Origin of the sequence: Flavobacterium panacis, assembly GCF_024649945.1 — a bacterium.
Lineage (GTDB): Bacteria > Bacteroidota > Bacteroidia > Flavobacteriales > Flavobacteriaceae > Flavobacterium > Flavobacterium panacis.
In genome coordinates this window covers 230686-346028 of the sequence record NZ_JANKMS010000006.1, presented here as the reverse complement: position 1 = coordinate 346028, position 115343 = coordinate 230686, and the positions used below count along the sequence as shown (strand labels likewise).

Annotated in this window: 91 protein-coding genes and 1 pseudogene (2 of these 92 only partly in view); 39 read left to right on the top strand and 53 right to left on the bottom strand. The window is 37.2% G+C overall.

What is annotated here, in order from left to right; genetic code table 11:
• On the bottom strand, positions 1-927 hold the 5' portion of the coding sequence (bioB, locus tag NQQ59_RS14905) for a biotin synthase BioB (protein ID WP_144219863.1). The gene continues 63 nt to the left of window position 1, outside the view; only the first 927 of its 990 coding nucleotides appear in the window; the start codon lies at positions 925-927; its stop codon lies beyond the left edge, outside the window.
• Between the two features lie 385 nt (positions 928-1312).
• Between bioB and NQQ59_RS14900 the strand changes: the two genes are divergently transcribed.
• The 10 genes from NQQ59_RS14900 (at position 1313) to NQQ59_RS14855 (ending at position 10526) form a co-directional block, all read left to right on the top strand.
• Positions 1313-2002, top strand: coding sequence for a helix-turn-helix domain-containing protein (locus tag NQQ59_RS14900; protein ID WP_144219685.1), 690 nt, complete (start codon positions 1313-1315; stop codon positions 2000-2002).
• 150 nt (positions 2003-2152) lie between these two features.
• A complete protein-coding gene (locus NQQ59_RS14895; RefSeq protein WP_144219684.1) occupies positions 2153-2830 on the top strand; it encodes a DUF6624 domain-containing protein in 678 nt (225 codons plus the stop codon).
• A 1172-nt stretch (positions 2831-4002) separates the two neighbouring features.
• Positions 4003-4878: a helix-turn-helix domain-containing protein gene (locus tag NQQ59_RS14890; RefSeq protein ID WP_257698357.1), complete on the top strand. Its 876-nt coding sequence runs from the start codon at positions 4003-4005 to the stop codon at positions 4876-4878.
• 150 nt (positions 4879-5028) lie between these two features.
• Positions 5029-5694 (top strand): hypothetical protein, encoded by a 666-nt coding sequence (locus NQQ59_RS14885; RefSeq protein WP_144219682.1) that lies wholly within the window; start codon positions 5029-5031, stop codon positions 5692-5694.
• Between the two features lie 235 nt (positions 5695-5929).
• Positions 5930-6274 carry a hypothetical protein gene (locus NQQ59_RS14880; protein WP_144219681.1) on the top strand — a complete coding sequence of 115 codons (345 nt, stop codon included), beginning with the start codon at positions 5930-5932 and terminating at the stop codon, positions 6272-6274.
• 194 nt (positions 6275-6468) lie between these two features.
• Positions 6469-7521: a hypothetical protein gene (locus NQQ59_RS14875; RefSeq protein ID WP_144219680.1), complete on the top strand. Its 1053-nt coding sequence runs from the start codon at positions 6469-6471 to the stop codon at positions 7519-7521.
• A gap of 266 nt (positions 7522-7787) precedes the next feature.
• Positions 7788-8606 carry an oxidoreductase gene (locus NQQ59_RS14870; protein WP_144219679.1) on the top strand — a complete coding sequence of 273 codons (819 nt, stop codon included), beginning with the start codon at positions 7788-7790 and terminating at the stop codon, positions 8604-8606.
• A gap of 13 nt (positions 8607-8619) precedes the next feature.
• On the top strand, positions 8620-9057 hold the full coding sequence (locus NQQ59_RS14865) for a DUF2147 domain-containing protein (protein WP_222104899.1): 438 nt from the start codon (positions 8620-8622) through the stop codon (positions 9055-9057).
• Entirely contained in the window at positions 9054-9560 is a 507-nt protein-coding gene (locus NQQ59_RS14860; protein WP_144219678.1) for a hypothetical protein, read from the top strand. The genes NQQ59_RS14865 and NQQ59_RS14860 overlap by 4 nt, the downstream gene beginning before the upstream one ends.
• 57 nt (positions 9561-9617) lie before the next feature.
• Positions 9618-10526 (top strand): helix-turn-helix domain-containing protein, encoded by a 909-nt coding sequence (locus NQQ59_RS14855; RefSeq protein WP_144219677.1) that lies wholly within the window; start codon positions 9618-9620, stop codon positions 10524-10526.
• A gap of 117 nt (positions 10527-10643) precedes the next feature.
• On the opposite strand, the gene NQQ59_RS14850 is transcribed toward NQQ59_RS14855, so the two are convergent.
• Positions 10644-12296: an alpha-L-fucosidase gene (locus NQQ59_RS14850; protein ID WP_144219676.1), complete on the bottom strand. Its 1653-nt coding sequence runs from the start codon at positions 12294-12296 to the stop codon at positions 10644-10646.
• Positions 12297-12536: 240 nt separating this feature from the next.
• On the opposite strand from NQQ59_RS14850, the gene NQQ59_RS14845 reads away from it, so the two are divergent.
• Together NQQ59_RS14845 and NQQ59_RS25345 are read left to right on the top strand one after the other, a co-directional pair.
• Positions 12537-13406 carry a helix-turn-helix domain-containing protein gene (locus tag NQQ59_RS14845; RefSeq protein ID WP_144219675.1) on the top strand — a complete coding sequence of 290 codons (870 nt, stop codon included), beginning with the start codon at positions 12537-12539 and terminating at the stop codon, positions 13404-13406.
• 269 nt (positions 13407-13675) lie between these two features.
• A pseudogene (locus NQQ59_RS25345) lies at positions 13676-13930 on the top strand (NAD(P)-binding domain-containing protein); the annotation flags it as partial.
• Between the two features lie 15 nt (positions 13931-13945).
• Here NQQ59_RS25345 and NQQ59_RS14840 read toward each other — a convergent pair.
• From NQQ59_RS14840 to NQQ59_RS14805, 8 genes are all read right to left on the bottom strand, one after another.
• The gene (locus NQQ59_RS14840) at positions 13946-15643 is read right to left on the bottom strand and encodes a RagB/SusD family nutrient uptake outer membrane protein (protein ID WP_144219673.1); all 1698 of its coding nucleotides are present in this window, start codon (positions 15641-15643) and stop codon (positions 13946-13948) included.
• Between the two features lie 14 nt (positions 15644-15657).
• Complete coding sequence (locus tag NQQ59_RS14835) at positions 15658-18762, bottom strand: SusC/RagA family TonB-linked outer membrane protein (RefSeq protein ID WP_144219672.1); 3105 nt, start codon at positions 18760-18762, stop codon at positions 15658-15660.
• A 183-nt stretch (positions 18763-18945) separates the two neighbouring features.
• On the bottom strand, positions 18946-20562 hold the full coding sequence (locus tag NQQ59_RS14830) for a glycoside hydrolase family 32 protein (RefSeq protein ID WP_144219671.1): 1617 nt from the start codon (positions 20560-20562) through the stop codon (positions 18946-18948).
• Positions 20525-21883 (bottom strand): sugar porter family MFS transporter, encoded by a 1359-nt coding sequence (locus NQQ59_RS14825; RefSeq protein ID WP_144219670.1) that lies wholly within the window; start codon positions 21881-21883, stop codon positions 20525-20527. The genes NQQ59_RS14830 and NQQ59_RS14825 overlap by 38 nt, the downstream gene beginning before the upstream one ends.
• Before the next feature lie 230 nt (positions 21884-22113).
• The gene (locus NQQ59_RS14820; RefSeq protein WP_144219669.1) at positions 22114-24852 is read right to left on the bottom strand and encodes a substrate-binding domain-containing protein; all 2739 of its coding nucleotides are present in this window, start codon (positions 24850-24852) and stop codon (positions 22114-22116) included.
• A 207-nt stretch (positions 24853-25059) separates the two neighbouring features.
• Positions 25060-27033, bottom strand: coding sequence for a conjugal transfer protein MobC (mobC, locus tag NQQ59_RS14815; protein ID WP_144219668.1), 1974 nt, complete (start codon positions 27031-27033; stop codon positions 25060-25062).
• 31 nt (positions 27034-27064) lie between these two features.
• Entirely contained in the window at positions 27065-28351 is a 1287-nt protein-coding gene (locus tag NQQ59_RS14810; RefSeq protein WP_144219667.1) for a relaxase/mobilization nuclease domain-containing protein, read from the bottom strand.
• Entirely contained in the window at positions 28336-28728 is a 393-nt protein-coding gene (locus NQQ59_RS14805) for a plasmid mobilization protein (RefSeq protein ID WP_144219666.1), read from the bottom strand. Before NQQ59_RS14805 ends, NQQ59_RS14810 begins: the two co-directional genes overlap by 16 nt.
• 300 nt (positions 28729-29028) lie before the next feature.
• Here NQQ59_RS14805 and NQQ59_RS14800 point away from each other — a divergent pair, with 300 nt between their 5' ends.
• Positions 29029-29322, top strand: coding sequence for a hypothetical protein (locus NQQ59_RS14800; RefSeq protein WP_144219665.1), 294 nt, complete (start codon positions 29029-29031; stop codon positions 29320-29322).
• A gap of 381 nt (positions 29323-29703) precedes the next feature.
• Here the strand turns inward: NQQ59_RS14800 and NQQ59_RS14795 are convergent, their stop codons facing one another.
• Positions 29704-30171, bottom strand: a complete 468-nt coding sequence (locus tag NQQ59_RS14795; RefSeq protein ID WP_144219664.1) for a JAB domain-containing protein — start codon at positions 30169-30171, stop codon at positions 29704-29706.
• Between the two features lie 386 nt (positions 30172-30557).
• Here NQQ59_RS14795 and NQQ59_RS14790 point away from each other — a divergent pair, with 386 nt between their 5' ends.
• The 3 genes from NQQ59_RS14790 (at position 30558) to NQQ59_RS14780 (ending at position 32144) form a co-directional block, all read left to right on the top strand.
• Entirely contained in the window at positions 30558-30905 is a 348-nt protein-coding gene (locus tag NQQ59_RS14790) for a DUF6965 family protein (protein ID WP_144219663.1), read from the top strand.
• Between the two features lie 479 nt (positions 30906-31384).
• Entirely contained in the window at positions 31385-31765 is a 381-nt protein-coding gene (locus NQQ59_RS14785) for a response regulator (RefSeq protein WP_144219662.1), read from the top strand.
• A 115-nt stretch (positions 31766-31880) separates the two neighbouring features.
• Positions 31881-32144: a hypothetical protein gene (locus NQQ59_RS14780; RefSeq protein WP_144716306.1), complete on the top strand. Its 264-nt coding sequence runs from the start codon at positions 31881-31883 to the stop codon at positions 32142-32144.
• Between the two features lie 258 nt (positions 32145-32402).
• Here NQQ59_RS14780 and NQQ59_RS14775 read toward each other — a convergent pair whose 3' ends face one another.
• The gene (locus NQQ59_RS14775) at positions 32403-32762 is read right to left on the bottom strand and encodes a PKD domain-containing protein (RefSeq protein ID WP_144219660.1); all 360 of its coding nucleotides are present in this window, start codon (positions 32760-32762) and stop codon (positions 32403-32405) included.
• 442 nt (positions 32763-33204) lie between these two features.
• Entirely contained in the window at positions 33205-33702 is a 498-nt protein-coding gene (locus NQQ59_RS14770) for a fasciclin domain-containing protein (RefSeq protein ID WP_144219659.1), read from the bottom strand.
• Between the two features lie 157 nt (positions 33703-33859).
• Between NQQ59_RS14770 and NQQ59_RS14765 the strand changes: the two genes are divergently transcribed.
• Both NQQ59_RS14765 and NQQ59_RS14760 read left to right on the top strand, forming a co-directional pair.
• Positions 33860-34129 (top strand): DUF3606 domain-containing protein, encoded by a 270-nt coding sequence (locus NQQ59_RS14765; protein WP_144219658.1) that lies wholly within the window; start codon positions 33860-33862, stop codon positions 34127-34129.
• A gap of 349 nt (positions 34130-34478) precedes the next feature.
• Positions 34479-36800: an ATP-dependent helicase gene (locus tag NQQ59_RS14760; protein WP_144219861.1), complete on the top strand. Its 2322-nt coding sequence runs from the start codon at positions 34479-34481 to the stop codon at positions 36798-36800.
• Positions 36801-36837: 37 nt separating this feature from the next.
• On the opposite strand, the gene xseB is transcribed toward NQQ59_RS14760, so the two are convergent.
• The 3 genes from xseB to NQQ59_RS14745 form a co-directional block, all read right to left on the bottom strand.
• The gene (gene xseB / locus NQQ59_RS14755; protein ID WP_307777145.1) at positions 36838-37050 is read right to left on the bottom strand and encodes an exodeoxyribonuclease VII small subunit; all 213 of its coding nucleotides are present in this window, start codon (positions 37048-37050) and stop codon (positions 36838-36840) included.
• Positions 37025-38461, bottom strand: a complete 1437-nt coding sequence (gene xseA, locus NQQ59_RS14750; RefSeq protein ID WP_144219657.1) for an exodeoxyribonuclease VII large subunit — start codon at positions 38459-38461, stop codon at positions 37025-37027. The genes xseB and xseA overlap by 26 nt, the downstream gene beginning before the upstream one ends.
• Before the next feature lie 327 nt (positions 38462-38788).
• Positions 38789-39034 carry a hypothetical protein gene (locus NQQ59_RS14745; RefSeq protein ID WP_223704959.1) on the bottom strand — a complete coding sequence of 82 codons (246 nt, stop codon included), beginning with the start codon at positions 39032-39034 and terminating at the stop codon, positions 38789-38791.
• Positions 39035-39429: 395 nt separating this feature from the next.
• Between NQQ59_RS14745 and NQQ59_RS14740 the strand changes: the two genes are divergently transcribed.
• The 3 genes from NQQ59_RS14740 to NQQ59_RS14730 all read left to right on the top strand — a co-directional run bounded on the left by NQQ59_RS14740 (position 39430) and on the right by NQQ59_RS14730 (position 41788).
• Complete coding sequence (locus NQQ59_RS14740; RefSeq protein ID WP_144219656.1) at positions 39430-39675, top strand: hypothetical protein; 246 nt, start codon at positions 39430-39432, stop codon at positions 39673-39675.
• Between the two features lie 161 nt (positions 39676-39836).
• Positions 39837-40286, top strand: a complete 450-nt coding sequence (locus NQQ59_RS14735; RefSeq protein WP_144219655.1) for a response regulator — start codon at positions 39837-39839, stop codon at positions 40284-40286.
• An 8-nt stretch (positions 40287-40294) separates the two neighbouring features.
• Positions 40295-41788: a PAS domain-containing sensor histidine kinase gene (locus NQQ59_RS14730; RefSeq protein WP_144219654.1), complete on the top strand. Its 1494-nt coding sequence runs from the start codon at positions 40295-40297 to the stop codon at positions 41786-41788.
• Positions 41789-41959: 171 nt separating this feature from the next.
• On the opposite strand, the gene NQQ59_RS14725 is transcribed toward NQQ59_RS14730, so the two are convergent.
• The 3 genes from NQQ59_RS14725 to NQQ59_RS14715 all read right to left on the bottom strand — a co-directional run bounded on the left by NQQ59_RS14725 (position 41960) and on the right by NQQ59_RS14715 (position 45573).
• On the bottom strand, positions 41960-42394 hold the full coding sequence (locus NQQ59_RS14725; RefSeq protein ID WP_144219653.1) for a response regulator: 435 nt from the start codon (positions 42392-42394) through the stop codon (positions 41960-41962).
• A 335-nt stretch (positions 42395-42729) separates the two neighbouring features.
• Positions 42730-44997, bottom strand: a complete 2268-nt coding sequence (locus NQQ59_RS14720) for an ATP-binding protein (RefSeq protein ID WP_144219652.1) — start codon at positions 44995-44997, stop codon at positions 42730-42732.
• A gap of 120 nt (positions 44998-45117) precedes the next feature.
• Entirely contained in the window at positions 45118-45573 is a 456-nt protein-coding gene (locus NQQ59_RS14715) for a response regulator (protein WP_144219651.1), read from the bottom strand.
• Between the two features lie 471 nt (positions 45574-46044).
• Between NQQ59_RS14715 and NQQ59_RS14710 the strand changes: the two genes are divergently transcribed.
• Positions 46045-47772 (top strand): FAD/NAD(P)-binding protein, encoded by a 1728-nt coding sequence (locus tag NQQ59_RS14710; RefSeq protein WP_144219650.1) that lies wholly within the window; start codon positions 46045-46047, stop codon positions 47770-47772.
• Between the two features lie 858 nt (positions 47773-48630).
• The gene (locus NQQ59_RS14705; RefSeq protein WP_144219649.1) at positions 48631-49449 is read left to right on the top strand and encodes a T9SS sorting signal type C domain-containing protein; all 819 of its coding nucleotides are present in this window, start codon (positions 48631-48633) and stop codon (positions 49447-49449) included.
• A gap of 317 nt (positions 49450-49766) precedes the next feature.
• On the opposite strand, the gene NQQ59_RS14700 is transcribed toward NQQ59_RS14705, so the two are convergent.
• From NQQ59_RS14700 to NQQ59_RS14675, 6 genes are all read right to left on the bottom strand, one after another.
• Entirely contained in the window at positions 49767-50237 is a 471-nt protein-coding gene (locus tag NQQ59_RS14700) for a hypothetical protein (RefSeq protein WP_144219648.1), read from the bottom strand.
• A 261-nt stretch (positions 50238-50498) separates the two neighbouring features.
• Entirely contained in the window at positions 50499-50879 is a 381-nt protein-coding gene (locus NQQ59_RS14695; RefSeq protein ID WP_144219647.1) for a response regulator, read from the bottom strand.
• A 96-nt stretch (positions 50880-50975) separates the two neighbouring features.
• The gene (locus NQQ59_RS14690) at positions 50976-51278 is read right to left on the bottom strand and encodes a hypothetical protein (RefSeq protein WP_144219646.1); all 303 of its coding nucleotides are present in this window, start codon (positions 51276-51278) and stop codon (positions 50976-50978) included.
• A gap of 299 nt (positions 51279-51577) precedes the next feature.
• Entirely contained in the window at positions 51578-51769 is a 192-nt protein-coding gene (locus NQQ59_RS14685) for a cold-shock protein (RefSeq protein ID WP_144219645.1), read from the bottom strand.
• A 385-nt stretch (positions 51770-52154) separates the two neighbouring features.
• Positions 52155-56180: a PAS domain S-box protein gene (locus tag NQQ59_RS14680; RefSeq protein WP_144219644.1), complete on the bottom strand. Its 4026-nt coding sequence runs from the start codon at positions 56178-56180 to the stop codon at positions 52155-52157.
• Positions 56181-56901: 721 nt separating this feature from the next.
• Entirely contained in the window at positions 56902-57303 is a 402-nt protein-coding gene (locus NQQ59_RS14675; protein WP_144219643.1) for a DUF4932 domain-containing protein, read from the bottom strand.
• Positions 57304-57809: 506 nt separating this feature from the next.
• Between NQQ59_RS14675 and NQQ59_RS14670 the strand changes: the two genes are divergently transcribed.
• The gene (locus NQQ59_RS14670) at positions 57810-58058 is read left to right on the top strand and encodes a hypothetical protein (protein WP_144219642.1); all 249 of its coding nucleotides are present in this window, start codon (positions 57810-57812) and stop codon (positions 58056-58058) included.
• A 670-nt stretch (positions 58059-58728) separates the two neighbouring features.
• Here the strand turns inward: NQQ59_RS14670 and NQQ59_RS14665 are convergent.
• From NQQ59_RS14665 to mnmE, 13 genes are all read right to left on the bottom strand, one after another.
• Positions 58729-59175 carry a hypothetical protein gene (locus NQQ59_RS14665; protein WP_144219641.1) on the bottom strand — a complete coding sequence of 149 codons (447 nt, stop codon included), beginning with the start codon at positions 59173-59175 and terminating at the stop codon, positions 58729-58731.
• Positions 59168-59590: a hypothetical protein gene (locus NQQ59_RS14660; RefSeq protein WP_257698347.1), complete on the bottom strand. Its 423-nt coding sequence runs from the start codon at positions 59588-59590 to the stop codon at positions 59168-59170. Before NQQ59_RS14660 ends, NQQ59_RS14665 begins: the two co-directional genes overlap by 8 nt.
• Positions 59591-59888: 298 nt before the next feature.
• A complete protein-coding gene (locus NQQ59_RS14655; RefSeq protein WP_144219640.1) occupies positions 59889-60416 on the bottom strand; it encodes a TetR/AcrR family transcriptional regulator in 528 nt (175 codons plus the stop codon).
• Positions 60417-60612: 196 nt separating this feature from the next.
• Positions 60613-61107, bottom strand: a complete 495-nt coding sequence (locus tag NQQ59_RS14650; RefSeq protein ID WP_144219639.1) for a nuclear transport factor 2 family protein — start codon at positions 61105-61107, stop codon at positions 60613-60615.
• A 148-nt stretch (positions 61108-61255) separates the two neighbouring features.
• Positions 61256-61669, bottom strand: coding sequence for a nuclear transport factor 2 family protein (locus NQQ59_RS14645; protein ID WP_144219638.1), 414 nt, complete (start codon positions 61667-61669; stop codon positions 61256-61258).
• A 1012-nt stretch (positions 61670-62681) separates the two neighbouring features.
• Entirely contained in the window at positions 62682-63230 is a 549-nt protein-coding gene (locus tag NQQ59_RS14640; protein ID WP_186296655.1) for a DUF2652 domain-containing protein, read from the bottom strand.
• Between the two features lie 324 nt (positions 63231-63554).
• On the bottom strand, positions 63555-64790 hold the full coding sequence (locus tag NQQ59_RS14635) for a multidrug effflux MFS transporter (RefSeq protein WP_144219636.1): 1236 nt from the start codon (positions 64788-64790) through the stop codon (positions 63555-63557).
• Positions 64791-65180: a DoxX family protein gene (locus tag NQQ59_RS14630; protein ID WP_144219635.1), complete on the bottom strand. Its 390-nt coding sequence runs from the start codon at positions 65178-65180 to the stop codon at positions 64791-64793.
• 11 nt (positions 65181-65191) lie between these two features.
• Complete coding sequence (locus NQQ59_RS14625; RefSeq protein WP_144219634.1) at positions 65192-65872, bottom strand: hypothetical protein; 681 nt, start codon at positions 65870-65872, stop codon at positions 65192-65194.
• Between the two features lie 68 nt (positions 65873-65940).
• On the bottom strand, positions 65941-66828 hold the full coding sequence (locus tag NQQ59_RS14620) for a helix-turn-helix domain-containing protein (protein ID WP_144219633.1): 888 nt from the start codon (positions 66826-66828) through the stop codon (positions 65941-65943).
• A gap of 938 nt (positions 66829-67766) precedes the next feature.
• Positions 67767-68909 carry a site-specific integrase gene (locus NQQ59_RS14615; protein ID WP_144219632.1) on the bottom strand — a complete coding sequence of 381 codons (1143 nt, stop codon included), beginning with the start codon at positions 68907-68909 and terminating at the stop codon, positions 67767-67769.
• Complete coding sequence (locus NQQ59_RS14610; RefSeq protein ID WP_144219631.1) at positions 68902-69471, bottom strand: helix-turn-helix domain-containing protein; 570 nt, start codon at positions 69469-69471, stop codon at positions 68902-68904. The genes NQQ59_RS14615 and NQQ59_RS14610 overlap by 8 nt, the downstream gene beginning before the upstream one ends.
• A 274-nt stretch (positions 69472-69745) precedes the next feature.
• Entirely contained in the window at positions 69746-71146 is a 1401-nt protein-coding gene (gene mnmE, locus NQQ59_RS14605; protein ID WP_144219630.1) for a tRNA uridine-5-carboxymethylaminomethyl(34) synthesis GTPase MnmE, read from the bottom strand.
• A 169-nt stretch (positions 71147-71315) separates the two neighbouring features.
• On the opposite strand from mnmE, the gene NQQ59_RS14600 reads away from it, so the two are divergent.
• Entirely contained in the window at positions 71316-72149 is an 834-nt protein-coding gene (locus NQQ59_RS14600; RefSeq protein WP_144219629.1) for a universal stress protein, read from the top strand.
• Between the two features lie 61 nt (positions 72150-72210).
• A complete protein-coding gene (locus tag NQQ59_RS14595) occupies positions 72211-73983 on the top strand; it encodes a MutS-related protein (RefSeq protein WP_144219628.1) in 1773 nt (590 codons plus the stop codon).
• 77 nt (positions 73984-74060) lie between these two features.
• Here the strand turns inward: NQQ59_RS14595 and NQQ59_RS14590 are convergent, their stop codons facing one another.
• Positions 74061-74474: a winged helix-turn-helix transcriptional regulator gene (locus tag NQQ59_RS14590; RefSeq protein WP_144219627.1), complete on the bottom strand. Its 414-nt coding sequence runs from the start codon at positions 74472-74474 to the stop codon at positions 74061-74063.
• Positions 74475-74598: 124 nt separating this feature from the next.
• Between NQQ59_RS14590 and NQQ59_RS14585 the strand changes: the two genes are divergently transcribed.
• Positions 74599-75366, top strand: coding sequence for an SDR family oxidoreductase (locus tag NQQ59_RS14585; RefSeq protein ID WP_144219626.1), 768 nt, complete (start codon positions 74599-74601; stop codon positions 75364-75366).
• An 11-nt stretch (positions 75367-75377) separates the two neighbouring features.
• Positions 75378-75821, top strand: a complete 444-nt coding sequence (locus NQQ59_RS14580; RefSeq protein WP_144219625.1) for a PaaI family thioesterase — start codon at positions 75378-75380, stop codon at positions 75819-75821.
• A 103-nt stretch (positions 75822-75924) separates the two neighbouring features.
• On the opposite strand, the gene NQQ59_RS14575 is transcribed toward NQQ59_RS14580, so the two are convergent.
• Positions 75925-77526, bottom strand: coding sequence for a Na+/H+ antiporter (locus tag NQQ59_RS14575; protein ID WP_144219624.1), 1602 nt, complete (start codon positions 77524-77526; stop codon positions 75925-75927).
• Between the two features lie 302 nt (positions 77527-77828).
• Here NQQ59_RS14575 and NQQ59_RS14570 point away from each other — a divergent pair, with 302 nt between their 5' ends.
• From NQQ59_RS14570 to NQQ59_RS14560, 3 genes are all read left to right on the top strand, one after another.
• Entirely contained in the window at positions 77829-80180 is a 2352-nt protein-coding gene (locus NQQ59_RS14570) for a TonB-dependent receptor (protein WP_144219623.1), read from the top strand.
• 149 nt (positions 80181-80329) lie between these two features.
• The gene (gene ribB, locus NQQ59_RS14565; RefSeq protein ID WP_144219622.1) at positions 80330-80992 is read left to right on the top strand and encodes a 3,4-dihydroxy-2-butanone-4-phosphate synthase; all 663 of its coding nucleotides are present in this window, start codon (positions 80330-80332) and stop codon (positions 80990-80992) included.
• Between the two features lie 3 nt (positions 80993-80995).
• Positions 80996-81568 (top strand): Crp/Fnr family transcriptional regulator, encoded by a 573-nt coding sequence (locus NQQ59_RS14560; protein ID WP_186296654.1) that lies wholly within the window; start codon positions 80996-80998, stop codon positions 81566-81568.
• Positions 81569-81774: 206 nt separating this feature from the next.
• On the opposite strand, the gene NQQ59_RS14555 is transcribed toward NQQ59_RS14560, so the two are convergent.
• The 5 genes from NQQ59_RS14555 to NQQ59_RS14530 form a co-directional block, all read right to left on the bottom strand.
• The gene (locus NQQ59_RS14555) at positions 81775-83469 is read right to left on the bottom strand and encodes a ribonucleoside-diphosphate reductase subunit alpha (RefSeq protein WP_144219621.1); all 1695 of its coding nucleotides are present in this window, start codon (positions 83467-83469) and stop codon (positions 81775-81777) included.
• A gap of 18 nt (positions 83470-83487) precedes the next feature.
• On the bottom strand, positions 83488-84462 hold the full coding sequence (locus NQQ59_RS14550) for a ribonucleotide-diphosphate reductase subunit beta (RefSeq protein WP_144219620.1): 975 nt from the start codon (positions 84460-84462) through the stop codon (positions 83488-83490).
• A 695-nt stretch (positions 84463-85157) separates the two neighbouring features.
• Complete coding sequence (locus NQQ59_RS14545; RefSeq protein ID WP_144219619.1) at positions 85158-86906, bottom strand: S8 family serine peptidase; 1749 nt, start codon at positions 86904-86906, stop codon at positions 85158-85160.
• 4 nt (positions 86907-86910) lie between these two features.
• Positions 86911-88479, bottom strand: a complete 1569-nt coding sequence (locus tag NQQ59_RS25275) for a tail fiber protein (protein WP_261377019.1) — start codon at positions 88477-88479, stop codon at positions 86911-86913.
• A gap of 12 nt (positions 88480-88491) precedes the next feature.
• Positions 88492-88998 carry a T9SS type A sorting domain-containing protein gene (locus tag NQQ59_RS14530; protein ID WP_144219618.1) on the bottom strand — a complete coding sequence of 169 codons (507 nt, stop codon included), beginning with the start codon at positions 88996-88998 and terminating at the stop codon, positions 88492-88494.
• A 302-nt stretch (positions 88999-89300) separates the two neighbouring features.
• Between NQQ59_RS14530 and NQQ59_RS14525 the strand changes: the two genes are divergently transcribed.
• The 7 genes from NQQ59_RS14525 to NQQ59_RS14495 all read left to right on the top strand — a co-directional run bounded on the left by NQQ59_RS14525 (position 89301) and on the right by NQQ59_RS14495 (position 100728).
• Positions 89301-91028, top strand: a complete 1728-nt coding sequence (locus NQQ59_RS14525; protein ID WP_144219617.1) for a tetratricopeptide repeat protein — start codon at positions 89301-89303, stop codon at positions 91026-91028.
• 232 nt (positions 91029-91260) lie between these two features.
• Complete coding sequence (locus NQQ59_RS14520; RefSeq protein ID WP_144219616.1) at positions 91261-92751, top strand: ankyrin repeat domain-containing protein; 1491 nt, start codon at positions 91261-91263, stop codon at positions 92749-92751.
• 78 nt (positions 92752-92829) lie between these two features.
• Positions 92830-93312: a DUF2271 domain-containing protein gene (locus NQQ59_RS14515; RefSeq protein ID WP_144219615.1), complete on the top strand. Its 483-nt coding sequence runs from the start codon at positions 92830-92832 to the stop codon at positions 93310-93312.
• A gap of 138 nt (positions 93313-93450) precedes the next feature.
• Entirely contained in the window at positions 93451-95634 is a 2184-nt protein-coding gene (locus NQQ59_RS14510; RefSeq protein WP_144219614.1) for a PepSY domain-containing protein, read from the top strand.
• A gap of 7 nt (positions 95635-95641) precedes the next feature.
• Complete coding sequence (locus tag NQQ59_RS14505; protein WP_144219613.1) at positions 95642-96637, top strand: FAD:protein FMN transferase; 996 nt, start codon at positions 95642-95644, stop codon at positions 96635-96637.
• A 325-nt stretch (positions 96638-96962) separates the two neighbouring features.
• A complete protein-coding gene (locus tag NQQ59_RS14500; RefSeq protein ID WP_144219612.1) occupies positions 96963-99359 on the top strand; it encodes a TonB-dependent receptor in 2397 nt (798 codons plus the stop codon).
• Between the two features lie 37 nt (positions 99360-99396).
• A complete protein-coding gene (locus NQQ59_RS14495) occupies positions 99397-100728 on the top strand; it encodes a hypothetical protein (RefSeq protein WP_144219611.1) in 1332 nt (443 codons plus the stop codon).
• Between the two features lie 285 nt (positions 100729-101013).
• Here the strand turns inward: NQQ59_RS14495 and NQQ59_RS14490 are convergent, their stop codons facing one another.
• Positions 101014-101889, bottom strand: a complete 876-nt coding sequence (locus NQQ59_RS14490; RefSeq protein WP_144219610.1) for an NmrA family NAD(P)-binding protein — start codon at positions 101887-101889, stop codon at positions 101014-101016.
• A gap of 81 nt (positions 101890-101970) precedes the next feature.
• Here NQQ59_RS14490 and NQQ59_RS14485 point away from each other — a divergent pair, with 81 nt between their 5' ends.
• Positions 101971-102336, top strand: coding sequence for a winged helix-turn-helix transcriptional regulator (locus tag NQQ59_RS14485; RefSeq protein WP_144219609.1), 366 nt, complete (start codon positions 101971-101973; stop codon positions 102334-102336).
• 66 nt (positions 102337-102402) lie between these two features.
• Here NQQ59_RS14485 and NQQ59_RS14480 read toward each other — a convergent pair whose 3' ends face one another.
• From NQQ59_RS14480 to NQQ59_RS14450, 7 genes are all read right to left on the bottom strand, one after another.
• Positions 102403-103368 carry a M20/M25/M40 family metallo-hydrolase gene (locus NQQ59_RS14480; RefSeq protein WP_257698339.1) on the bottom strand — a complete coding sequence of 322 codons (966 nt, stop codon included), beginning with the start codon at positions 103366-103368 and terminating at the stop codon, positions 102403-102405.
• A 19-nt stretch (positions 103369-103387) separates the two neighbouring features.
• Positions 103388-104440: a sialidase family protein gene (locus NQQ59_RS14475; RefSeq protein WP_144219608.1), complete on the bottom strand. Its 1053-nt coding sequence runs from the start codon at positions 104438-104440 to the stop codon at positions 103388-103390.
• A gap of 149 nt (positions 104441-104589) precedes the next feature.
• Positions 104590-105921, bottom strand: coding sequence for a sugar MFS transporter (locus tag NQQ59_RS14470; RefSeq protein ID WP_144219607.1), 1332 nt, complete (start codon positions 105919-105921; stop codon positions 104590-104592).
• Positions 105922-106090: 169 nt separating this feature from the next.
• Positions 106091-107677: a SusD/RagB family nutrient-binding outer membrane lipoprotein gene (locus tag NQQ59_RS14465; protein WP_144219606.1), complete on the bottom strand. Its 1587-nt coding sequence runs from the start codon at positions 107675-107677 to the stop codon at positions 106091-106093.
• A gap of 16 nt (positions 107678-107693) precedes the next feature.
• The gene (locus NQQ59_RS14460) at positions 107694-110780 is read right to left on the bottom strand and encodes a SusC/RagA family TonB-linked outer membrane protein (RefSeq protein WP_144219605.1); all 3087 of its coding nucleotides are present in this window, start codon (positions 110778-110780) and stop codon (positions 107694-107696) included.
• Between the two features lie 262 nt (positions 110781-111042).
• Positions 111043-113703 (bottom strand): glycoside hydrolase family 3 N-terminal domain-containing protein, encoded by a 2661-nt coding sequence (locus NQQ59_RS14455; RefSeq protein ID WP_144219604.1) that lies wholly within the window; start codon positions 113701-113703, stop codon positions 111043-111045.
• 14 nt (positions 113704-113717) lie between these two features.
• Positions 113718-115343 carry the 3' portion of a GH92 family glycosyl hydrolase gene (locus tag NQQ59_RS14450; protein WP_144219603.1) on the bottom strand. The gene runs 618 nt beyond the window's last position, so the window shows 1626 of its 2244 coding nt (coding positions 619-2244); its start codon lies beyond the right edge, outside the window; its stop codon occupies positions 113718-113720.

Genomic DNA, 115343 nt, shown 5'->3' with positions numbered 1-115343 from the left:
CATCAGCATATCCTGTGAAATCCCTGGATTCGGCGTCACCAATAAAGTTTCACGCTCTCCTGTAAAAATGGAATTTGCACCCGCCATAAAACACCATGCCTGCTCCTCTTCGGTCATTTCAATGCGTCCTGCACTCAGGCGTACCATCGAGGCCGGCATTACGATACGTGCCGTCGCAATCATTCGGACCATATCCCAGAGAGGTACTTTGGGATTGTTCTCCAATGGTGTTCCCTTGACCCGTGCCAATGCATTGACCGGAACGGACTCAGGGTGAATCGGCATCCTGGCCAAAGTTGCCAGCATGCAAACCCGGTCAGCCGGGGTCTCCCCTAGGCCGATGATGCCTCCTGAACAAACCGTAATACCGGCTTTCCTGACATTGTTGATCGTCCCAAGCCGTTCATCAAAGCTACGGGTACTGATGATCTCGTCATAATAACTTTCCGAGGTATCCAGATTATGATTGTAGGCATGAAGGCCTGCCTGCTGCAGACGGATGGCCTGTTCTTCGGTAAGCATCCCTAAAGTACAGCAAACCTCCAATCCAAGACTATTCACACCTTTCACCATTTCTATAATACGGTCAAAATCCTTGTTGTTACGCACCTCCCGCCATGCCGCAGCCATGCAAAAACGCGATGAGCCGCTTTCTTTTGCTTTCTGAGCATGTTCCAGCACCGCCTCTGTCGAGAGAAGCGCCTGTACTTTTATATCGGTATGATAACGGGCTGCCTGACCACAATAAGAACAGTCCTCCGGACATCCTCCCGTTTTTACCGAAAGTAGCGTACATACCTGTATTTCCGAAGGTTTGTGCCACTCACGGTGCACACTTGCCGCCTGGTAAACCAATTCAAGTAAAGGCATATCATAAATATCCTGAATCTCCTGTCTACTCCAATCATGTCTTGTTTGTTTCTTCATATGGTATTGTTGTGATTTTAAATCTGCTTTCCAGAATTCCGATTCAAAAGTATTTTGTTGCTTTATCATTATGATATACCGCTTTTGACAATGTACATAGTCCGGATGACATTCCTGTAAGAAAAACAAAGAGTGATTGCTGCCAAAGATTCATAAATCTTCCAAAAATAAGCAATGACAACACCATTAAATGAGCACACTTTCATGAAAACAGCAAATAAAAACCAGATCTTGATTCCACAGCACCGATATGAAGGAGTACCTAGAACATATCTTCAAAAGCATTCATTTTTGGTGGTTTGTAAGCCGTAGATTTTCTTATGCCAAACAAAAAGCAATTGTTTGGGTGTAATTCCTATCTTTATACTTATTCTAGAAAAATCCCATGCTATCATTCCACAAACCAAAAAACAAGTTCCTCTCAAAATATATCGAGGGATATTACTTTCTTAAAAGCGACCAAAACGATTTTTCTTTCGCATATTTTACATTTCCCAACAATTTTCAAATTGTCAGCTTTGCCATCGAAAGCCGGATTACACTTCAGGAAAACAGCGTGATCAGCCGGCACAGCAAAAATGCGAATCCCATTTCCACCCTAACCTATAATTATTCCAAACCGATCAGGATTCAGTACCATGGAAAGGTAAATGAGATAACGGTGTATTTCAAGCCGTTGGGATTAAACCACTTTGTAGATCAACTTGAAAAGTATTATTCAGGTGAAAGCTTCGTGCATTTTATCCCATTTGACGATTTTCAATACGAAATGAAAAGGACACTTTCGGAAAAAACAATCGAGCAATCCATCGACCTGCTTGAAAAGTACTGGGTGGACCGTTTTACTGCCGCTGATCTGGATAAAATCCAGAATATACTTGCATTGCTGGACAGCCGCAACATCCAAGAAGCTGCCGATGAACTCAAGATATCAAGACAGTATATCCATAAGATCCTTACGTCCTGCCTGGGCAAGACACCAATTGAATACCGAAGACTGCAAAGATTCAGAAATGCAATTGATTTTTCATCCTGCAGAGTGAAAACCTGTTTTACGACCAGTCGCATTTTATAAAAGAATCCTTAAGGCTGACCGATCTGGCCCCAAAAAAACTGTTGGGGAATATCGAATACAAAACGGCAAACCCATGGCTGGTGCTCTAGTTTACATTTTTACAATCAAGTACGGGATATTTTACTCAATTTTGCCTATAAAAAACAAAAAATGAAATATCTAATCATTCTTTTCAGCTGCCTTGCATCAATTGGCTGCAAGTCCCAAACATTGATCAACAAAAATCTCAAAAAAGAACTCGAGGAAATTCTATTCAAGGACCAGATCTACAGGGAGTTTTCGGATAATGAAATCACAGAAGACAGGAGGAACCAAATTGCGGACCTGACCCATATGAGCAGGGAATATTTGCAGGAGAATATCTGGAATCTCATCAAAACGGCAGATGCCGAAAACATTATCAGGGTTGAGGACATACTGCAGCAATACGGCTATCCCGTAAAATCATTGGTCGGAGAACCGGCAAATACCGCTGTCTTTTATGTCATCCAGCATTCCGACAAAATTGAAAAATATTATCCGATGATCGAAAAGGCCGCAGTCAATGGAGAACTGCCCTGTAAGTATGCCGCCATGATGTTGGACAGGAAGTTGACAGGCCAATCAAAACCGCAGGTATACGGAACACAGCTGGGATTTAGAACAATAACCAATTCCCAAACCGGAGCAAAGGAAAACTTTATTTATGTTCTGCCTATTGAAGATCCTCAAAACGTAAATGAACGCAGAAAAAAAGCAGGATTCGACACCACAGTTGAAGAAAACACAAAACGATTTGGAATAGAGTACAAGGAATATACTTATGAACAATTGAATAAGATAAAATAAAATGAATTTTCCAGGCTACACGGATACATGACAAAGAGCACTCCAAACAGCGGTTTGCTGTAGATCCATGGGCCAGTATCCGAAAAAAAGCCGTATAAAACGAGATTCAGAATTTTTTTCTGATCCCGCTTTTTGCCCTTATATATAAGAAGAAGGTTCTTCCCTACACACCCTTTCCAACCGGATACCGCACCACCAGACAAATTATACTGAAAAATTCCAATAACAATAAAAAAAAATCCGATCAAAAAAGGAAAGGGAACAAAAAAGGAAAACTGAGTAAAACTCGCAGTGGATATCAAGAGCTAAAAAATGCGGTGTATTATTTTTTCATTTAAAATTGTCAGCAAGACTATTATCGTCCTATTTTTTTACTGTCCATTTGGAAGATCGATTTTTCAAAAAGAACATCAAAGTCTGCACTGTTTTGTAGTAAACAAAAAAAACCGTCTTATAAAAATAAGACGGCAACCTGAAAGACAAAACCCCCATTTTATGTTTTCAGATCAAATATATTCTCTTTTGAAAAGTGCTGCGCAATCCTCTTGATTCAATTCAAATACAGTGCAATATTAAGACTGTTCCATTGTATTTCCACTTCAACTTCAGGCATAAAATATAACCTTGAATTATAAAACATTCACACACTCATCAGCGCCGTGTTCTTTTGATCCATCCAGGCAATTTCAAGCTCCATCTTATGAATTGGACCTCCACATCCTGTAATATATAACAATCCAAAACAATTGTATAACTCTCATCTGTCCAAATGATGTATTTTTACGGTATACTGTTTACAGTATACTATATCGTAGCCCGCATACCACCACACACCCTTCATACAAATAAACATTTTTTGGAAGATTATGTTTATTGGACAGCCCGCCTCTGCCCGACAGCAGCTGGCGGGTTTTATACTTTCCTGTTCGCAGCTTGATAAAACCAAAATTCCTGATCTGTTTCTCTTTTCCATAGCCCAAAAAGACACTTTTCAATAAAAGCTGGTTTCAGATACCGATCTCCATGACAAAGTTTGGGTTTAAATAATTATTTTTACCAGCTCCTATTGCATTAGCCCCATACCTGCCAATAAAATGGAACAACCATCCTTGCAACCAATTCATATACCCGCCCGCATCCCACCAATGCCCCAAAAAAAAAAAACGTTGACCATGAAGACATTTAAATTTCTGAAAAACAAATATGATGCTGAGCTCCTGATCGATATAGGCACCTATAAGGACATTCCTAATTATTTTTTCGAAAGTGAACTTCATCAGACAGATTTTTATGAGCTTATATTTTTCTCCAAGGGAAACGGCTATCTGGAACTGGATCAGCAGAGGATTGAAATTTCGGATCATACGATCATCTTTGTTTCCCCATTTCAAAAAAGAAGATGGTTTGTGGACAAGACCGAAATCGAATGTTATTTCCTGTTTTTCCAGGACAGTTTTCTGTCCAGCTTCTTCTCCGACAAGCTATTTTCCTTTAGGCTGCAGTTCTTCTACAACAAGACCAAACCGCTCTTTATAAAGGCCAATGAAGGCTTCTTCTCACAGTTGGTCCATATAATCCATGAGCTGCTCGATGAGATAAAAACATTCAGATCGGACAGCGAACATATCATAAGATCGCTTTTGTATTTTACATTAATCAAGCTCAACCGCACCTATGCGGAGTACTACCTTCTGTCTTCGGAAACGGAAAACAACAGCATTGCATTTATGTTCAAGGAACTCCTTCAAAAAGAAGTCCGCAGCACAAGAAACATCGACCATTACGCACTGCAGTTGGGTATCAGCAGGGTAACGCTGAACAAATGCATCAGGAAGCAGTTCGGAATTACCGTATCTGAAATGGTCAATGAATTCATCCTGTTCGAAATAAAGTCCCTGCTGTCTTACACGAAGCTCAACATAAATGAGATTTCATACCTGTTGCAGTTCTCCCAGGCCAACCACCTGACACGTTTCTTCAAAACCCAGACAGGGCTTTCCCCAAAAGAATTCCGAAATGCTTATCAAAATGGTAGTTTTTTTATCTAACTGGTAAGTATTCCGCCTTGTTTGCACGATACATTTGTAACTGAGAATGTTTAGATCCAGATACGACCGGCGTCCTTATAGGAACACGCGAAATATGGTCTTTTTCTCAGCAGTAAACATCAAACTATCAACTATAAAAACAAGCTTTCCATGAAAAAGCAGACCGCATCCGCGTATATCCTTGCCATGATACTAATCCCCTGTATCCTGTTGGGCCAGCGGCAAGAAGTGATCAAACTCGCCGATCTCTACAAAAAAGCAAAGCTCATACCAATAAACAGGCAGATCAAAATCGTTTCAGGCCACCGCGGAGCTTATCTTAAAATATCGGAAAACAAAAAGGAAGGCATCGTATGGCTCCCTGTCAAGGACTTCAGCAACGGCACCATTGAAATTGAAATGAGGGGAAAAGACGTTTTCCAGAGAAGTTTTATCGGGGTTGCCTTCCATGGCACCGATGACAGCAAGTATGATGCGGTTTATTGCCGTCCATTCAATTTCTTTGCCAAAGACTCCGTTCGGAGAATCCACGCACTGCAATACATTTCCCAACCCGATTTCACATGGGAAAAATTACGAAATGAGTACAATGCCCTCTACGAAAAGGAAATCCCCAACCCACCAAACCCCGACGGCTGGTTCATCATGAGATTGGAAATCGAGGCCGCCACTGTCAGGGCCTACATAAACAATGCGGAGTACCCTTCACTCACAGTGGAAAAACTCGGCAATCAAACAAAGGGAAAAATAGGACTTTTTACGGCTGACAGCAGCGGAGGTGACTTCAAGGTTATCAAGATACTGTATAAAAAATAAGAGTATCGCCAAACCCTACCTACGGTTTTTTCCACAACCGTAAAAATCATGATTGCCATCAATGAATGCAACCACAGGCCTTATACACTGATCTCTAAACTTATTTGGGAAATCAATCCAGAATAATGTTTTATGGCAGCAATCGGCAGTCAGGCAAGTCGTCAAAGCGCTTTCGGAAACGAAAAAAGGCTCTATAATGAATCTTGATAGTTATAAACAAAACATCCTCAATGTAATGAAAAGAACACTTTCAACCCTCTTGCTTTCTATTCCGCTTTTTGCCTTCCAGCCTCACAAGGAAACTTTTAGCGTCTGGGGAAGGATCTTGGATAACGGATTCAGCCCTATTGAATCATTTTCGATCAAGGTCTTCAAAATCGATAATTCCACAGATCAAAAAAAAATGATCCAAGATTTTAAAGTCAACGATGACAATGGGGAATTTTCAGTAAAAAAACTCAGTCCACAAACCTATCTTATTGAAATTACCGTTGAAAACTATTCAAGGTACGCCATTGTAAAGACAATTGGAAACAAAAACGAATCGGTTGGAGAAATCGTTTTACAAAACACATGGTAAAAATAATGACGGACTATTGACATACAGCTCCCTTGAGATGTCCGAATGCACAAATCAGGATTCTGGCAATGCTGGTTTCGCCTGTAGAATTTGTCCTTGGGACCCTAAAAAAAAAAGGAACTTTTCAAACACGTCACTGCATCCCCTTCAACCGGCCCAGCAATACTGGGTCTTCTAATTTTAAAAAAACTAATATGATCAAATCTACAGCACTCGTTCTTTTATTTTTCCTTATGGGCATGCCAAGCATACAGGCGGAACAATTATACGTCAATCCCAAAACAGGCAATGACACCAATCCTGGCAACAGGACCCAGCCCCTGAAAAACCTTACGGAGGCAGCCAGGCGCGTCAATCTGAACAAGCGGCAGGAGGAAACAACCATCATCCTTTCGGAAGGCATCCATCTGTTGTCCCAAACCATCCTATTTACCAATGACAGATACAGTTTTACCAAGCGTCTTGTCATTCGTGCCGAAGTGATGCCCGACGATGCGGACTGGACACCGAAAAAAATGCCTGTCGTGATAACGGCAGTACCTTTGGAACCCGGTGTAGGCGGAGAGGAAGCAAGGGGCATACAACCCGAGGTAAGCCACGTAACCATTGAGGGACTGCGTTTTACAGGCAGTCCCGATTACACCTATCTGGATGCTGATAATCTTCGCAGGTCCTACCCCATATGGCGTGATGGAAAAAAACTGGATGATCTGCTTGTTACACAATGTCTTTTTGCCGGGAATGTGGATGTACTGCCGTTACATGTCGGAGTTATAGCAAACGGTTATGGCCTGGTTATCGACCACTGTGTTTTTTTCAACTGTAAAATTCCTGTTGTTTTTTGGAAGAACGATGGAAAAACCGGCAGCCGCAGTGCAATGCGCCATTCGTTGGTATACGGTGGTTATTTCTGTGGTGTCTGGACCACACAGGGTACCAACGGGGATGATTTCGACTTTCATCACAACATCATAGCCGCTACCAGCACAATCTGGATAAGGGAAAAAGGCAGTATACGCAACTATAAGGCATCCGACTGTATTTTCTCCCATTACAACAAATTGGCAGGATACGGAAGCGGTTCGTTGAGCGACAGTGATGCCACATCAACGGATTTTCTGGAAATGAAAAATGTACAGACCACCGGTACGGTGGTCATCGAAAAAGACCAGAGCAAACGAAATTACCTCCAATTGGCGGAAGGCTCGATAGGTTCAGACCTAAAAGCGGGACTTTTCAAACGATGAGGCAAACATCAAATACATTTTGACCACAAATGCAAAAAAAAGGCGTCCCATTTCAATACGGAGACGCTTTTTGTTTCTGCACGACTTATTATCACGTATGACACCACACCCCTTTTATTCCAACAAAACAGGTTCTGCCATAAAATCCTCCCTGCCCCTCCCGGATTTCAACCAATCTGAAATAAGTATACAACAATCATGGATATGTATTCATCCCGAGCGACGGTCCGTATTTAAATTTGCATCATAACTCAAAACTTATAAAAATGAAAAAGGTAATCCTAATAACAGGAGCAAGTTCCGGAATGGGAAAAGAAACTGCCAGAACCCTTATAAAGCAGGGACATTCTGTTTATGCCGTGGCAAGAAGGATCAATGAAATGGAAGACCTGGAACTTCTGGGAGGCCATACGATGGAAATGGATGTCACCAGCGAATCCGATATCCATCGTACAGTGGAAAAAATCATCCAAAAAGAAGGAAGAATTGATGTATTGTGGAATAATGCCGGTTTTGGATTGTATGGAGCCGTAGAAGACATATCCCTGGATGAGGCGAGAAGACAGTTTGAGGTGAATGTATTCGGAATGGCTTCAGTCACACAGAAAGTGGTTCCCTACATGCGAAAAACAAATTCGGGGACTATTATCAACACCTCTTCCATGGGAGGCAAAATGTATTTTCCCATGGGCGCATGGTATCATGCCTCCAAACATGCAGTGGAGGGATTAAGCGACTGCCTTAGGTTGGAGATGAAAGCTTTCAACATAAAGGTTGTTGTACTTGAACCGGGATTCATCGCCACAGAGTTTGGTAATGTTCTGCTGGACAACTTTTCAAAGATAACGAAACAAAGCGCCTATAAAAACATGATGGACAAGATTATTGAAGGCACCCGAAAATCCGCCCAGGGCAATGGTTCCTCCAAACCTTCGGTAATATCGGATACGATTGTGAAAATCGTAAACAGCAGCAATCCGAAAACACGTTACAGGGTTGGAAAATTTGCCAAACCGATGGTATGGATGAGAACCTATCTAGGAGATAAATTATTCGATAAGATTGTGATGAGCCAGATGCAGTAGCTGTCCTTAAAATATGAAAACTACTAAAATTATACGTATAGCAATGCTGGTCATGTGTACCGGGTTGCATGCTCAGGACAGTGCAAAAGATATTACGGGTGTCTGGGAATCCGACAAAAAAGATGTACGAATGGAATTCTTCAAAAGCGGAGACCGCTATTGCGCCAGACTACTGTGGGGAAATCTTGTTGTCGAAAAGGACGGGACTTCCAAAAAAGACACCAAAAATCCCGACATACGGCTTCGAAACCGCAACATTATCGGTATGGTCAGCCTCACCGGTCTGAAATGGGACGGAGAGCAGTATACGGACGGCAGCATTTATGATCCCCCAAGCGGTGATACTTACACCTGCAGGACATGGATCAAAAATGACAAGCTTTCACTCAGGGGCTTTCTGGGAATATCAATATTGGGAAAAACAGTAACCTGGCATCGCTATAAATTATGAGTTTCTACAATCATACTCTGGACTGGATAACAGGCGAACTTTTTGAAGCCTATTTTATCAGCAACTTTGGAATCATCATCCTTGCATCCGGGCTTCTCTTTGCAAAATTTGGCCAGACCCCGAATTCCAAAGCACTTTTGATCCCTCTTATTCTTGTAGGGTGTGTCTATGCCGCAATCGGTCTTTCGATGATTATCACCAACAACAAAAGACTTGACAGCTATCCTGAGGACTTTGAAAAGGACAGTAGGTCTTTTGTACATACGGAGAAAAAACGTGTCGAGGATTTCCAGGTCGGATATACCATATCCAAAATTACCGCTACGGTTCTTTTTCCCCTTACCGTCTTTCTTTTATGGTACTCCAAAAACCCAAATGTGCAGGCCGCCGGTATCGGGCTGGCCCTTTTTGCACTGGCAGGTCTGGCCGTTGATTATTTTTCGCAGGAAAGAGCCGACCGCTATTATCAAAAGATACTTATGGAGCCTAAAACCTACCGATAGAGAAAAAAAAGTAATTTTGAATACTATTCACGTATTCTTCAACAAAAAAATCATGTCATGAAACCAATCATCAATCTGGAAAGCATCTCTGATATAAATAAATTTGTGCAACAGGGAAGCCTGCATCATCCCCTGATTGCCGTTATTGATTTCAGCACCGTAGACGAATATTTGGAACAAGGGACCAGAATCTGCTGCAGTTTCTATTCCATCATGTTTAAAAACTATTGTGCCAACGGCCTTCAATATGGAAGACAGCATTATGATTTCCAGGATGGAAGCCTGATGTGCATCGCCCCCAGACAAGTGCTTACCATGGATACTGAAATTGAGAAGAGGGATGACATGATGGGTTGGGGTCTGTTCTTTCATCCGGATTTGATCAGAAACACGTCCCTGGGCGCAAAAATCAAAGAATACGGTTTCTTTTCCTATGAAACCTCCGAAGCACTTCATCTTTCCGAAAAAGAAAAACAGATTCTGTACGACTGTGTCCTAAAAATCCAAAATGAACTCAATGAAAATATTGACAGCCACAGCCAGAACCTTATCGTATCGAATCTTGAAGTGTTGTTGAATTACTGCCTGCGCTATTACGGGCGCCAGTTCATCACGCGAAGAAATACCAATACAGATATCATCGCCCGAATCGAAGCCCTGCTGCAGGATTCCTTGATCACTGAAAACATACAGAAAAACGGACTTCCGACCGTTAAAAACCTGGCCGGAAAAGTCAATCTTTCCCCGAACTATTTGACCGACCTGCTTAAAAAGGAGACAGGCATGAACGCCCAGGACCATATACATTACCATCTGATGGAGAAGGCTAAAAACATCCTTTTGACCACAAACCTGTCCGTGGGTGAAATTGCTTATGATCTCGGATTTGAATATCCTCAATATTTCAGCAAGCTCTTCAAGCTCAAAACCGGACATACACCGAAAGAATACAGAAATCTGAACTGATCCCTAAAAGAGTACCCGGCCAATGGGCACTCTTTATGGTCTTATAGGGAAGATAACGCACTAATAAAACGATTCAAAAAAAATCCAGCTGCAAGTCCACCACAAGATTCACGCTGCCTACGCCATTATCTCTAATGCATTGGCATAGGAGGCCTGCGGTTTCTGATCAGGAAATCTCACCTCCAGCCCATGATCATATCTCTTGAACTCCAGCTTTTCCCCCGTGCTGACCAACTTCACGCTTTTAATATTATCCGCATGGTAGCCTGCCTTGTTTCCCAGGCTTTTAATCAAAACCGAACTGCTCTCTGGCCAGGCCATTACCGTTGCAAAAAGCCTGCTGCCTTTTTGTACAAACCGGATGTCTTCCGCAGTGTAGGGCTTTCCACCTCCTTCATTGAATCCCTGCGCCTTCAAAGCACCGGCACTTGCCTGCTGGGGGCCTTCCCCGAATATCTTCCATGGTCTGGTACCGTAAATACTCTCGCTGTTGGCTTTCATCCATACTCCTATCTCCGTTACCACTTCACGCTCCAGTTCATCAATACTCCCGTCTCCCCTTACAGGAATGTTGAGCATCAGATTTCCGTTTTTGCTTACCACGTCGATAAGCATATGAATGACGGTCTGTGCTGATTTATACTGCTTTCTGTCGTAGACACCACGGTCGTAGTGCCAGTGCCCTATACAGGTATCAGTCTGCCACGGCAGAAGTTCTATCTCATTGCTCTGCCCCTTTTCTATATCCCAGACCATCGCTTTACGCTGCTGTTTTGTCAATATTTTACCTGTGACGACAGTCTGTACAGTTCTATTCTTTTCCAGGCTTTTATTATACAAATGGGCCGCTATACGCAGCCCCGCATCACTCACAGGCCACAAAGGAAGTGCGGTATCATCGAAATAAAGCATATCTGGATTGTACTTCCCTATCAGGTCGATCGTCCTGTTGTAGAACTTTTCACAATAAGCAGCTGAAGGCAAAGAAGCTCCATCCCCCCAGTTCCATTGACTGTGGATTGATGAATTCTCAGAAACCTTCCGACTCAACGGGTGGTCCTGTTCATAAAGCTCCTGAGGATCCAGCCCCTCCCACCATCTACCCTTTCCGTCCTGCTTGCCAAGCACTCCGTCATAGGGTACTCCGGCTAAATCTCCCTTTTTATCTGCGCCTTTGGAAGTGTCAAACCAGTTCCAGGCATGCGCGGCATGGATGCTTACCGCAAAGGGCAGATTCGCCTTGCGGGCCGCTTTTTCCCAGCCCCCTATGATATCTTTCCCAGGTCCCATCCTGGTAGAATTCCATATCGGCTGATATTTACTGTCATATAAATCAAAATTGTCGTGATGATTGGCCATGGCCATAAAATACTTTGCACCGGCTTGCTTATATAAGCCAACCAGTTCTTCGGGATCCCACTTTTCCCCTTTCCATATATTGATGACATCCTTGAAACCGAATTCTGAAGGATGACCGTATTTTTCGACATGATGCCTGTATTGTCCCGACCCTTCCTCATACATGCCTCTGGCATACCAGTCACCCGCCTCAGGCTGGCATTGCGGTCCCCAGTGTGCCCACATGCCAAATTTGGCGTCCCTGAACCAGTCAGGCACCTGATATTTTTCGAGCGAATCCCATGTAGGCTTGAAAGGCCCTTCGAAACCGGACAAGTCCGCGTCAAGCATTTTTGCCTTTCCCAGCAACGGTGACAAATAAAGCCCCGCCAAGGCCGACATCCCCAATTTTAAAGCATTTCTTCTATCCATATTTTCATCATTTAAAAAGCTTATACATTTCCGACCTGTAGTCTTACACAATCAACCAAAGGCATAAGCATAATAGTTGTATTTTTTTTGTTCTTGTTTTTATTTTATCAATAAATTTGGATATCGATTATATTTTATGATAAAAACCAACACAAATGTAACTTTCCTGAAATACAATCCTTTATTTAAAAACGTCTTTGTTTTATCAAAAAACGGTATACAAAATCATAACAGTCCAAAATGTCCTTTAAACATTCCTTTTCCCTGCTTCATATCGATCATGTAAAACTCGATCACAGGTGGAATTATCCCAATGTGATCAGTCCCTATTACCGTTTGTACTTCATAGATGAGGGCAGCGGTCTTATCACCGACAATTACGGCAGCATATCCCTGGAGCCCGGATGTCTTTACCTTATTCCGAGTTTTACGGTCTGTAGTCTGACCTGCAAGGAATATCTAAGCCAGTTCTTCCTCCAGTTCTTTGAAGAATCCTCCGATGGAATATCCTTATTCCACAACAACAGGCGGGTAATGAAACTCCCTGCATCCGAAATTGAAATCACTCTGATCAAAAAAATGCTGCAAAGCAATCCGGGAAGAGGAATCAACAGGTCCGACAACCCCGAAGTATACGAAAGGGAAGTTTATTACAAGGAATACAAGGCATTGAACAATGCGGCAAAAACAGCTCTCAAACTGGAAAATCAGGGCATTATTTTTTTTCTGGTTTCCAGGTTCCTGGCCAGGGAAGAGTACAGCTCCCCAAACACACAGGCTATTCCTTCCAAAATTCTTGACACAATGAGTTATGTGCAGATCCACCTGGGTGAAAATATCACCGTATCAGATCTCGCTCGAAGAGTGAATCAGAATCAGGACTATTTTTCCAAACAGTTTTTGATCCACACCGGACAAAGACCCTTGAATTACATACATGAAAAGAAAATCGAACGCGCACAGTACCTTATCACCACATCGGATAAAACCTTTTTGGAAATTGCCCTGAATACCGGTTTTTCAAACCTGCCACACTTTTCGAAAATCTTCAAACAGATCGTAGGGCTTACTCCCGGAGAATATCGCCGTCAGATCGGCCGCTCGGACTAAAACCGTTTCCTCTTCCTTGAGAACCAAGGTAAAACAAACATTCAGAATCAAGCCATCCTTCCTATTTCGATACTCGATCCCTACCAATGGTTAGGTATATCTTCTTTGATACCTGTGTTTGAATACAAAAGAACAAAAGGCAAACAGGTAGAAACACCTGGTCGGATATCAAACATTTGTAATATTTTTACCATAAACCCCATCATGACCAACTCCCTGCCGGTTATGTTGAGTTTCACTAAATTAAATTACAATCAGACCTCATTATTATGAAGATCGGAATTATAGGAATCAGCAGTCTTACTTTAGAAATAGCATCCAGATGCTCCCTGAAAGGTTACGAAGTCAAAATATACAATCCAAAAGGAAACAGCCTGATACGCGACGTAGCGCAAAAGATGGGATCCCATGTTTCTCTATGTTCCTTGGAGCAGGCAGCCGATACAGATATCGTACTATTATTCATCCCAAAAGATGATTTGCAAAGGATAGTTCAGATGTTACCGGACATGTCTGGAAAATTAATCATACATACCAGCTCACTGATATTCGATCCTCGCTCTCTTGTACAATCCCTGGCTGAAATTAATTTGCTTCAACGGAATTGGACAATACTCCTCTTTATGCGCATCAAAAAAGGCATCCTGATAATAGGTACGTTTTGTTTTTTCTTTTGCATAAAAATCATTCATAACCTGATCTGTAACTCCCCAACGAACAAGGTCAAAGAATCGGCTTCCTTCCATTGCCAATTCTAAACGACGTTCCCAACGTAAAGCTTTACGGGCAAAATCCTGAGTCCAGTTGCAATTGCTTCCGTCTATATAAGTGCTAATTTTGAAGTTGTTTACATAAGGTAATCTTCCTTTACTTTGTGCAGCTCTTTCTCTGATTTCATTGATCAACGGCAAAGCTTCAGATTGTCTTCCCAATTCAATCAAAGCTTCGGCACGCATCAAAATCACATCTGCATAACGAATCTGGATTCTGTTTTTTGAATTTCCGTAAAACGGATCAATATTTACCACACAGCTGCAGTTTGGGGCAACGTTTTCTTTTAAAGAAGCATAATATCCGTACGTTCCCGGAGATCTTACCCAAGCTTCAACATATAGAAATTCAGGATCATATTTGTATGGAAGTCCCGGCATCGCTACGGTATGATACAATCTTGGATCAACAGTCACGGCATCAATATTTTTATAATCAAAATCTTCGTTGTTGTAGGTGTCAAATTCAGGTAGACCGTTTGCTCCTGTTTTAAAAGCATTCACTAAATTCTGACTTGGTTTATGGAAATCACAACAACCTAAACCTTGCGGTGTAGAAAGAACATCTGAAAAATTCAATCTTCCGTAAAGCGTTCCGTCATTATCAGAAAACTGAATGGAGAAAATAGATTCTGGTCCGTTTTCGTAAGTTCCCGGTAAAAAGTTATTTGCAAAATCAGGTTCTAAAGATGCTTTTCCGATTACTTTGTCGGTTGCAGCGATTACTTCCTGCAAATGCTGTTGGCTGATTCCTGTAACCTTAAACGTTTCATCTTGTGTGTATGCCTGATACAATCTTGTTTTTGCCAAATATGCATAAGCCGCTTTTTTAGTCGCACGTCCGATTTCTGGCTGTGTGTCAGGCAAGTTATCGGCCGCTGCCTGAAAATCTTCTGCAATTTTTCCCCAAAGTTCTTCGTTTGAAAGCGCTTTGTTTGAAATCGTTTTATAATCTTCTATCGCGATATCTTCAGTTATATAAGGTACATTTCTGAACATAATTTTCAGCATAAAGTAAAAATGTCCTCTTAAAAAGCGCATTTCAGCCATACGCGTTTTCTTTAGCGGATAATCGGCTTCTGAGATTTGTTCCAAAGCTTTCAAGGCTTTGTTTGCTCTTGAAACCCCTACATAACTGATGTACCAAAAACTATCCAGTTCGCCAAAATCAGGACGGATATTATTTGAAACTTCGAAAAAGTGAAAATCCTGAATATCATTTGTACCACTTCCGCCTTTGTAGGCATCATCTGAACGAACATTTCCAAACGGCCATAAACTGTATGGAGAATCGTAATGATCATTTCCTAGCTGTGCATAAGCAGCATTCATAAACCCTTCAACATTTGCTGGCGTAACAATATCTTTTTCCGACAATACACCACGCGGATCATTTTCTAAAAAATCGGAACAGGAAGCAAAGAAACCCATCGTTACAAATCCTGCCATATATAGTATTTTTTTCATTTTTTTAATCTTTGTTATAAAGTAAAATTAAGACCAGCAGTAAAAGTTGTTGGCTGTGGATATCCGAAACCTGCATTTTCAGGATCTACGCCTGTGAAGCTTTTTGCATCAAGAATCAATAAATTTTGACCGCTGATGTATAGTCTGAAGCTTTCCATGCTTAGCTTTTTCAATAATTCTTTTGGCAAATTATATCCAAGTTGCAAAACTCTTAATTTAAGGTAACTGCCGTTTTCTACATAATAAGTCGAAAATCTTGACTCCGCATTTCTGTCAACCGTTGTCAAAGCCGGAATAGTCGAATTTGGATTATCCAAAGACCAAGCGTTCAATAAACGAGTTCCTTTGTTTGATCCTACATCATCAACACTCCAAAAATCAGTTTGATATTTTGTATTATTGATTACATCAACATCTGTCGCACCTTCCCAAAAAGTGGTGAAATCAAAGTTTTTATACGATAAGTTCAGATTGATTCCGTACAATAATCCCGGATTTGGGTTTCCAATCCACGTGCGGTCTTTGTCCGTAATTGTTCCGTCGCCGTTTAAATCTTTGTAACGGATTCTTCCAAGGCCTTTTCCTTCCTGAATTGCCGAGTTATCTACCTGATCCTGACTAGTAAACAGTCCATCGGCAACGTAGCCGTACATTGAATTAATTGGACGCCCTAAAATATTATCATTTAGTCCATCACCTCCGTAATTGTTTTTAACTTCATCCGGTAATTTGGTAATCTTGTTTCTATTTGCCGAAATATTTCCAGAGATGTCATATTTCAGTCCAAATGAAGTTTCATCGTGATAGCCCAAAGAAAATTCCCAACCTCTGTTTTCCATAGAAGCTCCGTTTACCCAACGATTTCCTCCTTCTCCAATAACTCCTAAATAAGGTGGCAATACCAAAATATCGTCTGTTTTCTTGATATAATAATCTACAGAACCACTTAATTTTTGTTTGAACAAACCAAAGTCCAAACCAATGTTGGTTTGCGTAGTAGTTTCCCATTTCAAATCGTCATTTCCTGATTGTGTTGCAATAAAACCTGAAGGAAGCAGACCGTTTCCGTTTCCTGCAATATCGTAAGCTGTTCCATAAGAAGTTGCCCAAGTCGGACTTCCGCCGGCGTAACTTGCCAGATAAAGTGAGTAAACCGCTGTATTGCTGATTTCCTGATTACCCGTTTGTCCCCAGCCTGCTCTTAATTTTAAATCCGAAAAGACTGGAACATTGTTTTTAATGAAATTTTCGTTGCTGATTCTCCATCCCGCAGAAACTGCCGGAAATGTACCGAACTGATTGTTTTTTCCAAATCGAGAAGAACCGTCGCGACGGATTGTGGTCGAAACCAAATAACGGTTGTCGAACTCATAATCTGCTTTTCCGAAATAAGAAAGCAAAGAATATACGGTTGAAGTTCCGCTTGTAAAAGATTCTCCAGTTCCAGCATCAGGATACATATAATCTGGAGTTTCGATCAAAAAATCATTCTTACGCAATGTATTGGTATCGTAGGTGTCTTTGTACATTTCGGTTCCAGCCATCAAATTCAGATTGCTTTTTCCAAAATTCAAGCTGTAGATTGCAGTATTTGTCCAAGTCCATTTATCGCTTACAGACTGATCAATGGTAACAGAAGTCTGATCGTTTTGCAAGTAGCCTGATTTGTAGCTTCTTTGTAAAGTACGTTTTTTGTAAAAACCGTAATCCATTCCGAAACTCGTTTTGATATGCAGGTTTTTAATGATTTCCAAATCGGCGTATGCATTACCAAAAAGACGTAAATAATCGTATTTATTGTCTTTGTTGTATTCTAAAAGACGAACCGGATTTTGTCTGTCGTTCATTCCGCCAACCGGTCCTCCCCAACCCATTCCGTCTACGGTATGCACCGGAATAATTGGCAAAGCTCGCAATGCAGGATCCAAAACACCTGGATCTGTAACTTCATTTGTACGGTTTAGACTGAAATTTTCACCAATCACTAGTTTTCCGTCGAAGTATTTGTATGAACTGTTCATTCTTGCTGAGATTCTCTCAAAATCGGTAGTTTTTACAACACCCTGGTTTCCATAATATCCTAAAGAGAAAACATAATTTCCTTTATCAGAAGCATTTGAAACGGACAAATCGTAAGAATTGGCAACTCCGGTTTGAGAAATAGCATCATACCAATCGGTATTTGATGCTTTTAAAGTTTGTTCGTTATCCAAATATTCCGGAACTAGAACTTTATTCAATTGCGGTTTGTTATTATTTACCGACCAATCAAACTGATAGCGTAAATTATTATTGTTCGGATTCAAACCGTCGTTAATATTTGCCTGCCAAAGCGCCTGACCAAACTGATTAGCATTCAATACATCCAGTTTTCTAGAATAATCTGAAAAAGAAGCATACGTACTGAAATTGATTCTCATTTTACCTTCTTTCCCTTTTTTGGTTGTAATGATGATTACACCGTTTGAAGCTCGAGAACCGTAGATACTAGCCGACGAAGCATCTTTTAGCACCTGAATGGTTTCAATATCATTTGGATTCAATTCGTGCATTCCTGATTTGGTCGGCATTCCATCAATTACGTAAAGCGGATCTGTGTTGTTTAAAGTTCCGACACCACGAATCACCACTTTTGTATTTCCTCCGCTTGGCGAACCATCAGAAGAAACCTTGACACCGGCAATTCTTCCCTGCAAAGCTTTAATTGGGTTAGGTTCCGGTTGTTTCGTAACATCTTTCATATTCACAACTGCAACTGCTCCGGTAATATCGGTTTTCTTTTGTTTGGAATATCCGGTTACCACAACTTCATTCAATTGATTGTTGTCGACTTTTAGTGTTACATTGATTGTTTTTTGTCCTTTAACCGAAATCGATTGTGGAGCAAATCCAATAAATGAAACCACAATTGCAGCATCTGAAGCTATGTTTTGAAAGGCAAAATTTCCATCAAAATCAGTAGTTGTACTGTTGTTTGTTCCTGAAATAATCACTGTCGCGCCAGGAAGCGGCATTCCGTCGTCTGAGGAAATTACCGTTCCTTTTATCCCGTTTTCCTGCGCCGTCATGATCAGCATCGGAAAGAAGAAAAATAGAAAATAAATAATCTTACTTTTCATAAATTAATGGTTTTGGTTATATTTAATTGGTTAATTACGTAGTTAGTATTTCGGCTGCCAATTTCAAGCAACCGATTTGTTTCAGAATAAAGCATAAAAGGTCGGAAAGAAATAATCTTTCAAGTTTTTTCAAGCTTTAACAATCATTTCTTCACTAATGAAAAAGTGTTTTGCTATTCTTTTTTAATGACTTTTAGAAAAATTTAATTCCTGAACTTTAAAATTGCTTATCTCCATTTTCTCTTTTGAAGAAATAGAAAGCGCTGAAAATGGTTTGTTTAGAAAGAAGATCTCCGTCATCACTTTTTCACCATTGTTATAAAAGATTTCAATTGAGGTTTTATCCAAAATGATTTTGAACGCAGCTTTTTTTTGGCTTCCCTCCAAAAATGCTTTGCTTACCGTTGAGGCAAATTTATCTGAGAAATCAATGTTACCCGCTTTAGAGCGATCCACAAACAAATAATTTTCCTTGTTGTTTAGTCCAAAACTTAAAGATTCTCCATCAGAATTTGAAAGCGTAAAAGTGTAATCTTCCTGTTTTAGGTTTTTTAAATCTAAACTGATAACTGCCTTTGTCAAGTCGGCTTCTCCGTTTTCAATTAAATTTAAAGCTTCTTTTCCTTTTAAACTTTTTGCTTTGCTTGTTTCGGAAACATAATTATCAAGTTCCTTAACTGGTCTACTTACTAGATTGTAATTGTTTCCTTTTTTTACCAATTGCAATTCACGCGGAATCGTTGTGCTGCTTCTCCAAGTCGTTGTTGGAACCTGCTGTGCATATTCCCAGTTTGACATCCATCCGATAAATAATCGTCTTCCATCTGAACTTGGAACATTATTCCAGGTAACTCCTGCATAATTATCCTTTCCATAATCTGCCCAAACTGCTTTCTCATTATTAACTCTTTGAGCAAAACTTTTATCCATTGTAAAAGTTTTTCCGTCAAAATCTCCAACAAAATACTGAACTCCAGAACCTCCGTTTGGACCACCCGGATTAAGATTTACGATTAAAACCCATTTGGTTTCTTTTGTTCCTTCCACTTTTATTTCAAAGAAATCAGGGCATTCCCAAACACCGCCATGGGCACCGATGTTTTTTCCGAATTCAGATACAAACTCCCAATTTTTCAGATTAGACGATTTATAGAATTGTGCTCTGTCCTGCGCAGCTAAAACCATGATCCATTGTTTGTGCGTTTCATCCCAAGAAACTTTTGGGTCACGGAAATCTCGAATTCCAGGATTTTTCACGACAGGATTTCCTTCCTCAAATTTCTGCCATGTAAAACCGTTATCATTCGAAAAAGCAATATCTTGCCGTTCGACATCAATTTTGCCTTCCTTTTCCTTCGTCATATCATGCAAAGTGTAAACTGCAATAATTGGCGCATTTTTTCCTGTTCCTAAACCAGATGTATTGTGCGTATCGACAACAGCACTTCCGGAAAATATGTATTTGTCTTTATCAGGGTAAATCGCAATTGGCAATTCTTCCCATTTAATTAAATCTTTACTAATAGTATGTCCCCAATGCATTGGTCCCCATGTGTTTCCGTCAGGATAATGCTGGTAAAACAAATGATAACAGCCATTGGCGAAAAACATTCCGTTAGGATCATTCATCCAGCCTTTTTTTGGCGTAAAATGAAAATTTGGTCGATACATTTGTTCTTCCGCTGTGCTTGATACAGTTACGGCAGCAGTTTGTGCAGTTGCAGAAGATGGTTTAAAACCTACTATTGACAGTACGGCAGCACTATAAAGAGCTAACGGCAGATGTTTCTTTGATTTCATTTTTGTGGTTATTTTTTTTAGTTAGTGTTTCACTTAATACTTCTAAAGAGATTCCTTTTGTTTCCGGCATCAGAAAAATTACAAATAATAACTGCAATACCATCATCAGCGTAAAAATAAGGAATACAATTTCTGGTCCGATTTCTGAAAATAACATCGGAATTAAAGACGGAATAATTGCGGCCAAAACCCAATGTACAGAACTTCCAAAGGCTTGTCCCGATGCGCGAATATGATTTGGGAAAATTTCTGAAATAAAAACCCAAATTACCGCACCCTGACCAATTGCATGCGAAGCAATAAAAAGGAATAAGAAAATTGGAACTGACAAACCTCCCCAATTGTAATAAAAAGAAGCCGATACTAGTCCGAGTGAAATAATATATCCAATCGAACCGATGTACATTAACAACTTTCTTCCTAATTTATCGATTAATGCCACACCGATCAAGGTGAAAATAAGATTTGTAACTCCAATTCCGATACTGCTTAATAAGGCTGTATTTTGTCCTAAACCTGCTTCTTCAAAAATTCTTGGTGCATAATATAGAAATGCATTAATTCCTGAAAACTGATTGAAAAAAGCGATTAAGAAAGCCAGAATCAATGGAAAACGATATTTCTTCATGAAGATATTTTCGTGTTTGGTAAAGCTGCTTTCTCGGGAATCATCAATTAAATCTGAAATATTTGCAGACCGATCAATTGTATATAAAACCTTGCGTGCTTCCTCATCGCGGTTTTTAGACAAAAGCCATCTTGGACTTTCCGGGATGGTCAATATAAAAAGTATATAAATCAGAGAAGGAATTGCCTGAACGCCAACCATCCATCTCCAGGCATTTTCGCCAATATCTTTTAGAAAATAATTGGATATGAAAGCAATCAAAATACCTAATACAATATTAAACTGATACAAAGCTACCAATCGTCCTCTTTTATCGGCAGGAGCAATTTCTGAAACATAGGCCGGAGCAGCAATTGTAGAGGCGCCAACTCCTAAACCTCCAATAAATCTAAAAGCAGCAAATACAAATGGATTACTGGCAAAAGCAGCACCAATTGCCGAAGCAAAATATAAAACACCAATCCAGAACAAGGTTTTTTTACGTCCTAATTTATTTGTTGGGATTCCTCCGAAGATTGCACCAACGACAGTTCCCCATAAAGCCATTGCCATTACAACTGAACCATGAAAGGCATCAGATGAATGCCAAAGAAGCTGTAATTGTTTATCAGCTCCAGAAATTACTACGGTATCAAAACCGAAAAGAAAACCTGCCAGTGCAGCAGTAACAGACCAAATCAATATCTTATTCATTGTACATGTATTAAAAACTTGTAGCTAAGATATCTGCAAAAAAAACAACTTATTTTTAATGATGTTACAATTTATTTCTTTAAATATTGAAAGATTGACACTTTAAACTCAAAACCTTTATTTACAATACTTTACGCTTATTAAAAAACTTTTACGAAAACCTTGTAGTTTCGATTTTGTTACATAAACTTCAAAATTGATACCTCAAAAGAAACAATTTCAAATAAAAATTAACTAGACGTTTTATATTCTTTAGGAGAAATTCCAAATTTATTCTTAAAAGCTGTAGAAAAATAGTTTGGAGAAGAGAACCCAAGCGAGTATGCAATCTCTGAAATATTCATTTCATTTGACTTTAAAAGCTCTGCCGCTTTCTCTAATTTGACGTTATTTATATGATCGCTGATGTTAATTCCTATGATAGCTTTTACTTTTCTGTACAACTGAACTCTTGAAACACCTAATTTATCGGCTAAATCTTCAACAGAGAATTTTGGATTCTCTACATTCTTCTTGATGATTTCGTTCATTTTGGTAATAAAAGTCTGTTCCTGATTTCCGAATTTAGATTCTGGTTCAACGCGGTAAATGTTGTTCGTATAATAATAACGGAGCTTTTCCCTGTTGAAAAGCAAACTTGAAATGGATTGTCTTAAAATCGAAAGACTGAAGGGTTTTGTGAGATATTGGTCTACTCCACTCTGCAATCCTTTTAAAACCGATTCTTTATTGCTTTGTGCTGTCAAAATTATGATTGGAATATGTGAAGAACGCAAGTCTTTCTTTAGTTCTTTGCTAATTTCATAACCATCCTTGTCAACTAAATTAATGTCGCAGATGATAATATCTGGAATAATTTCTAAGGCTTTTTCGATTGCATCACTTCCATCAGAAACATAAACTACATATTCATTCGAAAGTTTGGCTTTTAAGAAATTAACCAGATCTACATTGTCTTCTAGGATTAAAAGCGAGTGCTTTTCGGCATCAGAAATAGTGTTTGCTTCTTTCAAATCTGGCTCAATATTCAAATTATCCGTAATTAGACTCGGAATACTCGTTAGATTTTCGGCTTTCTGAATAATTTCAACCGGCTCCAAATGACTGCTTCCTTTCAATAAAGTGATTACAAATTCGCTTCCTTGTTTCGATTTCAATTCGATAGTCCCCTGATGCAGAAGTACAAACTCTTTGGACAAATGCAAACCAATTCCAGAACTGTTTTTATTGTTGTTTGAAGCTCTGAAAAAAGGGTTAAAAACATTTGAAAGCTCATCATCGGGAATTCCGATTCCTGAATCTTTAAAATGAATTTTTACTGTATTATCCTGATTCTCGATAATTGAAATACTTATTTTTCCGTTGTCCGGCGTGAACTTAAAAGCGTTTGAAAGTAAGTTGAAATATACTTTGTCCATCAAACCGCGGTCAATAAACAATTCCAGATTTTTGTTTTTGCAGATTAATTGAAAATCAATATTCCTACGGGCAGCTTCGCCTTTAAAATTAGCCATGACTTCATTGCTAAAATCATAAATTTTGGTATTAGAAGCTCTTAAAGTAAATTTTTGCTCTTCAATTTTTCTGAAATCAAGTAACTGATTGATCAACCTTAATAATCGGTTAGAGTTTTTATGAATGAGTTTCACTTCATCAATCAATGTGGTACCTTTGATTTTGTCATTTTCGATTAAAGATTCCACATAACTCATTATTAAAGTAATCGGCGTTTTGAATTCATGTGATAATCCCGTAAAAAAATTTAATTTTACTTCATTACTTTTTGCCGCGATCTGCGCCATTTCCTGAATTTCATTGTTCTGATCAATTACGGTTTGATTGATTCTCTCCAATTGCTTTTTCTTTTTTGAAATCGAAATCGTCGAATAAATACTGTAGATGGTCAAAGTCAAGATAATTACAAGAAAGAAACTAAGCAATCGAACTAAATTATTCTGTGAGGCATATTCCCTTTCCTGCACTTTAATCGCGCCTTGTTGTGATTCGATTACCAATTGCTGCTGATCAACTTTGTCCATTTGGTTTTCGATAATTTCGGCATTGTTTTTATCAATTACAATAGTATTCAAAATATTGTTTCTGGCAATTGATTCCTTATTGTACATTCTCAAAGCAAGTTTCAAAGCCTCATTTCCTCCGGTTGGATACAAAATTGTACCGTCAAGAACACCGCTTTTAACCAATTCAATTCCGCCATTCACCGTATTCAAGGCATCAACTCCAATAAATTTGATTTTCTTTTCAAGTCCCAAAGTTTTAGCTGTTTCCCATGCACTCAAGGCCATTCTGTCGTTATGAGCAAAAATATATTCAACATTTGGATTCTGCAGAAGAATTTTCTTCAAAGACGCTTTGACCGATTCTTTTTCCCAGTCACCCTGAATAGTGTTTACAATTTTAAAATGCTTATTTTCATTTATAATCTGACTAAAACCAAGTGTTCTTTCATAAGCTGGAGATGATCCCCTGGCGCCCGTAATTTCTATAATTGTGCCAGAACCTTTGCTATGCGAAACGATGTAACGAGCGGCAATTCGGCCAATTTCTATATTATCTGCGCCAAGATAAGCCGTATAACTTTCACCTTCGATCTTCCGATCTACTACAAGAACGGGAATTCCTGCTTTTATCGATTTTTCTACAACTGCCGTTAAAGGCTGGGATTGAATTGGCGATACGATAATTACATCAACCTTATTAGAAATAAAACGCTCAATGTCTTCGATTTGTTTTTCGACATTATTATTGGCATCTTTAATTGTCAGATCGACTTCTGGTTGCAACGAAGCTTCAATTTTTATCGAACTGTTCATTTGTTTGCGCCAATCGTCTGTAGACATCGCCTGCGAGAAACCAACTTTAATTTTGTCCCCTTGCTTTTGTCTGCAAGAAAACAGACTTAATGATGCTGTCAAAACCAACAGAATATATTTTACAAATTGATACATGAGATTATGAGTTATGTAAGTGAAAATGATTTAAAGTAGATGCTATTCTTAACCTGTACCTTATCAAAATATTTAGGAAGGATTATTTTAATAGTACAATTGGGAAGTAAAAAATAAAAAGTAAAATTAAACTTTTATTTTATGTACGCAAATAGACAAATAGTTACATCCAACAAATGGCTATTTTTTTTATCTATAGTATAAAGCTCACCTCTTCTTTTTCCTCACAACCAGATGCTTCAGGGCGGGATCATTCAAAAGCCTTTCCATCTCGGTGTAGATGATCTCCTGCACATCGCGCCTGATCTGCATAAAATTCTGCTGGATCATCCCGTTATCAAGCTTTCGGACAGGTGGTATTTCCTTATAGCCTTCCTCTTCCTTCCTTAAAGCTTCATGGTCGTTTAAAATCGAAGAATGAAACGTTTTCAATTCAATCTTGCAGTTCGGATTGTCCGCCACCATCCCCACGAATTCACCAGAACTCAAAGATGAAATCTTGGACGGCGGCACGGCTGATTCCAGCTGTCTGGAACGGCTGATCGAAGTATCGGAACTGTTTATGGACAAACTCTCCCGGTCCTGCATGATCTTGCCGAAACGCTCCGAAAGCTGTTTGGCCGTGTCTCCCGTAACCTGCCCCGAGATGATGTTTCCCGTGATATTCAGGATCACATCCGCCTGCTCCCGCCCGTAGTCCTTGCGCAGCTGGCTGAAGTCCTGCACGCCAAGGCAGGTACTCACCTTGTTGCTTCTGGCCGTAGCGATCAGGCTGTCCATATTGTTGAGATAGATGGTCGGGAACTCGTCAAATATCAGGCTTGATTTGAGCTTGCCCTTCTTATTTACGAGCTTGATCAGCCGATTCACATAAAGCGACAATACCGCTCCATAGATCTGTATCTTCTGCGGATTGTTTCCCATACAGACTATCTTCGGTTCCTGGGGATTATTGATATCCAAAGTAAAATCATTTCCAGAAAGTACGTAATACAGCTGGGGCGAAGACAGCCTTGCCATGGCGATCTTGGCCGAAGCGATCTGCCCCTCCAATTGGTCCATCGCATCGTTGAGATAGGCATTGACAAAAGGGTTGATGAGCACCTCTATTTCCTTGTCGGTCCGAAGGATCGTGAAGAGGCTGTCGTAATCTATCTGCATGAGTTCGATGACATGCGGCAGGGTGCAGAACTCCCCGCCGTTGTACCTTCTGAGATACCAGATCACGGCCGAAAGGAAATTGATCGGCGACTCCACAAAAAAGTCCCCCTGACGCTTGATCCATTCACGGTTGAGCCCCATCAGAATGGTTCGCGCAGACTCCGACGCATCGGTAATATCCTCCATGCTCTGCGGGTCCAACGGGTTGCATCGGTGCATGATATTATCAAAATTGATGAAGTAGCATTGAGGCAGCACCTTGTACACGTGCTTGTATTTTTCAAAGGTGTTGTAGACGATCCTGGAAAGGTCATCGTACTTGAAATCATAGACAAACATGCTGAAGCCTTTGGCGATGTGCTGGGTGATGACATGGCGTATGACAAAGTAGGATTTCCCGGATCCGGGCGTGCCCAGAACCATCAGCCCTCGGAATGGATTGATGATGTTGATCCAGCTGGAACGGAGCCTGTCCTTAAGACAATACTGCGCAGGAAGATTTATGGAGTATTCGTTTTCCAGCAGGCGTTCCTCCTGCGGAAAAGTCTCGTTTTCGCTGTTGAAGACATCGCCCGTAGCCAGCCTGTTTCTGATCAGTCTGGACATCAATGTGCCTCCCGACAGCACCAGCAGAAATCCCAAAGCAGTTATCAGCATGTACAGCACCGCAGAAGAAAAAAAAAGCAGCAAAAGCCCGCTTAAAAAATACAGCAGCAGACCTGAAACCATCTTATAAAAAGCAGTCTTAAAGACCAGTTTCTCATCCTTTTTTCCCCTGGCGCCCAAAAGTGAAATCAAAAGAAATCCTAGCGCCGCAAGCTTGGAAATATAAAAATTCCGGAACAGTCCCGTCCGATAGGCAGATTCGAGAATCTTATCTCCAAAAGCTCCGGCAATATTCCATAATTTAAAAACTTCATAGCAGTAATAGTAGCAATGCCCGATCAGCAGGATGATGCTGATTAGCCTTGTCATGTCCACTATTTTTCTCAGCGCCTGTTCATTTTCTCCCGTCTGCATGGCTGTAGAATTTAAGTATTGATATTATGTTTCAATTCAGATCCGAACCGCCCCTTTTCCTTCTTCTCCGGCGTTTCCGTTTCAATGCTGCAGGCACAGTATCAGACTGCCATTCCGGTTTGAAAAGCCCTTCCAGTGTCTTGGTGGCACCATCGTTTGAAAAATTTTCAAAAACCTTTTCGGAAGCCGTCCGACTCTGTTCCTTTTGCTCATTATGATCCTTCTGAAGCGCCCTGTCAGCTGATCCATTTTCTCTGATAGAGACATCTTCCCCGCACCTCTCCAGCATCCCTTTGGCGCTGTAATTTTTTCCCAGAGCGCTTCCGTTCAGCACGCATCTGGTGACATGGTCCACATAGGTGATTCCGTAAAGCTGTCCTGCATCACTCTTGCGCAGAACGGCAGCAATCCCTTCTTTTTCAAGTCCTGAAACCAACCTTCCTATATCGATGTTCTTCTTTAGGAACACAGTGTCAACAGCGCTTCGGATCCGCTTCTTTTCAAATACCTTTTCACCACTGTTCAAAGCATATCTGTTTTCCAAAAATGCAAGGGTCGGTCTCATCGAAAAATCGCTCGCCTTGATGGGAACTCCTACCACTTTTCCGTCCCTGTCCAGTATGCGGTATACCAATCCTCCCGCCTTGAAGATCCGTGACTCCTCGCTTCCTCTGTCGGCCCTGATATTGTAGAGCTGCAGCACCGCATTGAGCTCCGCCAGGGAAGTGTATTTATAATCTAAAAGCACCGAGTGCAACACTCCCGAAATGGCTTTCTTGGACTCCATCCTGCCGTACGAAACCCTGCTCACCGCAACAGGCTTTATTAGCGGCATATCCTCCGATTTCCTCCCTTCAGCCCTGACCAGATTGAACTGTTTCTCAATCTCTTTTCTGGCATTTTCGGACTGGTTTTTCCCGATATTCTGCATGTCAATGCGAGAGCCGTCCCCCCTCACTTTTATCGAGACCAGATGGATGTGCGGATGACCTGCGTCGAGATGGCGGTAGACCAGATAGGGCTGCTCACCGAAGCCGATCTTTTCCATATAGGCATCGGCTATCCTCATGAGCTTTTCGGTGGAATAATTCTCCGACGGATGGAAGTTCAGTGAGATGTGCACGCTGTTGCGTCTGACGTTCCCGTTCAGGGCATTCTGATGCAGAAGCCTGTTGAGTTTAATATCCAAAGTCAGGTTCTTAACGGCAGCCGGATAATTGCCTTCCCCGATGCACTGGGCTGCACCTTCCATGACCTTGTTTTCATTGTATCGGAAGATGCTCTGCACCGAATGTCCCGTCTTTATGACTGCAACCATTTCCGTGCTATTTTCGATGCAATTTCCAAGATCGATTCATTCTGGGACAGCAGCCTTTCCCGCTGCGATTCGGTGGCTGAAATCCACTGCCGGAATTCCGGAATCTGATCCAGTGTATGCAGCCTTTTCACGCTCTGGTTGAAGTTGTTTCCAAGGGCCGAAAGCTCCTTTCGAAGACGGATGAATTCGAGCATGAATTCATCCAATGAAGCGTCCCTGTTCTTTATTGTTACCGGCCTGTTCAAGAGGCAGCTTCTGAGGTATTCGCTCATCTGTCTGCAGGTGGTTGCCTTGAACCTTTTCTCTAATCCTGCATACTCAGCAGCGGTAAACCTAACGGCCGCAATGCGAGTCCTGTTTAAATTTTCTTTTCCCATCCTGTTTCCCTTTCATTTCTTCAAACAATCGTATTTTCAGTTTCACTGCCGCGAGTTCCGAGCAGAAGGCAGCCAGATTCGTTTGTTAAACAAACGGACATCTGGCCGACTGCAGGAACGTGGCAGTCTTTCAGCATCACCAAATAGGGAAGCATAAAAAGTCATCCTTTATTCCTATTGAAAACGAAATTAGAAAAGACTGTCCATACCATCCCATCCCGTCCATATTTCGAACGGGGTGTTTTCGGGGCTTCTTGCTATCTTTGAACCAGTTGATTATTAATTTAAAAATGAGGAATTATGCTGACAGAAAATGATGCCGCCCAGGTTTTTGATACCATCATGAGTATCCCGGGCATGAACGAACCAGTGAGGATTGATCTGAAGATTTCACGAAAAAACGTGCTGCTACTGCACCATGTAATCGAGCGAGGACTGCAGCAAAGCGACAGCAGCCCTTCGGTGCTTTTGAAACGCACTGCAGAGGAAAACATCAGTGAATTAAGACAGCTTTCCGCCGACTGCCTGGGCAGGGCCGGACTTGCGGAACTCAATGAAAAACTGACCCAAATCGGTGCGGAAAAAAAACAGTAATAAGCAGAAAGAAGAGCCGTTAACAAGAAGCTTAACGGCTTTTTTTTTAAAGGCATCAGACCAAAAGGCCGCCTATTCCTCTAAACGAAAAAACTCCCTAAAAATAGGGAGTCCTTCGGCAGCCGGCGGGTGCCTGAAATGGTATGCGGTAACTAACTAAATCATTGGACAGAACCTCCAGACGAACCCCGCCGGTCCCCTGTTATTTTTCTGAACGATTATAAAAAGCATCATTACCGTGTAGAGACAAATTTACTGCAGTAAATCAGTTTAAGGCTTACAGAATCTTCCCCTGCCTTTACAGGATTATAAGTTTGTCATGACAGACTTCCGGCACTGCATCAGTATTCAATCTAAAACTACAGGAACAGAAAAAGGCGCCTACAAGGCGCCTTCATCCACAAAGGAATAGTAGGTATCATCGGTCACGATCAGATGGTCCAGCAGCTTGATGTCCAGCAGCTCCCCTGCCGACTTGATCTTTCTGGTGATGGCTTTGTCCGCCTCCGAAGGATTGGTCTTTCCCGAGGGATGATTGTGGGAGATGATGATCCCCACTGCATTCGCTTTCAGAGCAGAAGCGAACAGCAATCTGATATCCACAACGGTGCCTGCTATGCCTCCCGAGGATGCCTGGTAGACGCCAAGCACCTTGTTGGCCTGGTTGAGCAGCAGGACCTTGAACTGCTCGATGAATTCGATCTTGTCGGAATCCCAGCATTCCATCAAGATTGCATAGGCGGATTTGGAGGAAGTGATCTTCGGCCTGTCGGAGCTCTTCATTCTGGTTTTATAGATCAGGTCTATTTCCGATACGGTTTTCCAGCTGCTGTCTTGTTGTGCTTTCATGGCTTTTACTATTTAAGATTAATAACAGCACCTGCACCGGGCATAGGAAAGCGAGCGCAGAAAGCAACGCAATAAAGCAGGACGGATGTCCTGTATTTATGGGGGAATTTTTTGCAGCGAACCGTCCTCCTGTGCCCGAACTTTGTGATGAGATTAAACTAAATAGGCTTCTTCACCCAAAGCGGCTTGCTTTAAAGAATCCTAACTGCAAACAGAAGGAATTGAACCAATGGAACGCATAAAAAGCAAGACTAAAAAAAACATCGAAGGACAACACGCTGGCCTTCAAAACAGTAAGGAAAAAGAAGGCTGAGATCCAATCTTGTCTAGATCCAAACATCCCATTCTGCCTTGCCTTTTGGTACCTTTTTGCCTAATTTTGCAGTATGAATTACGAAGACATCAAACGCCATTTTGAAAGCAGCCCCCCGCCCAAAGAAGTGAAATGGACCCAGTGGGCATATATCTCCGATACGCAGCAGTTTTTAAAGAGCTGCTATATCGGAATCAGAAACTTCAACGGCCCTTTGGACCGCTGCCCGGCATGGTGGCATTTGAGGGATTTTTATATCCTGATGAAGAAAACTTCCCAGCAGAATGCCGCAGCAGAAGGAAATCAATTGGAAGAAAATCCAGCAGGAGAAGTTGCTGCAGAACAGCACCCGCCGCAGACCGAAACGGACGGTGCCTCCACAGAGGAAATTTCCCAAGCGGAAGCTGAAACAGCCGTCTAAAAAAGACCCGAAAATTCAACTGCTTTATTATAAAAAACAGCCCTGCTTTTCATCTGCAGGGCTGTCTGCATCAAAGACTGTTTTGACATTATCCCGGCCTTTGAGAATTAAGGGCGCTGTGCACAAGGCTGTCTAAAAACTGCCTGCTCAGGATTCCTGCTCCCTAAGGAAGCCTATCGCGTAAAAGACAAAAAATCTGCTCTACAGAATATAATCTTTGAGATAAATCATGCAGTAAAAAGGCAGATCTGCGTTATATCTTTACAGTGATCGGCACATAATGCCGGATACTCCCCATACAGATAAGTATAAAATGAAGATTATGTTTATGGACAGGCCCGCAGATAGGAGAATCAATATTTCAAATATGCCGGGCTTGCTGACTTAGGCCTGCACAATAAAAATGGGAATTCTATAATCTATTGCTAAAATTAAATAAAAGAAGCCTGCCGCCAGCCTTTTAAATTAGCTTTTCTTTTATGGGATATAAAAACATTCTACTGATTGATTATACAAATGGGGCGCAGGGGGTTATGGCCGCTATAAATGCTGTAGACGACAGAATTAAAAGCACCGTTGAAGACAATGCCCTGCAGGCGCTTAAAAAACCCAGTGAAACAAATGCCTTTCCTGATTTGATTTTTCTGCACTACCATATGCCTCATATACAGGAAGGAGAATTTGTTGAACTGCTGCGAAGCATTAAAGGACTCAGGAAAGTTCCAATTGTTCTTTATTGCAGCCATTCTTCTGAAGCTGTTAAAAATGCCGCAGAAAAACACAAAGCAGTGTGGTATATAGAAAAACAGAATAATTTAAAGAGCATTACAAAATCCGTGAAAGAAATTATCAGCTGCTAATAGCATCCTCTTGCTGCATACCGGGCCTTAAGGCCTTTAGCTAAGCCAAAGCATGAAGGAAATGTACCATAAAGAATCTTTAAAATAAGAGTTTTTTTATCTTGAAGCAAATAACATGAAATCAAAATATATGTACACTCAAAAACAGGCACAACAGCTCTGCCGTTATTACAATAGCAGAATAATGGGGAAACCCATTTACAGATTCAAATTGAAATCACCTTCAATTGCAGCTGTAAGTATAGAAGAGATTGCAAAAAATGAATTTGACATTATCTGCTACACCAAAAGTTCTGAAGGCATCGGCTTTTTCAGGGATATCCGCTCTGCTGCCAAAGAACTGGGACTGCCTGCTCCGGCAAAGATATTGGCGGGCTGATACAGGTAATATCTTATAATTTCTGCTTATCAAGATATTTACATATTAATTTCTTACAGATCCTCTCTAAAATCATCAATTGCCCAATTAGCTTTCCAGCCCCGAATGCTCCGCCAATTCGATGGCTCCCGAGCGGAAGGCACACCGTGGAGAGCTTTCAAAATAATATTAAGTGCAAATTGGCTCAGTATGCGATTATTATCTGCTATTCGCCTGAGGAAGTTAATTCCAGGCCAGGCTTAAATATAATATTGCAGTTTAATCTACAGTAACTCCTTTTTTATGGGTTGAAGTGCAATTTGATTTATTGATTGCAACTGTCGCATCTGCCTGAACATTGTAAGCACCTGCCGAAGCATAAGTATGGGAAACCGTCGGTCCATTGACCGTTTCGGTCTTTCCGTCACCGAATGTCCATTTAACAGATTTCAGAGTTCCCGATCCGCTGTATTCTATTGTATAATTTATTTTCTTTGCGTCCGCTGCATCTGCTGCATGTTTTAAAGTTACAAATGCAGATTCGCCCAGGCAATCCACAATTGATTCTTCAATGTCCTTACCGCATGATGTAACAAAAATAGCTGTCATTACTATCAAAATCTGTCCAATTTTTTTCATTTCAGAATTTTTTAAATTTGCTATGTAAATATAATTCTTACAAATAAACTGACAAGCAAAATCCATAATTAATTTGTCCTGTACAAGCCACAAAGCAAACCCAGACAAAACTGCAGATTCAAAGATTAGAAACTGCCTGCCTATCACCATTACCGCTCCTGCTTTGCCCGTGCAGAAAAAATAGATTAAAGCCAATACGGACTGCATACCTATCTACCTGCCTTTCCTAAAATATTTGGGAAGATGGAATAAAAGAAAAATTACAAGAATTATCAATACAATTTCCATTTTTGAGTTTTACTAGGTTTTAAAATATAAAATTAGACTATAATTGAGCTGTAATTACGGCAATCAATTAAGATTATAGAGATCAATATAGAGATAAAAGCAAAAAAGCCTGTGAAATAACTTCTCAGGCTTTTTTGTCCATATAAATCCAGCACTACATTTTTGGAAGCAGCACCGCATCCACTACGTGTATAACTCCATTTGACAGGTTCACGTCAGAAATGGTAACTTTTGACTTGTTGCCGTTTTCATCCGTAATATAAAGGTCTTTGCCTTCCATCCAAGCAGTGAGCGTTCCTCCGCTGACAGTTTTTAAAGATGCTTTTCCCTTGCCTGCCTTTATCGTTTTGGCAATATCAGAAGCATTCATCTTGCCTGCCACCACATGATAAGTCAAGATTATCTGTAAAGTTTTAATATTTTCAGGTTTCAGTAAATTATCAATTGTGCCTGCAGGCAGTTTGGCAAATGCTTCATTTGTCGGAGCAAAAACGGTAAAAGGGCCTTTACCCTGAAGCGTTTCAACCAACCCTGCCGCTTTCACTGCCGCAACAAGTGTGGTGTCGTATTTTGAGTTTACCGCATTTTCAATGATGTTTTTACTTGTACACATAGCCGCTCCTCCAACCCTTTTTTTATTCTGAAATTTCATCAATACCGTTAAAGCAAAAAAATATGCATCTGCTGCTACAAGAAGAAATTTTCAAAACACTGATAATCATAGCAATCCTGTAATAGTCACGTTTTATAATATAACAGCATTCTGTTCCATGATGGTAACTTTGGATAAATCCTAAAATTTAAAAATCATGGAAAGTAATAACAGCACAGGACATACGGATGATATGCATATCGATATCTCGCAGCAGGCAGAAATCCAGCAGTGGGCGGAAAAGCTTAATGTCCCTGAAGAGATTTTGAAAGATGCCGTAAGGGCTGCCGGCACAACGGTGGAGGAAGTGGTGGAACACCTTAATGAGAATGCACCTTCGAGGGAAAGTGCCTCGGAAACGGTGCGTCTTAAAGACGGCCCATGGCATGAGGGAACAGAGCCTTTAGAAGATTACAGGACAGACTGAAAACATTGTCTTTTATGGCCGTCATATTTAGAACCATGGCAGGAATTAAAATTTTGAAGCAATTGTAATCTACAAATTATACAAAATCAAAATTATGCCAAGAGAAAGGCGAATCCGCACCGAATCCTGAAGGGAATTTTATAATTAGACAATTATCCGATTCGCTTCAGGATTTTTTATTTTGGACAGCGGACTGTCTTTTATGGCATTCATTGCAACGATCCCCAAAACCAAATCGGACCTCATCCTGCCGCGCTTTTCAATAAATTGCCTAAATTTGCGGCGCAGGCCATTTGATCTGTCTGCCCGCACAAACCAAAATAGAGATCAAAAAATATCCTTCTTGAAAATGAACGATCCGATTCTAGAAAAACTTAATCCGAGCCAGCTTCAGGCCGTAAAAACCACGGAAGGCTACGTGCGTGTCATTGCCGGCGCCGGGTCGGGAAAAACCAAGGCGCTTACCTCCCGCTTTGCCTACATTGTGGACAGGCTGGGCATCAACTCCTCCAATATCCTCTGTGTGACCTTCACCAACAAGGCGGCGCAGGAAATGAAAAAACGTGTCAAGGCGCTGATCGGGGATCTGTACGATGTGAGCTTCATCACCACCTATCACGGCTTCTGCGTGCGATTCCTTCGCGAGGAGATCAATAAAATCCACTATCCCAAGAATTTTATCATACTGGATGCCGAAGACCAGAAAACCATCCTAAGGGAGGTGTTCACGGAACTCGACATCAATTCCAAAAACCTGACCTTCAAACAGGTGCAGCGTTTCATTTCCAAACAGAAGAGCACTTCGGACTATCTGGGCTATATGATTGAGAACAAAAGTTTCGAGGCTGATGAAAAAGACTCGCTTTCCAGCCGTGTATACCAGAAATACCTCGACAAGCAGAAGCGCAATTATGCGCTGGACTTTGACGATCTGATCCATTTTACGGCTTTTATCCTGGACAGCAATCCCGATGTGCTTGCCAAGTGGCAGGAAATGCTGCACTACATACAGGTGGATGAGGCGCAGGACAGCTCCGACAGCCAGTTCCACCTCGTAGAAATGCTCTCGCGTGTGCACCAGAACCTTTTTCTGGTAGGCGATCCCGACCAGACGATCTACGAGTGGCGCGGGGCAAAACCCGAATATCTGGTGGAATTCGACAGGATGTTCCCAGACACGAAGACCATCATCATGAACCAGAATTACCGCTCGACACCCAACATCCTTAAAGTGGGCAACCATATCATTAAAAACAATACCGTAAGGGTGGACAAGGATATGGTCACCGAGAATCCTGAAGGCGTCGAGGTGGTGCACTTCCACGGCAGGAATGATTTTGAGGAAACCTTCTGGGTGGCTTCCGAAATCAAGGAAATCCTAAAAACGGAAAACGCCGCCTATTCGGATATCACCATCCTGTACCGTTCCAACCACCTCTCAAGAAATATCGAACAGGCGCTGATCAAGGAAAACATTCCCTACGCTATTTTCGGAGGTGTAAGATTCTTTGAGCGAAAGGAAATCAAAGACGTCCTTTCCTTCCTCCGGCTGATCCTACAGGGGGACAACTTCTCGTTCCTGCGCATGTTCAACCACCCGACAAGGGGACTCGGAAAGAAGTTCCTTGAAAGGCTGAGCCTGCTGGCAAACGAACAGAACCTTTCGCTGCTTGAGGCTTTGCAGAACAATATAGAGGACAAGGAACTCAATAAAAAAGGGGCTTTTGATTTTCTGGCTCTGGTCGCAGATCTGAAAATAGATGCCCAAAGCAATTCGATCTCGGACCTGGTGAAGATCATACTCGATAAAAGCGGGCTCTCGGAACTCTACCGCAAGGACGGCGATGAGGACAGGCTCGAGAACATCAAGGAGCTTGTCAGCTCGATGATGCTTTTGGAAAAGGAAAACAACGGACCGGTGGATATAGTGGAATATCTTCAGGAAATAGCGCTTTACACTGATATGGACAAAGACGCCGAAAACCAGGACAAGGTGCGCCTTATGACCATCCACATCTCCAAAGGCCTCGAGTTTCCGTATGTGTTCCTGTGCGGTTTCACCGAAGGGGTGCTGCCAAGCGCACTATCGATAAAGGAAAGGAGAAAGCGCGCCATAGAGGAGGAGAGAAGGCTGATGTATGTCGCTGTGACGCGCGCCGAGAAAAGGTTCTACATGACCGACTCTGAAGGCTTCAACTTCACCACCGGACTGAACAAATACCCGTCAAGGTTCCTCTTTGAGATCAAGGAGGAATTTTATGTGCGCAAAGGAAAGCTCTCACCCGAAATAATCCAGGCTTCGCAGGCCACGTCAGCATCTTCGGCAAGAGCTGAAGACACCGCTTTCAAAGAAGGGGATCTGGTGATGCATCCCGTATGGAACAAAGGAAAGGTCCAGACAGTGGACAGGGAGAAAAACCAGTACATCGTATACTTTTATGAAATGGACAAGGAAAAGCCGATTGATTTTGCTTTCCGCTTTCTAGAACCTGCACCAGATGAAAAAGAGGATCCTGACTCACCTGCCGATCTTTTAAGCCTGCACGAGGACTTGAAAACGGCCCCCGATCCATTTGCTGAAACTGAATCTCCAAAGGATCTTTTTCAGCAGGACTCTGATATTTTTCAAAACGGTCTGGATGAAGAAGCTAAAAGATGGCCGGAAAGCTGAGACGCATAGTCTGTTTTACGCCTCAGCCTGTTTTTTTTTAGGCTTCTTTCTGATTTTCCATTGCGTCGATAATCTTCCCCACTTCCGTTTCGGTGGCTTTAAGCCTCCCTTGGCAGAAGGCAATAAGCTCCGATGCCCTTTTCACTTTCGCGGCAAGCTCGTCCACCGAAATGGTCTCGTTCTCTATTTCCTTTGAAATGGCCGAAAGCTCATTCCATGCCGATTCATAAGTCAGTTTCTCTTCCATCATATTGTATTTTTTCTTTAACGGTGCTTTTAATCACGGTATCGTGGAGGATCACTTCTATATCCTCTCCTATTTTTATATTTTCACCTGTCCCTGCAATCTTTCCATTTGCTTTTACGATCGCATATCCCTTCTTTAGGATATTCTGCGGGGACATCAGTTTTATGCTTTTATCCAGATGATCCAGATGAAGTCTCCTGCCTCGCAGATATCCAGACGCAAAGCGCTTGAGGTTTTCCGCCAGAAAATCCACATCGCTTTTCTTGCGTCGCAGCAGCTTCTGTGAAAACTGCAGTGCCAGATGGGCTTTCAGCGAAAGCTTTTTCTGATGCTCGTGCAGTATGTCTTTAGCGTCCGCTGCGATGCTCTGATTGGCAGAGGCCAGCTGCTGCCTGTGCTGGGAGAGAAGCTCCCTGGTTTTTCTTGAAATATGCCGCTTCTGCTCTTCGAGCGCTTTCGAATGGCGCAGCAGAAGTTGCTGGGATCTGATCACGATATGCTGCTGCAGGGATAACAGCCTCGTTTCAAAACTGCGGTTATGCGCAATAATGAACTCTGCCGCCTTAGTCGGGGTTTTGGTATGGGTATGGGCCATCAGATCGGTGATGCTGACATTCTTCTGGTGCCCGATCCCCGTTAGGATCGGAATGGGAAACTTGGCCACTGCGCGTCCGATCTGGTAGTTGTCAAAAATCAGGAAATCCGACTGCGACCCGCCTCCCCTTGTAATGACGATGGCATCATAGGGTATCTTGGTGTTGTAGACCTCTATAAGCTTGTTTAGGAACAGTTTGGCGTTATTGTCTCCCTGCACAACAGTGTTGTAATCGTCAATCTGGAAAGCGTATCCGAAATCATTGTGCTGCAGAGTATGGCGGAAATCCTCATTCCCTGCAGAGTTGCTTGCCGATATCACGGCAACCCTCTGTATGGCAATGGGCAGCTGCAGACGGCTGTTGAGGGTGGAATAGCCTTCCGCTGTTTTGATGATGAAATCATTTTCCTCTACAAGCCTTGCAAGGGTGGCATTGCGCTGCTGCTCCAGTACGCCGAGGGTAAAATTCACATCGATATCCAGCACGTTTACCGACAGCCCGTAGAGCAGATGATAGTCTACGCTCACCTTTACCAGCACATGCAGATTGTTGGTGAAGCGCTGTCCGGTCTTCTTTTCAAAATCCGAAAGGTTCACTGCTCCCTCGCCCCATGCCTTGCCCATGATCTTGGCGGTTATGGCGCTGTTCTTTTCCGCTTTCTCCACCAGCTCAAAATAATGGATCTTCCTGTCGGCCTTGAAGGAATGATTGGTAATATCAGCCACAACCCAGTACGTCTGTCCCCTGAAGCGGGAACTGATCGCGTCCTGGATCCGGTCATTGAGCTGCGAGAGTCTGATATACTGTTCTGGTCCCATCGTTTTTTAATGCCTATGCCTTGTTTTTTTGCTGACTGCTAAGTTAGCCATTCTGGATCGGAATCTCAAATGCATAAAAATTAGAGGAAGAAGTTTTCAATTCAAAACAGGTTGAAGAAGATTGCTGCAATGCAGTGGAATTAAGAACAAACCTTCCCAGTACCGTAAGGAGATTGCGAGTCTGCTTTGCGATAACCTGCAACAGATAGGAAGAGCATAAAAAAAGAAAGCCTATAATTGCATTGGCTTTCTGTGGCGGCAAACTAAAAACTAAAAAGCCCGCCAGACCGAAGGCCAGCGGGCTCCCTATGATAAAGAACCTTTTAATTATTTGATGCTGACGGCCCTCTGAAGGCTTTCCTTGTCGATAAAGACCGCAATATACTGCTGGACTTCATTTTTTTTTTCGGTCGCCGTCTCAAAGGTATTGATGTGATAATCTTCGTCCTGATCCAAAATATGGATAATCTCGGTGTAGCCTTTTGAAATCAGGCTGCCTTTGAGTTTTAGTATCGTATGCTGCTCTCGCGCATCCAAATCTTTTCTCACCTTTAGCTGTATCGTTTTTTCCATTGTGAAAGATCTGCTGTTTTAGTATAATTAATCAAATATAATTATTTAGATATGATGCACACTTATTGGCAATGTTAAAAAAATAGTTAAATCACTTCATTAAAAAAATTGAATAAACGACTAGCTGTGAATTTAATCTTGCCCAGATTATACTCAACAGCTTAAAAACTATTTTCCATCGCAAGACATTCATCTTCTGGAGATTCATATCAAAAAATACCTCCGTTCTTACATCCGGGATAACTGATTGCAGATCAACTGAAATTGGAAATTGATTTATTTACACAATGAAATTATGTAAAGACACACCGTAATTCTATAATCGAAAGCCTGCAGATAAATTTACTTTTGATAAAATTTAAAATGCTAAGGCAGGCCTCTATATTTATATAATAATGAAATCACTAACCTTTTCCAGCTTCAGGAAGAAATCAGATAAGACCTTTCGTTTCATCTGCGCTCAAAATTCCGCAGAAACAGTATTTGCGGCTCAAAAACAGCAGACGGCGGCAATACCGGATCTCTATCATAGGCAAGACGATGAGCCGGACTTTGATTGTGATTTCTTGAAGGATACAAATATTTTGCAGCGACAAAACAATAGAGCCCCAATGGGGACCAGCACATTCAGATCATTATAATGGAAACCGGCGGAATAGCAATCTACGACCATATCTATATCTAGATTCACATTATTAAAGCGGTGTGCATTTTTAAAATATAACAAAATTCAAACCGTAAAACAGAGATAAGCTATTAAAATTGTATATTTGAGATACCTGCACTTAAGCAGAACCCTATTATGACTAAAAAAATATTCAGGCATGTCCTGCTGGCCGATGACGATATAGATGACTGCGATTTTTTTTCTGATATTTTTTCAGAACAGTTTCCTGATTTAAAACTCTCCATTTCATACAACGGATCAAAATTGATCAATCTGCTTGAAGGCCCTCCGGAGCCTGCAGCAGATTTGATTTTTCTGGATCTTAACATGCCTGTTCTCTCAGGACCGGAATGTTTGAAAAAAATAAGGGAATCACAGCATCTCAAACATCATGTTATTGTCATTTTTACCACCAGCAGCAATCCGGCCGACATTCAAAGAATGTACGAGCTGGGGGCCGATTACTTCATTACAAAGCCTGCCGACTACAGTAAAATGGCACAACTGATCAACAAAGCGGTTAAACTGGTATCTGAAAATGACAACAGACAGCCAGCTTTTGAAAACTTCTACATTACAATTTAACTGGTATTATGACGAATCTTCCAGAATCAATGAGAGAAAGTGTATTGCGTGACGTTATAGATACGGCACCTTTCCCGATAGGGTTATACACTGGTTATAACATGAAAATAGTCCTGGCCAACAAGTGTATGATTAAGACATATGGAAAGGGACCTGATGTAATAGGAACCAACTACACTGAAATCCTTCCCGAACTTAAAAATCAGGAAATATTCGAACAGCTGAGAGAGGTGCTCCATACCGGAAGACCTTTCGAGGCAAAAAATGCTAGGGTAGACATTGTTGTGGAGGGTATCCTAAAACCGCATTACTTCAATTACAATTTCACCCCTATATTTGATGTGGAAGGAAAAGTATACGGAGTCATGAATACGGCGGCAGAGGTTACCGAACTCAATGTAGCCAGACAGCAGACCATAGAAATTGAAAAAAGATTAAGACTGGCTGTTGATGCCGCACAGCTGGGGACATTTGAAATTGATACGGATAAGGGAACTATTACCGGCTCCAAACGTTTTTTAAGCTTTTTTGAAAAAGATAGTGAAATTTCACTTTCAGACTTAAACGACCTGATTTATACGGAAGATTTGGCATTGTGGCAGGATACCCTAAAAAACCTGACTCGCATGGGAGACCTGAACTGCGAAATCAGAGTAGCAGTCAATGATACGCTGTACTGGCTTAGATTTTCAGGATCGCTTTCCGAGAGTGACAACAAAGAAAATATTATTGTGGGAATTGCCCAGGACATTACGCAGCAGAAAAAAAACGCTCAGGAGCTCCTGCAGCTGGTAGAACAGCGCACTATGGAACTCACACGCTCCAATGATGATCTCAAACAGTTTGGTCATGTGATCAGCCATGACCTTAAGGAGCCAGTGCGCAAGATTTTATTGTTTTCCGATATTTTAAAACAGGAAACTGCCAAGGGACAGATGCCGCGAATCAGCCAGTATGCCAATAAATTGAACAAAAGCGCCGAACGTCTTACAGAAATGATCGATTCCATATTGAATTATTCTTCAGCCGGCAGCCCAGAGGTAGAAGAAGAAGTGGATCTTAATGAAACGATAGAAAGCATTAAGGAGGATCTTGAAATAAAGATACTCGAAAAATCTGCCGTAATAGAACATTCCAAAATGCCGACGGTGAGAGGGTCTAAAATTTTGTTCCATCAGCTTTTTTACAATCTGATAGCCAATTCTTTGAAATTCTCACGCGAAAACTGTGACTCCCGCATCAAAATACAATGCAGCTCTGATGAAGGCAATTTAAAAATTACCGTATCGGACAACGGTATCGGAATTGCTCCCGAAAACTCGATAAAAATCTTTAATGCCTTTGAGAGGCTTCATTCCAAAGACCAGTATGAAGGAACAGGCTTAGGACTGTCACTCTGCAAAAAAATTACCGAAAGACATAATGGACAGCTTAAAAATATTACTGTCGAAGGTTCCGGCGCCGTATTTGAAATGACCTTCCCTGCAGATATTTTATCTTAATATTCATCAGCACACGAAAGAAAGCCAGACATTATGCAGTTTGTGCTATTGGAGTTTCATGCATTATTATGAATCCTGCCACTGTGCAGAAAAGAGATTTTACCTGCTAACTTATAAAAATGATCGAGACTGATTCTGAATTCAGACAAGAATTCTAATAGGAACTCATTTTTAGATAAGACGAAATTTACGCCTGTTATCCAAGTTCATATTCATAACTTCTTTGAGAAAAAGCTTCATAACATCAAATGAACTCGGTTTTACCGCATAAAAAGAAGCGCCGAACTCATGAGCTGTTTCTATATCTTCAGGATCGCTGCTGGTGGAAAGCATTATGATTTTCACTCTCTTTAAATTACCGTCCTGCATCTTGATTTCTTTAAGGCACTGCAGCCCGTCTTTTCCGGGCATGTTGATATCCAGAAAAATAATATCCGGAATTTCTGCATTGTCAATAAGGCTGCTCATAAGGCTTATTCCATCCTCCAGTTCAAATATTTCAATGCGGGGGTCGATTTCCAAAAGCGCATCAGCTAAAAAACCTCTATCATCCTGGTCGTCATCAACTATTAGTATCTTGTGGACAATATTTTTCTGGCCAGCCATAAATTCTAGATTGCAGTTAAAACATAAGACAAGAATTTAAAAATCAGCAAATCTCAATTGTATTGAGCTTTTTGAAAATCAATAAACGACCGAATTATATCCGTAAAACCGGTTAATAATTTCAAAGATAGGCAATTAATATGAAATGAAGCCATATAGCGATAAATAACGCATAGAAAGCCCTGCAGGATTTAAGACAGCACTCACTTTCTATCGGCCTTATAACAATTAAAGCAGCAACCTCATCAATAATAAAAATGAAGCCGAATCTGAAAACAGCTTTTCAAAAATTAATCATATAAATTTTCAATTTACCTGCCTGATCGAACAAATATTTAAATAAGTGTATCCTGCTCGTCACAGGGAAAATAAATGGTAATACTGGCTCCCTGTCCTGATTTTCCTTCCGCAGAGATCGCTCCTCCCAATGCCTGCATTATCTTCTTGCATAGTGCCAGTCCAATCCCTGAACCGCTGTATTCCTGCTGCGTATGAAGCCTTGTAAAAACCTTGAATATTGAATCTGCATATTTCTGGTCAAATCCAATTCCATTATCCGAAAATTTGACCCAGCTGCAATACACTTTAAAGCGGCCCTTTATAATTTCAGGCTGCTGCGAAGCGGTAATTTTTATAACAGGATTGCGTTCAGGAGAAGCATATTTTAAGGAATTTTGAATAATATTTATAAACAGCTGCTTCATTAAAAATCCTATAGCGTTGACCTGTGGCAGTTTCTGGCATTCAATGACAGCACTGCATTCTGATATTAGATCGCTGTTTTCCTCTATTGCCGCATCAAGAATCAGATTAAGGTCTATTTTCTCGGCTGCCTCCCTAGTGTTTTTAATCCGCGTGTATTTCAAGATATCCTGCAGCAGTTCGCGCATTTTTGCCGCAGATTTTGACACGCGTTCCAATGAATCAATTTCAGGATGCTCAGGATCATGTCTTTTTTCGGAAAGCAGCTTGGAGGTAATCATCTGTATTTTCCTTAAAGGCTCCTGAAGATCATGGGTACTGATCCAGTTAATGTTTTCCAGTTCAGAATTGGTCTCCTTCAATACTTCACTCTGAAGCCTGTATTTCTCCTCCTCTTCACTTAACAGAATCATTATTAGATTTTTATGAAGTGAATGCGCAAATTTCGCTGCTGAATTGATCTCGTACTCTTTCCAGATGCCGCTCTGTCCCTTGACAATCTGTTTCCATGTATTAAATGAGTTTCTTGGATGCAGCCCCTTATCATCTTTCACTATGCTTTTTTCCGGATCGCCTGCCCAGTTGATTTCTGAGACGGTTTCCGGCCTATACCAGATTATATGGTTTGAACCTCCAAGAGCATGGTAAACTGCACCTGCAAAATTAGAAGAGCCTTCCAGCTCGGGTAAGTCCTCCCCTATTTTTCTGCTGGCGTAAAACTCATTGTGGCCCTTACTGCCCAATTGCGCCGTAAAACTTCTTATCTGATTATCTTCAGGGACCTGACCATTTTTATACATTTTATTTCTAAACAGTATGGAAACTCCTGAAGCATTGCAGACGGCTAATAATTCCGGCATTTGTATGAGAGTATCCAGAGAATCTTCCGCCAGAGGAAGATCAAGAGCCGTCAAATGCTCTAACGCTTGAAGTGTTTTCTTGGCATTCAGATTTTCATCATTAGATTCACGGATATCAATCTGCGAGGTAATGAACTGTCCCTGAAGTTTGGCCGCCAGCCTTACACCCGGAGATATATTCTTTTTCGAATAATGGTGGCAGGCAATGAGCCCCCATAAACGGTCATGGTGAATAAGTGAAATGGTAAGCGTAGCGCCGACTCCCATGTTTTTAAGATACTGCACATGAATTGGAGACGTGCTTCTTAATATTGACAGGCTTAAATCAAGGTTTTTATCCTCTTTGTCATCCACGGTAAAAATAGGCACGGGCTGATAATTTATATCAGTAATCAGTCTGAGCTGGTTCCTTATATACAATTCCCTTGCCTGAACCGGAATATCCGTGTGCGGATAATGCAGCCCTAAAAAAGGCTCCAGATCCTTCCTGCAGCTTTCCGCATACACTTCACCGTTATACTGTTCATCAAAGCGGTAGATCATTACGCGATCGTAGCCTGTTATCTCTCTGGTGCCTTCTGCCACAAGCGCACAAAGGTCTTTTAAAGATTTTGTGCTGTTCATCTGCGTTACAAACTGAATAGTCTGCGTGTAGACATCCGCCAAAATCTGCTTATCGAACTGAGGTTCAGCCTCAAGAACATATATATCGCCGCTTTTGTGTATATTGATTTGAAATTTCCTTTCCATAAGCTCTACCTCCAGCGGAAATACATCCTGAACCGTCTCAGAATTTGTGTAGTTCAAAACAAGATTATGAGCCGTGCCGCCAAAAACAGTCTCAAATTTCTTTCCCAAAGCCTGCGTATGGCTTAAATCAAGGAAGCTGGAAATATTTTCAGTGCAGTAGTCTATTATCCAGTCATTAGTAAGTCCAATTAAAAATCCATGCGGCTGGATATTTCCAGGAATATGTATGGGTTCTTGGTCACAGTTGGTTAAAGTAACCAGACCGCGGTTAACTATATCTTTAATCTTCATTAAATAATGTGAATTTAGAAAAGTACCTGCTGCGTGTGCAAAAGCAGGGACTTAACATGTTTTTAGGAAACAGCCTTGATATTTACTTGTTGTTTTTATAGTAAATGAAAAAGGTGCAATCTAGCTGAATGTGTAAATGTTTGCTGGCAGGCTTGCATGCATATCCTCCAGCGTATTTTTTAAATCGGTTTGTACGCCGATGCAGAGCTGCTTCATTATCATTTTCAGCTCATCAAAATCAGAAGGCTTTACAATATAAGCTGCCGCACCCAATGAATGGGCTTCTTCTATTCCTTGCATTCGTGAGGAAGTGGCCATCATTACAACCGGCACATTTCCCAACCTTAAATCCGTCTTGATATGCTTGAGCAGCTCCCAGCCGTTCATTTTCGGCATTCCGGCATCCACTACAATCAAATCAGGCAGCGGTTCCAGTTCAGAAAGCAACTGAAGTGCTGCATCACCGCTGTCCACAAATTTAACCGCAAAAGTCTCTTCCGTTCCAACCATTGCCCACTTAAAAAATTCAGCATCGTCGCAGTCATCATCAACCAGTAAAATTATTTTTCTATTCATTTTATGTTAATATAATATTACAGCGCTAATTCCATGCTGCAATGATGTAAGTAAAATTAAGCATCCCAATGATTCAAAGCAAGGGAAAACACAAGTTTATTGTCAAGATCTAGCCGGGTGATAAAGATCAATTATTCCTTTGTTGCTTTTTTTTATTGATTATTCGCTCGCTGCCAATAAAAAGCAGAAGTGAAGTTTTGTCAAAAAACTAAAATAACTGCCTTGAGACCTATCAATCATAAATGTCCATCATGGAATAGCAGCAGCTGCATTAAATGAGTTGAAGGACAAAATTAGCAGGAGACCAAACCATTGTATTTACAGCATGCGTTATTTCTATTACAAAATTTAAATGTCTGATCAGATGAACAGCACAGCAGATAAATTTACACAGAAATTATAGATCGAAATCGCGAAATTTTATAAGAGCCAGTCCAATAATGCATATTACTTTTCTTTAAAATTTGAAAAATGGAGCAGAATAAAAAAAAGATAGCCATATTAGGCGGAGGTCCAAGCGGACTGTTTTTATACAAAAGACTTATCGAATCTGGAAGAATAGGTTTGGAGGTCACCATTTATGAAAAGAAGAGAATGCTTGGTGCCGGAATGCCTTACAGCATTGAGGGGGCCAATGACGAGCATGTCACAAATGTATCTGACAATGAAATACCCGGCATTGTTAATTCTATCGAAGAATGGATCAAATCTGCTCCTGCAGAATTACTGGAGAGATTCAACATAAGTGCCGCCAGTTTTAATGAATATAAAGTGCTGCCTAGAATTTTATTTGGCCATTACCTCTGCTCACAGTTTGATCTTCTTCAGCAGATTACAGCTGTTAAAGGGATTGCAACAACTATACTTTACGACACAGCTGTTACGGATTTGATCTACAAAAAAGAGGAGCAGAAAGTCTGTGTTGTCACAGAAACTGAAAAATCAGAATTTGACTACGCAGTAATCTGCACTGGACATAACTGGCCTAAAAGGCATGAAGGAAAAATAAAAGGCTATTTTGATGCCCCATACCCGCCTTCCAAACTGCAGACAAAGTTAAACCACGCCGTTGCTATAAGGGGATCGTCGCTTACTGCAATTGATGCAATAAGAACTCTAGCAAGGTGCAATGGTAAATTTGCTGCGGATTCAGAGCATAAACTATGCTATGAAAAGAGGGATGAATGCCCTGATTTTAAGATGGTAATCCATTCCAGAAGCGGTATGCTTCCTGCTGTAAGATTCCACTTAGAAGATTCCCATTTATCGCACGATTCTCTGCTTACCAGAGAAGAAATAGACGAGCATCGTAAAGGAAACGATGGTTTTCTTTCGCTTGATTTTATTTTTAAAAAAAATTTCACAGAAATCTTCCGCACAAAAGATCCTGATTTTTACGACCGAATTAAAAACCTTTCTATTGAGGAATTTGTGCAGGAAATGATGGAACTCAGAGAACGTCTGGATCCTTTCCAGCTTTTACAGGCAGAATACATACAGGCAGAAAAATCCATAAAAAGACAGGAATCCATTTACTGGAAAGAAATGCTGGCCGTCTTAAGTTTTGCGATGAACCATCCTGCAAAATACCTTTCTGCAGAAGATATGCTGAGGCTCCAGAAAGTGTTAATGCCTCTGATCTCCATTGTTATTGCTTTCGTGCCGCAAAAATCATGCAGCGAGCTTCTGGCCCTGCATCATGCCGGCGTGCTGGATATTAAAGCCGTCAATCAAGACAGTTCTGTTGAGCCCCAGCCAGGAGGAGGAATTATCTACAGGTATCTTGATGAAAATAAAGAACAGAAAGCTGAATATTACAGTACGTTTGTAGACTGTATCGGACAGCCTCATTTATCTTATGAAGATTTTCCTTTTCAATCACTCGTTTCCCAGAAAGCTGTGACCCCTGCCATTTTAAAGTTTAAATCTAATGAAGCTGCAGAAACAATTATTGAAGATGGAAACCCGCCGATTGAAAAAAATCCAGACGGCAGTTATTATATGAAGGTTTCCGGAATTGCAATCAATGACAATTTCCAGATTATTGACCAGTATGGATGCTATAATGAAAACATTTATATTATGGCCGTCCCTTATATAGGAGGCTATAATCCTGATTACTCGGGTCTGGATTTCTGCGAAGCCGCTTCTATGATAATTGTAGAAGATATTTTTAGAGAAGAAGCGGCTGATTTTTAAAAAATATCCATCACACTTTAAAAACTTATATTTCACCAACAGCATTATTCCTGAATATATGCCCAGCATATTTTAAAGACAGAATCTAAACCAAAGCCCTCTAGTCCATATATATTAAAAAATAAATAAAATTTATCCATACAACTGTAATATATAACGACTCAAAACAATTGTATAATTATTATCTGCTTGATTGTTGTACTTGTACAGCTATAAAACTACGAAAATCGCCTTCATACAGATAAACATTTTTTAGAAGATTATGTTTATGGACAGCCCGTCTCTGCCTTATGGCGACAGGCGGGTTTTATCATCAGACTGGCAATAAAAACACTTTCCAGCCAACTGGAAGCACTTCATTAATTCCAATACAAGATTTGATAAAAGCTTACGGCATTCGTTCGATACACCCATTAAATGAGAATTCCCATACATCTTGACATAAAAATTATATAAATCGTGAATGTTTAAATATAAACTTTAACACAATTATCATAAAATCGTTAAAAAAATCATCAATAACGTTAAATATAAGGCAATATTTCCGTTTTTATGTTAAAATCATTAACTTAATAAAACTTTAGATCGTCTAAAAACCTAAATCATCGATGTATGGCTTTAATAAGCTTATCAAGCTCTAAAGCCCTGTGTAGACTGCAGCTGCCAAGCATCGGTTTTTTCTGACTTAGGCTTTTAAAGTAAGCTAAAATTTAAAATAACAGATATAGTACAAAACTACTTTGATTTATAGCTTTTCATGAGCACCGCTCTATAGCGGCACTGGAATTCTATGCTGTTATTTAAAATTTAGAACATCACGGCGTCAGCCCCCTTTTTAATTTTTAAATATACTAAATCATGAAAAAGCTTTTCTTATCAAGTTTACTGTTAGCTGCACAGTATGCCGTTTCAATAAATTCCGATCCGTTTTTACATGGACCTTCTACATACATAAACGTTCCAGGCGAATCCATTGCGGAAAAGGATGAGCCGCAGTCTGAAAGGCATCGCGTCTGGCTTAATCTGACCAGTACGGAAGGAATTTTCAAACAGCTGCTCATTGGGTATATTACAGGAGCAACCAACGGATGGGATGTAAATTATGATGCTGTATCCCTTGACGCCAACAGATACGCCGATTTTTACAGCATCAGCGAAGGTAAAAAACTTGTAATCCAAGGAAGGCCGGCTCCTATTGATCCCTCTGACACTGTTGTACTCGGATATAGATCGGCAGTTAAGGGAAATCTCACCATTTCCATTGATCATGCGGACGGTGATTTATCTCAGAAGGATATCTATCTCTATGATAAAGCCGCTGGAAAACTGCACAACCTTAGAGAAGGCGGCTACACTTTCAATACCGATACCGGAATTTTCAATGACCGTTTTATCCTTCGTTATGCTTCAGAGCGAACCTTAGGAACAAATAAAGTTGAAAATAATCCTGTCATGCTGTATGTCGTTGTACAAGATAAGGTCATCAGTCTTATATCCCTAAATACAGTTGTAAAGCAGTCCGCTGTATTTGACGCTGCCGGCAGGCTGCTTTACAGCTGCCAGAATACTGATGCATCCAGCTTTCAGATCTCCGGCATACAGGCGTCTTCCCAGATGCTTCTTGTCAAGGCTACTTTAGAGGATGGCCGGACCATAACTCGAAAAGTGATATTCTAGTGCTTTTTGGGGCAGAAAGCAATTGGCCGTGCTGGATCTTAGTCAGGTCAGCACGGTCTTTTTTTATTCCTAAAAATAGTTATTGATTTATTATCTAAGAAGATTGGTTACGCTGCTGCAGAATTCAGCAGATCAAAAAGAGCAGGGAATTATTTTTTCCCGTCAGAAATTGGGCATGATGCATCCATTTACGACAAAACAAGGCAGACATCCCAGAATATAAAGCATATAGGGAATTTCCACACCAATATTTATACTGCATAAAGATATTCTTGATGTTTCAATTTACCCTTATTCAACTTTACTGCATTCAATATTCAGGAAAGATAAGGCCCTATTTTCGAAATCGGATCATATTTAAATATTTTAAAGGCTATAACCACGACCACTGCAAAAATAACATGCGCCGTGAAGAGTTCTACATAATAATATCTTGCAGACACATCACGGTGGATGGAGGTAAGATAAATCCGTCTCCACACAGCAATGCCTATTAAACCGCTGCCAATTCCAAATAAAATACCTGATCCAAAACCGAATTCAAAAACAGTGAAGCTCCATAATGCTTCGTAGGACAGCGCCATTACAAAGCCTATAAGGTAATGCGCCGACCAGCCTGCAATTTTATTCCATCTTCCTTTCAGTTTAATTCCCAATCCCTTGAGTATAAAATCCATTATGACAGGCTCTTGAAAAAGCTTTTTAAAACAGGCAGACATCAGATAACTGAAAGCGGTCATGATGTTTGTTGCAGAAAATGCGGCAATGGCTATTTTAAGTACATTCATAATCTTTGCCTTATGTCTTAAATATTAAATTATAATGCAATGGATTATTTTAACTGAAAAGGACAGCCTGCAATAATCCGGATTTATATATTCTTTCTGATTGGTAAATTACCAGATATTCTCACAGTGCGGGCCATGATAATTTTAAAAGAAATTCATCTTAAGGAAAAACGGAATAAAAAATCTAATTCTTTCTCTGTAAAAATTCCCTCAAGGCCTGATCTTAATAAGAACCATGAAACAAAAATATCCGCTGTATGCCTAGAGCAGCTCTCTGAGTATTTCCTGGAGCTCTTCCATGTGCACAGGTTTGGAGATGTACTTCACCCTGATATGGTTACGGTCCAGCCAGGGCATCATCACTTCTTCAGGAGGGGTTGAAAGGATAATTACCTCGATATCCCTGAGGCGCTCTATCTGCAGCATACGTTTGAGAAACTCCAAACCATTTACCGAGGGCATGTTATAATCTAAAAAAATGATATCAGGCAGCTGCTCGGATACTGTTAGATCTTCAAGGGCTTTTACAGGGTTCATGGAAGTAAGGCATAAAGCATCCTTATTTACTTCCTGTAACGCTTCCACAAAAAACTGCGTATCGTCGATGTCATCGTCAATCAATAATATATTTTTATAAGACATATCTATTTCTTTTTCAGTACAGCCTATCGCTGCTTATTATTTAGAATTTCCAGTGTCCAAAACCAGCCCCATTAGGATTCTATTGCAGGCTGCCTGTTAAAGAGAAACCATAATATCATTACCGTCTGTCTTGATTCGAGCACTGCCTCCTTCCAGCATGGCTGCCAGCAGATTTTTAAGTTCAGATTCCTGCATGCGGTAGTCCAGCGGTTCTTCTGTTTCAAAATGAAACTCCAGCAGCGAAACTTCTTCAGGGTTACCATTCTGACCGCGGCTCTGCTCTCCAATATAATCCAGTTCAAGCTGTCCGGCATGCAGCAGATCCATAATAAAATGCTTTTCCGTTTTTTCGGGAAGTATGAGCTGTCCGGTCTTGAATATAATAGTGTGTTTAGGCATGATAAAACTATTTTATATATGAGAAGACAAATTTAAACACATGATAAAGGGGCCAGCTTACATGATTAAAATAAAGATTTATATTATTTCTTTTTGCATGCCATTTAAATCAAGGAGAGCTGCACCTATCAGGATTTTATTGCCTTCAATTAAAAAAAACTTTTCAATAAGTAAAATTATCAGAAATACTTAACTGCAAGTTATATGGTCAAGATAAGAGAATTTAATCAATACATAATAGAAAGGCAAAAAAAAACACCTGCTTCAGGCAGGTGCATTAATTTGTTTCAAACTTTTGGTTAAGCCAAAATCACATTTACCGCATTCGGGCCTTTTTTCCCTTCCTTAACCTCATAACGGACTTGATCCTTTTCACGGATACTTTCTGAGAGGCCTGAAACATGAACAAAAATTTCGTTTCCGCCGTTGTTTGGTGTAATAAAACCAAAACCTTTTTCTTCGTTGAAGAATTTTACTGTACCTTCCTGCATTTTATATTTATTTATAATTTATTGATTTGCTAAATTTTTCGGCGCTTTTTTAACTTTCATCCACGTATCCCCTGCTTAAATCTTTCGGAACATGCATTATTAAGTATATCTCAGATATTGCCTTAAAGCCATTATAATATGGGGAATCTTTAAGAGCATTGCCTCACCTTGCCATCAGCAGTCTGAATTGGAAATGTTTTAGCATTTATACCGACAGCACAAATATAAGACCTGTCTTAAGAAGGCATTCTTACAATTTCCGCTTATCGTTATACAATTCCCACCTTAATCGAAATTGCGTTCCCCTTTTTCATTTCGGGATTTGCATACTTATTTTCTGCTGAATATGCGATCAAAGCTTCCTAATGTAATGATGCTTTCAAAACTAACTCTCAACTGGAAAAAAAACATGAAAGCAGCTGCCTTTGCCAAGCTCAGACTCCGCAAATAGAATTCCCTGATGATTCATAACAATTCTTCTGCATAGCGCAAGACCGATCCCCGAGCCTGGATATATATTCTGCGGATGAAGACGTTTGAAAATTTCAAATATCTGGCTTTCAAAATTCTTCTCAAAACCAATCCCGTTATCTTTGAAGATGATATGATGAAAATTATACGGCTGCGTCGGGCTGTGCGTAAAATTTGAGACAAAATCCGGAGCTGCTACCGATGCGCTGACTGTTATCTCGGGACAGACTTCAGGATTTGTAAACTTCAAAGCGTTACTCATCAGATTGTAGAACAGCTGGTTCATCTGAAGACTGGAGGCTTTTATAACAGGTAATTTTGAAATCTTAATTGACGCATTTTTCTCTTTGATCATGAGTTCAAAGTCGACCGATATATTTTCCAGAACAGCATTTAAATCTACCTGCTGATATATTTTTTCCGGCTGGATCAGACGCGAAAAGGCAAGCAGGTCGCCTATAAGCTGTCTCATGCGTCCTGCAGAAGTTCCAATTTTCATAATTATTTCTGAAGCACTGAGTGAAGAGCTTCCATTCTCCAGCATATCTGCAAAAAACCTGATTTTACGCAGAGGCTCCTGCAGGTCATGGCTCGCAACATAGGCAAACTGTGCCAGTTCTTCGTTGGAATGCTTCAATGCGTAATTAGACTTCTGCAGCTCCTTATTTGCTTCCTGCAATTGTTCAAGAACACTTGCGAGTTCACTTGTTCTTAGCTTTACTTCATTTTCTAGCGCTAACTGCATTTCTCTCTGCAGCGTGATATCTTTAGCTGTTCCGCTGATTACCAGCGGCATTCCTTCTTCATTGAAATAGGTTCGCCCAACAGAATGTATTACGCGTTCCTGACCGGTAATGCCGTTAATAATCTTATATTCTGCCTCATACTTCCCTCCTGTTTCTCTGTTTTGAGCGGCATCAAAGGCTTCTGTAACTCTTTTATGGTCTGACTTTTTAATAACCGATCTTGCCTGATCGATATGCATAGTTGTATTTTCAAATCCGAATATTTCAGCATGGCGGGCTGAAACAGTTGTTATTCCTGTGGCAATATCTGTAGACCATGTTCCCATTTCAGCAATTTCAACCGCTGCTCGCAGAGCTTCTTCGGTCTGTTCTATTTTTCTAATGGATGTGATTTCTTTTGTGACATCGGAGCTGACATACAGCACTGCATAAACATGGCCGGAATCATCCAGTAAAGGGGAAAGGCTAATATTATAAAAAGCAGGGTGGTTATCTTTAAAATGAATCCCGGGAATACCGTCTGCGTTAAAACTCTCTCCTGTTTTATATACTCTTTCCACATCTTTAATTAATGTTTCCGAGTGCGTATCTGCCAGAAGATCCCTGATGGACATTCCTTCTATTTTACTGCCTTTATTCACATTTACAGTGAAGGGATAATTGGGGTTTTCAATCCGCAGATCTTCCCCTGCAAACACACAGATTGAAACAGGAGCGGCTTCTAAAACTGCCAGCAGTTTAGATTCACTCTCTCTCAGTGCGATTTCAGTTTGTTTACTCAGCGTAATATCGGTTGCATGAACGATAAGTCCGATTACCTCATCACGATTGTTTTTATGCGGCGTGTAGACGATACTGAGCCACCTGCCTGTTCCCATTCTTGAGGGAGCAAACATTTCATATCTTTCCTGTTCTCCGCCGTAAGCAATACTTAGATGCGGAAGAACCTTGGCATAGGCGGCCTCACCGATAAATTCCCGAACTGTCTTGCCAATGGCTTCCTGCTTCCCTACACCGAACCAATCCATAAAAACTGAATTATAGGAACAGTACCTCATTTCGTTGTCTAAGTAAAATATCATGGCAGGAACAGTGTCCCTCAACAGTTCGAGATGCGCTTCACTTTCCTCCTTTGACTGCTGGGCTTTTACCTGGGCTGTCACATCTATAGCGATATCGAGTATGGCGTAAATTTCTCCTTCTTTATTATAAATCGGCGTATAGGATATATTATAGTAATTATCATTCAATACACCGTTCTGGTTTATTTTCACTAGAGATGCAGGAGAAATAAAAGGTACGCCTGTTTCAAAAATATCATCCAGAATTTTTAAATACGCTTGTCCTTCTGTTATAAGTTCAGGCATTGCCTCACGCAAAGGAAGTCCTTCGATGTGCGGACCTTTGCCAACAATATCTATAAAAGTCTGATTTGGATTTTCAATGATAAGGTCACGGCCCACAAATAATCCTATCCCTGCCGGCGCGGCAGCTATAATGTTCTGCATCTTGGCCTCACTCTCTTCCACTTCCCGGCGGCTTAAAACCTGATTTGTTACATCTGTGGCAATTACCAGGATAATTTCAGCCCCTCCTTCCAGATTATGATGCAGCTGATAGGTCAGGTCCACATAAATATATTCCATTCTACCGCGTCGGAAAAGCTCTACTTCCACTTCCTTGGCAACAAAAGCCTGGCCTGTATTTATCACCTCTTTTAAAAGCGCATCAAACCCCTGGCCTTTGATTTCGGGAAGAGCCTCCAGAAGAGGTTTTCCTATCAGATCATTCCTTTCCCGTCCAACAAGTTCGCAGTAAAAAGCATTTGCACTTTGAAAAGCAAGATCATCACTTACAGTCAACGTGGCAATGCCTACTGGGGACTGCTCAAATATGGATGCAAGCTGGTTAAGGTTTTCGGCTGTCTGATTCTGTGCCTTAATGCTTATGGTCACATCCGAGCACATGTAAAGAACGCCGTAGACGGTATTATTTTCATCAAAAAGCGGTGTTAAAGAATAATCAAAATAACTCTCTGCTCCTGTTTTTTTATCTACAATTAAAGCCCCTTCTGCCTTGAAAAATGAGCCTGACCTGGTAACCTGGTCCAGGCGCTCAAAGAGCTCATAATTTGTACTATCTGAAAGAACATCTGTTATTTTTTTTCCGATAATGTCATCCTTTTTTTTCCAGTATCCCAGCACAACATCATTTGCAAGATCTATATAAAATTCCTCACCTCGGAATAATGCTGTTCCAACTGGCGCTTTACCAACAAGGCTTTTAAAACGATTCTCGCTTACAGTCAGCTGTTTTTCTTTTTCTTTTTGTTCTGTGATATCAATTGCAATCGCAGTTATATACTTATTCCCTTGGTAATCAACAACCAGCGCAACACTATTGGTCACCCATATTTCTTTTCCATTCTTGCAGATGTACCTTTTTGTCATCAGGAAATCTTTCCCATTGGCGATACAGTCCTGGATTAAAATCTTATTGTGTTCCAAATCATCAGGATGGGTAAGCTCACCTAAATTCATTTTTAGAATTTCATCACGGCTGTATCCAAGCATCTGGCAGTAGCGCTCATTAACCTCCACAATCCGTCCATTCATGTCTGCCTGGGCTATTCCTGCATTAGACTGCATTAGTACGCTATTAAGCTGCGAGCGTGCACTGCTGGACTTTATAAGTGCCGGCATGGCTGCTGAGCTTTCTATACAGGTTACAAAAAAGCCTCGGCTACTTCCATTCTTATCAAATACCGCCCTGTAACTAAGAGTGAGATATACCTGTTTTGATGTTGAATTGTGGACAAAACTTGTCGTTATGTTATCTTCAGATTTTGCAAGATGCTTAACTTCCATATCCTTCAACGTAAAGGCGGCTGTTTTCCATTCTGCCTTCAGCACTTCATTTACATCATTTCCCAATACTTCGGAACCAGCATCTGATTTTTTTAAAAATGGGCGAAAAGAATCGTTATAAAAAAAATTATGCTGATCTCCCCATACTAAAAATGAAGGAACAGAAGACCCCAGAAGAATGCTCAGGGATGAGCAGAGGTTTTCGCTCCATAAATCAATAGGGCCCAAGGCGGTCCCGCACCAGTTGAAATCATTAATCAGCCTGCCCAAATTACCCCCCGTTCTTAAAAATCCATACTTATAATCTGTACATTCTAATGGCTCCACCTATCTGCTGTTTATTAAATTCATTGGAAAGGTAGTGTTTAATTCTCCAGCAACCTAATTGGCAGAAAATTAAAATGGCAATACACAGTAAATGCCAGAAATAGAACATGAACTGCAATTGAATATCTTCTGAAAAAGCCATTTAATAAAACAATGAAAAGCTCCTCCAAATTTTTTAGTTTTTCAAATTCGCGATACTTGTAATTATAGAGATCATACTGCTCTATTTCGAGAATAGCCTTTAAGGAATGTACATTTGCTTTCCACTTTAGCAGCCCGTCTGTAGTCCAAAGCAACAAAATCATTCCAACAGATAGGAATATTGATATTTTTATTAAAACCCAATATATTTAATGCTCTTGTAAAACTAAAATTGATTGACTGCTGTTGCAGAAGCACGTCTGAAAGACGATAAGAAAAGAAATAAAGCAGATAATAATTTATTTCTGTCAGAAATGAATTAATGACTTATTTCAGTGCTTTAAGATCAAGGCAATATTAAAATTGTCATGCGCATGATACGGAAAACCGACCGTATTGTGCTGCGCATTGGGCAGCTCAAGACCATCCAAGATCCAAAATTTATGATAGGTATTGCTGCTTTTTAACACTGTTGTAAATTACTGGTCTATAATTGATGCATCACTCCGCTAAAATAATCAAAAAACAAAAACCAGACACTTCAACCCATTACAAAACAACCCCTTACTAAAACAAAAAACTAATCTTTGATGAGTTTGTCAATATCTTCCGGTTTAAGTGCATGGAGTGATTCAAAGATTACAGGCAGGAAACTTTTGAAATCCGGATACTTTTTTCGATCTGTTTCGTAAGATATGATCAAATTCTCCAAAAAGGGTAATAATACAAATCCCATCGTTATAGTATGCTCTTTTCTCAAACGGTTTTCTTCTTCTGCATCACCCACTAATTTTGCGGTCCTTATTTCACCGAGCCGCACCAGATGCTCGGTAATGCAATTGTCCCAGTTGTTAATGTACGAGTTCTCGAGGTGCTTCTTTAACTTCGGTGTAAATAGTACGGTATCCCTCTGCATTTCTGTCTTAAAACTTTCCAGCAGAATTAAAGATAAAGAAATAAAACAATTTGTTGCTTTTATCAAACAACAATTTTTAGCGGCTTTAAATGCTTATACCTTTTGTCTAGAAGAATCAACAAATTTTAACATCTAAATCCATAATAATCAAATATTTAATCCTTATCTACTGACATTCTGAAGTAAAAAACGGCGAACTCCCTGATTGCCTTTTTAACTTTTTCAGCCCCGACAGCAGTGGAAATCCTTTTGCGCCGAGGTTCGGCACAAAAGATTGCAGCGTATAGCGGGAAAAGCTCCTAAAAAAATACTGGATACAAGGCTAATTAAGCTGAATTTCAACACTAGAATTTTATATGTTTCAATCTCGGGTTGCTACCTGCTGGCAGAACCCAGGCAAAAAAACTGATTAATTCTCTTAATTGATGTAAAAAATGACTTATCGCAGTTCTGCTGAACATCATACTCATAATGCCATTAGTGAAGCCGATGCATGAAAGCAAAACGTCTTAAAGAATCTCTAAAAATAATATGTTTTTTCATATCTTGTAGCAATAAAATGAGATCAGACAATGTACACTCAAAAACAGGCAGAACAGCTCTGCCAATATTATAACAACATAATAATGGGCAAACCCATTTACAGATTCAAACTGGAATCACCTTCAATTAAAGATATAAAGATAGAAGAGATTTCAAGTAATGAATTTGATATTATCTGCTACACCAAAAGTTCTGAAGGCATCGGCTTTTTCAGGGATATCCGCTCTGCTGCGAAAGAACTTGGACTGCCTGCTCCGGCAGAGATATTGGCTGGCTGATAAAATAATAATTTTAAATGATTTTTGTTTATCAGTTATTTAATATATTAATTTCTTCTGTGTATTACAGGCGTAGAAGCTGCTTATTTCCTTACTCATTGAGAATTTTAATCTCATTATAAACAAAAATCTCAGCCGGTTCCGGCTTTCCTTTTATTCAATAACCTTTTGGAATTCCTTTCCATTGTTTAAATCTGCCTTTTACCGCAGCTTTAAACGGTAATGTTTTTCCGTCACAAAGCTTATCTTCTTCAGGAAGCTTACTGTTCTACCTCCTCCAGATATATGTTTTGTTTTTCATCTTTTATTCTCCATTGAGTGCAGGGACATGAAACGGCGCAATACGATGCAGCTGTTTTCTTTTCTTCAATACAGGTTAAAAATAATATTGCCGATATAAATACCGGTAGTTTTGTCATTTTAAAATTATCTGCGTTACTACTCGGACGACTACAAAAACACAAGTGTGTCAGTTTGTATAAGCCATAAATATAATCATTTAGATGTTTAAAAAAAGTTCATCATTTGACTACTATTATAATTTTAAACAGGAAATTTAATAGCGCTCCAAACTTCTATTATTTATCGGCCTTCAACTACGGATAAAAAATAGTAAATTCCCAAACATGATGTTTTTGATCCCGCGCAGCAGATACATTGGATTATTGCTCTATTCCCGTTTTATTCTAAAGATCGTTTTTCTAAATAAAGCAAATCCATTTGTCAACCTGTGCCTTTTAGTAACAATGGGAATACTCAAAATAGTTAGCAGCGAAATACATGCAGCTGTTCCCAGCGCACCGCCATAACCCGTAAAGAACCTACTTGTATTGAGAAAGATGATGCAGAAAACCATCCCGCCGGCCCCTATCGCCCTGTAATTTGAAATCAATCGGCTTGAAACCATCCCTATAAATGATGATCCGATAAAAACCAAAGGGATATTTTGGGTCAAATACAATTCGATATTTAAAGCATCGAAGCGCATAATGAGCGCAACAGCCAGCGATAAAACCGCAGAGGAACGAACAGGTCCCTGCTTTCTTCCTTCACTTACATAAAAGGTCATCACTGCGCCTGTGAAACCGACCAGGATCAATACCAAAACATCAGACATAATATGAGATAAGATAATAAATAAATGAAGTTATCACAACACCTGTGAATGCAAGGGTGCCTAATTTGCCTCCAACTCCTGAAAAAAGGCTTTTAGAAACCAGGATCAATACGGCAGTAAAAAAACTCGCAGCCAAAATAAAGAAGATATCCGGCGCCACACGCGTGCTTGACATTCCAATAAATCCGCCACAATACATTACTGCCGGAACCTGCTTTAAATAATCGGATCCTTTATTGATTTCAGGAATAAAAGATCCCAAAGTCCCAATTGCAGCTGCCGATATTACAGGACCTAAACCCAGATAATGATTAAGATAAAAAGAAGACACTGCACCTACAGGAATCCAAGATACAACCAGTATATGTTCATATTGATGATCATAATGATGAATCTGTCCCCGCAAATAGCTCACCAGTATCAATGGACACATGACTATGATAGAAATCAAGATCCACAACGAATGGAAATTTTCCCTGAAAATAGCAGACAAAAAAGCAATTTGAATAAGCAGAAGTATCAAAATGCTTGCCTTTCTGACAAACCTTCTCTTTTTGGCAGGCTGATAATCCTTGTTGATTTCCACGATGTGATATAATTTATGATTGAACCAAAATTTTGACACTGCTTACAATTTCATTTTAAATGTACAGGTCAAAACATTATGCTATTAACAATTGCACGTTTTTGAAAAAGAACAGCTTTTGATTTACCTAATTAATTAAACTATTGACAATCAATTTTGATTTTTCTATCAGCTCATTAGACTTAAACATCTGACTTTCTATTATAGAGCTCTCAAAAAGCATATAAATATGGTCTGACACTCCCTCTTCGGATATGAGATTTGAAAAAAAATGCCGAAGGTCCTTTTTATGCTCCTGAATTACATTTAATATTTTTAAATTATCAGCTGGAATTTCAGACAGAATATTCAAGAAGCTGCATCCCCTGAAGTTTTCCTTTGCGTTCATGTGAATTAGATAATCGAAAGATGAGATAACCTTTGATCTTATATCTTTTTTACCTTTTATAAAATTATGAAGCTCATCAAACCAATAGACATGCCTTGCATTCAAGAAGGCAGCACATAAGTCCTCTTTGGATTTAAAATGCTGATAAAAACTGGCCTTGGCAACATTTGCTTCGGAAATAATCTGATTAATGCCGGTTGAATTATAACCCTGGCTAGCAAACAGGACCATAGTCACATCCATAATTCTTTCTTTTGGAGATATCATAAACTAAATTTTAGATTACAAATATATAACTAATCCTAAAAACATACAAACTTGTCTGTCTAAAACTCCTTGAAATTAGCTCACAAAAAGTTCTAGAACACAAAGCATAGCTATACTTGCTTTTTGCATGGCACATAAAAAAGTAGAAATAGGTGCTGCAAAAACAAAACTAATTCTACTTCATATAAAGTTTGAGTTATTTAAACTTTCGATCACTTTCCTTGATTGGCAGATCGTTAATGCTGGCATACCTTTTGGCCAGGCCATTCTCATCAAATTCCCAATTTTCATTTCCGTATGCCCTGAACCAATTACCCTTCTGGTCCATATACTCATATTCGAATCTCACGGCAATACGGTTGTCTGTGTGTGCCCAGTAATCCTTTTTAAGCTTGTAATGCAGCTCCTTCTTCCATTTATCAGACAGAAACTTGACAATCTCTTCCCTTCCGTTGACAAATTTATCCCTGTTCCTCCATTCGCTGTCAATGGTGTATGCTTTAGAAATTTTTACAGGATCTTTAGAATTCCAGGCATCTTCTGCATGTTTCACTTTCTGTGATGCGGTTTCCAAGGTAAAGGGCGGCACCGGATACTTTTTCTCTGTTTGTGTATTCGAGGAACTTTGTGCACCTGCCAAGCCTGCTGTCAGAAATCCAACTGTTAAAATGATCTGTTTAAATATTTTCATAGCTCCCTTTTTTTATTTTTATATTAAAATTAATTCTTTTAGAAGCTTCAATATGATGCTTCCACATTCTGATGGTATAGATAGATAAAAGCGGAATCAGCCAATTCAATAATTACTAATTACCAATTCCACTTCTATAAAGTTTCATTTATTTAAACTTTCTATCTTCTTCGCTTATCGCTAAATCATTAATACTAGCGTATCTCCTAGCCATCAATCCATTCTCGTCAAATTCCCAATTTTCATTTCCATACGCCCTGAACCAATTGCCCTGCGGGTCCATGTATTCATATTCAAATCGGACTGCGATGCGGTTGTCCGTGTGGGACCAATACTCCTTTTTAAGCTTATAATGCAGCTCCTTGGCCCATTTGTTGGCAAGAAATTCGACAATTTCTTCTCTTCCGTTGACAAATTTATCCCTGTTCCTCCATTCACTGTCGATGGTATAGGCTTTAGAAATTTTTACAGGATCCTGAGAATTCCATGCATCTTCAGCAAATTGAATTTTCTGTAGTGCGGATTCCAATGTAAAAGGCGGTAGTGGATGTTTCTGTTCCATTTTTTAGTAAATTAAATTGTTAAATAATTATTTGTTTTATTTATTTATTAAATCTATTGCGATTCTACAGGGCAAACTTAGAAAAAAATTCAATACAGACAAACTTGTCTGTCTATTTTTATTTTTTTTTTTTTCAACTTGGTTTATATTTCAAGTCTCTAATCACATTTAAAAACAATTTAAAACACTAACAAACAGCTATTTAAAATTCAGTTATTTAATTTAAAAGAACTGAATAAGTCTCTAGTACCTCGGAAAAACCTTCATTTAAATAACAAGATTAATCTTTTAAATTTTTATTATAATAAATAATTTTACCCCAAGACTTATAAAAATTCATATTCTATTCAATGAATGATTAAAGAATTTTATGAGAATATAAACTTGGAATATGTTTATCAATTTTTAGCTTTAATACTAACATCCTTTTACAATAAATCTACTCTTCTTTCGAGATGCACTTGATAAAAGGGATTACTTTTGTGTCACAAAACCTAAATCACATAAAAGTAGTTAATAGAGCGAAAGAAAGACAACTGTACATTAAGCATAACAATCTTTTCAAATCGTCAATAATATTTGCAGAATTGCTTTTAGTTTATTGGCATGAACCAATTGCGTTTTTATAATTTTTCACATCAATCCCCAACAGAACATCTAAACCAAAATTACCAAGTCAATCGAAGACAGACATTACATGTAGTACGCCAATTTCTTCAAATCATCCAAAAATGATGTTGAAATTTTTCCTGTTCCTATCACAACGCCAAATGGCGCCAATTGAAGGCAATTGGCGCCATTTTTTTTTAGACTTAATAAGGTTATACTAATTTTTACTTAACTCTACAAGGCTTTAATTCCCTGATTTACCAGCAACAAAACAAAGGAAAGATAATCAGATTTCTGAAAAAGTGGTCTATCTAAAAATTTTAGCGAGGCACACCTAGCCCTAGGTTTACAGCACTTGATTGTTTAAATTTTCTTAAGGTCCATTATTAACTGATTTCTTGCTCTAAAGATCCTGATAGTAAATCATACCCATCCCTGGAACTAATTTACTAACTTTTGACATACTGTAAACCCCATCTACTACACTTTCAAGAAAAGGATTGCTAAAAAATGTATAGGAAGAATATTCAGCAAATGTGTTTTTTAGTAGCTGATGCGTTTCTACAATTGCCTTGCTATATAGTTTTCCAAATTTTTTAATGCTATAATTTGAAAATTCTCCATAATGAACAATAAACTTTAGTGACATTTCTATCTTAGTATCCAGATTAACACTTAGCTCAGAGATTTTCTCATCAAACGCTATCTGCATTCTTTTTATAACTTCTACAGTATCTTGGTAACTGGGATTTTTTCTAAGTTTGTAAAATAAAACAGCGTCACCTTCTATTTCGGAAATGTAGAAATATCCATTGTTAGCTTTAATTATTGTCAGCAATAATTCTCTGACAATATATTCTCCTGTATATATTTGAGTGCTGAAAAGAAACTCAGTAAATCCACTGAAATCAGTTATCAAGACAACACCTTTTCGCACATTATTTTGTATCACGCCTATATATTTATATGTAGATCCCAGCAGTTTCCTTGTTCAAAATTATACTGGCTATTTTTCCTTGAATTAGTAGTATTTGCATTTATTGTTACCTGCCAGCTAGAAGGGAATATGAAAAGGCATAGTTATTGGATTTTGTATTTTTTCAATACTGTAAAGAGATAGGATTATTTAATTATAATCATCTATCTCTTTAAATTAACTATAGCGTCTATGACTATTACATTGTATAGTTTCAATTAGTCATTTCATTTACCGTTTAAGTTACAAATTACAATCTTAGAGTAGAGTGTATTATGGAAGTCATAACAGATTCAACCTCTATTTGTTTTTCCAAAATAGTGATGTTCCTAGCGATATAGAGGCACAAATCAAAAGTGTTATAGTCATTGGTACTATTGAATTGTTTTGTATAAGCCCGATGATAGTCAAAATAATGAATGTTACAGCTAATTGAACAAATCCAAAAATTGCAGAAGCTTTGCCTCCATTAATTCGAAAAGGCTCTAATGCTAAGTCAGCAGTTGCAGGAAGCAAAATACCGAGCAAAAATAAATATGGAAATATTAATAATAGTATAACTATTATCGGAGCATTCATATAGATAGAAATAACTGACAATAAAGCAAAAATTACCTGTAATAAGCAGACGCGTCTAACAATTAGATGTTTATCAAAAAATTTAATTAGATAATTTATGGAATAAGACCCCATTACTATTCCTATGGATATGACTCCAAAAATCAGGCTGTACTCAGTACCCGTAAATCCCCCTTTTTCCATAATAAGGAAAGGCGAGTTAGAAATAAATGCTAGCAAGCCGGAATATACCATGCTGCCAATTATCGTATAGATTACAAATTGCCCGTTTTTGAATACAGGTGTCTGTTTACTTTTTGAGCTATCATCTATTCTTAATATTTCTCTTGAATATGTTTCAGGCAAAAGAAAAACAACCAACAACAGTATAATAAATCCTATTACAGCCATTGCGATAAAATTGCTATGCCAGGTACCAGTCTGTAGCAAGGCATTTCCTATGCTTGGTGCAACAATAGGTGTTACTCCCATTATTAGGGCCAATAGAGAAAATACCTTCATCGTTTTATTTCTTTCAAAAACATCAGTAACTATTGCTCTGGCAACAACAACTCCCGCTGAACCGCTGAAGGCCTGTAGAAATCGAATAAGCCAGAACATTTCAATACTTTCAACTTTGACAATCGAAATCGACAAAATTGTGTACAGGGCAAGTCCAGCTATTATTGGAAGTTTTCTGCCGAACTTATCAGCTAAAACTCCCCATACTAACTGCCCTAAAGCAAATCCTCCTAAAAATGTAGAAAGTGATATCTGAACTTTACCAATATCAGCCTGCAGATCATCTGCAATTGATTTAAAAGCTGGTAAATATAAATCAACACTTAATATCTCAATTGCTGTAAGAAGAGCTAATATGACCGTAATCAACACTTCTTTTCGTGTTAATCTAAAATCATTCGTATTTCCAGTTGTGTCTGTAAAACTATTGTTTTGTATCAGTTTTTTTTTGTCCATTTAGTTATTATTGTAGAATAATTTACGAAAATAATAGTAAGATACTGATAGGACTATAAAAGGAATTAGCGGAGGAAACCCTTCTGCTATTCCATCAGTAACAAAATGTGCAAGGCTTGCTGATAATAATAATATTCCAAACCCTACATAAGCCCATTCCTTAAACATCGTAGGAAATGAAGGTATCAGAATGACTATTGCGCCTACAATTTTTAAAATGTCCAGTTCTGATCTGAAGTAATTCGGATATCCCAATCTATGAATAGTTTCTTCTAATTGATTATTTGGTAGGAAGTATGGAGGAACAATGATCATTATCATTGAGACAACTGTTACAGTCCAATATATTTTTTTTGTTTTCTTTGAATTTGTTGATATTAAATCTTTCATTTTTATATTTTTTAAAATAATTCTGCTCTTAAAAATCCACCTATGCTATTTTGACTAGTTTTAAAGGGACCATAGACATCATAATTATAACCAATACCAAACTGATAATTTTCATATGCTGTGCCTAACCTCAGGTTAACATAACTTCTCTCATGATACTCTTGTTTAATGTTCTCATTGTATAGAGCCTGTACTCTCGTATAAAGTCCCCATTTTGCATTGAACATAGGTCTGTATTCGACAAGTCCAAATAATTCGAAATTATAATTTCGGATTAAATCAATTCTAGGCAAGGCGATTATCAGAAATTCTCTATTCGCAAATACATACTGTACACCTGCGGTAGGTGAAAAACCAGTAAAATTATCTATGTAAGCTCCTGCATTTAGGGAAAAGCCTTTCCAAACATCAAAAGTTGCCAGAGCAAGAGTCATCATTTCGTTTTTGTTCTGATCTTCTGTAGTGTAGTTGCCAGTAAATTGACTAACATTAAAAAAACCAAATCGTGAATTGGAATTAAAATGTTTGCTTACAATTAATTGAAAAGATACTCCATTATTGCTAGCAAAGGCTTCAACAGGGATAGGTACATCATGGATTTGTGGAGGTCCCACGCTTAGGGTGTCTGTCTGGGCAAATGCTGTTGCACAAAAAAAAGACAATGCTGAGATTGATAGAATTTTTAATTTCATATTCCTGATTTAAATTAGATTGCAAAATTAATTAGCAACCAACTTAAAGGAAAGAACAAAAAAAGCAATTACTCGGACAAATCAATCATTTTACTGAATTCGGTAGGGGTTAATCCGCTGTGCTTTTTAAAAAATCTGCCGAAGTAAGAAGGGTCTTCAAAACCGATTTCAAACGCAATTTCACTAAACGACATCTTATTTAACCTTATCAAAACTTTAGCTTCCAGTAGCAGCATCTCATCAATTAAGAGAGAAGCAGATTTTCCTGTTACAGATTTTACAGATTTGTTCAAATGATTTGGAGATATATTTATTTGTTCTGCATAAGCAAAAACAGATTTCTGCTTTGAAACATTAAGATTCAAAAGACGCTTAAATTCCAAGGTTATCTTTTCTGCCGCTGTGAACTGTTGTCGATGAGTGAAATCTGCTGACTTTTTTACCTCCACAAGAAAAGTAGCTAAATAAAGTTTAATTAACTCAGTATTTTGATAATCCTCGTTTAAGACCTCCATACGTTGAAGCAAAACAATCAAATTTTTCATTTCATTTTCTGAAAAATGAATAACAGGTTTTGCCATCCAATCGGAAATATCAATATTGGTATGACTCAAAAAAGAATCTGAAAAATGCAGCCAAAAACCGGATGTGTTCTTAACCATTTCTACTGTGGAAGTTATATGTCCTGCTGGGATTAGATGTATTGAATTATTGGTAACTGTATAACTGTCAAGACCTGCACTTTTGATTACTTTTCCATGAATAACAATCATCAGAGAATGCGCAGCATTTCGATATAGTGGCTGTGGAAACTTTAATTTGTAGTTAGGAGCTGCTAGGTCATGTATAAAGAAGTCGTTAAAATTCTCCTTCCCAAATAATTTCTGGTCATAATCCATCATCAAAGTTTGCCTAAACTCTTTAGCCGCTAATATTGGTATGTTGTTGCTTTTCAATTTAAAGACGGATCGTATTTATTACAAAAATACTATTTAATTTTGATTAGTAATCGTCGAAGATATAGAGATCAGCATACTTGATACCATTTCTCATAAAAAAAGTTAAGGCTTAGCTAGCCATTCAATATAATGTTTATTCCACAAAAATTAGGCAAGACTTATTTGACCAAATAAAAAAACCAATACATTTATTTTTAAATTCAAGACAGTAATTCATATAGCCAAAGAAAGACAATCCTGCCTTAACGTAAAACATTCTTTTAAAATCCTCCATAAAATTTGTAAATTTATATATCAGCTTAATGCGATGAATCAATTGAGTTTTTATAATTTTTGCATCAATCCTACTCAGGACATCCAAACCAAATTTACAAAGCCAATGGAAGACAGACCATTACATAATAGTAAGCCAATTGCTTCAAACCGTCCAAAAATGATGTTGAAATTTGTCCTGTTCCTGTCCCCCAACGGGACAAATAATTCACTTCCCCTAACTACATAAACAATTGATTATCTTCACATTACTTATAAAATTAAAAAGTAAAAAAAATGGAATTTAATGAAAATCATACTAGTAAAATCATACCTGAAAAAGCACATAAAATGTTAACCGACGAAGGAATGAATGTTACACTTGCGGAGGTAACTGAAATATTGTCTTTTCTATAAGTTGATGGCTGGAGCGGTTAAAAAATTCTTAGAAGATTCAGGAAGTAGTACAATACCAGAAAACGACGTTTTATCTGAAACTCTAGAAATTAAGAAAAAGAAAACAAGGTCAAATAACCCAAACAAAAAAAACAGCTTACTGCAATACCTGCAATTTTTTGAACAATAGTTTCTAAAAAACTTCTAAAAACTATTTAATAAAATAAAAAGAGTAACGCCTCACCTTTTTTTGGTGAAGCGTTAAAAATTGTGGTAAAGAAAAATCTTCATTCCAAAGAAATCCGGTTTGCGGCTTCCCTCTTTTTCTGGTCAATGACTCGGGCATATACCTGTGTTGTTTTAACGCTTCTATGTCCCAGCATTTTTGAAACAGTAAAAATATCAGTTCCAGCCGTAATTTGAAGCGTTGCAAAGGTATGCCTGAAACAATGAAAGGTAATATGCTTTCTGATTCCTGCAGATGCCACCCATTGGGGAATTGTTCGGTCAACATCCCACTTATTAAAACCTTTGAACACACGTTCCTTTTCCTCTTCTCTCACTCCAAGAAGCTGAAAAGCTTCATCAGAAATCGGCAAAGATTCTGCACCTTCTGTTTTCTTCTGTCTGAATACGATATAATATCCATCCCTCTCGATATATTGGATTTCCGACCAGACCAGTTTGGCAATATCAACATATCGCATCCCGGTCAGAACGGAAAACATTGAAATCTTGCGCACCATGGCGTTGGTACATGGCGTTGCGAATAGAAGTCTGGCTTCTTCGAGGGTCAAAAAGTTACGCTGGGATTCCATCTCTTTAATAGAGCTTATCTTGGCGTTGACATCGGTTTTCAATTTATCTTCCTTATATGCACATTTCAAGGTGGTCTTAATTTTGTTGTAATAGGAAAGTGCGGTATTTCTAGAGAGCTGCTTCTTGTTTTTTCTTCTGCTCCTGGCCTTTAAAAGATATTCCCTGAACTCCTCGACTAAAGTAACCGATACATCTTTAAACAGCAGGTCGTTTCCATTGAGAAATACCTCGAAATGGGCAATTGCAGAGTTCCATATATCTAAATTTTTCCCCTCTTTCTTCTGTCCAAGCTTTTTGTAAAACATGAGGAATGATTCATTGCCTCTAGCCTGAATCTGCAGCTGTTCCTTTTCAAACGGGGAATAGATCTCCGACTTGTTTATCTCGTTCTGTCTTCTGGCCCGAATCAGTTCAGCGGCATCTTGGTTCTCAATATTGGCAATTTTCTGATACTGATCTTCAGGCTTCTCATAGATGTACAACTTCAGAAACTCTCGTCTGGTATACTCATTACTGTCTGCATCCCATATCGGTGGATAGAAATCCAGATACAAAGACAATCTTCCCTTGGATATCGGTCTTTTTCTCAGTGTCACAATACTCTTACTCATCTCCAATACTTTTTAGACAAACATCCAAATCCTTTTTCTGAACATAGGTAAATTTGCCGGAGACAAACTTGCTTATGTTGTATTTTCTAATCAAAAAATAAAGCGCGGTCGGGCTTATTCCGTATCGTTGCTGGGCCTCGGTTATGGTGCAGCACTGGCTTAAATCCACAAACTGGGGAGCTGGATCGGGCTTCTCGGTCGTCACCTCGTTTAAAGCAAAAATTGCTTCTACGCTTTTTCTGACCACAAGCCTTCTTCTGCCCAGCTTTACCGTATCGACATCATTTCTTTCCATCATCCTGTAAAGCGTCCTTCTGCTTATTCCCAAAAACTGGCCGCACTCGGCAACACTTAAATAATCCCTTTTTTTTATGGCTTCAAAATCCTGTATTCTGACCTTCTCCATTTCCTTATTGCTGACATCGTTTGTCTTGTGCCTGATAATTAATTTATAGTTCCTGCTCCCGCATTTCAAGGAACAGAACTTGGTTTTGGTGGTTTTTGCCGTAAATTCCTGGTGACAGAATTGGCAGATTCTTGTAATTCGCATGTTTGAACTCATAATTTTTTAATTTTATAGTTATGTGCCCTACATTGCCCAATAAATCCTTCCCTGATGTGTCAAAGTGTGTCATAAGGTGCCAAACTGTGCCAAAACCTGCCCTTATCGTTAATTTTTTTTGTACCTCGATTTTCGAGGTACAAATAAGGTACAAATCTGGACAAAACAACACTCAAATATTATAAAAAACATTGCTATAAAAAAATAGCCAAAATGTTAATTACCAACATTTTAGCTATTTTAAATATTTTTATTTTGTATTTATTTGCGCCCTCTACTTGCCGATGCAAAAGTTAGCAAATATGTTCCCCAACAATTCGTCATTAGAGACTTGACCTGTGATCAACCCGAATTGGTATAAAGCTTCGCGAATATCCAACGCCATCAAATCACTCGAAAGACCAGATTCTAAACCAAATTTTACCTTTTGAATTTCGTCTAAAGCTTTTAGTAACGAATCATAATGTCTCGTATTCGTCACAATTGTCTCATTGTTGCGAAGTGCTCCAGTATTTACAAATGATAACAATTCGTTTTTTAAATCCTCTACTCCTATTTTTTCTTTAGCAGAAATCAATAAAAGTTTTGCATTTAGATTTTCTAGCTTAGTGGTAATATTTTGCACTTCGTCAGCAGATAAAATATCTTTTTTGTTGACTACAATTACAAGAGGTTTTAGAGGATATTTATTTTTAATCTGCTCTATTTCATTCACAAATTCAGAACTTGAAGTTTGAAATTTTAATCCGTCAAACAAATAAATTACGACTTGTGCTTGATCAATTTTTTCAAAAGTCTTTTTGATTCCGATGCTTTCTACAACATCTTTTGTATCACGAATTCCAGCAGTATCAATAAATCTAAATCCGATACCGCCAATTACCAATTCGTCTTCAATCGTATCACGTGTTGTTCCAGCAATATCAGAAACAATAGCTCTTTCTTCGTTTAATAAAGCATTTAATAATGTCGATTTTCCCACATTCGGTTCACCCACAATCGCAACAGGAATTCCGTTCTTAATAACATTTCCGACAGCAAATGAATCTATTAAACGTTTTAAAACAAATTCTATTCGATTCAATAATTCATGAAATTGTGTACGGTCAGCAAATTCTACATCTTCCTCAGCAAAGTCTAATTCTAATTCAATTAAGGAAGCAAAATTCAAAAGTTCTTCACGAAGTTTTGCTATTTCATTACTAAATCCACCACGCATTTGCTGCATAGCAATTTGATGAGAAGCTTCATTATCAGACGAAATCAAATCGGCAACTGCTTCTGCTTGTGACAAATCTAATTTTCCGTTTAAAAAAGCTCTAAGCGTAAATTCACCCGCATCTGCCATTCTACAACCTTTTCGCAGCAACAACTGAATAATTTGCTGCTGAATATAAGTTGATCCGTGACATGAAATTTCGATTGTATCTTCGCCTGTGTACGAATTCGGGCCTTTAAAAACAGAAACCAAAACCTCATCCAATGTTTTGCTTTCATCAACAATATGCCCCAAATGAAGTGTGTGCGTTTTCTGCTTTGTTAAATCTTTGTTTTTAATAGATTTAAAAACCGAATTACCAATGGTAATGGCCTCGGCCCCAGAAATTCGGATTATGGCAATAGCTCCAGCTCCCGAAGGTGTAGCCAAAGCAACTATAGAATCTTGATTTATCATGCCGCAAAGGTACAAAAAAAGGGCAAATCTCTTAGAACTAACAAAAGTCTAAATTATGGCAAAAATCGGCGTATTAACAAATTATTAAGTGTTAAAATACTGATAATTATCAGGTCGTTTTCTTTTTAGAATGAGTAAATTTGAGAGACAAACCTTAATCTTAAATACTATGAAAAAGATATTATTACCAACCGATTTCTCAGATGCTGCTACAAATGCATTTGTTCATGCTTTAGAATTTGCTAAAGTTGTAAAAGCCGAATTAATCTTACTTCATACATTTGAAATTCCAGTTTACGACAGCCAGTTCTTTCCAGAGAATTACGCTTCTATATACAGTTCTATCGAATTGGCAAAATTTGAAATGTTCAAAGATGAAATTCCAAAATTACGTACGATTGCTGCAGAAAGAAACTTAGACGATATTGTAATCAAACATCGATTGATGGACGGAGATTTAATTTATAATCTAAAAAATGCTGTTGAAGAAGACCAAATTGACTTTGTAATCATGGGAACAAACAGCGTTTCTGACTGGACAAAATTTTTTACGGGTTCTAATACCGAATCTGTAATTTCAGGAGTTGAAGTTCCTGTTTTGTGTGTTCCTATCGATGCTAAATATAAAAAAGTAAAAACAATTGGTTTTACAACACGTTACCGTGAAAAAGATAAAAAAGAACTAAAAAAGATTTTAAAAATCGCTAAAAAAACAGATGCTAAAGTAAAAAGTCTTTACGTAAAAGCATCAAATTCAGATGTTACAGATGAAACACGAAAAGAATGGGAAAGAGAATTTGCTGGAGAAAATGTCGAATTTTTAGTTTTGCCAAGTGATGATGTAAAAGAAACTATTCTTGATTTTGTACTTTATAAAGACATTGATATTTTGACAACGATAACACACAAACGTTCCTTTTTTGAAAGTCTGTTCGATTCAAGTTTCAGCAAAAAAATATCTAAAGAAGTCCAAATTCCGGTACTAATAATGCATGAAGATTAATTCTAATATCTATCGATTTTGTCTCTTAAAGTTTATATTTGTATTTCAGTAAATTATAAGAATGAAAACATATCAGGACAAAATCGAAACCTATTCGGAACTACATCATAAAACCAACAAAAAATACAACAGCATAAGCCTTTTGAGGTTATTAAGTATTTTTCTTTTATTGTTTTTTATGTTTTATTACATCAAAACAAACGAAATACTTTATGTTATTCTGGCTGTTTTATCTTTTGTTGGTTTTCTCTTTTTAATGAGAATACATTCGCGCTTGTCTTTCCAAAGATTATTAGCAGAAACACTTTTGAAAATTAATCGAAACGAAATTTCTTTTCTGAAAAGAGAAAAAACTTCTTTTGAAAACGGAGCAGAATTTATAGACTTTCATCATCCGTATGCATACGATTTAGATATTTTCGGAGAACATTCTTTATTCCAAAGCCTTAATAGAACCGCTACTTTTATCGGAAAAAAAACACTAGCAAATCTTTTATTAAGCACTCTTCCTGAAGATAAAATCTTAGAAAATCAGGAAGCCATAAACGAACTTAAAAACAAAATTGACTGGAGACAGAAATTCCAGGCTCTGGCAATCATTAGCCGAGACTCTAAAGAATCATACGAAGCAATAAAACATTGGTCTTCTTTTAAAAATAATACATTACCTAAAGTTTTAGTTACACTTTCAATAATTCTTCCAACCTTGTTTTTTGGATTTTTAATAGCTTACATTTTTACTTCAAAAACCATTTTACTTTCGTATCTGACTTATATTTTCATTGCCAATTTGATTGTTTTGGGAAGATCAATAAAAAGAATTCAATCTGAAATTGCCAAGGCAGACAATGTTGATACAATCATCAAACAATATAGTTTATTGCTAGAAAAAATAGAAAACGAAAGTTTCCAATCTAAAAAGCTAATTCATTTACAAAAACAACTTGTATTTAAAAATGCTAAGGCAAGTCAGCATTTAAAACAGCTTTCAGAATTGTTTTCTAGAATGGATACAATCAGTAATTTCGTTACTGCAACACTTTTTAACGGGACATTCTTATTCAATCTTCATGTTTTAAGAGCACTCTTGAAATGGAAAGAAGATTACGCTTCAGAAATGAATCACTGGATTGCTATTATTGGCGAAATTGAAGCTTTAAACAGTCTTGCTAATTTAGCTTACAATAACTCCGATTTTGTTTTCCCTCAAATCAATTCTGAGTATAAAATTGAATTCAAAAACCTAAGTCACCCATTGTTAAATCCTGCAACAAGAATTGGAAACGATACCAATTTTCATCCACTTTCTTTTGTGATTTTAACGGGTTCCAACATGTCTGGAAAAAGTACCTTTTTAAGAAGCTTAGGAATCAATATGGTACTTGGTGGAACAGGCTCAGTTGTTTGTGCATCAGAAGCTAAAATACATCCACTTCCAGTATTAGTTTCAATGCGTTTATCAGATTCTCTTTCAGATAGCGAATCTTACTTTTTTGCTGAAATTAAACGTTTAAAACAGATCATGGATGCACTTGAAAATCAGCCTGCTTTTGTTCTATTGGATGAGATTTTAAGAGGAACAAATTCTGATGATAAAAGAAACGGAACCATTGAAGTTGTAAAGAAGATAATTTCTAAAAAAGCAATAGGTGCAATCGCAACTCACGATATTGAAGTTTGCCTCACTACTAACGAATATCCCGAAATTTTAACCAATCAATGTTTTGAAGTAGAAATAAAAAATAACGAATTACACTTCGATTACAAATTAAGAAACGGAATCTGCAAAAATAAAAGTGCTACATTTTTAATGCAAAAAATGGAAGTCATTTAATTCTTAATGGTGAATTGTAAATTATTAATTTTCTTCTTGAGCAAAATCATTTACAATTCACCATTAAGAATTAACAATTACAAACCTTCTTTCATCTTTTTTATTCCTTTTTCAATAAAGACGACTTTGTTGTCTTTTGCTTTTTCGATAAGCTTTTTTCTTTCTTCTGGAATTTCATAATATTTCTCAGCCCATAAACTAATTTCGACTAAAACAGGAAACAATTCAATTCCTTTTTCAGTAAGTTGATACAAAACTTTTGCTTTGCTGTCTGGGTGATCTAGTTTTATTATGATATTATTCTCTTCTAAAACCAGCAATCTACTCGCTAAAATATTAGTAGCAATTTTTTCTTCTGATTTTAAAAAATCACCATACGTACATTGTTTTTTAAACATTAAATCCCTAATAATCAACAATGACCATTTATCTCCCCAAATTTCTAAAGATGTATTTATAGGGCAATTTGATCTTTTTTTTGAAGCCTTCATAAAAATAAATTAAAATTTAACTTGCGTTTTGCAAGTAATTAATATCTTTGTACTTGCAAAATGCAAGCAAATTTATTTAATATTCTTAAACAAAGCAAATTATACACTTTAAAATAAGAACAAAATGGACTTAAAAGGTAAAACAATATTGGTTACTGGCGGTGCGTCAGGAATAGGTTTAGAATCTGCTAAACAGTTTTTAGCAGAAGGAGCCAAAGTAATTATTACAGGGAGAAATCAAGAGAAATTAGACGCTGCTAAAAAGCTTTATCCTGAAATAATAGCCATTCAAAACGATGTTGCAAATGAAGATCAAGCACAAAAATTGTACATCCAAATTGAAGCTTTGGGAGGAATTGATATTCTTTATAACAATGCTGGCGTTTCAAATCCGACGAATAACTTGGCAAAAACAAACGATCAGATTACCGAAATGGCAGCTTATGAAATGAACATAAACTATTTGGCCATAGTACGTTTGAATAATTTATTTCTACAAATGCTTCAAAACCGATCAGAAAGTGCTATTATCAATACAACGTCAATTTTGAGCTATGTTCCTTCAAATTTAGCACCAACTTATTCTGCAACTAAAGCTGCACTTCGCTTTTATACGGCTTCACTTAGAAATCATTTGGAAGTGGCTAAAACCAATGTAAAAGTTTTTGAATTACTTCCTCCTTTGGTAGCAACAGAAATGGCAAAAGGTATCGACACTAAAACCATAACTCCAGAAACACTTGTAAAAGGATTGATTCAAGGAATTCACAAAAACAATTACACCATTCGCATTGGCGATACAAAAGTCATTTATTTTTTAAGCCGATTTTTTCCAAAAACCGCTTACAAACTAATCAATCCGCTAAAAAATAGTATCAAATTATCAGCTTAAATAATTTAAACATGGAAAACAAAAGATTACAGTTTCTTCAAAGTTTTATTGGAAAACATTTTACAGAGAGCCCTTCTCCTTTTGCGCATTGGTTAAACGGAAAAGTAATTTCGGTTGAAAAAGAAATGGTCGAGTTTGAATTCGAAATAAGGAAAGAAATGACTAATCCTGTAGGAATGCTACACGGAGGCGTTACAGCAGGAATGATTGACGATTGTATTGGGGTAAATTTTATGGTCTTAGGCCTTGAAAAATTCTATCCCACTATCAACTTATATATTGATTACTTTAATCCGGCATTTGAAAACCAAACTGCTATCGTTAGAACTAAACTCGAAAAATTAGGAAAGACAATCATCAATATCAAAGCGGAAGTTATTAATAAAAATACATCCAAAATAATGGCGCAAGCCAGCGCTAATTTGGCAGTAAGTGACATGAAAATTCCAAATTAATTCTTCAAAAAAGAAAAAGCTTTGTCAAAGTTTAAAATTTTGACAAAGCTCTATCTTCTCCTATTTTTGGAATTTGGATTTTAAAATTTGAAATTTAAACCTTCTATTCCTCGTACATTTCCATCCAAAGTCGAGTTTCCTCAAGATCTAGTTCTTTTTCTATTTTACGGAAAATCTCTTCATTTACAGATCCTTTTTTATGCATACCTTCAAGATTGCTTCGTTCTACATTCAAAAGATCTATTTGCACTCTCGTGAATTCATTAAAAATTTGTCCACCTAAAACCTTTCCATTTCCAAAAAAGTTAGCCGGAAGCTCTGTTTTTTGCAATCGGTTAAATTTCACTTCATATTTACTTTTAATGTTGTGCAGTAATTCATCATCCAATAAAGAAAAATGATCTTCAATATGGGTGATGGTATCTGAAACTATTTTATTTCTGATATCGTACTCTTCCGCTAAAATAGAATAACGCTGAATTTTTAGCTTTTTAATCAACCACGGAAGCGTAAGCCCCTGAATAACCAGAGTAGACAATATCACGCAAAAAACTAAATAAATAATCAAGTTACGAAGCGGAAATTCTTCGGTTTTATTCAACATTAATGGCAGTGCCAAAGCAGCCGCCATCGAAACCACACCACGCATTCCAGACCAACCGAAAACAATCATATTTCGATAATCAAACTCTTCTTTTTCACGGATTTTTTTACTGATCATTCTCGGGATAATCGTTGCTGGAATTACCCATAAAAAACGAACAACAATAACAACAATACTAATCACAGATCCCCATATAAATAAAGAATTTCCGGAGTAATTGCTGATTCCTTCAATAATCTGACGCAACTGAAGACCAATTAAGATAAAGATCAAACCATTGAGAATATTGTTTAAAACGTCCCAGATTGTATTGGTCATTATTCGGCTTTCATGGGAAAAAATAGTCCCTGATCTTGCCGCCAAGAAAAGTCCCGTAGCCACAACCGCCAAAACTCCTGAACCGTGAAAATGCTCTGCAATAAGATAAGATGCAAAAGGTGTTAATAATGTCAGTGTTACTTCGATAATATCATCACAAACAAATCTTTTATGAATGTAATACATAATAAAACCAACAGCCAGTCCCACTCCTATGCCAAGTATCGACATTAAAACAAAGTTTAATCCAGCCTGCCACAAAACAAAATTTCCAGCTGTAATCGCTGTTAAAGCATATTTGTAAGCCACAAGACCACTGGCATCATTCACCAAACTTTCTCCTTCCAGAATTGCAATTAATCTTGGATGCAAACCTAAACCTTTAGTGATAGCGGTTGCAGAAACTGCATCTGGAGGCGAAACAATTGCACCAAGCAAAAATGCTAACGGCCAAGAAATATCCTCTATAAGCCAATGTGCTACAACGGCAACCAATCCTGTTGTAAAAAAGACTAAACCAACAGCCGCTAGAGTTATCGGTCGAATAGTTTGTTTAAAATCGGACCAACTTGTATGCCAAGCGGCATGATACAAAAGAGGCGGTAGGAAAATGATAAAAACAATCTCTGGGCTCAAGGCAATAACTGGAAGTCCTGGTACAACGCTGATAAGTACTCCACACAGAACCAATACAATAGGAATTGGAAAATTGTATCTTTTACTTATTAAACTAAGAAAGGCTACGCCAAAAAGTAACATTATAATTACTGTGATATTCTCCATTTTTTACTGCGGGTATTTAGATGTTTTGGGTTATAATTTGAGTGCTAAATTAATATATTATGATAATTAAATTAAAACAACACTAAAAAAGTTCCTCTCTTATCTATTCGTTACACAAACAAAAAGCTTAAAACAAAAGAAAAATATAGCTTTCTCTTTCAGGCCAAAAAGCTAAAAAACTGCATTTAACATATTCGCTATTAATTGATAAATAAAAAATTAGGAGAGGTAAAATTAATTTTTACATTTGCACTGTTTTTATTTAGTCTAAATAATTAATTGAATCAAATTTTAAAAAAACCATGAAATTTAATAACCTTAGAATTTTCAAATATGCAATTCTTATCTGCATATTTTTTCATGCCTTTACCATTCAGGCGCAACAAAATTTTGGTAAAATAAAAGGAAACGTCACCACTTCTGACGGAGATCCGGCTTCCTTTGTAAATGTCGTTTTGAAAGGAACTAAACTGGGTACTATTACAAATGAAGATGGAGTCTTTGAATTCCACAAAGTGAAACCTGGAAATTACAACGTCTTAGTTTCATTGACAGGTTACGAAACTATCGAACAAGAAATTTCTGTAAATGAAAATACCACCACTCCTATTTCGCTTCAAATTAAAGCTTCAAATAAAGAATTACAGGAAGTCATTGTAACAAGTGATCGCAAAAAAATGGCAGCCAAAGAAAGTCAGTATATCGCAAGGATGCCACTTAAAAACTTAGAAAACCCTCAAGTATATTCTGTTATTAATCCTAAAATAATCGAACAGCAGGTACTAACTAATTTTGATGATGCGTTAAAAAGTGCTGCCGGAGTAGTTTCAGCTGGTTCAGAACCTGGAGTAAGATCTGGCTCTTATTTAAGAGGTTTTGACGAACAAGCTTTCTTTAGAGATGGAAAAATGCTGGGTAACTGGACCGAAAATGATATGGCCAATATTGAAAGTATTGAAGTAATTAAAGGTCCATCAGGAACTTTATTTGGCGGTCACGGTCGTGCAAATTATGGTGGAGTTATCAATCGTATTACCAAAAAGCCTTACGACACTTTTGGTGGAAATATTAACTATATTACAGGAAGCTATGGATACAATCGTTTAACAGCCGATGTCAATACGCCATTGAGTGCCGATGGTGCTTTTCTTGGGCGAGTTAATGCCGCATATAGAAAAGAAAAAAGTTTTCAGGATTATGGTTGGGCAGAAAGTTATTTTGTTGCTCCATCATTTACCTATAATGCCAGCGAAAAACTTAAAATTGTGGTTGAAGCTGATCTTTACAAAATACAAGGAACACAAAGACCTTATTTAAGCGCAAGCGGTATTACAAATGTGAATGAATTAAATCCAATTCATGATTTGTCTTTTACTACAAATGAAATTTTATACGAAAAAGCCTCTTCTATATTTTCTGTTGATGCCATTTATAAATTAAACGATCAATGGACTTCAACAACTTCATTTGGACATTCGTACAGCTTGTACAACCCAAATTATGTTATCGCTAGTGTAACAGGACAAACTGTAAGCCGTACATTAGGAACTGCTCGTTATGATATTGACTTTACAACCATTCAGCAGTATTTAAACGGTGATTTTAAAATCGGAAAAATGCGTAATCGTTTATTAGTCGGAATTGACTATTTGAGAGATGATGAAATTTACGTTGGAAGCTCTGCTGCGTATGACACTTTCCAATATACATCAATTGCACCATATCTATCAAAACAGGCTTTTGATCAAGCTATCGCAGCTACTACATTCTGGACTGGAGGTAACGTAAATGACCGTTACAGCGCATATTTCTCAAATGTTTTGGATATTCTTCCGCAACTTCATTTAATGACAAGTCTTCGTTACGAATATTCTAAAGATGTAACACCAAGCGCTACGATTCCAAACGCAGATAATCCTGATCTTTCTTTCAATCAAGGAGCCTGGACGCCAAAATTTGGTTTGGTATATGAAATTCTACCTGAACAGTTGTCTGTTTTTGGAAATTATCTTGGAGGGAACAAAAACATCAACAGTTTCCTAAAAGATGACGGAACAGGAAATGGTGTGATGCAGAAAGCAGATCCAGAAAAAGCAACACAATGGGAATTAGGAATTAAATCAAGTTTATTTCAAAATCGTTTAACATTGATGGCGAGTTACTTTGATATTAAAGTCGATAACAAACTACGAACTAATCCTGTTAACCAATTATTCAGTTTACAAGACGGAACACAGAAGAACAAAGGTTTTGAACTAGAATTATTCGCTACTCCAATTACAGGATTAGATATTATGTTAGGATATGCAAATCTTGATGCTACTTTCTTAAACGGAACAGATGCAGGTAAACACGTTGCTTACACTCCAAAAAACACGGTTAATTACTGGATAAGTTATACCGCTAAACAAGGAAAAGTAAGAGGTCTTGGAATTGGTTTTGGAGGAAATTACAGAGACGTGAGTTTCTTAACCTCATCAAATGATATAGTTATTCCAGGTGTACATCTTTTAAATGCTTCTGTATTCTACGAACAAGCGAGATACCGATTTGCTATAAAAGCCGATAACCTTACAAACGAAGTGTATTGGGGAGATTTCTTAAATCCGCAAGCGCCTAGAACGATTAAAGCTTCTTTAGCTATTAAATTTTAAAAAAGAACTTTCATTTTTTTTACCTCCAAATTCTATAACTGATTTGGAGGTTTTCTTTTTCAAACAAACCTGATTTATTGACTTATATCAAACTTTTTCATTCTAGACAACTGTACATTTGATTTTCAATTATTTTTAAAAATCATAAAATGATAAATACAGAAATAAGTCCGTTGATGCAATTTGGAATTACAAGCAAAGAGCGTGTCGAAAATGCATTAGAACAACTTAAAAACGGAAAAGGAGTTTTGGTTACTGATGATGAAAACCGTGAAAATGAAGGCGATCTTATATTTTCTGCTCATCAGATGAATGTTCAAGATATGGCTTTAATGATTCGTGAATGCAGCGGAATTGTCTGTCTTTGTTTAACCAATGAAAAAGCAGACAAATTGGAACTTCCATACATGGTACAAGAAAACACCAGTAGTTTTCAAACGCCTTTTACCATAACAATCGAAGCTAAAAAAGGAGTTACAACCGGAGTTTCGGCACAGGATCGAATTACTACTATCAAAACTGCGATTGCACGAAATGCAAAACCAGAAAACTTAGCAAGACCCGGACATATTTTCCCGCTTAGAGCAAACGATAATGGCGTTTTAGGACGAAGCGGCCACACTGAAGGAAGCGTTGATTTAATGAAATTAGCAGGTTTACAACCCGAAGCTGTTCTTTGCGAACTAATGAACGAAGACGGTTCAATGGCTAAGTTAAACGAAATTATTAGCTTTGCGCAACAACACGATTTAATTGTTTTATCTATTGAAGATATTATCTATTACCGTAAATTCGTGAGAGATTATAACTAAAAAATGATATACGAACAGCTTAGCAATTACATCAAAAAAAGTATTGAAGTTTCTGACGAAGATTTAAACACGATTCTCTCCTATTTTAAACCTTTAAAGAAAACCAAAAACGAATTGCTTTTGGCTCAAGGACAAATCAGTCAGCAGACTTTTTTTGTTGGGAAAGGCTGTCTCAGAATATTTTTTATTAATGAAGAAGGGAAAGATGTTACCCGATATATTGCTTTTGAAAATCAATTTGCAACTGCATTAGTTAGCTTTATAACCAAAAAACCTTCAGTCGAAAATATTCAGGTGATTGAAAAATCGGAACTATTGACTATTTCGCATGAAGATTTTAATCATTTAATGAAAATCATTCCGCAATGGCGGGAGTTTTACAGCAATTATTTAGAGAAAGCTTATGTGAATAATGCTAATCGTTTGATGTCATTTACCACTATGGATGCTTTGGAAAGATACCATCAGCTTTTGAAAATAAATCCTGCAATTGTGAAAAGATTGCCAAATAAAATTGTGGCTTCTTATATTAATATTTCCCAAGAAACTTTGAGTCGATTGAAGTCTAAGGTTTGATTTTTTTTTTAGCCGCTGAGACACTAAGACATTAAGTTTTTTTTTAGCCACGAATTCACGAATTTAATTAAATTCATATCTGTCTTAATCAGCTTAAATCTTTTAAAATCTGCGTGAAATCCTTTGCGCTTCTTTGCGAGTAAATCTTTGCGGTAAAAATCAAATAAAAAAGCCGAATCTCATTCAGATTCGGCTTTTGATTTTTTTTATGATTCACAACTACTGCAAGAAACAAGACTCGTTACTAATTCTTTAGAAACACTTTGACTTCTTTGGTAGTATAAACTTTTAACTCCTTGTTGCCAAGCTTCGATCATTAAACGGTTAACATCTTTAATTGCCAATTCTGCTGGAATATTAAGATTTAAACTTTGTCCCTGATCTACGAATTTTTGACGAATTCCTGCTTGTTGTACAATTTCTAATTGACTGATTTCTTTAAAAGTTTTAAAAACATCTTTTTCTTCCTGAGTCAATTGTTCCATATGTTGAACACTTCCTCCATTTAGCATAATTCCTCTCCAAACTTCCTCGTTATCTAAACCTTTTTCTTCTAATAGTTTTTTAAGGTATTTGTTTTTACGCATGAAATTTCCTTTACTCAATCCAGCTTTGTAATAATTACTGCTGAAAGGTTCAATCCCTGGAGAAGTTTGTCCTAAAATAGCAGAAGATGAAGTTGTTGGAGCAATGGCCATTGTTGTAGTATTACGTCTTCCGTAACCTTTTAACAATTCTGGTTCACCATAAATTCTCGCTAATTCCTGACTTGCTTTATCGGCTTTGTCGCTGATATGTTTGAAAATTTCTGTAGTTTTCATTTTAGCTTCCATTCCTTCAAACGGAATCATATTTTTTTGCAAGTAAGAATGCCATCCTAAAACTCCTAAACCAAGTGCACGGTGTCTTTTAGCAAATTTGTTAGCAGCAGAAAGGTAATAGTTCCCTTCTGTTTTTTCGATGAATTCCTGTAGAACAGCATCTAAGAAAAAGATCGCTAATTTTACTGCTTCAGTATCTTTCCATTCATCATATAATTCTAAGTTCATAGAAGAAAGACAGCAAATAAATGATTCGTCATGTGTGGACGGAAGCATAATCTCACTACACAAGTTACTTGCGTTGATTCTTAAATTCTGATCTTTATAAACCTGAGGTTTGTTTTTATTTACGTTATCACTAAAGAAAATATAAGGCAATCCTTTTTGTTGACGGCTTTCTAAAACTTTAGCCCAAACTTGTCTTTTTTCAGTATCACCATCAATCATTTCCTGCATCCAATAATCTGGTACACAGATTCCAGTAAACAAGTTTTGAATTGGGTTTCCGATACTTTTAATTTTTAAAAACTCTTCAATATCTGGGTGATCTACATCTAAATAAGCTGCAAATGCGCCACGACGAACTCCACCTTGAGAAATCGTATCCATTGCTGTATCAAAAAGCTTCATAAAACTTACCGCTCCACTACTCTTTCCGTTGTCTGTTACAGCACTTCCACGCTCACGTAATTCACCAAAATAACCAGAAGTTCCACCTCCGATTTTAGTCTGCATAATTACTTCTCCGAGTTTATGTGTAATTCCCTCAATCTTATCTGGAACGTGAACATTAAAACAAGAAATTGGCAATCCTCTTTCTGTTCCCATATTAGCCCAAACCGGTGAACTGATACTCATCCAGCCTCTTTCAATCATTTCCATAAAAGACTCTTTCAACTCTGGTTTATAAAGTCTTTTTGCAGCAGCAGTACAAATTCTGTCAATTGCACCTTCTACTGTCTCTCCTTTCAAAAGATATCCGCGGTTTAAAATCTGCTCACTTTCAGAGTTTTTCCACCACATTTTGGTATCATTTTGTGTTTCAAAATTATTTGCTGGGTTTGTGTCTATCGTATTCATATGTATTCTGGGCTTGTATTAGAAAAGATCGTTTGCTGTTATGCTTTTATCGTGTTTTGTATATTCAACTGGGCGCTTAGCAAAGAAATCATCTAAACTGTTTGCAAAAACTTCTTCTTCAAACCAAGTCATTTTTGAATACTCATCTGGTGAAACATTAAAAATAGTTTCGATATTGATTTGTTTCAAACTTTCGTCAATTCTAAATTTCATGAAGTTCACTAAATCTTCTTTATTAATGGTTTCTACAGCACCATCTTCAAAAATCCAATCCAGAATATCTGCTTCAACAGTAATTGATTCTCTAACCGTTTCTCTAATTAGTTCTAAAGTGTCGGCATCAAAATATTCAGGGAATTCTTCACGGATTTTGTTGATGATGTAAATTCCGCCATTGGCATGAATCTGCTCGTCAATTGAAGTCCATGCAATAATATTACTCACATTTTTCATGTATCCTTTGAATCTTGTGAATGATAATAGAATAGCAAACTGGCTGAACAACGAAACGTTTTCAATCAAAATACTAAATAAAATCAGCGAAACCATGTATTTTCTGTTATCCTGAGATTTAGTATCTTTCAATACATTCGAAAGATAATCTACACGTCTGCGAACTACAGGTACATCTAAAAGTCTTTCGAATTCATCATTATATCCTAAAACTTCTAATAAACGAGAATATGCTTCAGAATGTCTGAATTCGCATTCTGCAAAAGTAGTTCCCAATCCATTGAATTCTGGTTTTGGAAAATGCTCGTATATATTTCCCCAAAAACTTTTTACAGCTACCTCAATCTGTGCAATAGCCAACAAACTATTTTTGATAGCTGTTTTTTCAGCATCATTTAAATGTGCATGAAAATCTTGTGTATCTGCAGTAAAATCTACTTCGGTGTGTACCCAGTACGCTTTATTAATTGCTTCGGTAAATTGCAGAACCTCCGGATACTCGAAAGGTTTATAATTGATTCTTTTATCGAAAATTGACATATATATAGAGTTTTAAGTGACAAAATTGACATAGAAAAACGAGCGCTCAAATTTGGGGGTCGGATTGGCGTGATTTCTATAATTACAAATTTAACCTCCAGTTCCTGTTTTGTCTAGTTTTAGATGTTAAAAATCCATCCAATTATCAACAGTTTTAAAACCTCGAAATTTAGAGATCTTATAAATTTTATCAACACCAAAACAATCTCATGTAATTCTCAATGAACTAGGTATTTCCTAAAAATTAATGTTAAGTTATCAACATCAAAAAGTCATCATTTATAATGCAATTTCCAAAACAGTTATCAACAGGTCATTTTAAAAAACAGCATTTTGAAGATTCAATTCAAAAGAAAAAAGCATCATCTATTAATAATTATTCTAAATAACAAATCTTCGTATTTTCTAAAAAACAAAATGCAACTTTTTTAAAAACAATCCATTACAATCCTAACCATTTTCTTAGCATCATTATTTTTTTTTGCAAATACTTCAAAAACGTTCAAATTGTTATTAATTCTTATCAAAATAAATATAAAGTTGAAAAACGTCAGAAAAAGAAAATTGCAATGGTAGAATTACAAAATTTAAGAGATAAAATAAACAAAATAAATTGTCTCTCAATTCATGAGTGCAAACAAAAAAAGTCTGCTTTTACAAACAGACTTTTTACATTGGAAATAATTAGTTTTGGACTAAATTTTCACGGCTTGATAAATCAATTTCCAGCCTTTCATATTGTTTTTACCATCGGTATTAAACCAAATCAAAACCTTATTGGTTCTGGATACAACAATTGGGGGCAAAGTTGTACCACTAAATCGAGCAATAGCATATTCGGGAATAGCATATTCTCCATCAAATAAAAAAACATTATCTATTTTTTCTTCCGTATTCATTTCTGTAAAAGCGATCGAAATTCGATATCCTTCTGGAACAGTAATCTGCCACTTACAATCGCAGCCTTCAGTGTAGTCGTTTTTTTCTCCGCTTCCGTCGCTTACTTCTCCACTTAACTCTGTAATATAATTGGTTCCGTTACAATACAACGTACTTCTGTTCAATGGTAAAACCTCATAAAACAATTTAAAACTGGCTTTTTTGGATGCGTTGTTTGCTATAAATTCAACATTTACATTTGAATCGCTAATTACAACCGGACGATCCTTTTTCCATTCATTCAATTTAATATCTATCGGATTATGATTACCACTTTTAAATCTCAGAATAGCATTTTTAAAATCACCTTTTATTTCTTTTAAATTAAAAGCAATTCCGAGATTATCTCCCAATAGATTAATTTTCCAATTCTGAATATTTTTTTTCTCATTTTCGAAAGTGATAAAACCTTTTTGTTTTGCCGAATCAAAAAGAGAAGAAACGTTTTTGTCGTTTTCTATAAAATCGATTATATTCTTAAAATTGATTGTCCCTGCTCCTAATTTACCAGAATACTTTAAATCCTGATTAGAAAGTGATGTTCCCATTAAAATCTCTTCTATTTCTACACTGCTTTTTTCAGGAAAATTCACCTTCAACAATGCTGTAGCTGCGGTTGCGATTGCGGTTGCGGGCGAAGTCCCTTTATTTTCAATAAAACCATTATCATCGGTAGAAGAAGCTCCATAAATAGATTCTCCAGGCGCTGAAAAATCTACGAATTTTCCAAAATTAGAAATAGTTGTTTTTTTATTTGAAGAATCAACCGCTCCAACTGCCATAACGTTTTCTAATGAAGCAGGATAATAATCCATTCTATTCGAAAAATTTCCAGCTGCTGATATTACCAGAATTCCAGCATCTGTTGCTTTTTTGACTAATTCTTTTTCTTCAGGTTTTATTACGTTACTTCCCCAAGCACAACAAATTATATCAGCTTTCATGGCAATCGCATATTCAAAGGCTTTATAACCATCTTTTATATACGTTTGTTGCGCGCGATCTTCGATTGCTTTTATCGGAAGAATTTTGAAATAATCTGACGCTTTCTCGCCATAACATCCTTTTAATGTTTTAGCAATTATTCCCGAAATATAGGTTCCGTGGTAATAGGTCTTTAATTGATCATTTGGTGGTCTTACATCTGCATCATTATCGGATATGTCCCAACCCATAACATCGTCTTTATAACCATTGGCATCGTCATCAAAAGAGTTTTTCGAATCTAAAGTATTTTGATACCAAAAAGGAGCAATTTCTGAATGTGTCAAACGGAAGCCATCATCTATAACAGCAATAACAATCGGTTTTGTAACATTAGGTTCTTTTTTAACTTGACGAATTCCAATAGCATTCAAATACCAGAACGAATCATTTTTAGATTTATCCGAATCTTTAATAGAATCAGCAGCATTTCTATTGCTAAAAATACCTGCAGCCGAAACCGCAGGTAAAGCATGAAAACTACTAAAAAAAATGCAGTAAATTAAAAAAAATATTTTCATGTAATTAATTCGGATTAACTGTCGTTGTAATAGTATGATTATGTGCTGGCATATTATAAAGCAATAAAGTAGTAGTTTCAGTACCTGATTGTTGTCCTAGCTCATAACGCTGTAATCCTGGACCTTGTCCCATATGAACTGGAACTCTTCCTCGCAAATCAGGCAAAGCGAAAGTGGTCATTCCATTTCCGCCATAAACGGTTCCTAGCAATGAAAATAAAGCTGAATTTGTGTTAACAGACAGTAACTGTCCATTACACGAAGCATGATCTCTAACCTCGTAATTGTAGGGAGTTAATATGATCTCTCCAATAAATGGGTCTGCTCCATTACGTGATGGGTATATTCCATATAAAGCAATCTGAAAATTCAAAGCTAAATAAGGCTGCAAATTATTAATAGGCACGTTACTTCCAGCCATCCCTGAAAAACTTGTCAAAGTCAAATTTGAGGCAACCCAGTTACCGCTTTTATACGATAAAAACTGACCTTCAGTTCCTACTGGAAGATTACCTTGAGTTGGTGTAGTTATTTCCCAAATTGCTGCACCTGCGCCAGATTTTACGCAAACATACTCTTTCATTGTCGAAACATTAATCCATCTTGAACCTACTGCATAACCTTTACTTGTATCATCTGTCGCTGTGGGAACTGTAGTAGCTGCTAAATTTACTTTTAAGTTGGGAACATTATTTAAAACGACATCACCGTTTTCTCCTTTATCTCCCTTATCTCCCTTATCACCCTTATCACCCTTATCTCCTTTAATACCAGCTATCCCCGGTATACCTTGAATACCTTGATCTCCTTTTTCGCCAGTTGCTCCAGTTAATCCTATTGTTCCCTGATCTCCTTTTGGTCCAGTAGTACCCGTCAATCCAATTGCTCCTTGATCACCTTTGTCTCCTTTTGGTCCAGTAGCGCCAGTTAATCCAATTACTCCTTGATCACCTTTGTCTCCTTTTGCTCCAGCAACACCAGTCAATCCAATTGCTCCTTGATTACCTTTGTCTCCTTTTGGTCCAGTAGCACCAGTCAATCCAATTGCTCCTTGATCACCTTTGTCTCCTTTTTCACCGACTGTACCAGTTAAACCAATTGCTCCCTGATCACCTTTGTCTCCTTTATCTCCCTTTAGTCCTTGAATTCCTTGCGGACCAGCTGTTGAACTTCCAGAATTTAAAGCATATAATGCATAAGGAACACTCAAAAACTGATTTGTACTTGTCACAGTATAATTACTACCTCCATTTAGATCGGTTTCTGTTTTTATAAAATAAGGTCCATTTGCCCAATTGATCCCCGAAAAAGTACCTGCTTCTATTGTACCATTTCCAATTTCTACAGTCACTAAACCATTCGCATTTGAAGTTGGACGATGTGTTTCTGCATAAACCACCAATCCTGTTTCTGTTCCTTGCAAAATAGAAACTTTCATTCCGATTGGACTGTTTTCGATAAGTTTATTAGAACTATTGCGAACTACTGCCTGATAGCTCAGACTAGACTGCGCCTGCACTTTTACAGTTGTTAAGAATAGTATTGCAAACAAAAAAAAGTAAAGCTGTTTCATATTTTAGATCGATTAATTTTTAATTATTTTGAATTTTTTGACTGTTTTATTTCCCTCTAAAACCTGAAGAAAGTAAACAGCACTGGGTAGATTTGTAAAGTCAATTATAGTCTCATTAGTTACTATCCTATTACTAGAAATAGCTTTTCCAGATAACTCATACAATTGATAGTTGAGATTATTATTGAGATTCTCCGGAGCTTTTAGAATCAGAAAATTGGTTGTTGGATTGGGGTAAACCAGAAAAGACAAATCAATTTCAGGACGATCAATTCCTAAATCGACATCAATACTAAAAGGTTGTTGTACGCCTCTATACACTCCTCCTGTATTATTTATTGCCGATGTATAAAATACCTGTCCAACAGAAAAACTGACAGATCCAGCTGCTCCGGAAGATTCTCCTCCAACTGCAACAGCCGATTGTTGGGCTCTTACAGTTGAAAGATTAACAAAAAAAACAATTAATAAAAAATGGATAAAGATGCTTTTATGTTTATTAGAGTAGTTTTTATTCATAGACTAAATTTTAGTTGATAGAAAAGGGAGTTGTCCTATTTAAGGAAATTGAAATCAAAAGCTATAGAAATAGCGTATTAATACCTGAATTTTTCTTTTAGGAATAATTTAAATTGCAGTATATATTCTGAGATCAAAATTAAAGTTTAACTTTCAAAAAAGACATTCTAACAAGGGGACAAATGGGGGACATTTACATATCTAATTTCTAAAAAATCAGCACTTTAAAAAAAACGCTATCAAACAAACACTATTTTTTCACTAATTTTACCGTTACAATTTCATTCGCCAAAATAAATTTAATGTCTGCCAAAAAAATACATTTCATTCTTCTATACTGTTTTGCATTCGTTACAAATGCTCAGGAACTCAAAATTAATTCTTCAAAAAACAACCTAAAGGATATTGAATCCGTTTTACTTCAAGAGAAAGATTTTGGTTCAGATACGATAACTTTAAAAAAGTACCTTAAACCTTTAAATCAATTACCAAAATATCAGATTGTTTATCAGGGTTTATTAGCAAACGGTTACAGTAATTTCTACAATGCAATCAATAAAATTTCTGACAGCTATTATTTAAACGCTATTGAAAAAGCAAAGATTTCAAAAGACATCTCTTTAGAAATCTGGTCAAAATTCAACTACATCAACTATTTATATTATTACAGAGATTACATCAAGCTGACTCCTTTTCTATTACAGATAATGGAAAAACTGGAAAATCAGCCAACCGAACAAATTATTCAAGCCGATGAAACCTATAAAAAAATTGGTTGGATACTAAGCACTTTTGGCGACTATAAAAAATCGCTTCATTATTTAAAACTTGCAGAAAATGTCGCTTCAAAAAATTCTTCAGAATATGCTGCGATCATGAATGCAATTGGGATCAATTATTTTCATATTGGCAATTACAAAATGGCTACCTTCTATTTTAATAAAACGGCCAAATTATCCAAAGAGATTCATGATGAAGTGCGATACGCCAAATCACTTGGAGATTTAGCTTTAATTAGTCAGCAAAAAGGTGATTTTAAAACGGCCATTGCACTTTTAAAAAAAGATATTCAGATTTCTGAGCAACAAAAAAGTGATCAAAATACCATGTATGCTTCAATTTTACTGGCTGAATTATTTTTCAAAAACAATAATCTTGAAGAAGCTTTAGAATCTTTGAAAAAAGCCGAAAGTATTGCGGTATCAAAATCCTACTTTAAAAAATCAGAATTACAAATTATAAAACTAAAACTTCAAATTCTAAAACTAAAGCATTCCACTGAAAGTGAATTAGATTTAAGACGAAGAATGGTTGTTTTGGAAGAATCGCTGCAAAATGAAGATGGCGATCTGGCAATTAATCAGGCCAATTGGATTATCGAGAAAAACAAATATCAACAAAATATTGATGAAGCAAAAAAAGTAATCAAATACGAGTCGACTTTAAAAAACTTCTACATTATCATCTTTACAATGCTGTCTTGTATTGTTTTATTGGTATTTGTTTATTTCAGAAAAAAATACAGAAACAGACATTTTCAGTACGAACAAAAAGTAAAATCTTTGGAATCTGAAAAAATTAAAACAGAACAAAAGTTAACAGAAGTTCACGAAGATCTTAAATCTCAAATTGATTATTTAAAAGAAAAAAACATTCAAATCAAAAATCTCAAAGGTGAGATTGAAAATATTAAGAAATCATCTTCTTATTATTTAGAAAAAAAGGAAGGGAAACTAAGTGCTTTATTAGAATCGCACTTAATGACAGATAGCAACTGGAATATTTTTAAAAGAGAATTTCAAAAAGAATATCCCGAATTCTATGCGTTGCTTCAACAGGATTTTCCAGAAATAACCGATTCAAACAAAAGAATTTTATTACTTCAAAAACTTGATTTCAGTAATAATGAAATTGCGGAACTTTTAGGAATTACAAATGAAGCCGTAAAAAAATCAAAACAGCGTCTAAAGAAAAAGCTTGGAGACAAATATGATGCTCTTTTTGATCATCTAAGTTCAGGTTTGTCCTAAAATAAAATCGATTTATAAAAAAGATAACATTAAATAAAAATTAAAATCTGCTTAAGCGATTCTTAAATTTTGGAAAAACCGTACTAAAAATCTCTTTTAACATCAAATTATTATTGGTTAAAGAATATTAATTTCTACATTTGCTTTATTTTTAATTATTCTAAATAGATGATTAAAAATCCCAAAAAGTAAATTAACTCTTGTACAATTCAATAACCATAAATAGCATATTATGAAAAAGATTTTTTTCGTTTCTTTTGCTTTTGCGGCTACTCTTTTTGTGAGTGCACAGCAAAAAAACACACTGTTAGAACAATCTTTCTGGAAAAATTCTCCAAACGTAGAAACTGTTAAAGCAGAAATAGCAAAAGGAAATAATCCTGCTGAAGCCAATATAAATGCATTTGATGTTACTACTTTGTCCATCAATAATGATGCGCCTATAGCAACTATAAAATTCTTATTAGATCAGCCAGGAAATTCAATTACCAAATTAACTCACGATAATCGTATTTATTTACACTGGGCGGCTTACAGAGGCAACACTGAATTAGTTGAATATTTAATTTCAAAAGGTTCTGACGTCAATTTTGAAGACAGCCACGGAACTGCTCCTGCTGATTTCGCAGCTTCAAACGGTCAATCGACTCCTGCCATGTATGATGCCTTTTTTAAAGCTGGTGTTAATCCAACAAAAAAATATGCAAACGGTGCCAATCTTTTGTTATTAGCGATTTCATCTGATAAAGATTTAAAAGCAGCAGAATATTTTGCTACAAAAGGAATGTCTTTAAAAGATGTAGATAGTGACGGAAATACTGCTTTTACCTATGCTGCAAGATCAGGTAATATTCCGCTTTTAAAGAAACTTTTAGAAAAAGGCATTAAACCAAATGATAATGCTCTTTTAATTGCAGCACAAGGAAGTCGAAGAGAAACCAATACGCTTGAAACGTATAAATATTTAGTTGAAGAAGTAAAAATCAAAGCGACAGCTCAAAATAAAGCGGGACAAAATGTATTGCATATTTTAGCAGGAAAACCAAATCAGAAAGAAATTGTTGAATATTTCTTAGGAAAAGGAGTTGATGTAAACAAAGCTGATAAAGAAGGAAATACTCCGTTAATGGCAGCTGCAGCTGCAAGAGAAACTGCTGTTTTAGAACTTTTCCTTTCAAAAGCTAAAAACATCAATGCTCAAAATCTAAAAGGCGAATCTGCTTTGACTTATGCTGTAAGATATGGTTCTCCAGAAGCAGTAAACTTACTTTTAGCAAAAGGTGCAGATGTAAATGTAAAAGATAAAGACGGAAACAATTTAGGTGTTTATCTGGTACAATCTTACCGTCCAGCGGGAAGAGAAAAAGTAACAACAGATCCTTTTGATGCTAAAGCAAAATCACTTCAAGACAAAGGACTTAATCTGGCTACTGCTCAAAAAGACGGTAATACGTTATACCATTTAGCAATTACTAAAAATGATGTTTCACTTTTGAAAAAAATAACAGATTTAAAAGTAGACGTTAATGCTAAAAACAAAGATGGTTTAACAGCTTTACACAGAGCCGCTATGACTTCTAAAGATGATGCAATTTTAAAATATCTTGTTTCTGCAGGAGCAAAAAAAGACATCAGTACTGAGTTTGACGAAACAGCTTATGCATTAGCTAAAGAAAATGAACTTCTTACTAAAAACAACATCTCAGTTGAGTTTTTAAAATAAATAATAATCAATATTTGAAATTCCAGATCCTGATTTAGTTTTTGGAATTTGAATTACCAATCCATATAAATAAATTTCATGAAATCAATATTCAAAATTGCTCTTACAAGTGCTTTTATCTTTTTATTTTCTCTTCAATCTAATGCGCAGGCAAGCAAATACAAATGCATGCTGCAAATGAACAATTATATGGGAGAAGGTGCCTACATTGTTGTTTCTTTAATCAATGCAAACGGTGAATACGAAAAAACACTTTACGTAATGGGCGATGACAAAAAATGGTACAAATCATTAAAAGAATGGAACAAATTCCACACTCAGAAAAATGATGATATCAGTGCCAAAACAGGTGCTTCTGTTACAGGTGGAGACCGCAGTGTTACTACTATAGAAATCGAAAACTCTAAGATCAACAAAGGGTATAAATTACGTTTTGAAACAGCTGTTGAAGATCAGAAATACTATGTAAGTGATCTTGAAATTCCACTTACAACAGAAGGTATGGCTGATAAGACAGAAGGAAAAGGCTATATCAAATACGTAAGATTAAACAAAATATAAAACTTTAGTATTTTACTTTTAACCTCTTGTTAAAGTATAAATTCTATTTTTATACTTTAAGCTAAAATCCAGGCTTTGTCAAAGTTTATAATTTTGACAAAGCTTTAAATATTTAATTACATTTCTAGAATACACGCAATGACTCTTTCTTTCTGGCGTTACGCACATTTGGCTTTAGCCTTATTTTCTTCTGTTTTTTTACTTTTGGCTTCGGTGACCGGTATTATTTTGGCGGTTGATGCAGTTCAGGAAAAAACGCTTCCTTATAAAGTTGAAAATTTTAATAAAATAACGCTTGGAGAAACACTTCCGGCTCTAAAAAAAGTGTATCCAGAAATTACCGAATTAAGTGTCGATTACAATCAATTTGTAACACTTCAGGCAATTGATGACGATGGAAATGATATTAATTCCTATATCGATCCAAAAAACGGAAAAGCTTTAGGAACTCCAGTTAAAAAAAGTGAATTTATAAAATGGATTACCAGTTTTCACCGTTCTCTGTTTCTACATGAAGCTGGACGTTTTTTTGTTGGTATCATTTCGTTTTGTCTATTGTTGATTTCGATTTCCGGATTTGTATTGGTATTAAAAAGACAGCGTGGCATTCGCAATTTCTTTTCAAAAATTATCAAAGAATATTTTGCACAATATTACCATGTTCTTTTAGGAAGACTGGCTTTAATTCCGATTCTTATTATTGCACTTACAGGAACTTATTTGTCTCTTGAAAGGTTCAATTTTTTTATGGGTGAAGAAAAAACAAAACCTGTAAAAACGGAACTTTCTGAGAAAGACAAAACCACTTCAATCTTTAAAAGCACTTTATTGTCTGATGTAAAAAAGATAGAATTTCCTTTTACAGATGATCCAGAAGAATATTATATCATAGAACTAAAAGATCGTGAAATTGAAGTCAATCAGGTTACAGGTGCTATAATTTCTGAAAAAAAATCACCAATAACCACTCAGTTCGCTGCTCTTAGCCTTGATCTTCATACCGGAAGAATTAACGGAATTTGGGCTGTAATTCTGGCTATTGCCTGTATCAATATACTTTTCTTTATTTATTCTGGTTATGCCATTACTCTGAAAAGAAGATCAAGCCGAATTAAAAATAAATTTAAGGCAGAAGAAAGTACTTTTATTCTTTTAGTAGGTTCTGAAAACGGAAGCTCTTTTAGGTTTGCAAATGCTATTTTAAAGCAATTGACAGATCACGGACATAAAGCTTACATAACCGAACTTAATCGTTTTGCTGTTTATCCAAAAGCAGAACATATTATTGTTTTCTCCTCTACACATGGTTTAGGAGATGCGCCTTCTAACGGTAATAAATTCAAAGCTTTATTGGAAAAGCAAAATCAGGAACAAAAAATTAATTTTTCTGTAGTTGGTTTTGGTTCAAAATCATACCCAGATTTCTGTGGATTTGCCATTGAAATTGATAAACTTCTAGCCACTAAAAGCTGGGCAGAACGCTATTTAGAATTGCAAACAGTAAATGATAAATCGGCAGCTGAATTTGTAAACTGGATTAAACTATGGAGCGCAAAAACCGGAATTCCGTTGGCTACTACTCCATCGTTATACAATCATGTTCCTAAAGGATTGCAAAAATTAATGGTTTTAGACAAAACTCCAATTTCCGATACCGAACATACCTTTATATTAACATTACGTGCCCATTCAAGAGTCAAATTTGCTTCAGGCGATTTACTGGCAATTTATCCTGCCAACGATTCAAGAGAACGTCTCTACTCCATCGGAAATCATTCAGGAAATATACAGTTGGTTGTAAAATTACATCCAAACGGATTAGGTTCAGGTTATTTAAATAATTTAGAACCTGGAAATACTATAAAAGCTAAAATTTTAAAAAATCCGGCTTTTCATCTTCCAAAGAAAGCTCAAGAAGTCGCTTTAATTTCTAACGGAACCGGAATTGCTCCTTTCTTAGGAATGATTGAACAGAATAAATCTAAGAAAGAAATTCATTTGTACAGTGGTTTCAGAATGATTACGCCGACACTTTTAGCTTATAAAAAGTTTGCTGGAATAATGATTCAAAAAGAGCATTTAGAGCATTTTCATGTTGCATTATCCCGTGAAGCAGAACATATTTATGTTATGGATTTGATTAAAAATGATGCTTCTTTCTTTATCAATTTATTGAAAAATGGTGGTGTAATTATGATTTGCGGTTCATTGGCAATGCAAAAAGATGTGGAAGCCATTCTAAATGAATTATGTCTTACCAATGAAGCTCAAAGTCTTTTAGAATACAAGAATAACGGCCAGTTGCTAACAGATTGTTATTAATAAAATTATGTCAAAGAATATCTTTTCTCATTTCTTCTTATTGCTTTTTTCGTTAGTAGTTTCTTTTTCAGCACATTCGCAAGTTTTGAAAAAAAGAACAACTTTACTAATGGGAGGTCGTTTTGATATTAGTATTGTGGCTAAAGATTCTTTAACGGCCGAACAAAATATCGATGAAGTAATTGCAGAAATCACTCGAATTGAAAAACTAATTTCGGATTGGAAACCAGATTCACAAGTTTCTGCAGTAAATCAGAATGCTGGAATAAAACCAATAAAAGTAGATCGTGAAGTTTTTGAACTAGCACAAAGAGCCATAAAACTATCCAAAATTACAAATGGCGGATTTGATGTCAGTTTTGCCGCAATGGACAGAATCTGGAAGTTTGACGGATCGATGACCGAAATGCCATCAGAAGAAGCTATAAAGAAATCAGTAGAAAAAGTCGGTTATAAAAATATCATTCTCGACAGTGTACAATCTACAATTTTCCTAAAATTAAAAGGAATGAAAATCGGATTTGGTGCTTTAGGCGAAGGTTACGCCACCGATAAATGTCGCGCCATGATGATCAAAAAAGGGATTCAAGCCGGAATTATAAATGGCTCAGGCGATATGAGCACTTGGGGAAAACAACCTAACGGAAACGATTGGAAAATCGGAATTACAAATCCATTTAAACCTGAGAAAATTTTGGCTGCAATTCCGTTAAAAGATGGCGCGATTACTACTTCTGGCAGTTACGAAAAGTTTGTTGTTTTTAACGGAAAACGCTTTTCTCATATTATAAATCCAGCAACAGGTTATCCAGCAACAGGTTTATGCAGTGTTACGGTTTTAGGACCAAACGCAGAAACCGCAAACGGATTAAGCACTTCAATGATGGTTTTAGGACAAAAAGAAGGCTTAGTATTACTTCAAAAATTCCCAGAATATAGTTGTGTAATGATTACTGATAAGGGGAAAGTTATTAAGTCTAAGAATTTTGCTTATAAATTATAAAATAGTGAATTAAATTTACGGCAAGATTTGTCATTTCGACCGAAGGGAGAAATCACACGCGGAAATCGGCAAAGATTTTTAATATACTTTGTGGAGTTTCTAGTGTGATTTCTCCCTTCGGTCGAAATGACATAAAATTTAAAATCATCGTCCTCCTCTTTCTAGAGGACAAATTACATGAAAAGGGCTTTAATAACCAATAATTTATTCATATTAAAATAACATTAGAGACTGCAATAGAATTCTAATAATCTTCTAATAGCTTTATTTAGATTAAATTTAAATTATCATATAAGTTTGCACCACTTTTACACGCAGACTCAATATGAGAACAATTTTACTACTATTTTTATTTACTATTTCAGCCTGGTCACAAACTGGAAATCTTACGGGAAAAGTGACTTTTGGAACCGACGAATTAGCTTATGGTTCTTCAGTAATTATTAAAGGAACTCAGAAATACGCCATCGTAAATGATTTTGGCCGTTACGAGTTTAAAGGATTAAAATACGGCGAGTACGTTTTAGAAACTTCTTCTATGGAAGGACAAACAAAAACTACCAAAATTACCATCAACAAACCGAACACAGAATTCAATATCTCTTTAGATCGAAATGGTCCAAAAGATTTGCAAGAAGTTGTCATCAAAAAATCTTCTATTCGAAAAGAGATTATGGAGAAAGGTTTTGCTGTAAATGTCATCGAGACACAGGAAGCAGCAAAAAGAAATCTTCAAACCAACGATTTATTAGATCGTTCAGGAGGTGTAAGAATCAGACAGAATGGAGGTTTGGGTTCTGCTGTAACCTACAACATTAATGGAATGTCAGGAAATGCAATTCGTATTTTTATTGATGGGATTCCGATTCAAACTTATGGAGCATCATTCAGTTTAAATAGTATTCCACCAGCATTAATTGAAAGAATTGAAGTTTATAAAGGCGTTGTTCCTGCTTATCTGGCAGACGATTCACTTGGAGGAGCTATTAATGTGATTCTTAAAAAAGGATCTAAAAACATGATTGCTGCTTCTGTCTCTTATGGTTCATTTAATACTATCCAATCGAATTTCAGTACGACTTACAGAGATAAATCCGGTTTTACCATTAAAGCAAATGGATTTCAGAATTATTCTGATAATGACTACGAAGTTTGGGGAAGATTCGTTTACAATATCGCACCAAATGGACGTTATGAATATATCAGAGCAAAACGATTTGAAAGTATGTATCGATCATACGGAGGAAGACTAGAAGCAGGTTTTACAGATGTAAAATGGGCCGATAATTTCTCTATCAGTTATAATGGTTCTGAAGATTACAATCAGATTCAGCACGGTCAGTATATGACTAAACCTTACAAAGGACGTTTCAGTGAATCTGCTGCCAATGTTTTTAGTATCAATTACAACAAAAAAGATTTCTTAATTAAAAATCTTGACTTCTCGGTAATTTCTGTTTATAGTCACAGAAATGATGTAGTCAACGATACTGTAAAATGGAATTACAACTGGAACGGTGAAAAAGCAATTGGATTATATGGAGAGCCTATTATATCAGTATTTGGTGCTCAGCAGGGAGCTCCTACAATCAACCATCAAAAGCTAGATATTTTTAATACAAGAGCTGGTTTAACGTATAACATTTCTAAAAACCACAAGATTCTTGTTAATGGAATGTTTTATAATGTTGATCGAAATGATACAGATATAATGCTACCTGAATTGATTCGTAATTTTTTAGCAACAAGAGATTTAGATAAATCCGTTACCTCTTTCGCCTATGAAATGCAAGCTTTTCAATCACGTCTAAAAGGTAACTTTTTTATCAAAAATTATTATTTAAAAACGGAACAAGTTACCCCTACAATTTTAGTCAATCAAGATGGTCAGAGATCTGTGTTTATGGATACTGCCATTAGAAATACTAATTTCACAGGATATGGATTTGCATCTTCTTATGCTGTCGTTCCAAAGGCATTGTTAATGTTTTCTGCTGAAAAAGCAATTAGATTGCCAAATGAAAATGAGATATTCGGACTTCCTGGTCAAAACGTTTTAAGCAACCCTAATTTAGGTCCAGAACAAAGTGACAATTTTAATGCTGGTTTACGATTAGGACCTTATCTAATTCATAATCATAAATTTTCATTTTATGGAAATGCTTTCTGGCGAAATATCCAAGATAAAATTGTTCAGCAAATAAGTAATCGAGTTAATGAAGCTGTTCAGGCTACACCTTTCGTCAATTTAGGAAAAACACAATCTGTTGGTTTTGAAACATCTATTCAATACTCCTTCAAAGAAAGATTATTTGCAGGAATAAATCTATCTAAATTTAATTCTGTTTACAAAGATAGATACGATGTTAATGGAAATACCATTGTACATTATAATAAGCAACTGCCAAACGAACCTTATTTTACTATTAATGGAAATCTTCAGTACAACTTTAAAAATGTAATTCAGAATAAATCAGAATTAAATCTGTATTACTACTGTGGTTATGTCGATCCATTTTATACTTCTTGGCTAGAAATTGACAGAACTACAGCTCAGTTTCCACAGGATTTAGGTTTAAGCTATGCATTCCCGAACAAACAATTTGTAGTAAGCTTTGATGCTAAAAATATTTTTGACGAACAGGTTTATGACAATTTCGCTGCTCAAAAACCAGGTAGAGCTTTTTACATCAAACTCAACTACGCGATCAGTAAATTTTAATCACATTATAAATAACTAATTTTTTAAATCCACAAATATGAAAAAGAACACTTTTAAAGTATTAACCTCTGGTTTATTACTAAGTGCGTTAACACTAACTACTTCTTGTAGCAGTGATGACAATAACCAAAATGCAGAACCAGTAAATCCGGTAACAGATGGAAGATGGATTACCGTGGCAGGAGCTTTGATGCAAACTGATCCAGGAGATGGAAATGGCGGAACTAGAGTTTATGCAATCAGCAAAGAAAATGCAATCGATCCTAACTTTTCTGTAGATGTTTACACAAATGGTACTGCGGTTCAATCTACGAGAACGGCACGTTTACAATCTTCTGTAGATGGAAACACTCTTTTCAACATCACTTATACAGGTGCAAATGGAGGTGAATTCATGACTTACAAAGTTAATGGTGGACGCAATTTTGCAGAATCTACAGCTAAAGTTAACATTTCTCAATACGCAGGAACATCTCCAAGATGGGTAAAACTTTTTGATGGAGACAAAACTGGTGTTGCTGTAAACGTAACTGCTCCAATCGTAAATACTAATGAAGATAAAACATTCAAGTATACTAGAGGAACTGCTACTGTATTGTCATTAGATTTACAACAAACTGTAATTTCTGCTTTCAAACAATACGAAATTCCATTGACTGCTGAAGAAGAAGCTCAAGGACACCATATTTTCCGTTTAGATGCTCCAACACTAAACAAAGCTGGGAACAAATTAATCATCGGAACATGGATGCGTAAAACAGATCCTGCAACAGGACAAAACGCAGCATCTTTTACACGTTTAGGATCTAAATCTGTTGTAGTTGACTATCCTGCCTTAACTAACCCTAAAGTAATTACTTCTACTGTTGGATTTGGTGATACAAGCGGATACAGAAGTTTTAACAGCTTTGTGGCAACAGACGGAAACATTTACCAAGCTACACAAAGAGATGCTCAAAAAGGTTCTTATATTTTGAAAATCAACCAAAGTAACGAATATGATAATTCTTATGTATTCAGTTTAGATACTGCTTTAGGAATTAAAGGAAGTTATATCGATGCTTGGAGATATGTTGGAAATGGAATTGCTTATGCAGTTTACACTTTTGAAGGAACAGAACAAGGATTCTTAGCAAGACTTGATTTAAACACAAGAACAGCTACAAAAGTAGAAGATATTGCTTATGATGCTAGTTTAGATTTTGGTCAATACCAAGGTTTTGTTGTAGATGGAAACAACTTCTATATTGCTGTTACACCAGTTGGAAAAGATGGTAATATTTATGTAATTGATATTCCTACAGGAAAAGTTACTAAAGGTGCAAAATTGGTTAATAAACCAGGAAACCACTACATTGGAGTATTCTAAAAAATACAGCTGAACAGCAGCTTTAAAGATTCATTCAACTTGAGTTTTTTTTTTAATTGGACATTCCGCTTCTATTTATAGTAAGCGGAATGTTTTTTTTATACTTTCTTTTGTAAAATTTAAACACATAGAAACATAGAATTTTATTGTTTTTGTTCGAGATTACAAAAAAAGCAAGCTTTAACACATAGTTATCTTCATTGTAATTAGTTAAACGCCTTTTATAAGCCTGCAAAAAACTGTATCTCTATGTGTTAAAACTAAATTTCACCCAACAAATTACAATTAGAATTTTGAAGCAAATTCTTTGGCAAAATCTTCCAATTTGATTTTTCCGGTTACGGTTCCATCATTGTTTAAGAAATCTGCTGCAATCGTTTCGTTTCTTAATCCTGAACCCATTTCGGTATACAAACCGGCCATTTCTTCTGGAACTCCAGCTTGAGTCATTCCACCTAAATATTGTTCGTCTGTAAACTCAATCCAAGGTAATTCTGGTTTTTCAATAGCAGCACCAAATGTTTTTACGATTTCTGCAGGCGTTTTAACATCACTAATAATATAACGGATATTTTTACCTTTCTGTGTTTTCTGCAATTCCTCTGCCGCAGCATTTGCGATATCTTCAGGATGTACTAATGGAATACGATTTGATGCTGGGAAATTAGCTCCCATTATCCCCGCTCCTTTTATCATCGGAATATCATTAAAGAAATTGATGTAGAAATATCCCGCTCTCAAAAACGTAATAGAAGTATCTAAATTCTCGTAAATCTTCTCAATGTTATACAAACCTGCAATTGGTCCGTTTCCTGTTGGCAAATCGGCTCCAATACTGCTTAACATCACGACTCTTTTAATATTGGTTTCCTGAATCGCTTTCGCGAAAGCGGCACCAGCATCTGTAGTATTTTTAATGATATTCACTCCACCCATATTTGGCGGTGTCATTGCGAAAAGGGCATCTGCACCTGCAAAAGTTTCAGCAAGAAAATCAGCATCACTAACTGATCCCACTGCGGCTTTTGCACCTAAATTTTCAATGGCCACTTTACGATCTGCATTGCTGCTAATCACTGTTACATCGTGTCCTGATTGTACCAATTGAGCCGTTAATGGTTTTCCTATATTTCCTAATGAACCTGAAATTATAATTTTCATCTTTAAATGTTTTTTTATTTAACATTACAAAGGTATCTTTGTACTTACTTTTATACAAGTACTTACCCTAAAGTATGTATCATGACAGCAATTAAAGAATCGTCTACCATTCAGGAAAACAAGCAGTATGCTTTAGAAAAATGTCCCGTTACTTTTGTGATGGAGAAAATTGGAGGTTATTGGAAACCTATTATTCTATATCATTTATCGACTGGAGATAAACGTTACAGCGAATTGAAGAGAGCTATTCCAGCCGTAACAGAAAAGATGCTGATTCAGCATTTGAAACAATTAGAAGCCGATGGTTTAGTCATTCGCGAAGCAAAACCTGTTGTACCTCCTTTTGTAACTTACAAACTAAGCAATGCAGGAAATGGTTTGTTACCCGTAATTGATGCCATGGCAGCATGGGCTTTTAAAGTAAAAGACGGCGTCTATAGCGTTTAATAGACACCGCCTTTTTTCAAATAACAAAACTAACTTAACTTATTTTGAAATGAAATTTACTCCACTTTAATTCTGCTTAATAAAGAGTAAATTCTCATTGTAATTGGCTATTTCTGTAAGGGCATTATAAATGTATTTTGCAACTAAAGCACCTCCTTCAAAATTGATTAAATCAATATCGTCGTCGGGAGTATGATACTGAGGATGTCCACCCGTGTGAAATCCTATTGCGGAAATTGATTCTTTATAAAAAGAAACATGGTCTGAACCGCCAACATCACCTGCATGAACAACAGGATTTAAACCTGAGTTTTCTCCTAGTTTTTTCATCAATTCTACTCCGCCAGGAAAAGTTCCTGCACCTCCCATATAGAGTTCTTTTTTATCATTTAGTCTTCCAACCATATCCATATTCAGCATTACTTTAACAGCTTCTCTTGGAACTGGGAGATGATTTACAAAATATTTAGAACCCAACAATCCTTCTTCTTCTCCACTAAATGAAATAAAAATGATACTTCTTTTAGGTTTTACTTTTTGCTTTGAAATTTCTTCTAAAATGCAAAGCAAAGCCGACACACCTGAAGCATTATCGTCTGCACCATTATGAATGGCAAAAGCTTCTTTCTTTTTACTTCCAGAGCCTTGTCCACCCCAACCCCAATGATCGTAATGTGCTCCGATTACAATGTATTCGTTTTTAAGTTTTTGGTCTGAACCTTCGATATAGCCAACAACATTCTGTGTTGCCACAGAATCTGATTTCATTTTATTGATACCTTCTTTTACAAACACTTTAAAAGACTGATAATAAGAACCATTAAATTCTTTTAAACCATATTTTTTTAAATATTTCTGAATGTATGCAGCTGCTTTATTATTTCCCTTCGTTCCCGGAAAACGACCTTCTAATTGATCTGATGACAAATATTTATCGTGTTTATAAAAGGTTTTAGACATCACACTATTTTGGGCATTCAATGGAATACTCAAAAATAAGATGCAGGCAAAAAGATATAGTAGAGCTTTCATATTTTATTTTTATACCACATTATAGACTAAGATCAAAAGATGTATGTTTAATATATTTTCGATCGTAAGTATATAAAACGTGTACTTTTTTATCTGTAGTTTGAATGATAGCAGGATAACTAAATTCTCCTTTTTCCTGTTTTTCTAAATCAAATAATTTAGACCATTTTAAACCATCTTTAGAATATTCAATATCCAGAATATTACGTCCGTTAAACCAGTCTTTTCCCATAGGAAGTGGATTATTAACCAATAAGAAAAAGTTTTTGTTTACCGTTAACGCATCAATTCCTGAATTGGAGTTAATCACATTGATTGTATTGGTTCTGATCCAGCTTTTTCCGTTATCTCCAGACCAACTAGAAACCACTTTATTGTGTTTGCTACGAGATAACATCTGAATATCACTTCCTCCATGAATTAAAAATGTCGGCTGAATTACATCAAAATTCTGTTTGTTTTCTACCGCTATTTTTTTCCATGAATCTGTTGCTTCTGTATATTCTTCTACGTGTACTCGCCATTCGTCTGTGTTGACGCTTTCTGTACTGCTTCCGCATAAAATTACTCCAGGAGTCGTTTCAATTGGCTTGTTACGAATTGGTCCGTAAATTCCGTCTGGAAGATATTTTGGTTCTCCCCAAGTTGTTCCGTTATCTTTTGAAACTATCATAGCGCCAAACCATTCTCTTGGGTTCTTCCCTACTTTATAAAACAAATACAAGTTTTGACTTTTACTTTTAAAAAGTACTGGGTTCCAACATGGCAATGTATCTCCATTCTTAATTAAAGGCTGAATCAATTCTTTTGGCGTCGACCATTTTTTATCTTTATAATCTGAAATATAAATCCCTACATCTTTTGCTCCTTCATATTTGCCTCCAAACCAAGCCGCTAAAATCTCGTTTGGCTTATGTTCTACCAAAGTCGATGCGTGACTGTTTGTCGTAACTGGAGGATCTGCAATATAACTGCTCTCAATATTTACAGCTTTTGTTTGTGCTATTATTCCGTTAGAGAAAAGAAAAACCGTTACTAAAGCTGTTATTGTAAATTTTATTTTTGTGATCATTTTTATTCTTTTTTTGTTTTTTTAGATGAAAGAAAAAAGAAGCCAGAAACAAGATTTTAATTTCTAAATGCTCCTTAAAGTAGCTTAAAATACCAAATTCTATCCTCTTACATCTTTTCTCTTTCTACTTGCTTTTAAAGGTCTAAAATCTAATTCTTCTTCAATCCTACTTTATGTCCTACAATTGCGTAATACAAAATGAAAACATAACACGGAAGTAAAATCCAATATCCTTTTGTTGAAGCAGAAGCGATTGCATTTACTTCATTAATTCCCTGAGCAATAAGATCAGCTTTTGTACCGTCTACAAATTTTCCATATAGTGGCGGAATTACTGCTCCACCTGAAATTGCCATTACCAATAATGCTGCACCTGTTTTGGTAAATTTCCCCAATCCATTAAGCGTAAGAGGCCAAACAGCAGGCCAAACCAAAGCGTTTGCAATACCTAATCCAGCAACGAACAAAACAGAGGTAAATCCAGTAGAAAACACAATACAAAATGACAACAAAATTCCTAAAACAGCACTTACTTTTAAAGCTAATGCTTGTGTGATATATTTCGGAATTAAAAAAGCTCCTAAAGCATAAGTGGCCACCATGGCTAATAAAGTAAATGTGGTAAAGAATTTGGCATCGGCAGCAGGAAACCCTAATGCGATTCCGTATGCGATAATGGTATCACCCGCAATTACTTCAACTCCCACGTACATAAACAACGTTAATACTCCAAGCCAAAGATGCGGAAACTGAAAAATGCTAGTTTTGGCTGTTTTACCCTCTTCTGCTTCTTCAATCGGAGCAGCTTCAACATTTGGAAGCGGAGCTTTAAGAATCAAAACTCCTAAAATAAACAAAACAATCGCCATTGAAATATAAGGAATAACCACACTGTCAGCCATATTGTCCAATAAAGCATTCTTTTCTGAAATACTAACCAAACTAAGTTTTTCCTGAATTTCATCAATCCCAGACAATAAAATAGAGCCAAAAATAAGTGATCCTAATGCACCAGCAATTTTATTACAAATTCCCATAATAGAAATTCGTTTTGCGGCACTTTCGATAGGCCCTAAAATGGTAATATACGGATTTGATGCAGTCTGTAATAAAGTCATTCCTGCACCCTGAATAAAAATACCGCTAAGAAACATCCAATACGTTCTGGCTTCTGCAGCCGGAATAAAAATTAAAGCTCCAAATCCCATGATAAATAATCCTAAAGACATTCCTTTTTTATATCCGATTTTAGCCAGTATATAAGAAGCAGGAAGTGCCATGACCACGAATGAAATATAAGAGGCTGAAGCTACCAATAATGATTGTGCAGAAGTTAATTCATTTATAGTTTTCATAAACGGAATCAATGCGCCATTGATCCAAGTAACAAAACCAAAAATAAAAAACAGGCTTGCTATAATTAATATCGGAATTAAGGTTGGTTTGGTTTGTGAGGAGTTAGTGGTATTTGCGTTAACCATTTTATTTTGTGTTTTTGTGGTTTGATGATTTATGTTTTGGAGTCAAATCATCAGTAGTTAATAGAATTTTGGATGTCGAATTACTGACATACCTATAAAACAAAAGGAGAGTTACCTCTCCTTTTGCATTTTAAGTAAGGACTGTGTCGATCTTTACTCACCAAATTAATTATTTTGTGTCCCACCAAAGTCTAGTTCCACCTGAATCAGCACCGCCTAATTTTACGATACCATCATCAACAGCAGCTCTGTTTGACGAGTACTCATTTGTAGTATAAATAATTCTCTTCATTAGAGATTTACCAACACCTGCATCTGGGTTGTCTGTGTTTAATACTGGATAGATTACTTTAGCATCACTTCTACGTAAATCTGCCCAAGCTTCCCAAGATTCTGGGAAAATTGCTAAGTATTTTTGAACCGCAATCTGTGTACGTTGGTTAGCAACTGAAGTAGACCATGCTACTGGTAATTTAACTGGAATATCACGTAAATCCAAAGTTGGATATACAGTCAAAATATTTGGTAAACTTGGCAATGTAACTCCATTAATATAAGCATTAACAACAGCTGGGTCAGTGAATCCCCATTGTGCAAGAGATAATGTAATACCTTTCTCGTATAATGTTTTGGCATCACCACCCATGTTCCATCCATTTAAAGCTCCTTCTGCTCTTGTCAAAAAGTTCTCAGAAGCCATAAAGATTTCAATGTTTTTAGTTTCACTGCGGGTATTATTTGAACCATTCCCAAGCTCTTCATTATTAAATTTAGAGAATTCAGTAGTTCCAAATTGATCTTCTAAACCTCCAACCGGGTTACCTCTATATACTCCTGTAGTGATTGGGGCAAACCATTTTGATAAACGTGGATCCTGGTATCCTACTAAGATACTTTCCATAGAAGATGTCATTACATAACCCCAGCTGTTTACAATCATGTTCAGGTTGTTTGGTGTAATGTTACTTGCTTTAAAAAATGCTCCCTGATCGTTAGTCTCCATTACTCCTGCAGCTACAGCAGCTTCAGCCTGAGTTTTTGCTTTTCCTGGATCTTTGTCAGAAATTCTCATAGCCAAACGTAATCTCATACTGTTTCCAAAAATTCTCCATTTGTCAACACTTCCTGCATAAACTCTGTCGTTTGGAGAAAGAGATGCAACTGAAGTTACTGATGTAGAAGATAACGTTGCATTAGCTTCGTCTAATAATTTAAAGAAATCTTCATAGATAAATTCTACGCTATCGTAAGGAACTTTTTCTTTACCATTTCCAGCTTCTGTGTAAGGAATTGGTCCGTAAGCATCAACCATTTGGTTGTACATGAAAACTTTCCAGATTTTAAGAATTGCTAGAGCTTCAGCATTTCCTTCAGATGCTTTAACAGCATTTGTTAAAGCCGGAGCAGCAACTGTGTAAAATCTTGTCCATCCTCTACCTTCGTAACCGTTAACAAAAGCATTTCTTTCAGTACCATATCCACAGTTTAAGTAGTGAATAAAAGTTGAAGACAAAATACCTGTTGCGATACCCCAAGTTCCTTGATCATCAACTCCTGGAGATGAGTAAGAACCGTTGTGAATACCAGCGTACAATGCAGATGCAAATGCAGGCCCTGCTAAAGTAGCATCTAACTGATCTTCAGTCAACGAATTAGGATCTTTGTTTATTTCATCAAAGTCGCCCGTACAGCTTGATAAAATCGAAACTGCCATTAATGCAACTCCTAATGTTTTTATTTTAAAACTATATTTCATGATATATCTTATTTAATTAAAATCCAAATTTAACATTTACTCCATAATCTCTTGTTGAAGGAATGTTGAAAGATTCTATCCCCTGTAAGTTACCTGTACCTGCTCCTGCTTCTGGATCAAAATGTTCTGCTTTGTTTAAGAAGAAGAACAAGTTTCTACCAACTAAAGAGAAGTCAATACTTGAGAATCCAGAATTACCTAACATACGTTTTGGCAATGAATAACCAAAAACAAGCTCTCTTAATCTGATGTTTGTAGCATCGTAGATAAATGGCTCTGCAATAGGAGTTCTTTGTCCGATAGCTGTCCAGTATTGTTCAGCATTAATACTTGTAGTATTTGGAGAATAAGTACCATTTCCGTTAGAAACTACACCATCCACAATAATTCCACCATTTCTTCCTGCTAAAGTAATATCACTTACCCCTAAACCAGCTTGTCTAGCCTGAGTATATGAAATAACTTCACCACCGATTCTGAAATCAACTAAGAAGCTTAAAGAGAAATCTTTGTATTTGAAGTTGTTTTTGAAACCTGCAGTCCAATCTGGATTAAAGTTACCAGCACGAACATCAAATCCATTTGTAGCTAATGGAATACCAGCACTGTTTACAATAATGTTTCCTTCTGGATCTCTTTGGAAACCTTTGATGTATAAATCACCATATTCTCCACCTTGAACAACTTTACTTCTCACTAAACGTCCTTCACCAAGAACTAACTCATCTCTTCCGTCATAGATAGATTTTACTTTAGATTTATAAGAAGCGTAGTTCGCTGTAATATCCCAAGTAAAGTTTTCTGTTTGAATTGGAGTTGCAGTTAATGTTAACTCGATACCTTTATTTTCAATATCTCCACCATTTACAATAGCTCTTGAGTAAGAAGAAGATTCTGGAGTGTTAATATAGAAAATTTGGTTATTAGTTAAGGTATTGAAATAAGTAAAATCTAAACCTAAACGGTTGTTGAAGAATCTAACATCAGCACCAAACTCTGTAGAAGAAGAAATCTCAGGTTTTAAGTTTGGATTAGCTTTTGTGCTTTGTCCGTATAACATACCACCATTTCCTCCAATGTAAGAGTATCTTTGTTGTGTTTGATAAGGATCTGTATCGTTACCAACTTGTGCGTAAGAACCTCTAATTTTTGCAAAACTGATAACTTCTGGTAATGTAAACATATCAGAAAGAACAGCAGAAAGACCGAAAGATGGGTAGAAATAATCTGTTGGTAAAGTAGAAGACCAATCATTTCTAGCTGTTACGTCTAAGAATAAGTAGTTTCTGAAACCAAGTTGTCCAAATCCGTAAACAGAATTGATTCTTTTGTTTGAAGCTGTAGAAGTAGATTGAACTGTCTGCACATTAGATAATGCGAAGAAGTTTCTTTTACTTAAAACACCACCAGAGTTTAAAGCTGAACTATTTTGTTGTAATGCATTCGCACCAGCGTTAAGTCCAACAGAAAAATCTCCGAATTTTTCATTGTAAGAAAGTAAAGCATCAACGTTTAATTCGCTTACTGTTTCATAAGATTCGCTGTATGAACCCATGTTGCTGTTGAAAGCTGCAGTTGCATATCTGTTTCTTACGTTTTTGTTTGTCATTTGGTCTAAACCAACTCTACCTTGTAAGCTTAACGTTTTTGTAAACTCATATTTAAGAGACGCTAAACCAATAAATCTGTTTCTCTTATCTGAACGAGCATCATCTCTTAATGCAGACCAGAATGGGTTTCCACCAGGAGCTCCAGTTTCATCAAGGAAGTAGTTTACTTGTCTTTGTCCTGCAGCATCAAAATATTCGAAGTTTTTGTAATCGCTATAAGCAATACTACGAGGTAATAAATAAGCAGATGTACCGATAGACTCTTCACCAGTTCTTAATAAGTTATCAATATCTTGAACGATGTAATTTGTTTTAGCATCTAAAGTTAACTTATCTGTAATTTTACTAGTCAATCTTAAGTTAAGATTGTGTCTGTCCATAGCATTTCCACCAACAATACCTTCTGCACGTGTATTCGTATAAGAAAAGTACCCTTGTGCTTTCTCGTTACCAGCTGTTACAGTTAAGGTATTAGCTAAGTTGTAACCTGTTTTGTAAAAATCAATTACGTTGTTTGGTTGTGGAGAATAGCTTTGTGTAGGCGACCCAGCATAATTTGGATTACGAACCAACTGCCAAGCAGAAACCTGACGTCCATCTAAAGGTGCTCCCCAGCTTGAGCTTGAGTTAGCAACATAATTTCCGTTTGTACCTTGTCCGTACTGGTTTTGTAAGTTCATCAAGTCATAAGCTGAAGAAGCCATAAAGTTAGATGATAACGAAACTGAAGTTTTTCCAGCTTTACCAGATTTAGTTGTAATTACGATTACACCATTTGATGCTCTAGAACCATAAAGAGCTGCAGCAGATGGTCCTTTAAGAACAGTCATCGAAGCAATATCTTCTGGGTTAATGTTAGAGATACCATCAGGCTGTGTAGTTCCTCCTGTATCAATATCAGGGTTAGAATTTGTTGTTCCGTTACTAATTGGCACACCATCTACAACATAAAGAGGTTGGTTGTTACCGTTAAGAGATCTGTTACCTCTTAAAGTAATTCTAGAAGAAGAACCAACACCATTAGATGTAGTTGAGAAGTTAAGACCTGCAACTTTACCAGAAAGTGAGTTGGCAACGTTTAATGATCTTGCTTCTGAAATTTCGTCTACTGAAACGTTTTGTGCAGAATAAGTAATAGCTTTTTTCTCTCTCTTAATACCAAGAGCCGTTACCACTACTTCTCCTAATTGTTGTGTGTCTGCACCTAAAGACACATTAATAGTAGTTTGTGCTCCTACAGCAACTTCTTTTGTAGCAGACCCTACATAAGTAAATACTAAAACTGCTGATTGATTTGGAACACTAATGCTATATTTTCCATCAAAATCTGATGAAGCACTTGTTTTAGTTCCTTTAACAATAATATTTGCCCCAGGAATCGGAATTCCGCTAACAGCATCTGTTATCGTTCCTTTTACTGTAGTCTGCGCTTCTAGGCTTTGGAACCCAAAAAGGCATATGACGAACAGTAATTTTAGTACGTTTTTAATCATATTAGTTGTTTTTTTAGAGTTAATAACATGTTAAATTTAAGAATACGTTTTGTTAACAATACATAATTTCGACAAATGACATTTTTTTAAAGGTGTTGGTAAAAGTTTGCCCGAAAAATGAAAGAAAACGTTTTCATTTGTAATCCAACTCTGCCTTATTTTAAAGGCCAAAATCTATTAATCTAATAGATTTTGGCCTTTTTTAATTATATTCACTTTTTTAACTAAAAATCATTTAAAATTCTTCTGCATTTAACAGTTTTTAGTTAGAAACTTTGAATGAAGTTTTTAGCACTTCTGTCGAGTTACCACCCACCATAACTTCGAAGTCTCCAGGCTCTACAACAAACTGCATTTGCCTGTTATACAGACCTAATTCATCTTTAGTAAGTGTAAATTCAACAGTTCTAGTTTCTCCTTTTTTAATGTTTAAACGTTTAAAACCTCTTAAAGTTTTCTCCGGAGTTGTTACTGAACTGTAAACATCATTTACATATAATTGTACTACTTCATCTCCGTCTAAATTTCCAGTGTTTTTAACATCAACAGAAACCTTTACTTCTCCATTTGGCTTAATTTCCTTTGAACTGATTTTTAAATTCGAATATTCAAACTTTGTATAACTCAATCCGTAACCGAAAGTATACAATGGATTTTCACTTTCGCTAACGTATTTATGAATCGCAGACGGTTTTTGGTTATAATATATAGGTAGCTGCCCTACTGATTTTGGAACTGTAATTGGTAATCTTCCTCCTGGATTATAATCTCCAAATAAAACATCAGCTACAGCTCTTCCTCCAAATTCTCCTGGGAACCATCCTTCTAAAACTGCTGGTATATTATCTGCAATCCAATTTGTAGAAAGCGGACGACCATTTAATAATACACAAACAACCGGAGTTCCTGTTTTCTGAATCGCTTCAATTAATTCTTGCTGAATTCCGTGTAAATTCAAATCAGCAACGTCTCTGTTTTCTTCTACTAATTCGTTTGATTCTCCTAAAACTACAATAGCAACATCAGCTTTTTTAGCAGCATCTATTGCTGGCTGCATGTTTACTTTTTCTAAGTTCCAACGTAAGTGAGCTCTGGCTCCCCAGCCTCCTTCCCACATTTCTATGCGGACTTTGTATTTTTTACCAGCTTCGATATTTTTTGGAGTGGTCACAATGCTTGTTGCCCCTTTTGTCCAGTTGTCGATAACCAATTGATCGTCAACCCACATTCTGATTCCGTCATCTGAACTTAAACCTAACCAGCCATCAAATGATTTGTCTGATTGAATATAACCTGTCCAACGAATAGAAAAATCATCCACATTAACTCCGTCTCCAGGAGCCCAAGGCCAGTCAAATTCTAATTGGCTATCAATACGAGTTAAAGCTGGAGTTCCTTCTAAATTTCTGTTATTGAAATATTCTCCTTTTAATCCGTTTTGAGATCCGTCTGAAGTGAATAAATATTTAGATGGAATTGCTTGACCTTTTACGATCAGCGGAACTCCTTCTTCATAAACAACATTCGCTGTTTTTCCCATAACTTGCTGAACACCTTCAAAAACGGTTACTCCAACACTATTTTTAGGAGCATAACCTCCCATTCTTGAAGCATTTGCATTTGGTCCGATAACCGCAATGTTTTTAAGATTTTTACTTAATGGTAAAATATTGTTGTCATTTTTCAATAAAACCATTGATTTTTGAGCCGCTTCTAAAGCAACTTCTTGGTTTTCTTTAGTGTGGAAACGTTCTTTAATCAAGTTTTTATCAGTGTATGGATTTTCAAATAATCCTAATAAGAATTTCAAACGTAAAACTGCTCCCGCTGCACGGTCGATGTTTTCCATTGTCAATTTCTTTTCGTTAACCAATTCGATAATAGTATTTTGCCAGAATTCGTTAGAAAAATCGTAGAACTGCATATCAACACCAGCTGAAACTGCTTCTCTAATACTTTCTTTTGGAGAATCAGAAACTTTATGAGTGGTTTGAATGTATTTAATAGCTCCTAAATCAGAAACTACAAGTCCTTTAAACCCCCATTCTTTTCTCAAAACATCTGTCAATAACCAATGATTTGCCGCACAAGGAATTCCGTCTAACTCAGAATACGCACACATAGTTCCCAAGGCACCACCTTTTGTAAATGCTTTTTGGAAAGATGGCAAATGATCTTCTCTAGCTGAACGTTCTCCAACTAGAATTGGCGAAGAATTTCCTCCCGCTTGTGGAATACCATGAACTGCGAAGTGTTTTGGCTCAGCAATAATAGAACGATCCGATTTTAAATCATCTCCTTGTAATCCTTTAATGAATGCCAAACCAATTTCGCTGTTTAAGAAGGCATCTTCTCCAAAAGTTTCAGCAACTCTACCCCATCTTGGCTCGCGTCCTAAATCTAAGTTTGGTCCAAAACCAAAATGAACGCCATGCGCTCTGGCTTCCATACCAATTACTTTACCCACTTTATCCAAAACAGAAGTGTCCCAAGTTGCTCCAAGTCCAATGTTCATTGGGAACGCTGTACTTCCTTCGTCTAAATATCCGTGAAGCATTTCACACATAATCAAAGCTGGAATTCCCCAACGGTTTCCTTTGATTACGTTGGTTTGCAGATCGTTGATCATTTTCGCTGAACGCGGATAAAGATCATGAATCGCTCCAATTCCTAATTTACCGATTTTTTCAGCCGATTTACCTTTAGCAAAATCTTCTTTTTCTTTAAAAAAATCTCCTCTATACATATCCATCTGACGCACTTTTTCTTCAAGTGTCATATGGCTTAACAAGTCTTGTACTCTGTCTTCAACAGGCGCTTTCGCATCCTGATACAGATACTTTTTCTGGGCGTGGGTCTGGTTAAAAAAACCAACAGCCATTACAAAAATAATGGCCGTTTTTCTCATTCTTAATTGTAACATAGTTGTGTGTGTGTTTAATTTTGGATCACTTTAAGTTTTGTTCCGTTCACAAAATCATCGTGCGAAATAAAGAAGGTATTAAGTGATTTTCCGTTTAGCTCAATCGAATTGATTTTTCCATCATTATTGATTTGTCTTTCAATTACAATGCTTTCTTTTTTATAATATTTTGGATCTAATTTTATCGTTATTCTATGAAACATCGGAGCTGTAATCGTGTAAATTGGATCTCCTGGAGAAATAGGGTAAATTCCCATCATCGAATACACCAACCAAGCTGACATTGTTCCAGTGTCATCATTTCCTGGCAATCCTTTTGGTTCATTTTTAAAATGTTCTCTAACCAGTCGTTTCACATGTTCTTGCGCTTTATATTCTTCGCCTTTCACGTAATTAAAGAAATATGGATTTGCGATATCGGGCTCATTTGCCATATCAAATTGTTTGATATCAAAGATTTTCTGCAATTGAGCCGAAAAAGGTTTTTCACCGCCCATTAATTTCATTAATCCCTTAATGTCATGCGGAACCATAAAATTATATTGCCAAGCATTTCCTTCGATAAAACCAACATTTTCTTCGAAATTAGCTCCAGAAGCAGGATCAAAAGGTTCGTACCAATCTCCGTTTGCAGTTCTTGGACGAAGTAAATTCAGATCCTTATCAAATAATTTTCTGTAGGATAAAGAACGTTCTTTAAAACGTTTTACATTCGCTTTGTCTCCGAATTCATTGGCCATAATTGAGATCGCATAATCTGAAATATTGTATTCCTGAGTCGTAGAAACGGGACCTTTATTGTCAGTTGTTAAATATCCTTTTTTGATATAATCTTTCAATCCTGGACGAAGCGGATTATTTTCAGTATTATCTGCTCCTTTTAACATCGCATAGTACGCTTTATTAACATCATAATCACGAACCCCTCTCATGTAAGTATCTGTAATTACAATACTTGCAGGATCACCAACCATAGTAAAAGTTTCAGTCGAATTCAATTCCCATTTTGGTAACCAGCCATTTTCATCAAACATATCCAACATACTTTTTACCATATCAGATTGCTGTTTTGGATAAACCAAAGACATTAACGGATGTACGTTTCTGTATGTATCCCATAATGAAAATACGGTATAACGAGTATCTTTGGTTTTAGCAATTTTACTTCTTTTGATTACTGGATATTCTCCGTTAATATCATTTAAAGTGTTTGGATGGATTAATGTATGATACAAAGCCGTATAGAAAATCGTATTGTCATCTTTTGAACCACCTTCAACCAAAATTTTAGACAATTCTTCGTTCCATTCGGCGTAGGTTTCTTTGTAAATTGCATCAAAAGATCTGTTACCTACTTCTTTTGCTAAGTTTTCACGGGCATTTTCGATACTTACGTACGAAATTCCGATCTTCACTTCAACCGTTTCTTGTTTTTCGAATTTATACGTAAAATAACTTCCAATACTATCCCCTACAACGGTCTTAATGGTATTATCCATCATTCTGGCTTTTCCGTTGTACCCCATCCATTGCGCTTCAACACCGTTGTATTTGGCAGGCTTTTTCCAAACTCCGAATTTATCGGCAGGTTTAGAAAATTGAGCCACAAAATAAACTGGATAAGCATCTTCTGGGCTGTT

Bases quoted from the DNA above. Each gene is read 5' to 3' on its own strand.
- NQQ59_RS14900 (WP_144219685.1), top strand. From the start codon at position 1,313: ATGCTATCATTCCACAAACCAAAAAACAAGTTCCTCTCAAAATATATC.
- NQQ59_RS14895 (WP_144219684.1), top strand. From the start codon at position 2,153: ATGAAATATCTAATCATTCTTTTCAGCTGCCTTGCATCAATTGGCTGC.
- NQQ59_RS14890 (WP_257698357.1), top strand. From the start codon at position 4,003: ATGAAGACATTTAAATTTCTGAAAAACAAATATGATGCTGAGCTCCTG.
- NQQ59_RS14885 (WP_144219682.1), top strand. From the start codon at position 5,029: ATGAAAAAGCAGACCGCATCCGCGTATATCCTTGCCATGATACTAATC.
- NQQ59_RS14880 (WP_144219681.1), top strand. From the start codon at position 5,930: ATGAAAAGAACACTTTCAACCCTCTTGCTTTCTATTCCGCTTTTTGCC.
- NQQ59_RS14875 (WP_144219680.1), top strand. From the start codon at position 6,469: ATGATCAAATCTACAGCACTCGTTCTTTTATTTTTCCTTATGGGCATG.
- NQQ59_RS14870 (WP_144219679.1), top strand. From the start codon at position 7,788: ATGAAAAAGGTAATCCTAATAACAGGAGCAAGTTCCGGAATGGGAAAA.
- NQQ59_RS14865 (WP_222104899.1), top strand. From the start codon at position 8,620: ATGAAAACTACTAAAATTATACGTATAGCAATGCTGGTCATGTGTACC.
- NQQ59_RS14860 (WP_144219678.1), top strand. From the start codon at position 9,054: ATGAGTTTCTACAATCATACTCTGGACTGGATAACAGGCGAACTTTTT.
- NQQ59_RS14855 (WP_144219677.1), top strand. From the start codon at position 9,618: ATGAAACCAATCATCAATCTGGAAAGCATCTCTGATATAAATAAATTT.
- NQQ59_RS14850 (WP_144219676.1), bottom strand. From the start codon at position 12,296: ATGGATAGAAGAAATGCTTTAAAATTGGGGATGTCGGCCTTGGCGGGG.
- NQQ59_RS14845 (WP_144219675.1), top strand. From the start codon at position 12,537: ATGTCCTTTAAACATTCCTTTTCCCTGCTTCATATCGATCATGTAAAA.
- NQQ59_RS14840 (WP_144219673.1), bottom strand. From the start codon at position 15,643: ATGAAAAAAATACTATATATGGCAGGATTTGTAACGATGGGTTTCTTT.
- NQQ59_RS14835 (WP_144219672.1), bottom strand. From the start codon at position 18,762: ATGAAAAGTAAGATTATTTATTTTCTATTTTTCTTCTTTCCGATGCTG.
- NQQ59_RS14830 (WP_144219671.1), bottom strand. From the start codon at position 20,562: ATGAAATCAAAGAAACATCTGCCGTTAGCTCTTTATAGTGCTGCCGTA.
- NQQ59_RS14825 (WP_144219670.1), bottom strand. From the start codon at position 21,883: ATGAATAAGATATTGATTTGGTCTGTTACTGCTGCACTGGCAGGTTTT.
- NQQ59_RS14820 (WP_144219669.1), bottom strand. From the start codon at position 24,852: ATGTATCAATTTGTAAAATATATTCTGTTGGTTTTGACAGCATCATTA.
- mobC (WP_144219668.1), bottom strand. From the start codon at position 27,033: ATGCAGACGGGAGAAAATGAACAGGCGCTGAGAAAAATAGTGGACATG.
- NQQ59_RS14810 (WP_144219667.1), bottom strand. From the start codon at position 28,351: ATGGTTGCAGTCATAAAGACGGGACATTCGGTGCAGAGCATCTTCCGA.
- NQQ59_RS14805 (WP_144219666.1), bottom strand. From the start codon at position 28,728: ATGGGAAAAGAAAATTTAAACAGGACTCGCATTGCGGCCGTTAGGTTT.
- NQQ59_RS14800 (WP_144219665.1), top strand. From the start codon at position 29,029: ATGCTGACAGAAAATGATGCCGCCCAGGTTTTTGATACCATCATGAGT.
- NQQ59_RS14795 (WP_144219664.1), bottom strand. From the start codon at position 30,171: ATGAAAGCACAACAAGACAGCAGCTGGAAAACCGTATCGGAAATAGAC.
- NQQ59_RS14790 (WP_144219663.1), top strand. From the start codon at position 30,558: ATGAATTACGAAGACATCAAACGCCATTTTGAAAGCAGCCCCCCGCCC.
- NQQ59_RS14785 (WP_144219662.1), top strand. From the start codon at position 31,385: ATGGGATATAAAAACATTCTACTGATTGATTATACAAATGGGGCGCAG.
- NQQ59_RS14780 (WP_144716306.1), top strand. From the start codon at position 31,881: ATGAAATCAAAATATATGTACACTCAAAAACAGGCACAACAGCTCTGC.
- NQQ59_RS14775 (WP_144219660.1), bottom strand. From the start codon at position 32,762: ATGAAAAAAATTGGACAGATTTTGATAGTAATGACAGCTATTTTTGTT.
- NQQ59_RS14770 (WP_144219659.1), bottom strand. From the start codon at position 33,702: ATGAAATTTCAGAATAAAAAAAGGGTTGGAGGAGCGGCTATGTGTACA.
- NQQ59_RS14765 (WP_144219658.1), top strand. From the start codon at position 33,860: ATGGAAAGTAATAACAGCACAGGACATACGGATGATATGCATATCGAT.
- NQQ59_RS14760 (WP_144219861.1), top strand. From the start codon at position 34,479: ATGAACGATCCGATTCTAGAAAAACTTAATCCGAGCCAGCTTCAGGCC.
- xseB (WP_307777145.1), bottom strand. From the start codon at position 37,050: ATGATGGAAGAGAAACTGACTTATGAATCGGCATGGAATGAGCTTTCG.
- xseA (WP_144219657.1), bottom strand. From the start codon at position 38,461: ATGGGACCAGAACAGTATATCAGACTCTCGCAGCTCAATGACCGGATC.
- NQQ59_RS14745 (WP_223704959.1), bottom strand. From the start codon at position 39,034: ATGGAAAAAACGATACAGCTAAAGGTGAGAAAAGATTTGGATGCGCGA.
- NQQ59_RS14740 (WP_144219656.1), top strand. From the start codon at position 39,430: ATGAAATCACTAACCTTTTCCAGCTTCAGGAAGAAATCAGATAAGACC.
- NQQ59_RS14735 (WP_144219655.1), top strand. From the start codon at position 39,837: ATGACTAAAAAAATATTCAGGCATGTCCTGCTGGCCGATGACGATATA.
- NQQ59_RS14730 (WP_144219654.1), top strand. From the start codon at position 40,295: ATGACGAATCTTCCAGAATCAATGAGAGAAAGTGTATTGCGTGACGTT.
- NQQ59_RS14725 (WP_144219653.1), bottom strand. From the start codon at position 42,394: ATGGCTGGCCAGAAAAATATTGTCCACAAGATACTAATAGTTGATGAC.
- NQQ59_RS14720 (WP_144219652.1), bottom strand. From the start codon at position 44,997: ATGAAGATTAAAGATATAGTTAACCGCGGTCTGGTTACTTTAACCAAC.
- NQQ59_RS14715 (WP_144219651.1), bottom strand. From the start codon at position 45,573: ATGAATAGAAAAATAATTTTACTGGTTGATGATGACTGCGACGATGCT.
- NQQ59_RS14710 (WP_144219650.1), top strand. From the start codon at position 46,045: ATGGAGCAGAATAAAAAAAAGATAGCCATATTAGGCGGAGGTCCAAGC.
- NQQ59_RS14705 (WP_144219649.1), top strand. From the start codon at position 48,631: ATGAAAAAGCTTTTCTTATCAAGTTTACTGTTAGCTGCACAGTATGCC.
- NQQ59_RS14700 (WP_144219648.1), bottom strand. From the start codon at position 50,237: ATGAATGTACTTAAAATAGCCATTGCCGCATTTTCTGCAACAAACATC.
- NQQ59_RS14695 (WP_144219647.1), bottom strand. From the start codon at position 50,879: ATGTCTTATAAAAATATATTATTGATTGACGATGACATCGACGATACG.
- NQQ59_RS14690 (WP_144219646.1), bottom strand. From the start codon at position 51,278: ATGCCTAAACACACTATTATATTCAAGACCGGACAGCTCATACTTCCC.
- NQQ59_RS14685 (WP_144219645.1), bottom strand. From the start codon at position 51,769: ATGCAGGAAGGTACAGTAAAATTCTTCAACGAAGAAAAAGGTTTTGGT.
- NQQ59_RS14670 (WP_144219642.1), top strand. From the start codon at position 57,810: ATGTACACTCAAAAACAGGCAGAACAGCTCTGCCAATATTATAACAAC.
- NQQ59_RS14665 (WP_144219641.1), bottom strand. From the start codon at position 59,175: ATGTCTGATGTTTTGGTATTGATCCTGGTCGGTTTCACAGGCGCAGTG.
- NQQ59_RS14655 (WP_144219640.1), bottom strand. From the start codon at position 60,416: ATGATATCTCCAAAAGAAAGAATTATGGATGTGACTATGGTCCTGTTT.
- NQQ59_RS14650 (WP_144219639.1), bottom strand. From the start codon at position 61,107: ATGAAAATATTTAAACAGATCATTTTAACAGTTGGATTTCTGACAGCA.
- NQQ59_RS14645 (WP_144219638.1), bottom strand. From the start codon at position 61,669: ATGGAACAGAAACATCCACTACCGCCTTTTACATTGGAATCCGCACTA.
- NQQ59_RS14635 (WP_144219636.1), bottom strand. From the start codon at position 64,790: ATGGACAAAAAAAAACTGATACAAAACAATAGTTTTACAGACACAACT.
- NQQ59_RS14630 (WP_144219635.1), bottom strand. From the start codon at position 65,180: ATGAAAGATTTAATATCAACAAATTCAAAGAAAACAAAAAAAATATAT.
- NQQ59_RS14625 (WP_144219634.1), bottom strand. From the start codon at position 65,872: ATGAAATTAAAAATTCTATCAATCTCAGCATTGTCTTTTTTTTGTGCA.
- NQQ59_RS14615 (WP_144219632.1), bottom strand. From the start codon at position 68,909: ATGAGTAAGAGTATTGTGACACTGAGAAAAAGACCGATATCCAAGGGA.
- NQQ59_RS14610 (WP_144219631.1), bottom strand. From the start codon at position 69,471: ATGAGTTCAAACATGCGAATTACAAGAATCTGCCAATTCTGTCACCAG.
- mnmE (WP_144219630.1), bottom strand. From the start codon at position 71,146: ATGATAAATCAAGATTCTATAGTTGCTTTGGCTACACCTTCGGGAGCT.
- NQQ59_RS14600 (WP_144219629.1), top strand. From the start codon at position 71,316: ATGAAAAAGATATTATTACCAACCGATTTCTCAGATGCTGCTACAAAT.
- NQQ59_RS14595 (WP_144219628.1), top strand. From the start codon at position 72,211: ATGAAAACATATCAGGACAAAATCGAAACCTATTCGGAACTACATCAT.
- NQQ59_RS14590 (WP_144219627.1), bottom strand. From the start codon at position 74,474: ATGAAGGCTTCAAAAAAAAGATCAAATTGCCCTATAAATACATCTTTA.
- NQQ59_RS14585 (WP_144219626.1), top strand. From the start codon at position 74,599: ATGGACTTAAAAGGTAAAACAATATTGGTTACTGGCGGTGCGTCAGGA.
- NQQ59_RS14580 (WP_144219625.1), top strand. From the start codon at position 75,378: ATGGAAAACAAAAGATTACAGTTTCTTCAAAGTTTTATTGGAAAACAT.
- NQQ59_RS14575 (WP_144219624.1), bottom strand. From the start codon at position 77,526: ATGGAGAATATCACAGTAATTATAATGTTACTTTTTGGCGTAGCCTTT.
- NQQ59_RS14570 (WP_144219623.1), top strand. From the start codon at position 77,829: ATGAAATTTAATAACCTTAGAATTTTCAAATATGCAATTCTTATCTGC.
- ribB (WP_144219622.1), top strand. From the start codon at position 80,330: ATGATAAATACAGAAATAAGTCCGTTGATGCAATTTGGAATTACAAGC.
- NQQ59_RS14560 (WP_186296654.1), top strand. From the start codon at position 80,996: ATGATATACGAACAGCTTAGCAATTACATCAAAAAAAGTATTGAAGTT.
- NQQ59_RS14555 (WP_144219621.1), bottom strand. From the start codon at position 83,469: ATGAATACGATAGACACAAACCCAGCAAATAATTTTGAAACACAAAAT.
- NQQ59_RS14550 (WP_144219620.1), bottom strand. From the start codon at position 84,462: ATGTCAATTTTCGATAAAAGAATCAATTATAAACCTTTCGAGTATCCG.
- NQQ59_RS14545 (WP_144219619.1), bottom strand. From the start codon at position 86,906: ATGAAAATATTTTTTTTAATTTACTGCATTTTTTTTAGTAGTTTTCAT.
- NQQ59_RS25275 (WP_261377019.1), bottom strand. From the start codon at position 88,479: ATGAAACAGCTTTACTTTTTTTTGTTTGCAATACTATTCTTAACAACT.
- NQQ59_RS14530 (WP_144219618.1), bottom strand. From the start codon at position 88,998: ATGAATAAAAACTACTCTAATAAACATAAAAGCATCTTTATCCATTTT.
- NQQ59_RS14525 (WP_144219617.1), top strand. From the start codon at position 89,301: ATGTCTGCCAAAAAAATACATTTCATTCTTCTATACTGTTTTGCATTC.
- NQQ59_RS14520 (WP_144219616.1), top strand. From the start codon at position 91,261: ATGAAAAAGATTTTTTTCGTTTCTTTTGCTTTTGCGGCTACTCTTTTT.
- NQQ59_RS14515 (WP_144219615.1), top strand. From the start codon at position 92,830: ATGAAATCAATATTCAAAATTGCTCTTACAAGTGCTTTTATCTTTTTA.
- NQQ59_RS14510 (WP_144219614.1), top strand. From the start codon at position 93,451: ATGACTCTTTCTTTCTGGCGTTACGCACATTTGGCTTTAGCCTTATTT.
- NQQ59_RS14505 (WP_144219613.1), top strand. From the start codon at position 95,642: ATGTCAAAGAATATCTTTTCTCATTTCTTCTTATTGCTTTTTTCGTTA.
- NQQ59_RS14500 (WP_144219612.1), top strand. From the start codon at position 96,963: ATGAGAACAATTTTACTACTATTTTTATTTACTATTTCAGCCTGGTCA.
- NQQ59_RS14495 (WP_144219611.1), top strand. From the start codon at position 99,397: ATGAAAAAGAACACTTTTAAAGTATTAACCTCTGGTTTATTACTAAGT.
- NQQ59_RS14490 (WP_144219610.1), bottom strand. From the start codon at position 101,889: ATGAAAATTATAATTTCAGGTTCATTAGGAAATATAGGAAAACCATTA.
- NQQ59_RS14485 (WP_144219609.1), top strand. From the start codon at position 101,971: ATGACAGCAATTAAAGAATCGTCTACCATTCAGGAAAACAAGCAGTAT.
- NQQ59_RS14480 (WP_257698339.1), bottom strand. From the start codon at position 103,368: ATGAAAGCTCTACTATATCTTTTTGCCTGCATCTTATTTTTGAGTATT.
- NQQ59_RS14475 (WP_144219608.1), bottom strand. From the start codon at position 104,440: ATGATCACAAAAATAAAATTTACAATAACAGCTTTAGTAACGGTTTTT.
- NQQ59_RS14470 (WP_144219607.1), bottom strand. From the start codon at position 105,921: ATGGTTAACGCAAATACCACTAACTCCTCACAAACCAAACCAACCTTA.
- NQQ59_RS14465 (WP_144219606.1), bottom strand. From the start codon at position 107,677: ATGAAATATAGTTTTAAAATAAAAACATTAGGAGTTGCATTAATGGCA.
- NQQ59_RS14460 (WP_144219605.1), bottom strand. From the start codon at position 110,780: ATGATTAAAAACGTACTAAAATTACTGTTCGTCATATGCCTTTTTGGG.
- NQQ59_RS14455 (WP_144219604.1), bottom strand. From the start codon at position 113,703: ATGTTACAATTAAGAATGAGAAAAACGGCCATTATTTTTGTAATGGCT.